This is a genomic window from Microvirga medicaginis (genome assembly GCF_052658925.1).
The window spans coordinates 1-113,393 of record NZ_JBQWEL010000012.1 but is presented as its reverse complement, the minus strand read 5'-3'; the positions used below and the strand labels follow the sequence as shown (position 1 = coordinate 113,393).

At 60.0% G+C, this 113,393-nt stretch carries 109 protein-coding genes and 3 pseudogenes (1 of these 112 running past the window's edge); 29 read left to right on the top strand and 83 right to left on the bottom strand.

Annotated elements, in window-relative coordinates; genetic code table 11:
• From ACUXUR_RS16325 to ACUXUR_RS16315, 3 genes are all read right to left on the bottom strand, one after another.
• Positions 1-931, bottom strand: partial view of an NADPH-dependent assimilatory sulfite reductase hemoprotein subunit gene (locus ACUXUR_RS16325; RefSeq protein ID WP_445503401.1) — the 5' portion only. Its footprint begins 791 nt before the window's first position; the window shows 931 of its 1,722 coding nt (coding positions 1-931); its start codon is at positions 929-931; the stop codon falls past the left edge of the window.
• A 10-nt stretch (positions 932-941) separates the two neighbouring features.
• The gene (locus tag ACUXUR_RS16320; RefSeq protein WP_445503400.1) at positions 942-2,693 is read right to left on the bottom strand and encodes a diflavin oxidoreductase; all 1,752 of its coding nucleotides are present in this window, start codon (positions 2,691-2,693) and stop codon (positions 942-944) included.
• A 156-nt stretch (positions 2,694-2,849) separates the two neighbouring features.
• A complete protein-coding gene (locus ACUXUR_RS16315; RefSeq protein WP_445503399.1) occupies positions 2,850-3,311 on the bottom strand; it encodes an Lrp/AsnC family transcriptional regulator in 462 nt (153 codons plus the stop codon).
• Between the two features lie 184 nt (positions 3,312-3,495).
• Between ACUXUR_RS16315 and ACUXUR_RS16310 the strand changes: the two genes are divergently transcribed.
• The 4 genes from ACUXUR_RS16310 (at position 3,496) to ACUXUR_RS16295 (ending at position 8,139) form a co-directional block, all read left to right on the top strand.
• The gene (locus ACUXUR_RS16310; protein ID WP_445503398.1) at positions 3,496-4,260 is read left to right on the top strand and encodes a phosphoadenylyl-sulfate reductase; all 765 of its coding nucleotides are present in this window, start codon (positions 3,496-3,498) and stop codon (positions 4,258-4,260) included.
• Entirely contained in the window at positions 4,244-5,227 is a 984-nt protein-coding gene (gene cysD, locus ACUXUR_RS16305; RefSeq protein WP_445503397.1) for a sulfate adenylyltransferase subunit CysD, read from the top strand. Before ACUXUR_RS16310 ends, cysD begins: the two co-directional genes overlap by 17 nt.
• Entirely contained in the window at positions 5,227-6,843 is a 1,617-nt protein-coding gene (gene cysN / locus ACUXUR_RS16300) for a sulfate adenylyltransferase subunit CysN (RefSeq protein ID WP_445503396.1), read from the top strand. Before cysD ends, cysN begins: the two co-directional genes overlap by 1 nt.
• Before the next feature lie 99 nt (positions 6,844-6,942).
• Positions 6,943-8,139, top strand: a complete 1,197-nt coding sequence (locus ACUXUR_RS16295) for an O-succinylhomoserine sulfhydrylase (RefSeq protein WP_445503395.1) — start codon at positions 6,943-6,945, stop codon at positions 8,137-8,139.
• A 14-nt stretch (positions 8,140-8,153) separates the two neighbouring features.
• Here the strand turns inward: ACUXUR_RS16295 and ACUXUR_RS16290 are convergent, their stop codons facing one another.
• The 3 genes from ACUXUR_RS16290 to ACUXUR_RS16280 form a co-directional block, all read right to left on the bottom strand.
• The gene (locus ACUXUR_RS16290; protein ID WP_445503394.1) at positions 8,154-9,002 is read right to left on the bottom strand and encodes a sulfurtransferase; all 849 of its coding nucleotides are present in this window, start codon (positions 9,000-9,002) and stop codon (positions 8,154-8,156) included.
• An 18-nt stretch (positions 9,003-9,020) separates the two neighbouring features.
• Positions 9,021-9,455 carry an OsmC family protein gene (locus tag ACUXUR_RS16285; RefSeq protein WP_445503393.1) on the bottom strand — a complete coding sequence of 145 codons (435 nt, stop codon included), beginning with the start codon at positions 9,453-9,455 and terminating at the stop codon, positions 9,021-9,023.
• A 132-nt stretch (positions 9,456-9,587) separates the two neighbouring features.
• Complete coding sequence (locus ACUXUR_RS16280; protein ID WP_445503392.1) at positions 9,588-10,256, bottom strand: peroxiredoxin; 669 nt, start codon at positions 10,254-10,256, stop codon at positions 9,588-9,590.
• 642 nt (positions 10,257-10,898) lie between these two features.
• On the opposite strand from ACUXUR_RS16280, the gene ACUXUR_RS16275 reads away from it, so the two are divergent.
• From ACUXUR_RS16275 to ACUXUR_RS16260, 4 genes are read left to right on the top strand one after another with little or no spacing between them, the layout of a single operon-like run.
• Positions 10,899-11,960: a sulfate ABC transporter substrate-binding protein gene (locus ACUXUR_RS16275; protein WP_445503391.1), complete on the top strand. Its 1,062-nt coding sequence runs from the start codon at positions 10,899-10,901 to the stop codon at positions 11,958-11,960.
• 3 nt (positions 11,961-11,963) lie between these two features.
• Complete coding sequence (gene cysT, locus ACUXUR_RS16270; RefSeq protein WP_445503390.1) at positions 11,964-12,812, top strand: sulfate ABC transporter permease subunit CysT; 849 nt, start codon at positions 11,964-11,966, stop codon at positions 12,810-12,812.
• A complete protein-coding gene (cysW, locus tag ACUXUR_RS16265; RefSeq protein WP_445503389.1) occupies positions 12,805-13,686 on the top strand; it encodes a sulfate ABC transporter permease subunit CysW in 882 nt (293 codons plus the stop codon). Before cysT ends, cysW begins: the two co-directional genes overlap by 8 nt.
• Positions 13,670-14,737, top strand: a complete 1,068-nt coding sequence (locus tag ACUXUR_RS16260) for a sulfate/molybdate ABC transporter ATP-binding protein (protein ID WP_445503388.1) — start codon at positions 13,670-13,672, stop codon at positions 14,735-14,737. Before cysW ends, ACUXUR_RS16260 begins: the two co-directional genes overlap by 17 nt.
• Before the next feature lie 308 nt (positions 14,738-15,045).
• Here ACUXUR_RS16260 and ACUXUR_RS16255 read toward each other — a convergent pair whose 3' ends face one another.
• The 10 genes from ACUXUR_RS16255 to ACUXUR_RS16210 form a co-directional block, all read right to left on the bottom strand.
• Positions 15,046-15,684: a hypothetical protein gene (locus ACUXUR_RS16255; protein ID WP_445503387.1), complete on the bottom strand. Its 639-nt coding sequence runs from the start codon at positions 15,682-15,684 to the stop codon at positions 15,046-15,048.
• Between the two features lie 670 nt (positions 15,685-16,354).
• Positions 16,355-16,597 (bottom strand): hypothetical protein, encoded by a 243-nt coding sequence (locus tag ACUXUR_RS16250; RefSeq protein WP_445503386.1) that lies wholly within the window; start codon positions 16,595-16,597, stop codon positions 16,355-16,357.
• Between the two features lie 211 nt (positions 16,598-16,808).
• Entirely contained in the window at positions 16,809-17,069 is a 261-nt protein-coding gene (locus ACUXUR_RS16245; protein ID WP_445503385.1) for a hypothetical protein, read from the bottom strand.
• Positions 17,070-17,451: 382 nt separating this feature from the next.
• Positions 17,452-18,108, bottom strand: a complete 657-nt coding sequence (locus ACUXUR_RS16240) for a hypothetical protein (protein ID WP_445503384.1) — start codon at positions 18,106-18,108, stop codon at positions 17,452-17,454.
• Positions 18,109-18,159: 51 nt separating this feature from the next.
• On the bottom strand, positions 18,160-20,220 hold the full coding sequence (locus ACUXUR_RS16235) for an AAA family ATPase (protein WP_445503383.1): 2,061 nt from the start codon (positions 20,218-20,220) through the stop codon (positions 18,160-18,162).
• Between the two features lie 23 nt (positions 20,221-20,243).
• Positions 20,244-20,879 (bottom strand): hypothetical protein, encoded by a 636-nt coding sequence (locus ACUXUR_RS16230; protein ID WP_445503382.1) that lies wholly within the window; start codon positions 20,877-20,879, stop codon positions 20,244-20,246.
• A 91-nt stretch (positions 20,880-20,970) separates the two neighbouring features.
• On the bottom strand, positions 20,971-21,987 hold the full coding sequence (locus ACUXUR_RS16225; protein WP_445503381.1) for a DUF4357 domain-containing protein: 1,017 nt from the start codon (positions 21,985-21,987) through the stop codon (positions 20,971-20,973).
• A gap of 934 nt (positions 21,988-22,921) precedes the next feature.
• Positions 22,922-23,530, bottom strand: a complete 609-nt coding sequence (locus tag ACUXUR_RS16220; protein WP_445503380.1) for a hypothetical protein — start codon at positions 23,528-23,530, stop codon at positions 22,922-22,924.
• A gap of 860 nt (positions 23,531-24,390) precedes the next feature.
• Positions 24,391-25,074: an RES family NAD+ phosphorylase gene (locus ACUXUR_RS16215; protein ID WP_445503379.1), complete on the bottom strand. Its 684-nt coding sequence runs from the start codon at positions 25,072-25,074 to the stop codon at positions 24,391-24,393.
• On the bottom strand, positions 25,071-25,598 hold the full coding sequence (locus ACUXUR_RS16210) for an MbcA/ParS/Xre antitoxin family protein (protein WP_445503378.1): 528 nt from the start codon (positions 25,596-25,598) through the stop codon (positions 25,071-25,073). The genes ACUXUR_RS16215 and ACUXUR_RS16210 overlap by 4 nt, the downstream gene beginning before the upstream one ends.
• Positions 25,599-25,985: 387 nt before the next feature.
• On the opposite strand from ACUXUR_RS16210, the gene ACUXUR_RS16205 reads away from it, so the two are divergent.
• The 6 genes from ACUXUR_RS16205 to ACUXUR_RS16180 all read left to right on the top strand — a co-directional run bounded on the left by ACUXUR_RS16205 (position 25,986) and on the right by ACUXUR_RS16180 (position 30,839).
• Positions 25,986-26,483, top strand: a complete 498-nt coding sequence (locus ACUXUR_RS16205; protein ID WP_445503377.1) for a cupin domain-containing protein — start codon at positions 25,986-25,988, stop codon at positions 26,481-26,483.
• 125 nt (positions 26,484-26,608) lie between these two features.
• Positions 26,609-28,102, top strand: coding sequence for a carboxypeptidase M32 (locus tag ACUXUR_RS16200; RefSeq protein ID WP_445503376.1), 1,494 nt, complete (start codon positions 26,609-26,611; stop codon positions 28,100-28,102).
• Between the two features lie 17 nt (positions 28,103-28,119).
• The gene (locus ACUXUR_RS16195) at positions 28,120-28,908 is read left to right on the top strand and encodes a phosphodiester glycosidase family protein (protein ID WP_445503375.1); all 789 of its coding nucleotides are present in this window, start codon (positions 28,120-28,122) and stop codon (positions 28,906-28,908) included.
• 48 nt (positions 28,909-28,956) lie between these two features.
• Positions 28,957-29,154 (top strand): hypothetical protein, encoded by a 198-nt coding sequence (locus ACUXUR_RS16190; protein WP_445503374.1) that lies wholly within the window; start codon positions 28,957-28,959, stop codon positions 29,152-29,154.
• A 302-nt stretch (positions 29,155-29,456) separates the two neighbouring features.
• Entirely contained in the window at positions 29,457-30,395 is a 939-nt protein-coding gene (locus ACUXUR_RS16185; protein WP_445503373.1) for a tyrosine recombinase, read from the top strand.
• Between the two features lie 102 nt (positions 30,396-30,497).
• A complete protein-coding gene (locus tag ACUXUR_RS16180; protein WP_445503372.1) occupies positions 30,498-30,839 on the top strand; it encodes a hypothetical protein in 342 nt (113 codons plus the stop codon).
• A gap of 188 nt (positions 30,840-31,027) precedes the next feature.
• On the opposite strand, the gene ACUXUR_RS16175 is transcribed toward ACUXUR_RS16180, so the two are convergent.
• Together ACUXUR_RS16175 and ACUXUR_RS16170 are read right to left on the bottom strand one after the other, a co-directional pair.
• Positions 31,028-31,738: an IS6 family transposase gene (locus ACUXUR_RS16175; RefSeq protein WP_445503371.1), complete on the bottom strand. Its 711-nt coding sequence runs from the start codon at positions 31,736-31,738 to the stop codon at positions 31,028-31,030.
• 262 nt (positions 31,739-32,000) lie between these two features.
• Positions 32,001-33,167 (bottom strand): IS110 family RNA-guided transposase, encoded by a 1,167-nt coding sequence (locus tag ACUXUR_RS16170; RefSeq protein WP_445503370.1) that lies wholly within the window; start codon positions 33,165-33,167, stop codon positions 32,001-32,003.
• Between the two features lie 360 nt (positions 33,168-33,527).
• Between ACUXUR_RS16170 and ACUXUR_RS16165 the strand changes: the two genes are divergently transcribed.
• Positions 33,528-34,385 (top strand): SIS domain-containing protein, encoded by an 858-nt coding sequence (locus ACUXUR_RS16165; protein WP_445503369.1) that lies wholly within the window; start codon positions 33,528-33,530, stop codon positions 34,383-34,385.
• A 7-nt stretch (positions 34,386-34,392) separates the two neighbouring features.
• On the opposite strand, the gene ACUXUR_RS16160 is transcribed toward ACUXUR_RS16165, so the two are convergent.
• The 25 genes from ACUXUR_RS16160 to dctP form a co-directional block, all read right to left on the bottom strand.
• On the bottom strand, positions 34,393-34,575 hold the full coding sequence (locus ACUXUR_RS16160; RefSeq protein WP_445503368.1) for a hypothetical protein: 183 nt from the start codon (positions 34,573-34,575) through the stop codon (positions 34,393-34,395).
• A 66-nt stretch (positions 34,576-34,641) separates the two neighbouring features.
• On the bottom strand, positions 34,642-34,794 hold the full coding sequence (locus ACUXUR_RS16155; protein ID WP_445503367.1) for a hypothetical protein: 153 nt from the start codon (positions 34,792-34,794) through the stop codon (positions 34,642-34,644).
• A 203-nt stretch (positions 34,795-34,997) separates the two neighbouring features.
• On the bottom strand, positions 34,998-35,645 hold the full coding sequence (locus ACUXUR_RS16150) for a bifunctional 4-hydroxy-2-oxoglutarate aldolase/2-dehydro-3-deoxy-phosphogluconate aldolase (protein ID WP_445503366.1): 648 nt from the start codon (positions 35,643-35,645) through the stop codon (positions 34,998-35,000).
• Between the two features lie 36 nt (positions 35,646-35,681).
• On the bottom strand, positions 35,682-37,523 hold the full coding sequence (edd, locus tag ACUXUR_RS16145; protein WP_445503365.1) for a phosphogluconate dehydratase: 1,842 nt from the start codon (positions 37,521-37,523) through the stop codon (positions 35,682-35,684).
• Between the two features lie 11 nt (positions 37,524-37,534).
• Positions 37,535-38,218 (bottom strand): 6-phosphogluconolactonase, encoded by a 684-nt coding sequence (locus ACUXUR_RS16140; protein WP_445503458.1) that lies wholly within the window; start codon positions 38,216-38,218, stop codon positions 37,535-37,537.
• A complete protein-coding gene (gene zwf / locus ACUXUR_RS16135; RefSeq protein ID WP_445503364.1) occupies positions 38,218-39,699 on the bottom strand; it encodes a glucose-6-phosphate dehydrogenase in 1,482 nt (493 codons plus the stop codon). Before zwf ends, ACUXUR_RS16140 begins: the two co-directional genes overlap by 1 nt.
• A gap of 170 nt (positions 39,700-39,869) precedes the next feature.
• Positions 39,870-40,700 carry a PfkB family carbohydrate kinase gene (locus ACUXUR_RS16130; protein WP_445503363.1) on the bottom strand — a complete coding sequence of 277 codons (831 nt, stop codon included), beginning with the start codon at positions 40,698-40,700 and terminating at the stop codon, positions 39,870-39,872.
• A gap of 69 nt (positions 40,701-40,769) precedes the next feature.
• On the bottom strand, positions 40,770-41,783 hold the full coding sequence (locus ACUXUR_RS16125; protein ID WP_445503362.1) for an SIS domain-containing protein: 1,014 nt from the start codon (positions 41,781-41,783) through the stop codon (positions 40,770-40,772).
• A gap of 406 nt (positions 41,784-42,189) precedes the next feature.
• Positions 42,190-42,840 carry an HAD family hydrolase gene (locus ACUXUR_RS16120; RefSeq protein WP_445503361.1) on the bottom strand — a complete coding sequence of 217 codons (651 nt, stop codon included), beginning with the start codon at positions 42,838-42,840 and terminating at the stop codon, positions 42,190-42,192.
• A 93-nt stretch (positions 42,841-42,933) separates the two neighbouring features.
• On the bottom strand, positions 42,934-43,776 hold the full coding sequence (locus ACUXUR_RS16115) for a TIM barrel protein (RefSeq protein WP_445503360.1): 843 nt from the start codon (positions 43,774-43,776) through the stop codon (positions 42,934-42,936).
• Positions 43,777-43,829: 53 nt separating this feature from the next.
• Positions 43,830-44,828, bottom strand: coding sequence for an asparaginase (locus ACUXUR_RS16110; RefSeq protein ID WP_445503359.1), 999 nt, complete (start codon positions 44,826-44,828; stop codon positions 43,830-43,832).
• Positions 44,829-45,032: 204 nt separating this feature from the next.
• A complete protein-coding gene (locus ACUXUR_RS16105; protein WP_445503358.1) occupies positions 45,033-45,770 on the bottom strand; it encodes a GntR family transcriptional regulator in 738 nt (245 codons plus the stop codon).
• Between the two features lie 168 nt (positions 45,771-45,938).
• Positions 45,939-47,435 carry an argininosuccinate lyase gene (argH, locus tag ACUXUR_RS16100; protein ID WP_445503357.1) on the bottom strand — a complete coding sequence of 499 codons (1,497 nt, stop codon included), beginning with the start codon at positions 47,433-47,435 and terminating at the stop codon, positions 45,939-45,941.
• 13 nt (positions 47,436-47,448) lie between these two features.
• The gene (locus ACUXUR_RS16095; RefSeq protein ID WP_445503356.1) at positions 47,449-48,864 is read right to left on the bottom strand and encodes an MmgE/PrpD family protein; all 1,416 of its coding nucleotides are present in this window, start codon (positions 48,862-48,864) and stop codon (positions 47,449-47,451) included.
• 17 nt (positions 48,865-48,881) lie between these two features.
• Positions 48,882-49,661 (bottom strand): amino acid ABC transporter permease, encoded by a 780-nt coding sequence (locus ACUXUR_RS16090; protein ID WP_445503355.1) that lies wholly within the window; start codon positions 49,659-49,661, stop codon positions 48,882-48,884.
• The gene (locus tag ACUXUR_RS16085; RefSeq protein WP_445503354.1) at positions 49,624-50,295 is read right to left on the bottom strand and encodes an amino acid ABC transporter permease; all 672 of its coding nucleotides are present in this window, start codon (positions 50,293-50,295) and stop codon (positions 49,624-49,626) included. The genes ACUXUR_RS16090 and ACUXUR_RS16085 overlap by 38 nt, the downstream gene beginning before the upstream one ends.
• A gap of 96 nt (positions 50,296-50,391) precedes the next feature.
• Complete coding sequence (locus tag ACUXUR_RS16080) at positions 50,392-51,243, bottom strand: transporter substrate-binding domain-containing protein (protein ID WP_445503353.1); 852 nt, start codon at positions 51,241-51,243, stop codon at positions 50,392-50,394.
• 133 nt (positions 51,244-51,376) lie between these two features.
• Positions 51,377-52,084, bottom strand: coding sequence for an amino acid ABC transporter ATP-binding protein (locus tag ACUXUR_RS16075; RefSeq protein ID WP_445503457.1), 708 nt, complete (start codon positions 52,082-52,084; stop codon positions 51,377-51,379).
• Positions 52,085-52,517: 433 nt separating this feature from the next.
• Positions 52,518-53,201 carry an HAD family hydrolase gene (locus tag ACUXUR_RS16070; RefSeq protein ID WP_445503352.1) on the bottom strand — a complete coding sequence of 228 codons (684 nt, stop codon included), beginning with the start codon at positions 53,199-53,201 and terminating at the stop codon, positions 52,518-52,520.
• 677 nt (positions 53,202-53,878) lie between these two features.
• On the bottom strand, positions 53,879-54,994 hold the full coding sequence (locus ACUXUR_RS16065; RefSeq protein ID WP_445503351.1) for an L-tyrosine/L-tryptophan isonitrile synthase family protein: 1,116 nt from the start codon (positions 54,992-54,994) through the stop codon (positions 53,879-53,881).
• Positions 54,995-55,057: 63 nt separating this feature from the next.
• Positions 55,058-55,909, bottom strand: a complete 852-nt coding sequence (locus ACUXUR_RS16060; protein WP_445503350.1) for an ROK family protein — start codon at positions 55,907-55,909, stop codon at positions 55,058-55,060.
• A 3-nt stretch (positions 55,910-55,912) separates the two neighbouring features.
• Positions 55,913-57,025: an L-tyrosine/L-tryptophan isonitrile synthase family protein gene (locus ACUXUR_RS16055; RefSeq protein ID WP_445503349.1), complete on the bottom strand. Its 1,113-nt coding sequence runs from the start codon at positions 57,023-57,025 to the stop codon at positions 55,913-55,915.
• Positions 57,025-58,317 carry a TRAP transporter large permease gene (locus ACUXUR_RS16050; protein WP_445503348.1) on the bottom strand — a complete coding sequence of 431 codons (1,293 nt, stop codon included), beginning with the start codon at positions 58,315-58,317 and terminating at the stop codon, positions 57,025-57,027. Before ACUXUR_RS16050 ends, ACUXUR_RS16055 begins: the two co-directional genes overlap by 1 nt.
• On the bottom strand, positions 58,314-58,781 hold the full coding sequence (locus ACUXUR_RS16045) for a TRAP transporter small permease (RefSeq protein WP_445503347.1): 468 nt from the start codon (positions 58,779-58,781) through the stop codon (positions 58,314-58,316). Before ACUXUR_RS16045 ends, ACUXUR_RS16050 begins: the two co-directional genes overlap by 4 nt.
• Positions 58,782-58,800: 19 nt before the next feature.
• On the bottom strand, positions 58,801-59,823 hold the full coding sequence (gene dctP / locus ACUXUR_RS16040; protein WP_445503346.1) for a TRAP transporter substrate-binding protein DctP: 1,023 nt from the start codon (positions 59,821-59,823) through the stop codon (positions 58,801-58,803).
• A gap of 274 nt (positions 59,824-60,097) precedes the next feature.
• Between dctP and ACUXUR_RS16035 the strand changes: the two genes are divergently transcribed.
• Complete coding sequence (locus ACUXUR_RS16035; protein ID WP_445503345.1) at positions 60,098-60,979, top strand: helix-turn-helix domain-containing protein; 882 nt, start codon at positions 60,098-60,100, stop codon at positions 60,977-60,979.
• Positions 60,980-61,057: 78 nt separating this feature from the next.
• Positions 61,058-62,047 (top strand): SIS domain-containing protein, encoded by a 990-nt coding sequence (locus tag ACUXUR_RS16030; RefSeq protein ID WP_445503344.1) that lies wholly within the window; start codon positions 61,058-61,060, stop codon positions 62,045-62,047.
• 398 nt (positions 62,048-62,445) lie between these two features.
• Here ACUXUR_RS16030 and ACUXUR_RS16025 read toward each other — a convergent pair whose 3' ends face one another.
• The 5 genes from ACUXUR_RS16025 to ACUXUR_RS16005 all read right to left on the bottom strand — a co-directional run bounded on the left by ACUXUR_RS16025 (position 62,446) and on the right by ACUXUR_RS16005 (position 67,524).
• Entirely contained in the window at positions 62,446-63,123 is a 678-nt protein-coding gene (locus tag ACUXUR_RS16025; RefSeq protein WP_445503343.1) for an HAD family hydrolase, read from the bottom strand.
• A 30-nt stretch (positions 63,124-63,153) separates the two neighbouring features.
• Positions 63,154-64,260, bottom strand: coding sequence for an ABC transporter ATP-binding protein (locus ACUXUR_RS16020; RefSeq protein ID WP_445503342.1), 1,107 nt, complete (start codon positions 64,258-64,260; stop codon positions 63,154-63,156).
• A gap of 109 nt (positions 64,261-64,369) precedes the next feature.
• Positions 64,370-65,287 (bottom strand): carbohydrate ABC transporter permease, encoded by a 918-nt coding sequence (locus tag ACUXUR_RS16015; RefSeq protein WP_445503341.1) that lies wholly within the window; start codon positions 65,285-65,287, stop codon positions 64,370-64,372.
• The gene (locus tag ACUXUR_RS16010) at positions 65,284-66,177 is read right to left on the bottom strand and encodes a carbohydrate ABC transporter permease (protein WP_445503340.1); all 894 of its coding nucleotides are present in this window, start codon (positions 66,175-66,177) and stop codon (positions 65,284-65,286) included. The genes ACUXUR_RS16015 and ACUXUR_RS16010 overlap by 4 nt, the downstream gene beginning before the upstream one ends.
• Positions 66,178-66,252: 75 nt before the next feature.
• Positions 66,253-67,524, bottom strand: coding sequence for an ABC transporter substrate-binding protein (locus tag ACUXUR_RS16005; RefSeq protein ID WP_445503339.1), 1,272 nt, complete (start codon positions 67,522-67,524; stop codon positions 66,253-66,255).
• Between the two features lie 617 nt (positions 67,525-68,141).
• Between ACUXUR_RS16005 and ACUXUR_RS16000 the strand changes: the two genes are divergently transcribed.
• Positions 68,142-69,173: an ROK family protein gene (locus ACUXUR_RS16000; protein WP_445503338.1), complete on the top strand. Its 1,032-nt coding sequence runs from the start codon at positions 68,142-68,144 to the stop codon at positions 69,171-69,173.
• 30 nt (positions 69,174-69,203) lie between these two features.
• On the opposite strand, the gene ACUXUR_RS15995 is transcribed toward ACUXUR_RS16000, so the two are convergent.
• The 12 genes from ACUXUR_RS15995 to ACUXUR_RS15940 form a co-directional block, all read right to left on the bottom strand.
• Entirely contained in the window at positions 69,204-70,199 is a 996-nt protein-coding gene (locus tag ACUXUR_RS15995) for an SIS domain-containing protein (protein WP_445503337.1), read from the bottom strand.
• A 109-nt stretch (positions 70,200-70,308) separates the two neighbouring features.
• On the bottom strand, positions 70,309-71,247 hold the full coding sequence (locus ACUXUR_RS15990) for an N-acetylglucosamine kinase (protein WP_445503336.1): 939 nt from the start codon (positions 71,245-71,247) through the stop codon (positions 70,309-70,311).
• Between the two features lie 776 nt (positions 71,248-72,023).
• On the bottom strand, positions 72,024-72,260 hold the full coding sequence (locus tag ACUXUR_RS15985; protein WP_445503335.1) for a BrnA antitoxin family protein: 237 nt from the start codon (positions 72,258-72,260) through the stop codon (positions 72,024-72,026).
• Between the two features lie 138 nt (positions 72,261-72,398).
• Positions 72,399-73,094 carry an IS6 family transposase gene (locus tag ACUXUR_RS15980; RefSeq protein ID WP_445503334.1) on the bottom strand — a complete coding sequence of 232 codons (696 nt, stop codon included), beginning with the start codon at positions 73,092-73,094 and terminating at the stop codon, positions 72,399-72,401.
• A gap of 198 nt (positions 73,095-73,292) precedes the next feature.
• Entirely contained in the window at positions 73,293-74,384 is a 1,092-nt protein-coding gene (locus ACUXUR_RS15975; protein WP_445503333.1) for an AbrB family transcriptional regulator, read from the bottom strand.
• Positions 74,385-74,477: 93 nt separating this feature from the next.
• Complete coding sequence (locus ACUXUR_RS15970) at positions 74,478-75,482, bottom strand: ABC transporter ATP-binding protein (protein WP_445503456.1); 1,005 nt, start codon at positions 75,480-75,482, stop codon at positions 74,478-74,480.
• Positions 75,482-76,450, bottom strand: a complete 969-nt coding sequence (locus tag ACUXUR_RS15965) for an ABC transporter ATP-binding protein (RefSeq protein WP_445503332.1) — start codon at positions 76,448-76,450, stop codon at positions 75,482-75,484. Before ACUXUR_RS15965 ends, ACUXUR_RS15970 begins: the two co-directional genes overlap by 1 nt.
• Positions 76,450-77,361, bottom strand: a complete 912-nt coding sequence (locus ACUXUR_RS15960) for an ABC transporter permease (protein ID WP_445503331.1) — start codon at positions 77,359-77,361, stop codon at positions 76,450-76,452. The genes ACUXUR_RS15965 and ACUXUR_RS15960 overlap by 1 nt, the downstream gene beginning before the upstream one ends.
• 3 nt (positions 77,362-77,364) lie before the next feature.
• Positions 77,365-78,339 carry an ABC transporter permease gene (locus tag ACUXUR_RS15955; RefSeq protein ID WP_445503330.1) on the bottom strand — a complete coding sequence of 325 codons (975 nt, stop codon included), beginning with the start codon at positions 78,337-78,339 and terminating at the stop codon, positions 77,365-77,367.
• A 15-nt stretch (positions 78,340-78,354) separates the two neighbouring features.
• A complete protein-coding gene (gene ggt, locus ACUXUR_RS15950; RefSeq protein ID WP_445503329.1) occupies positions 78,355-79,965 on the bottom strand; it encodes a gamma-glutamyltransferase in 1,611 nt (536 codons plus the stop codon).
• Positions 79,962-80,816 (bottom strand): alpha/beta hydrolase, encoded by an 855-nt coding sequence (locus ACUXUR_RS15945; protein WP_445503328.1) that lies wholly within the window; start codon positions 80,814-80,816, stop codon positions 79,962-79,964. The genes ggt and ACUXUR_RS15945 overlap by 4 nt, the downstream gene beginning before the upstream one ends.
• Before the next feature lie 57 nt (positions 80,817-80,873).
• Entirely contained in the window at positions 80,874-82,448 is a 1,575-nt protein-coding gene (locus ACUXUR_RS15940; protein WP_445503327.1) for an ABC transporter substrate-binding protein, read from the bottom strand.
• Positions 82,449-82,655: 207 nt separating this feature from the next.
• On the opposite strand from ACUXUR_RS15940, the gene ACUXUR_RS15935 reads away from it, so the two are divergent.
• A complete protein-coding gene (locus tag ACUXUR_RS15935; RefSeq protein ID WP_445503326.1) occupies positions 82,656-83,402 on the top strand; it encodes an IclR family transcriptional regulator in 747 nt (248 codons plus the stop codon).
• A gap of 133 nt (positions 83,403-83,535) precedes the next feature.
• Positions 83,536-83,718 (top strand): annotated as a pseudogene (locus ACUXUR_RS15930) (IS6 family transposase); the annotation flags it as partial.
• Between the two features lie 154 nt (positions 83,719-83,872).
• Here the strand turns inward: ACUXUR_RS15930 and ACUXUR_RS15925 are convergent.
• The 5 genes from ACUXUR_RS15925 to ACUXUR_RS15905 form a co-directional block, all read right to left on the bottom strand.
• Complete coding sequence (locus ACUXUR_RS15925) at positions 83,873-84,217, bottom strand: RidA family protein (protein WP_445503325.1); 345 nt, start codon at positions 84,215-84,217, stop codon at positions 83,873-83,875.
• Positions 84,214-85,740 carry an FAD-dependent oxidoreductase gene (locus ACUXUR_RS15920; RefSeq protein WP_445503324.1) on the bottom strand — a complete coding sequence of 509 codons (1,527 nt, stop codon included), beginning with the start codon at positions 85,738-85,740 and terminating at the stop codon, positions 84,214-84,216. Before ACUXUR_RS15920 ends, ACUXUR_RS15925 begins: the two co-directional genes overlap by 4 nt.
• Positions 85,737-86,045, bottom strand: a complete 309-nt coding sequence (locus ACUXUR_RS15915; protein WP_445503323.1) for a (2Fe-2S)-binding protein — start codon at positions 86,043-86,045, stop codon at positions 85,737-85,739. Before ACUXUR_RS15915 ends, ACUXUR_RS15920 begins: the two co-directional genes overlap by 4 nt.
• Positions 86,026-87,159 (bottom strand): NAD(P)/FAD-dependent oxidoreductase, encoded by a 1,134-nt coding sequence (locus tag ACUXUR_RS15910; RefSeq protein ID WP_445503322.1) that lies wholly within the window; start codon positions 87,157-87,159, stop codon positions 86,026-86,028. The genes ACUXUR_RS15915 and ACUXUR_RS15910 overlap by 20 nt, the downstream gene beginning before the upstream one ends.
• A gap of 64 nt (positions 87,160-87,223) precedes the next feature.
• The gene (locus ACUXUR_RS15905; protein WP_445503321.1) at positions 87,224-88,060 is read right to left on the bottom strand and encodes a lysine/arginine/ornithine ABC transporter substrate-binding protein; all 837 of its coding nucleotides are present in this window, start codon (positions 88,058-88,060) and stop codon (positions 87,224-87,226) included.
• A gap of 159 nt (positions 88,061-88,219) precedes the next feature.
• Between ACUXUR_RS15905 and ACUXUR_RS15900 the strand changes: the two genes are divergently transcribed.
• Both ACUXUR_RS15900 and ACUXUR_RS15895 read left to right on the top strand, forming a co-directional pair.
• On the top strand, positions 88,220-89,122 hold the full coding sequence (locus tag ACUXUR_RS15900) for a LysR family transcriptional regulator (RefSeq protein ID WP_445503320.1): 903 nt from the start codon (positions 88,220-88,222) through the stop codon (positions 89,120-89,122).
• Between the two features lie 230 nt (positions 89,123-89,352).
• Positions 89,353-90,093 carry an IS6 family transposase gene (locus ACUXUR_RS15895; protein WP_445503319.1) on the top strand — a complete coding sequence of 247 codons (741 nt, stop codon included), beginning with the start codon at positions 89,353-89,355 and terminating at the stop codon, positions 90,091-90,093.
• Positions 90,094-90,180: 87 nt separating this feature from the next.
• Here ACUXUR_RS15895 and ACUXUR_RS15890 read toward each other — a convergent pair whose 3' ends face one another.
• From ACUXUR_RS15890 to ACUXUR_RS15870, 5 genes are all read right to left on the bottom strand, one after another.
• A complete protein-coding gene (locus ACUXUR_RS15890; RefSeq protein ID WP_445503318.1) occupies positions 90,181-91,065 on the bottom strand; it encodes a glycine betaine ABC transporter substrate-binding protein in 885 nt (294 codons plus the stop codon).
• Positions 91,066-91,095: 30 nt separating this feature from the next.
• Positions 91,096-91,419 (bottom strand): MoaF-related domain-containing protein, encoded by a 324-nt coding sequence (locus ACUXUR_RS15885; RefSeq protein WP_445503317.1) that lies wholly within the window; start codon positions 91,417-91,419, stop codon positions 91,096-91,098.
• An 83-nt stretch (positions 91,420-91,502) separates the two neighbouring features.
• A complete protein-coding gene (locus ACUXUR_RS15880; RefSeq protein ID WP_445503316.1) occupies positions 91,503-92,336 on the bottom strand; it encodes an aldo/keto reductase in 834 nt (277 codons plus the stop codon).
• A 15-nt stretch (positions 92,337-92,351) separates the two neighbouring features.
• Complete coding sequence (locus ACUXUR_RS15875; RefSeq protein ID WP_445503315.1) at positions 92,352-93,377, bottom strand: LLM class oxidoreductase; 1,026 nt, start codon at positions 93,375-93,377, stop codon at positions 92,352-92,354.
• A 62-nt stretch (positions 93,378-93,439) separates the two neighbouring features.
• Complete coding sequence (locus ACUXUR_RS15870) at positions 93,440-94,621, bottom strand: MFS transporter (protein WP_445503314.1); 1,182 nt, start codon at positions 94,619-94,621, stop codon at positions 93,440-93,442.
• A gap of 290 nt (positions 94,622-94,911) precedes the next feature.
• Between ACUXUR_RS15870 and ACUXUR_RS15865 the strand changes: the two genes are divergently transcribed.
• On the top strand, positions 94,912-95,832 hold the full coding sequence (locus tag ACUXUR_RS15865; protein ID WP_445503313.1) for a LysR substrate-binding domain-containing protein: 921 nt from the start codon (positions 94,912-94,914) through the stop codon (positions 95,830-95,832).
• 93 nt (positions 95,833-95,925) lie between these two features.
• Here the strand turns inward: ACUXUR_RS15865 and ACUXUR_RS15860 are convergent.
• Together ACUXUR_RS15860 and ACUXUR_RS15855 are read right to left on the bottom strand one after the other, a co-directional pair.
• Positions 95,926-96,306: pseudogene (locus ACUXUR_RS15860) on the bottom strand (GlcG/HbpS family heme-binding protein); the annotation flags it as partial.
• Between the two features lie 285 nt (positions 96,307-96,591).
• Positions 96,592-97,530 carry a cyclase family protein gene (locus tag ACUXUR_RS15855; RefSeq protein WP_445503312.1) on the bottom strand — a complete coding sequence of 313 codons (939 nt, stop codon included), beginning with the start codon at positions 97,528-97,530 and terminating at the stop codon, positions 96,592-96,594.
• 884 nt (positions 97,531-98,414) lie between these two features.
• Between ACUXUR_RS15855 and ACUXUR_RS15850 the strand changes: the two genes are divergently transcribed.
• Positions 98,415-99,026: a Crp/Fnr family transcriptional regulator gene (locus tag ACUXUR_RS15850; protein WP_445503311.1), complete on the top strand. Its 612-nt coding sequence runs from the start codon at positions 98,415-98,417 to the stop codon at positions 99,024-99,026.
• Positions 99,027-99,181: 155 nt separating this feature from the next.
• On the opposite strand, the gene ACUXUR_RS15845 is transcribed toward ACUXUR_RS15850, so the two are convergent.
• Positions 99,182-99,547: a hypothetical protein gene (locus ACUXUR_RS15845; protein ID WP_445503310.1), complete on the bottom strand. Its 366-nt coding sequence runs from the start codon at positions 99,545-99,547 to the stop codon at positions 99,182-99,184.
• Positions 99,548-99,759: 212 nt separating this feature from the next.
• Here ACUXUR_RS15845 and ACUXUR_RS15840 point away from each other — a divergent pair.
• A pseudogene (locus tag ACUXUR_RS15840) lies at positions 99,760-100,338 on the top strand (arginase family protein); the annotation flags it as partial.
• A gap of 713 nt (positions 100,339-101,051) precedes the next feature.
• On the opposite strand, the gene ACUXUR_RS15835 reads toward ACUXUR_RS15840, so the two are convergent.
• The 8 genes from ACUXUR_RS15835 to ACUXUR_RS15800 all read right to left on the bottom strand — a co-directional run bounded on the left by ACUXUR_RS15835 (position 101,052) and on the right by ACUXUR_RS15800 (position 108,289).
• On the bottom strand, positions 101,052-101,978 hold the full coding sequence (locus ACUXUR_RS15835; protein ID WP_445503309.1) for a 2-hydroxyacid dehydrogenase: 927 nt from the start codon (positions 101,976-101,978) through the stop codon (positions 101,052-101,054).
• Positions 101,979-101,983: 5 nt separating this feature from the next.
• Positions 101,984-102,337 (bottom strand): cupin domain-containing protein, encoded by a 354-nt coding sequence (locus ACUXUR_RS15830; RefSeq protein ID WP_445503308.1) that lies wholly within the window; start codon positions 102,335-102,337, stop codon positions 101,984-101,986.
• 41 nt (positions 102,338-102,378) lie between these two features.
• Positions 102,379-103,668 carry an NAD(P)/FAD-dependent oxidoreductase gene (locus tag ACUXUR_RS15825; RefSeq protein ID WP_445503307.1) on the bottom strand — a complete coding sequence of 430 codons (1,290 nt, stop codon included), beginning with the start codon at positions 103,666-103,668 and terminating at the stop codon, positions 102,379-102,381.
• 177 nt (positions 103,669-103,845) lie between these two features.
• Positions 103,846-104,580: a cupin domain-containing protein gene (locus ACUXUR_RS15820; RefSeq protein ID WP_445503306.1), complete on the bottom strand. Its 735-nt coding sequence runs from the start codon at positions 104,578-104,580 to the stop codon at positions 103,846-103,848.
• 188 nt (positions 104,581-104,768) lie between these two features.
• Positions 104,769-106,055 carry an NAD(P)/FAD-dependent oxidoreductase gene (locus ACUXUR_RS15815; RefSeq protein ID WP_445503305.1) on the bottom strand — a complete coding sequence of 429 codons (1,287 nt, stop codon included), beginning with the start codon at positions 106,053-106,055 and terminating at the stop codon, positions 104,769-104,771.
• 16 nt (positions 106,056-106,071) lie between these two features.
• On the bottom strand, positions 106,072-106,803 hold the full coding sequence (locus ACUXUR_RS15810; protein ID WP_445503304.1) for an amino acid ABC transporter ATP-binding protein: 732 nt from the start codon (positions 106,801-106,803) through the stop codon (positions 106,072-106,074).
• Positions 106,800-107,453, bottom strand: coding sequence for an amino acid ABC transporter permease (locus ACUXUR_RS15805; protein WP_445503303.1), 654 nt, complete (start codon positions 107,451-107,453; stop codon positions 106,800-106,802). Before ACUXUR_RS15805 ends, ACUXUR_RS15810 begins: the two co-directional genes overlap by 4 nt.
• A gap of 77 nt (positions 107,454-107,530) precedes the next feature.
• Positions 107,531-108,289, bottom strand: coding sequence for an ABC transporter substrate-binding protein (locus ACUXUR_RS15800; protein WP_445503302.1), 759 nt, complete (start codon positions 108,287-108,289; stop codon positions 107,531-107,533).
• Positions 108,290-108,459: 170 nt separating this feature from the next.
• Here ACUXUR_RS15800 and ACUXUR_RS15795 point away from each other — a divergent pair, with 170 nt between their 5' ends.
• Positions 108,460-109,056, top strand: a complete 597-nt coding sequence (locus tag ACUXUR_RS15795) for a helix-turn-helix domain-containing protein (RefSeq protein ID WP_445503455.1) — start codon at positions 108,460-108,462, stop codon at positions 109,054-109,056.
• A gap of 208 nt (positions 109,057-109,264) precedes the next feature.
• Here ACUXUR_RS15795 and ACUXUR_RS15790 read toward each other — a convergent pair whose 3' ends face one another.
• Positions 109,265-109,927 (bottom strand): IS6 family transposase, encoded by a 663-nt coding sequence (locus ACUXUR_RS15790; RefSeq protein WP_445503454.1) that lies wholly within the window; start codon positions 109,925-109,927, stop codon positions 109,265-109,267.
• On the opposite strand from ACUXUR_RS15790, the gene ACUXUR_RS15785 reads away from it, so the two are divergent.
• Both ACUXUR_RS15785 and ACUXUR_RS15780 read left to right on the top strand, forming a co-directional pair.
• A complete protein-coding gene (locus ACUXUR_RS15785) occupies positions 109,835-110,818 on the top strand; it encodes an IS110 family RNA-guided transposase (protein WP_445503301.1) in 984 nt (327 codons plus the stop codon). The two genes, ACUXUR_RS15790 and ACUXUR_RS15785, sit on opposite strands and share 93 nt — an antisense overlap.
• A 545-nt stretch (positions 110,819-111,363) precedes the next feature.
• Positions 111,364-111,519, top strand: coding sequence for a DUF1127 domain-containing protein (locus ACUXUR_RS15780; RefSeq protein WP_445503300.1), 156 nt, complete (start codon positions 111,364-111,366; stop codon positions 111,517-111,519).
• Positions 111,520-111,687: 168 nt separating this feature from the next.
• Here ACUXUR_RS15780 and aptA read toward each other — a convergent pair whose 3' ends face one another.
• Positions 111,688-113,025, bottom strand: a complete 1,338-nt coding sequence (gene aptA / locus ACUXUR_RS15775) for an omega-aminotransferase AptA (protein ID WP_445503299.1) — start codon at positions 113,023-113,025, stop codon at positions 111,688-111,690.
• A 153-nt stretch (positions 113,026-113,178) separates the two neighbouring features.
• Between aptA and ACUXUR_RS15770 the strand changes: the two genes are divergently transcribed.
• Positions 113,179-113,393 (top strand): helix-turn-helix domain-containing protein (locus ACUXUR_RS15770; protein ID WP_445503453.1); only part of this gene is annotated, 215 nt, incomplete at its 3' end.

Here is a 113,393-nt window from a genome sequence, read left to right as displayed (position 1 = left end):
CAGCGAGGCCGCGGTCCTCGATCGTGTATTTCAGGCGAGCATGTTTGCGGCTCCTGCGGTCGCCCCAGTCACGCTGGACGGTGACCACCGCCTCGGCGACGGCAAGCGCGTCCTCGGGGCGGCAGAAGCCCATCACATCCGCCGTGCGCGGATAGGTATCCTCCTCGCCATGGGTCATGCCCATGCCGCCGCCGACCGTCACGTTCCAGCCTTCGATCTCGCCGTTCTCGTCAAGGATCGCGATGAACCCGAGGTCTTGAGCGAAGATGTCGACCTCGTTCGACGGCGGAACCGCCACGACCGTCTTGAACTTGCGCGGCAGATAGGTGCGGCCATAGACAGGCTCAACGACCTCTTCCTCACCACCGGCAATCCTTTCTCCGTCGAGCCAGATCTCCCGATAGGCAGGCGTCCGCGGCAGGAGGTGATCCGAGATCGACTTGGCCAGCTCATAGGCTGCCCGATGCGCTCTTGACTGGTCCGGGTTGGTGGAAGCCAGAACATTGCGATTGACGTCACCACAAGCCGCAAGGGTGTCCAGAAGTGCCGTATCGATGGCCTTCATGGTCGCTTTGAGGTTCGATTTGATCACGCCGTGGAACTGGAAAGTCTGCCGCGTCGTCAGACGCAGCGTTCCATTGGCGTAATCCTGAGCGATCCGGTCGATCTGGAGCCATTGGGACGGCGTGCAGACACCACCGGGAATGCGCAGGCGGATCATGAAGGAATAAGCCTTCTCGAGCTTCTTCTTCGTGCGCTCCGCCCGCAGGTCCCGATCGTCCTGCAGATACATGCCATGGAACTTGACCAGTTGCTGATCGTCCTCGCCGATGGCGCCGGTCACGACGTCGGTCAGACCTTCCGCAAGCGTGCCACGCAGATAGCCGCTCGCCTCTTTGATACGCTCGTTGCGTGAAAGCTCTTTCGACATCTTCTGTTTCTCAATAAACGTCTTGGTGATAGCGACGGCCGCGCTCAAGCTCTGCCACGGCGAGTTCTGCGGCTTCGGGGGAGAGCGCCTTCACGTCCGCATAGGCGGCGACGATTGCAGCACGGACATCCTTCGCCATGGCTTTGGCATCGCCGCAGACATAGAGCTGAGCGCCATTCTCCAGCCATTCGACGAGATCGCGGCGCTGTTCCCACAGGCGGTGCTGGACATAGACCTTGCTCGACGTATCGCGGGAGAACGCGAGATCGATCCGCGTCAGCGACCCGTCCTTCAGAGCATCCTGCCATTCGAGCTGGTAGAGGAAGTCGTGGGTGTATTGGCGATCGCCGAAGAACAGCCAGGATCTGCCACTGGCACCGACGGCTCGGCGTTCCTGCACGAAGGCGCGGAAGGGGGCAACGCCCGTCCCGGGACCGATCATGATGATATCGGTCGACGGTTCCGGCAGCCGGAAGTGCTTGTTGGGCTTCAGCCGGACGCAGGCTGTCGCGCCGGGCTTGATGCGGTCGGCGATAAAGGTCGAGGCAACGCCGCCGCGCTTGCGCCCATGCGTCTCATACCGAACGGCTGCGATCAGCAGGTGTGCTTCGTCGCCGACTTCCCTGCGGGAGGAAGCAATGGAGTAAGCCCGTGGTGGGAGTGGGCGCGTGAGAGCTGTGAGCTGCTGGGCCGTCAGTGCCGCGGGAAAGGCCTCCACCAGGTCGATGAGCTGGCGTCCCTCTATCCACGCGCGGGCGTTCTCGTCATCGATGAGCTTGCGTAACTCTCGATGCCCCGTCTCTGCGGCAAAGGTTTCGAGGGTCTTGATGGAAAGCGTTGTGATGTCGCGCTCGCTCAGCAATGTGGAGCGCAGGCTCTCTTCGCCGCTGAGCCCTGTTGCCGCGAGAACGGCATCGACGAGAATCGGGTCGTTCTCGGGGAACAGTTCGAGCGAGTCGCCAGGCTCGTAAGCCGGAGCCGCTCCATCAAAGCCGAGGGCCAGATGGAGGGTTTCCTTGTCGGAACGGGAGGAGTTCAGGTTGACGTGCTCGAGCACTTCGGCGGTCAGCGGCTCGCGGCTGACCTCAGTGGTGCCGCGGACACTGAAATCGACGGAGACCACGTTGCCGGAGGGCTCCTGAGCCGGTGCAAATACTTCGAGTGTGCTCTTGATCCAAGCCGCGGCGGGAGCCTCGAAATCGAGGTCGCAATCGATCCTGTCGACGGCCCGCACGGCACCAAGCTCAGCAAGGCGTGCGTCAATGGCCTTGCCAACAGCGCAGAACTCCGCGTAGGCGGTGTCGCCCAAAGCCAATACCGCGTAGGTGGTTCCCTCAAGACGCGGCGCTGATGCTCCCATCAGATCCGCATAAGCTCGGGTCGCCCGGGAGGGCGGCTCGCCTTCGCCCCATGTGGCGGCGATCACCACCAGGCGGCTCTGCTTTGGCAGATCGGCAATATCGAGATCGGCGAAATCAACGATCTTCGGCTTGAAGCCACCCTTCCGGGCAAGCTTCGCGACATCCTGCGCCAACCGCTCCGCATTCCCTGACTCGCTGGCAAACAGAATCGTAAGAGGCTCTGCCGAGCGCGCCGGCGCATCGACACGGGGGAGCGGCGCCTGACCGGCGTCGATCCCGGCAAGAAAGCCGGCGAGCCATGCGCGCTGGATCGGTGAGGCTACACCCAGGACACGATCGAGGCTGAGCCGGTCGTCGTCACCGAAGGGCGCTGAGTGAGGGAGGAGGGCAAATGTTGACATTGGGACAGTCTCGGTGAGCCCCTCTGGCAAGTCAATGGAATGTTCTTTTTAAAGAACATAAACTGATAGAAACTTCTTTTCTCCGGCGACGAGAAAGGGGAAAAGAATTCTGAGAGTCTGATGATATAGGAACTTACACCGACGCTCCGATCGTTCTTAAGCCGTTGTGTCAATCGGCAGGACGGTGGTGGACTTCACCCGCTCAACGCTGAAGCGCGAGCTGACGTTCTTGAGGGGGACAATCCCAATCAAACGCTTGTAAAACATATCATAGGCCTTCACGTCGGGCACGACGACTTGGAGCAGGTAGTCCACGTCCCCGGCCATGCGATGGAACTCGACCACCTCACCCATGGTCGAGATCGCGTTGGTGAAACAGTCGATCGAGTCTTGGCTATGGTCACCGGCTTCGATGCAGACGAAGACTGTTAAGCCCAGCCCAAGCTTCTCAGGGTCAAGAAGCGCGACCCGCCGCTGAATCACACCCTCGGCTTCAAGACGCTGAATGCGTTTCCAGCATGGTGTTTGAGACAAACCGACCCGTTGGCCGATGTCTGCAACAGCCAGCGTGCCATCTTGCTGAAGAAGATCCAAAATTTTTCGATCGATACGGTCCATCTCTGCAACTCGCCATTTGCGGAACATTGCTTTCGTCGTTCTGGTCGTTCGAGAAAAATAGTTCTCTTCTTGGCACGTCTTGACCATTCGGTCAGACAGCCACCCTTCGACTTCAGAACATCGCGACCTTGACACTGTTCGTTATTAAGAACAAGTTCGATCTTGTGGTTTGGAGATTTTTGCCATGGACCTTAGTTCAGGCGGCTCGGGAGGCGAGGCCTTAGCCCGTGCCCTAAGTGGCATAGGCCTTCCTGAAAGGTTGGCTCTTGCCTCGCGATCAATTGCCGGTCGGCTGGTGTTCACAACGAGCTTCGGTCTCGAGGACCAGGCGATCACCCATGCGATCTTCAGCGCAGGCCTCGATGTCCATATCGAGATCGTCACCCTCGATACTGGCCGGCTCTTTCCCGAGACTTATGATTTGTGGGAGCAAACGGAGGAGCGTTATCAGCGCCGTATCAACGCCGTCAGTCCCGATCGCGATGCGGTCGAGGCTTTGGTAAACCGCCAGGGCATCAATGGATTCCGGCACTCGGTCGAAGCACGCAAGGCTTGTTGCGATATTCGGAAAGTCGAGCCGCTTGGGCGGGCACTCGTGGGAGCGGCAGGTTGGATCACGGGACTGCGCGCCGAACAATCGGCTTTCCGGGCAGCTGTGCCGCTCGCCATCCATGATGGGGGCTATGGGCTGATCAAGATCAATCCTCTTGCCGACTGGAGCCGACAAGATCTCGCCCGGTATGTCACCGACAACGCCGTTCCCTATAACCCGCTGCACGATCGGGGTTACCCGTCCATCGGTTGCGCGCCCTGCACCCGGGCAGTCCGTCTCGGTGAACCCGAGCGCGCGGGCCGCTGGTGGTGGGAGCAGGAAGCTAAGAAAGAATGCGGTCTGCACCTTGTGCCGACCCAAAAAATTCAGGAGCAGTCCCATGATCAGCGGGCGTGAAGGAGCTGTGCGCCACGCAGAACAGATTCATTCCCAAAGGCACATCCCCGACAGCAAGCTGCTCCGGTCCGAGTTGACTCATCTTGACCGCCTCGAAGCCGAGAGCATCTACATCATGCGCGAGGCGGTCGCCGAAAGCGACAATCCGGTCATGCTATATTCGATTGGCAAGGACTCGTCGGTCCTGCTGCACCTTGCACTCAAGGCCTTCTACCCGGCAAAGCCTCCGTTCCCTCTTCTGCACGTCGATACGACCTGGAAGTTTCGCGAGATGATCGCATTCCGGGATCAGCGTGCTCGGGAACTTGGGCTTGAGCTGCTGGTGCACACCAACCCGGATGGACTGGCCCGCAATATCGGACCGATCACCCATGGCTCCGAGGTGCACACGGATGTCATGAAGACCCAGGCGCTCAAGCAGGCGCTCGAACGCTATGGCTTCGATGCGGCCTTCGGTGGCGCGCGCCGCGACGAGGAGAAGTCGCGCGCGAAGGAACGCGTGTTTTCGCTGCGCAACGCGCATCACCGCTGGGACCCGAAGCGCCAGCGCCCGGAGCCTTGGCAGCTCTACAACGGACGCAAGCGCAAGGGAGAGAGCCTGCGCATCTTTCCGCTCTCCAACTGGACCGAGCTCGATATCTGGCTCTACATCCACCGTGAGAACATCCCCATCGTTCCGCTCTATTTTGCGGCGGAACGGCCTGTGGTGGAACGGGGCGGGATGCTCATCCTCGTCGATGACGAGAGGCTGCCGCTCCATCCCGGTGAGCAGCCGCAGCTGCGTTCTGTGCGGTTCAGGACGCTGGGCTGCTATCCCTTGACCGGGGCTGTCGAAAGCACGGCATCGACTCTTCCTGACATCATTCGCGAAACGCTCGAGGCGCGCACGTCCGAGCGACATGGACGCGCTATCGACAAGGACACTGCCGCATCCATGGAGCGCAAGAAGCAAGAGGGTTACTTCTGATGACGGTTCATCCCGCACCTGCGAGTTTCATGCTAGAGGATTATCTCGCGGCCCATGAGCGCAAGAGCTTGTTGCGCTTCATCACCTGCGGCTCTGTCGACGACGGCAAATCCACCCTGATCGGCCGCTTGTTGTACGAATCGAAGCGCCTGTTCGACGATCAGCTCGCTGCTCTTGAACGCGACTCCCGCAAGCACGGAACCCAAGGAGGAGAGATCGACTTTTCGCTTCTGGTCGACGGGCTTGCCAGTGAACGCGAGCAGGGAATTACGATCGACGTCGCCTACCGGTTCTTTTCGACGGATCGGCGGACCTTCATCGTCGCCGATACCCCGGGCCATGAACAATATACGAGGAACATGGCGACGGGCGCCTCGACCGCGGACGTTGCTATTCTCCTCGTCGACGCCCGCAAAGGGATAACCCGGCAGACCCGCCGGCATGCTCTGCTCGTGTCCTTGCTCGGGATCCGGCACATCGCCTTGGCCATCAACAAGATGGATCTCGTGGGCTGGTCCGAGGAAAGGTTCCAGCAGATCGTGGCGGAGTTCGGGACCTTTTCCAGCGATCTGGGATTCAACCAAGTCACCGCCATCCCATTGTCCGCCCTGCATGGCGACAACGTCGTTGCGCCGTCCTCTCAAGCGCCCTGGTACCGGGGGCCGACGCTGCTCTCGTATCTGGAAACCGTCGAGATCGAGCAGACTGCGGAGGAAGAGCCGTTCCGCATGCCGGTGCAGTGGGTCAACCGCCCCAACCCGGATTTTCGCGGCTTTGCCGGCCTTGTCGCGAGCGGCAGCATCAGGCCGGGAGACCGGGTGCGGATCCTGCCCTCAGGCGTAGAGACGTCCGTTGCGCGGATCGTCACGATGGACCGTGATCTGGACGAGGCAGCTGCCGGACAATCGGTCACCATCACTTTGTCCGACGAGGTGGATATCTCCCGCGGAGACATCATCGCCTCCGTGGAGCGGCGACCCCAGGTTTCCGACAGGATCGACGCTCGCTTGTTCTGGATGGCAACCGAACACTTGAAAGAAGGCGACCAGTTTCTCCTGAAGCTCGGTGCTGCGACCGTGCCCACGCGGGTTGTCGCGGTGCGCCAGAGAATTGATCTTTCCTCGCTCGCATCCGTTCCCGTTTCTTCCCTTGCGGCGAACGACGTCGGCCATGTTGGTCTCGTCCTGGATCAGCCCATCGCCTTCGATCCCTATCTGCAAAGCCGCCACACGGGCGGGTTCATTCTTATCGACCGTGAGAGCTTCGATACCGTCGCCATCGGTCTCGTGGATGGCGCGGGAACCCGCCGGGATGCCAGCTCTCAACCCACCCGGAACAATGGCCAGGTGACGTGGCTGCAATCGATCCGCGAACAGAAACGGCGGAGTGTGCTCAAGGCCATGTCATGGCGGATCATCGGCTCTGTTGCCACCGCCGCCGCAGCCTTTGTGCTCACTCAAGACACCCGTCTTGCTGCAGCCATCGGAGCGACCGAGGTGGTGACCAAGCTCGTGCTTTACTATGGCCATGAGCGACTCTGGGCCCGCATCAGGTTCGGCCTGTCCATTGCTGCAAAACAGCACGGCACGGATCCCCAGAGTTCAGGGGCCAGCTGAGCGACTTGCAGTCCATCCAAGCAGCAATCATCGATATTTCGGACTCCTGCGCGACTCGTGCAGGCGGCCGACGCCATTTAGCCATTTAAAGGAAGAGTCATGAGCGAGCGTTCAAGTCGGGACCGATGCCTGCATGCGGATACCCGTCTTGTCCACGAAGGCACGCTGAGATCGGAATTCGGAGAGACCTCGGAAGCGCTGTTTCTGACCCAGGGCCACGTTTATGCCAGCGCGGAGGAGTGCGAGGCCCGCTTCAAGGGAGAGAGCCCCGGCTTCCTCTATGCCCGCTTCTCGAACCCGACCGTCGCGATGTTCGAGCAGCGGATCGCATCCTTCGAGGGCGCGGAGGCCGCGCGGGCGACGGCAACCGGCATGGCCGCGGTGACGGCCGCCCTCATGGGCCTGCTGCAGGCTGGCGATCACATCGTTGCCGCCCGAGCTCTCTTCGGCTCCTGCCGCTATGTCGTCGCGGAGCTCCTGCCGAGATTCGGTGTCGCATCGACGCTTGTTGATGGAACGAACCTCGACGCCTGGCGTGAGGCCGTACGGCCGGAAACGAAGGTGTTTTTCCTGGAAAGTCCGGCCAATCCCACCCTTGAGGTGATCGAGATCGCAGCCGTCGCGCAGATTGCGCGCGAGGTGGGCGCGAAGCTGGTGGTGGACAACGTGTTCTCGTCGCCGCTCTGGCAGAAGCCGCTGGAGCTCGGAGCCGATTGCGTTGTCTATTCGGCGACGAAACATATCGACGGGCAGGGGCGCTGTCTCGGTGGGATCATCCTTGGGTCCGAGGCGTTCATCCAGACCCACATCCACACGCTGCTGCGGCAGACCGGACCCTCGATGTCGCCGTTCAACGCCTGGGTGCTGCTGAAGAGCTTGGAGACACTTCCCCTGCGCGTCGAGCGCCAGACCCGGACGGCGGCCATCGTTGCCGATGCACTCGCGGAACATTCGAAGATCGGGCGCCTGATCTATCCTGGCCGCGCCGATCATCCGCAGGCCGATATCATTGCCCGGCAGATGAAGGGAGGCTCGACGCTGATCGCGCTCGAGATCGAGGGAGGAAAAGCGGGGGCCTTTCGCTTCCTGAACGCCCTCGACCTCATTCGGATCTCCAACAATCTCGGCGATGCAAAAAGCCTCATCACCCATCCGGCCACGACGACGCACCAGCGCTTCACGCCGGAGGAGCGCGCCGAAATGAGAGTCTCGGAAGGTCTGGTCAGGCTCTCGGTGGGCCTCGAGCATCCCGGCGATCTGATCGAGGATCTAGTGCAGGCTCTCGAACGCGTTTGAGGTGGCCACCCGTCTCAGCCCGCGTTCGCGGCGACGGGCCTGCCAGGATCCTGCGTCCACTCCGACATCGAGCCATCATAAAGCGTCACTCCAGGACGCCCGAGCACTTCCGAAAGAACGAACCAGTTCGTGGAGGCGAGATGGCCGGTGTTGCAATAGCTGATCACTGGCCCTGGCGGAACGTGCTTAAAGAGCTGCTCGAGTTCTGCAACGGGGAGTAGACGCCCCGTTCCGGGCTGGATGGCTCTGCTCTGGTCCAGGTGGATGGCGCCCGGCAGATGTCCGGCGCGCGCAGCCTGCGGGCTCTTCTCCCGCCCTTCGAACTGCGCCTGCGAGCGACCGTCGAGCAGCGTTGCGTCGGCGCTTGCGAGGACCTTCGCGACAGCGTCGGCCTCCGCTCGCAGGCTTCCTGTCAGCCGCACGGGATAAGGCTGACCTGCTGCCGGAGCAGACAGCCCGGCCTCCTCCGGGCCGCCGGTTTCACGCCAGGCCCTGAAGCCGCCATCGAGAATCGATACCTGCTCGTGACCGACAGTTTTCAACGTCCAATAGACCCGAGCGGCCGCGCTGAAATCGGAAGCGGCTTCTCCAGCGGATACGATGACCACGTGATGCTCGGGCCTAACCCCGATGCGGCCCAGAAGGGTGGACAAATGAGCGGCATCGGGCAGCAGGCCGCCGGCACCATCTTTGGCGATCCGCCAGCCGTTAGTGGCATAGTCGCTGTGAATGGCGCCAGGGATGTGCCCAGCCTCGAAGGCCGCTCGGCCGCTCTCCGCCGAGCGGATATCAACGATCAGAATCGAGGAATCGGCGAGATGGTCTGCAAGCCATTCGGCTGAAACGAGCGGTGAAACAGTCATGGCTCAGGTCCTGAACAATTACACAGTAAGACGAGGATCGACGGTCCAGGAATGCGTGATTTCTGCAACCTGACCCAGCATGATGGATGCGGAGCAATATTTTTCTTTGGACAGTTGGATGGCTCGCTCGACCTTCTCGGGCGAGAGTCCCTGGCCTGAGAGACGATACCTGAGATGGATCATTGTAAACACCTTCGGGTCCGTCGAAGTGCGCTCGGCTTCAACCTCGACCACACAATCGGCGACGGGCTCACGGCCACGTTTCAGGATGAGCACCACGTCGAAAGCCGTGCAACCGGCCAGCCCCAGCAGCATGAGCTCCATGGGGCGGATGCCGACATTGCGGCCCCCGTTCTCAGGCGCGCCGTCCAGCACGATGGCGTGCCCGCTCCCGGATTCGCCCGTAAACATCATGCCTTCGACCCAGGACACGCGCGCTTTCATGCTGGTCATTTTATTTCCTTGAATATGAGCATCGGGCAGCCCGGCCGGCAGCGCATTCTGACACCGTCCGCAATCAAGCCGACGGCGTCACTGTTTGGGGCGAGGGACTCTCGCTCCGCGCTTCGCGTGTGAAAAATCGGATCAGCTCGCCCTCGCGGGCTGGGGCACGATGCGCAGATAAGGCTTTGGTGCTTTCCAACCGCCGGGATAAAGGCTCTTCGCTTCCTCGTCCGAAACAGAGCCGGCGATGATGACGTCGTCGCCCTGCTTCCAGTTCGCAGGAGTGGCGACCCGATGCTGGGTCGTTAGCTGGAGGGAGTCGATAACCCGAAGCACTTCGTCGAAGTTACGACCGGTGGTCATGGGATAGACCAGGACGAGTTTGATCTTCTTGTCCGGGCCAATGATGAAGACGTTGCGAACCGTCTGGTTGTCGGCGGCCGTACGTCCCTCGGACGTTTCGCCCGCATGGGCCGGGAGCATGCCATAGAGCTTGGAGATCTTGAGGTCAGGATCGCCGATGATCGGATAGTTGACGGTTGCCCCTTGTGTCTCCTCGATATCGCGCACCCAGGCCCCGTGCTTCTCCACGGGATCGACGGAAAAGCCGATCACCTTCACGCCGCGACGCTCGAACTCGGGCTTCAATCGCGCAACCTCTCCCAGTTCCGTGGTGCAGACAGGGGTGAAATTCTTTGGGTGAGAGAACAGCACCGCCCAGGAATTGCCGATCCAATCGTGAAAACGAATTGGGCCCTCGGTCGTTACCGTCTCAAAATCTGGAGCAATCTGGCCGATTTGAAGTGTCATGACAGGGGGTCTTTCTCCGTTACGCGTGGGTCGGTCTCTGCCTTTTGCAAAGCAGTGTGCAATCGCGTGCTCCGACCACGTGCGCTTCATTGTTTCGCTGCCAGTCACAAGACGCATGTTCTAAATCCTCGTCACGGCCTCAACCATTCGCACTGAACGAGATGTGGCTCCTGACGAAGTCGAACCGGTGAAGAGAATGCACCCGCTGGCAGGGGTGAAGTCTCCGGCGGCAGGAACACCAAGTCAACAGAAATGTTCTTTTTATCGAACCAGCGGTGATGAATTAACTTGATTGGAAAGGCCTCGATTTAGAGAAAAATATTCTAAACGGGTAGCACTTCGGGCATATCCAAGCCCGCGAAAGACTTTGTGGCGATTGACGGAAGAAATAAAAAATTTATCCACCGTTGAAAAGCTCGACTTCAGAAAGAACGTGCTACGGCAACACGGAGAAAGTAGAACTTTATTCTGCAAGCCTAGGCCTTATCACTGCGAAAGAACAAATGGAAGGCGCGAAACAACGGTGCGGGGGGCCGCGGTCGTTTGACATTCGTTCTTTTTAGCGGATAGATTTTGCCCTGTTCGGGAGCGATCGGTGGTTTGCCACCTGTTCCCATTTTGATCGGGACCCAGGAGGGTAGGATGCAGAGCAATTCCCTAGAAGTCGCTCGAGCGAAGACACATCCTCGGCTGCGGGCGATCTTGCGGGCAGTCGGTTTGGCTTTCATCGGGGGCGCTGGTCTTCTGACCCTCTCCGGCACCACATCAGCCGAGACACAGCTGCTGAACGTGTCGTACGATCCGACTCGTGAGCTTTACCGCGAGATCAATCAGGCTTTCGCCGATGACTGGAAGGCGCAGACCGGCGAGGTCGTCACCATTCGCACGTCTCACGGCGGTTCAGGGGCTCAGGCTCGTACCGTGATCGATGGAATCGATGCCGACGTGGTAACGCTGGGCATTCCGTCCGACATCGATGCAATTGCGAGGGCCACGAAGAAGATCCCGGCTGATTGGCGCAGCAGGCTGCCCAACAACGCGCTGCCCTACACCTCGACCGTCGTTTTTCTGGTCCGCAAGGGAAATCCGAAGGGAATCAAGGATTGGGGCGATCTCGTGAAGCCAGGCATCCAGGTCATCACGCCGAATCCGAAGACCTCCGCAGGCGGCCGCTGGAATTTCCTGGCCGCCTGGGGCTATGCGCAGACCAAGGACGGCAATGTCGACAAGGCAAGGGAATTCGTCACGGCCCTCTACAAGAATGTGCCCGTGCTCGATACGGGCGCGCGCGGATCGACCGTCACCTTCGCCCAGCGCGGTCTGGGAGATGTGCTGCCGGCCTGGGAGAACGAAGCGTTCCTCGTTCTTGACGAGTTCGGCCGCGACAAGTTCGAGATCGTGGTGCCGACCCTGTCGATCCTAGCCGAGCCTCCGGTCGCCCTCGTTGACGGCAATGTGGATGCCAAAGGCACACGCAAGGTCGCCGAAGCCTATCTCAAGTTCCTCTACACCGATAAGGCCCAGGCGATCTTCGCCAAGCACCATTATCGGCCGAGCAAGGCCGAGGCGGCGAAGCCGGAGGATCTCGCGGCTCTGCCGAATCTGAAGCTGTTCACGATCGAATCGCTGCAGGGCAACTGGGACGACATCCAGAGGAACAACTTCGATTCTGGCGGCCTCTTCGACCAGATCAGCAAGCGTTGATCCATGCGCTCTGCTTTGTCCTGGCGCTTCAAGGAATCGAGCGTGATGCCGGGTTTCGGCATCACGCTCGGCTATACCCTGCTGTATCTCGGCCTCCTCGTGCTGCTGCCGCTCGGTGCGCTGGTGACGAAAGCCTCGCGCATTGGCGTGACCGGGCTGATCGCTACGGCCTCTGAACCCCGTGTCGCAGCGGCCCTTTGGACGAGCTTCAGCATCTCGCTCATCGCGGCCGCCGTCGCGTCCGTTTTCGGGCTCCTGGTGGCCTGGGTCCTGACGCGGTACGATTTTCCCGGCCGCAAGATCGTCGATGCGATCGTGGATCTGCCCTTCGCCCTTCCGACGGCGGTGGCCGGCATTGCACTGGCCGCGCTCTATGCGCCGAACGGATGGGTGGGGGCGCTCCTCGCGCCGCTTGGCCTCAAGGTGGCCTATACGCCGCTTGGCATTTTCATCGCCCTGGTCTTCATCGGGCTGCCCTTCGCCGTCCGCACGGTCCAGCCCCTGATCGCGGAGATCGAGCGCGAGCTGGAGGAGGCATCCGCAACCCTCGGCGCCTCGCGACGGCGGACCGTCTGGAGCGTTCTGCTGCCGCCGCTCCTTCCCGGCATCCTGACGGGGTTCGCCCTCGCTTTCGCCCGCGCCGTCGGGGAATACGGCTCGGTGATCTTCATCGCGGGCAACCTGCCTTATGTCTCGGAGATCGCTCCGCTGCTGATCGTGATCAAGCTGTCCGAATACGACTACACCGGCGCCACGGTGATCGCGACGATCATGCTGGCGATTTCGTTTGCGGCCCTTCTGACGATCAATTTGATTCAAGCCTGGAGCCGGAGGAGGTTCGGCCATGTCTAATGGGGAGGCTGCTCTCCTTTTGCCGCTTCTGGCAAGGGTGTCGGTCGCAACCGAGCCACACTGGGCCCGCCGACTGGCCATTGCCGTCGCGCTCGTTTTTCTGTTCCTGTTCCTGATCCTGCCGCTGGTCGTCGTGTTCGTGGAAGCCTTCCGCCACGGGCTGGGAGGCTATCTTGCCGCTCTTCAGGAGGCGGATGCGCAGGCGGCGATCAGGCTCACGCTGACGGTCGCGGCCATCGCGGTCCCAATGAACCTTGTCTTCGGTCTTGTGGCCTCATGGGCCATCGCCAAATTCGCGTTCAGGGGCAGGAGCCTGCTGATCACCCTGATCGACTTGCCGTTTTCCGTCTCGCCGGTTGTCTCGGGCCTCATCTACCTGCTCCTCTTTGGGGCTCAGGGATTGTGGGGATCCTGGTTCATGGCGCATGACATCAAGATCGCCTTCGCGCTACCGGGCATCGTGCTGGCGACGATCTTCGTAACCTTCCCGTTTGTGGCACGCCAGCTTATCCCTCTCATGCAGGAGCAGGGCACAGCGGAGGAAGAGGCAGCCCTGACGCTGGGGGCGAGCGGGTGGCGAACCTTTCTCACCGTGACGCTGCCCAATATCAAATGGGGCCTGCTTTACGGCGTTCTGCTTTGCAATGCCCGCGCCATGGGCGAGTTCGGCGCGGTTTCCGTCGTGTCGGGCCACATTCGCGGTCTGACCAACACCATCCCGCTTCACGTGGAGATTCTCTACAATGAGTACAACTTCGTTGCGGCATTTGCGGTCGCCTCACTCCTCGCCTGTCTCGCCCTCCTCACCTTGGCGCTCAAGTCCTACCTCGAGTGGCGTCACGGAGCCGATCTCGCCGGTGGCGCATCCCACTGAGCCGGGCCGGGCCGTCGACATCCGCGTCACAGGCGTGACGAAGGAGTTTGGAGGCGCAGCCGCCCTCCACAAGATTGATTTGAACGTGAGGCCCGGGGAACTCCTGGCGCTGCTCGGACCGTCCGGATCCGGAAAGACGACGCTTCTGCGCATCATTGCCGGACTAATGGAGGCTGATTGCGGACAGGTGTTCTTCGGTGGGCTCGATGCCACCTCTCTGCCCGTGCAGAAGCGCCAGGTGGGCTTCGTCTTCCAGCACTACGCCCTGTTCAAGCACATGAGCGTCGCCGACAACATCGCCTATGGCCTGCAGGTACGCGAGCGGGCGAACCGGCCGCCGAAAGCCGAGATCCGGCGCCGCACGGCGGAATTGCTCGATCTCGTCCAGCTTTCCGGCTACGAGAGCCGGTTCCCCGCCCAACTCTCCGGTGGTCAGCGCCAGCGGGTCGCTCTGGCGCGGGCCCTTGCCGTCGAGCCGCGCGTCCTGCTGCTCGACGAGCCGTTCGGCGCTCTCGACGCCAAGGTGCGCAAGGACCTTCGCGCCTGGCTGCGCGACATCCACGAGCGCACGGGCAAGACGACGGTCTTCGTCACGCATGATCAGGACGAGGCCTTGGAACTGGCGGACCGGGTCGCGGTCCTCAATCAAGGGCATCTGGAGCAGGTTGGAAGCCCCGAAGACGTGCTGGATCATCCCTCAACACCCTTCGTCATGACGTTTCTCGGACAGGCCGCCCGCTTCTCCGCCGATATCCGTGACGGACGGGTGCTGGTCAATGGAAAGCCCGTACCTGTCGCCGCTCAGAGATCCACCATCGGACGGGCCAGCCTCTACTGCCGTCCCTGGCACCTGAAGCCGACAGCGATCGGCCAAGGCCATCACACGGGTACCGTCAGCGGGGTTCGGCGCCTCGGATCCATGCGACGGATCGAGGTCTCGAAAGTCGATGGAACGAAGCTGGAGGTCGAGGCTCCCCTTCAGACAAGTCTGCGGCTTGGCGAGGAGATCGGCTTGGAAATTCTGGACGGGGTGATCTTCCGGGAGGATTGAGAGGCCATAATCAAGGGGGGAATGTCACATCAACGGCGAATACTACCCTGTACTCGTCAAGGAAAAGTCTCGCGCCGAGGGAAATCAACGACTTGGGCTGTGCACAAACCGAGCTCGTCGGGCGGCTCAACCGCTATACTCAGTTAATGTGACATCCCCGAGCCGGGACGCCTCCAGTAGAACCGTCACCGCCTCAGGTCCGATAAGGTGTTCAAGATTAGCCTCGGCCGCCTTAACTGAGAGCAATCGCATTTCCTATCCAAGCCCATAGTGATCGCCGGTGATACAAGCGAGCAGGTTGCACCATCCTATGGCTCGGGGATTGGCTCGAAAACGCCGAACTCTATTAGCGCTTCCATAAAGTCGGCCTCTGATGGAATCTCTATGTGTTCATCATCCGGGTTATTCAAAGAGTTATGTGTCTCATCGGTGAGATTTCTTGTAATCACGTCTGAGACTTCTTCTCCTTGCGGATGAGATGTCTTGGCCTGCGAAGAGGTCTCATCGGTGAGAGCTTCCTCCCACAGTTCTGGCGCAACAAGCCAGTACTTGAGAGGCCGATCACGCCCCTGCTGTTCAGTCTTGATGGCGCCAGCTTCTCTCATACGCTCGATCGAACGTGCGATGGACGCGCGTGATAAACCACTGACCTCCTGGAGGTATGCATATCTCGGGAAGGCATAACCTTTCTTCCTGTTCACGAGATTCTGAAGAAAAACCCCAGTTTTAACATCAGTGGAGATGAAACGTTTGTCTTTGGCCAATGCGACAAGCCATTTCAATCGATCCACCGGGGCTATGCCATACTCGTTGGAGGGTAGTTTAGGCTTCTTAGGCATCCGATTAGGCATGTAATTTTTGAATCCATCAGAAGAATACAAACACTGAGGAGCCACGCTGATCCCGAGGTTACGACGCGAATCCTTTGGATAAGATAATAGCATCATAACGAACCATGCCCGAGGCTTATGAATCGTGCCCGCAAGGGAGCCAGAACACTGTCGCGGGTAGGTGAAGCCGACTGTTCGGAATCGGGCGAATTTGTTGGTATGAGTAGGGCCAGCCCTTCGAGGCTTAACGGCTGATCAGGGTTGTTTGGCAATCGTAGCCTCAGCAATCCTGACCCGCATCTTACTTAGCGAATGCCATCTGCTTAGGCAGTCGGCTCTCAATCTACGTCAGGCGGCAATTTGCCGTCAGCAAGAGTATGTCGGACCGAGTGAGCCCTCAAAGGATGCCGCGTGACGAGCATAGACTCGGATACCAGGAAAAATCAGCATTTTCGCGGAAAGGTTTGGTTGGGGCAGTAGATCATGTTGATCTACCAGCGACCTATCGGCAACCTGCCCGTGACCTGCCGACAGGTTAAAATGATCTACCAGCAGGTCATCATGATCTACATAGGGGGGCACAAGCTATCTAAATGTCGCACTTTGGATGCAAAATTTGGTGACACGTTCAACGATGGAAATCGGAGGCTTTGATTTCCTTGCTTAGTCGGCTTGAGATTCAATGGGGCGCGGACACGCCCCTGCCGGGCCGTTAGCCGCGCAATCCCGGGCCAGCGCCCTTCACGGTTAGAAGTTTGTGTCCCCGCCGAACTGTTGGCCTGCGACCTCAGTCAACGTTCGCGGCCTTGAATGCGCAATATTCTGCAACCCTCGGATCGGGTAGCCGCTCAAGGCGCGCCGCATAAGCCTCATCGTCCTCGCCGGGCGCCTGATGGTGTCGGCCCGTCTTGAGCAGGAATTTCAACGCAACCTCAACCGAGCATCCGAATTGCTCCGCGAACTGCCGCACCAGAGCCATCGTCGGCTCGCCGATCCGCTGATAGCTCTCGATCATTGTGCTGAGCCTCACGAGGGACGTGTTCACCTCAGAATTTTGAGAAGCTCCTCAACCGCCTGGGCTTCCTTAAGACCCCCTCTCTCGTATCGGCGCAACGTGTCTCTGATCCTCGCGCGCTTTGACCTTGTCCCGTTGATCCGTTCGTCGATATCTGCCGCATGCAAGAGCACCACAGGCGCCGGTGGGGGCTTCCGGAAGTAACTCGACAACTTCTGCAACATGGTCATGCCCATCCTTTCTGTTCGCGGGTAAGAGCGTGGTGCAACGTGAACAAAGCCTCGAAGGCTCTGTACGCCAGGTGATAGAGCTCCGGATCGGCGGTGATGTGCGGATGACCAGCGAGATTGTCATCAATGGCTTTCATCAGAACCGCCGCCGCATGGGATGCGTCCGGAAGCTGCTCCACCCTTATTGACTGATGGAGCCCTCGAAGGCGATCAAGGCGGGTTTCCTCAATGATGTGAGCCGGGTCAGGCTGAAGCACCTTTGTTCTCCCCGATGAGCTGCGTCTGGCTGGTGTTACTTTCACCTCCATCTTATCAACGAAACGTTAACCATAAATGCGATCAGCGGCAGGCCGGAGCGCCGATACGAGCGGAACGGTTCAAGGCCGCAGTCGGATCACCTCCGTCGCGTTCGGAGGCTGACCCGTGAAGCGCGTATATTCGACGCTGAAGGCCCGCCAAGCGCGAGCGCGCCGCCTGGGGATTGTCGAAATGCAGCGCAAAACGGCGTCTGGGTCACGTAGACACTTGGGCCCGCCGGGAGTTGCCAAAGCGTTGTCCGCCAATTTGACCGTCCGTAGGCAGCCATATCTAGATCCAGCCGCTCAACCCGCGCCACAGTAGCCTCATCGTCCTCTCCGCCTATTGAGGGGAGGGGAGCGAATAGCCCGCTTGGCCCGCGATGCGGCGCCAGACGGCGAGGCCGCTCCTGGCTAGGGCCATGACGTCGTCAGCCTGATGCTGATCCCATGCCGTAACAATTGCCCAAGCCCGGGCTTCGGCTTCCAATGTGAGCGGCTTCTCAGCCAAGAGGCTGACCGCACCCTGGCGCGGCAGGGTGGAGCCACTGGCTGTGAGGTAAAGCAGATTGCGGATCCGGTCGATGTCGGCAGCTCCATAGCGCCGAGCCAAGCTACTCCCAAGCCGGCAGTCCTCTCCCGGCGGCAGGCCAAGGGACGCATCCCGCGGCTGTACCACCAGAGCCCGGGGCTCAATTGGACGGAGCACTTCATACTCCAGCTCCGTCTCCGCCAGAACGGCCGCCATCACGTGCCCGAGGCCCTGCAGAGGCTGCCAATGCCGATCAAGCCTGAGCAGCACATGCTCGCTTTCGCCACAGCGAATGGGCTGAATCAGGGCCATTCCTCCCGGGGAACGGCGCCAGGCGATATCCGGCGGATCGAAAGGTGAAAGGCCATCCGGCAGATAGTGCTGGATCGCTGTCGCGGCGCGCAGGGTCAGTTTGAGGGCAGGGCCGGAATGAGCCGGACGGAGGCAGCCGAGGAGATGGAGGGTCATAAGAAGCTCGCGGGAGTTGGATGAGATGGGAATGGGGCGAATGGGCCGGCTTCAGCCCGGCAGAGGGGTCCCTTCGTGGCTGTCATCGACGGCATCTTCGCTGCCCATCCGGGAAGCCTTGGCGGGAGCATCGTCTGCTGCGGCTGCGGCGGGCGGATGAGCTTCTAGGACGGCTTGCACCTGTGCGCCCGATAGCACCCGGTGGGCGAGGAGTGCCTCGGCTACGGCCAGCACCGCAGCCCTATGCTCGGTCACGAGCATGATCGCACGGTCCAACAGGCGTTGGAGATCGGCCTCGATGCGTTGAGCGAAGCGGCTATCGACACGCGCCAGCGCGCTGGCATCATCGACACCGGTCCGGTGCAGCAGCGTTTTGCCGAGACCGAAACTGGCATGCAGGGCGGAGAGCTCACGCGTGGCGACTGCGAGATCACTCACCGCTCCAGCGCTTGCGCCCGCTCCCAGCACGACATCAGCGGCCCGGCCGGCCAAGCCGATGATCACGTTATCTTCGATCACATAGCGAGTTGGGATGAAGCCGGGGTGCCCCATGCGTGTCATCCCGCCGCTCGCGCCGACCAGCTGCAGCGAGACACCTTGCAGCGTGCGGCCGAGGACGACCGCCACGACGGCATGGCCGGCCTCGTGGATGGCGCAGGCCCTTAACTCAGTCGGGGTGCGCGGCTCCGGCGGGCTGGCCTCTATGACGAGATCGTCGAGCGTGAGAGCGCGGCCGGCGAGTCGAGCGCGCCGGCGGGCGCTGTTAACCACCTGCACAACATCGGCGCCGACCCGTCCCAGCAAGAGCTGCGCCACCAGAGAGAGATCGGTATCAGCGAGCTCACCTTTGAGGTGTGCCCGCAAGATGCTGATCAGCCCTTCCACGTCAGGTGGAGCGATCTCGATCAGCCGGTCGAACCGGCCCGGGCGGCGCAGGGCGGGATCGACCCTGTCGAGATGGTTTGTCGCGGCAATCAGCACCACATCCGGGCAGGCCTGACGCAAGGCATCGATGCCGAGCAGCATGCCGGTGATAATCGGACTCCAAAAATCGCTGTTGTAGGATCCGTTTAACGACTGGCGGCTCGGCAACGCATCGATCTCGTCGATAAAGGCTACACAGGGACGGGTCGCGCGTAAGGTAGCAAAGAACCGCTTCTGTTCCTTGACCACGGCCCCGAGATGACCGTCCGAGGCGCTAAACCAGCCGGCAACGCTGGTGGTCACCAACTGCAGTCCGGCCCTCTTGGCCAATGCTTGTGCCAAGGTTGTTTTACCGGTCCCCGGCGGGCCAGCGAGGATCGCACTCTCCAGTGTCACTCCCGAGGCGCGGCCGGCACGCCTGTCCTCGACCTCGCAAACGATCTGCTTCGCCCAGGTGCGCGCCTCACCGTAGCCGATAAGCGTCTCCAGGGGTGGAGCATCCTCAGCGAACGTCACGCCAGTGCGCGCTCCGGCAGCCCGCGCCAAGCGGGTTGCGATGGCTTGGCGGGTCGAGCCCGGCCGGAAGGCAGCGTAGTAGTCCATCCAGTCGAGGCCGGCGAGATCGCGCGCTGACAGCGTCACAGGTTTGCCCTTGCGGCTGAAGGCGTGAATGGCCTGCTCGACCAGAGCAGCACCGGGCACGGGCACGATGACAGTGGCGTCCGCCGCGGCCAGCAGGACTTGCGACAGCTCGCGGCTGGGATCGGCGGCAATCCCGGCGATTGTCACGCCTTTGGCCAGAGCCTTGGCGGCCTCATCGGCGCGGTAGATCTGCTCCTCAGGGCGGCTAAGCCGCTCCGAGGGACTGATCACCCGCAGCCCCTGAAAGGCCAGATCCTTGATCGCCTCGGACAGCGGGGCAACCCAGGCCGGCGAGGGCGCCGCGACAACGAGCGCAAGGGTGCTGCTGCCGCGCTTGAGCCGGCGCAGGAGATCGGGCCCGAGCGCCTGGCGCAGCAGCGGCTTGGCGAGCAGCTCCCGCAGGGAGAGCCGCTGCCGGGACCTTGCCTGAGCCAAAAGGCTCTCATGGCCAGAGGGTGCCTGCAGATCAGGGCTGCTGTCCCGATCCTCCGGTTCGACGACAAAGTCATCGACGGTGCTGGTGTTGGTGAGATTGCGAATGCTCATGATGATGATCTCCGGCCAGAGAATCAGCGCGGGGCAGCGAGGCTAACCTCGCTCTGGAGATCGATCGGACGGTCGAGAGCAATCGTCAGCACGCGCTCGGCCACCAGCCGCAGCACGGCTCCGGCCGGATCGGTGCTGCCGGTGAGCGCCTCGGCGCAGACCTCAAGCGAGGCGCTGCCGCCGACCTCAGTGAGATGGGAGAGGAGGATGAGGCGCTCGCGCGGCGTGACACGCACGTCATCACAGGCTGACACGAGCAGGGCGTTGGTCAGCCGCGGCTCGGCCCGGATGACGCTCTCCGGCACCAGCACAAGGCGGCGCCCCCTGGTCTTGGCGACCCACTTCAGATCGAGAACGCGGGCATGCACGATCGCGGCGCGCCAGCAGGCGCTCGGTACTGCAACGAGGCTGACGGTACGTCCATTGATGAGCCGGATCGAGCGGAAGACGAGGCCGGCTTGCGCCAGATCGAGAGACTGGGCGAGCCGCTCGCTCTGCGGATCAGGCGAGAAGGAACGCACATCGGGAGCAAGGCACAGCCGCGCCTCAAAGGCATAGGGCAGGGGAGCCTCACGCCCGAGACTGGCGATGGTGTCCGCAAACTCAGGGTTCTGAGGCGTGCTGGAGGGAAGAGAAGCAAGTGAAGAAACGGAAGACATCAGGCAAACCTTTCCTGTTCGCCGGCATTGGTGCACGGCGTTGATCATCAGCAGAGGAGGGGAGAGGGCGCGGGGGGCGCCCTTTGAGTGGCTAGGCGCCGGCTGCGGTCAAAACATCGTCAACGATGCGGACCCATATCGAGCCGGCTCCCATGGACGAGCCGGTGAGGATCTTGGCGGCCAGCGAGGCGCTGTCGAAGACCAGGTTATCCCTCAGAATGAACTTGGTTGGGTCCTGCGGGTGCGGCACCAGGATGCCATCCTCTCTCAAGGCCACGCGACGCCGGCTGATATAGGCCGGGAGCGTATCGATCTCGGCCAGCCGGGCCTCGCTGTCCCGCAGCACCAGAACCTCGCTGGGGCCGATTTTCACGGCCTCCGCAGTGAGCCCTCCGAAGTTGAGGCTGTAGCGGGTACCGACCGGATCATCCGCTGCGAACCCAGGTCCCTTCGCGCGGGAGCGGGACGAAGGGAGGGGGACGATGTTGCCCCCAGATTCGGGCACCACCTGAGTGTCGGCCCAGGCCGTGTTGTGCGGGACGGAATCGGTCAGGTCGCGTCGGAGCCTGCTCGGTTCGGGGCGGACGTCGAGCGGAGGCGGCTCAAGGATTCCGATACCCATGCGCACCAGCTCAGCCCTGGCTTGCGCGACATAGCCATCCATGCCGCGCATATCCTCATGTGTGATCGGGTACCTCTTGGGCGACTGGTCGAACAGGAGGTTGACGTTGCCGGCAGCCTCCAGCTGGGCAGTGAGGCGGCGCTCTCCATCATTGACGTGGAGCTTGGTCCAGCCGTCGCTCTCGCAGGTGAAAAGGATGACCGCGTCCCAGGAGACCCCGGTGCCCGTGAGCTTCGTCAAAGCCCGTGGGCCGACCGCCGCTCCCTCGCCGCAGGTGGCGTCCGGCAGCACGTCGGCGGCGGTCGGATAGCGGACGCCCATGTAGATGCCAGGCCGCTGGAGCAAGGCGAGCTTGGCGAAGGCCGGCAGATCGCTGAGCTGCATCACCGCGATGGACGGGCTGAAGCCGTCCGGGCGGCGGATGATCGGGTCGCGGGCGGCAATCAGGCCGGCGAGGGGCTCGAGCGAGCGAAGATACTTGTTCATGGAAAGATCCTTTCGAGTAGCCTCAGCCCATCCGCGAGCAGCACCAGTGCTCAGCCGAAGCTGAACGGATGCGGTGTCGCGTAGAGGAGAGGCGAATTGAGACGGGGGGCTCAGGCGCAGTGGCGCAGGGCGTGACCGATCAAGCCAGACCGGACGGCGTTGCCACCAAGGGGCTGAGCATAGCGAGCCGGTGCCTGGCAAAATGCCGGCCTCGGATGCGTCTCAATGTTGCTGGGGAAAGGGTATTCCGGCGCACGCAAAGGTGCGCTATTGCAGTTGTTAGCCACAGTTGGTCTCCTACACAGATCAGTTGTGGTCAGGTCACTGTCGGTGTTGGTAGCGCCGGCAGTGGCCGCTCTCTGAGCGGCCTGTCTTCAAGAGACAGCTTGACGGCCCATGGTATAACACGGAAATCGTTAGCGGTAGGTTAACGCGAACTCACTTTTTCGAGGCGTATGGGCAGCGGTCCGCCCGCCTCGCCCGGAAATGTGACTTTGAACCGGTGAGCCTCACGTCTGATCGCATCCTCGCCGTGTCCAGCCGGAACCTTCCACGACGGTATCTGTGCCTGAACGTCCCGGATATGAAATCCATCTGAAACAAACGGACCTCGAGTGGATGGCCGTGATTACGGCTCCTCGGGAGCGGCCGAGCATTGCCCTTGACGCAGAACGAGAGCCCGTGCTGACGAAGGCCCGTCAGTGGAACGATGCTCACGTCGCAGGCAAGGACCGTTCATAAGCGACGGCCGACCAACTGGCTCATGGCAGCTACGATCCATGGATCGATACGGAGATTGTTGCCGGTACCGAACTCCGACCGTTCTGTCATGTAGCAGGCGGGGGGCAACCCCCAGCCTTAGCAGCCCAACGAATTCTTGATCTGGATCGAACAGATCAGGGGCTCAATGACTGCTACATGGCAAGTAGTTCTGTTATGGAGATGTCAGGCGCAAGGTCCCTGCCCCAGCAGTGATCTTTGCCGGGTCAAAGGTGAGATCGCCGAGACGCCATGACTGTAGAACCACAACAGCATCGCCAATGGATTTGGGCTTCACGCCACCATCCACGACACGAGTGATCGACAGGGCCTTCTTCTTCCAATCGATCTGGATGCGATCCTCAGGGCCAAAGCCTGCTCTGCCCCACAGCTCCCGCGGCAGCCGAATGGTGGTGTAGAACCGGTCCGACCGCTTGGCGTCAGGAATGGATTTCACCACAACATGAGCGGAGGCAGCTTTGCGCACCGGACCTTCAGTTTTTGCTGAGCGCTGGATCCGCTTCGCCGGCACTTCAGGTGCCTGAACAGGTTCCGGTTCGGAGCTGACGTCCTGCTGTTGCTCGCTGTGAATCTCGCCTGCTGAAACGGGTTCTTGGGCGAACGTCAAGGCCGATGGCGGGGAGAACGTCTGAACAGCGCTCACAACGTCTCTGACGCTGCCAGAAATTCCTTCAGCCGATTGGATCATGAGAGGTGCCAGTCGTGCAATCGCCTCGATCTGCTGGCCGCCAAGCGTCACCAATTTGCTCACCTGCTCGGCCATGAGCTCCATCGTGGATCGGAGGCTTTTCAGATCCGCGGCCATCCCGGTCAGGGCCTGCTCGACCTCAGGTGACAGGGCAGGGGACTTCACGGACTCTGTCATAGCGCTCGGAGCAGGCGAGCGTTGGGGTTGCGCCTCCTTGGGCCGGAAAACCTCGGCCGCGAGGGCTTCTGGCTTGCCCAGATGCCGTGCCAGAATATCGGCTGTGTCCCGGTGGCGCGCATTCTTGGGAGCGGCCTCACGATCCGACTGCCGTGCCGTCATGACAAAGCTCTGGCGCGCAGTGTCTTTAATCCGACGCTGTCCGGTATCTCGTGATCCTGCCAAACAATCCGGACACAGGTCGTAGGAGCGGTCTCGCCCCAGTAGCCAGCCGTGCTCCTTGAAATGGCCCTTGACCACATCATCCCTGATTGGTCGATTAGACTCATAGTGGTCGGCCTTAGGGCATTCAGAGCAGCGCACGGTGAACCGATATTGTGACGGTACCCCACCACTACGAGTGATATGCGGCTCGAACTGACGCGCAGTGTCCGGCATCTAGTTGTTCCTACAATGATGACGAGGGGCTTTCCTCAACGATGAGCGTTGCTGTCAGGATCAATCTCGATCGTTTCGATAAAAGCTAGAAACAGGGATTTTGGGCGCATGTAACAGTTCAGGCGCAATCTTCCAAGGTCACCTCATTCGAATAAATGATCCGCTTGCCTCGTGCGGAAAACGACTGCTGCAGATTGAAGGCGCGCGTGAGGTTTGATGCGGCTGTCGCGTCAGAGTCAGCACTAGACAGTCACAATTGTTAAGTTGGTAGCATAAGGCTGTTTCCGCGAACATCACAAACGTCGGACAATCGTCCAGCGCTACTCCTGCGGATGAGACGTGAGCTTTTGGACAACAATTCGGCGCTCAGTCGCGAGAACACGGATCCTGAAATGATCGGCTTGAACGACATCAAGAACGTTGGTTGGGCGATACGCAACGACGTTGGTGCCTTCTCGTCGACGGAGGCTGTCGTAGACAACTCCTGCCCGGTCTGAGCCACGAACAGATTCGCCCAGTTGCTGCGAGGCATTATAACGATCGGAAGCATAGACGTCCGGGCGCTCTGCCTGCCGGCCGCGGAGATCCAAGTAGATACCATCCAATCGGGCTGAATAGCTCCTATAAACCCGCGACATTTCCGGAATGTTTCGCGCGACTGCCTCCCGTCGAAGGTGATGCGCAACTTCAGCTGCCGCAGTTTCGATCTCCGCCGCCGCATACCACGCCCCAAGTTCGGATGAGTTGAAGCGCATTCCTGTTGGGCCAACGTGCAGGAATGCCGCCATCACGACGCTGGCGTTTGATCGGCCATAGACCCATTCCTGTTGCGGAAGGCGGGCAATGCGGCTGGCCACCAGTCGGTCATTGGTCCATCCAACGAGGTCCATAACGGCCATCAGATCGGCTGCCGTAGCAACCGTGTCAAACAGCCCGATGGGCGGAAACTGGGAGGGAATGAGGCGGTAGGTCGGGTGGGGCGCTGCGGAATACACGTCGCTCACGAAAGATGAATCTCCGTGTCGTCGTATGCAGCGAGGTCCTTATCTGCCGCATTCGGTTCCATGTAGAGACCACCGCGAGCCGCATCGAGGAAGCGCCGAACCGTTAGGAGGCTATCCTGGGTGCCATCGGTCACAAGGTCCATTGGCGGGCGGCCGCCAAACACCATTGCTCCATGAGGTCCACGGAGCCATCCGAGCCCGTCCTGCTCTGTCGGGTAGAGGATCCGCAGAGCCTGGTAGATGCCAAGCACGGCCGAAATCCGGGTCAGGACGTCGGCATCAAGGGTGAACTCCGCGTGCTCACGGGCCTGTTTGGCCCATTTGTGATAGGTGGAGCGCGGAGGGTAGCCGAGGATCCGAAGGCGTTCCTGCTCGGTCAGCCCCCACAGATCGGCAATCGCCAGGAAAGTCCGCATGCCGGGCGCACTCAACCGCTTGCGGTTGGCAGGCTCGAAGCGGGCCTGCTCCAGGTGAGGGAGGTTTTGAGCAGTTGCCGACTGCGCGTTTTCCAGGGGCTGTGCCATGTTTCACCTCGTTGTCCAGATATAGAGTTAGTTCATATTGAGACTCAACGCAACGGCGTTCGAGAAGATCCGCCGATCGTTCAAGGGCGAGGGGCTTGCTTGATCGCATTAAACCGGGTGGAGGCTCACTAAAATGTAGTCAGCCGGGGGAGTTTGGTGGCTTCAAGCCTCAGAAATCACGCCATAGTTACACATGATAACATTTCGCATAATAAGCGTTTTGACAAGAAGTCTGTGGCGAGACGGATCCCATGTCGCCTGATAGAGCATGTGACTCGCGAGCATTACAGAGGCACACGGAAGGCTTGCGCCCACCTTCTTCACCCCTAGTCTCCTTGCGCATAATCTTCTGTAAGGACACACGCCAAAACCAAGGCGGAGAGCACCATGACAGACCACAACCAGGACAACGCCCATGATCATCACGAGCACTGGAAGCACCACGGCGTCCAGGTGATCAAGGGCGACCGTCTCGATCCGAATACGGCCCAAACCCCGGGCATGTTTCGCCAGGCCGCGATCAATCATGCGCGGGTGGGCGCACAGAAGATCTGGGCGGGCACGGTTTCGATCCAGCCGAACGCCAAGACCGGGGTGCACCACCACGGCGAATTGGAGAGCGTCATCTATGTCGTGCGAGGCAAGGCCCGCATGCGCTGGGGCGAGCGGCTGGAGTTCGTCGCAGAGGCTGGGCCTGGGGACTTCATCTATGTGCCGCCCTTCGTGCCCCATCAGGAGATCAATGCCAGTCCCGACGAGCCCCTCGAATGCGTCTTGGTGCGCAGCGACAACGAAGCCGTCGTGGTGAACATCACCGATGTGGACCCGGTCGAACAGCCGGAGGAGGTTTACTGGGTCGACCCGATCCACAAGCAGCCGGAGTAGGTGCTGGACAGCGCCATAGGGACAGGTGTCAACAGCGGCCGAATGCTTTCATCCGAGCCGGTTGCGTATTCACTTTGCCCGCCCCGCAGCCCGAACTTAACCTCAAGGACGGAACTCGCACCAACATGCACGCCTACCCCACGCTGGAAGAACGCTTCGCCCGCATCAGCTCGATCGAGGACGCGATCGGCATTCTGCAATGGGATGCCGAAACCATGATGCCGGAGGGCGCCGCCGACAGCCGCTCCGACCAGCTCGCAATACTCAAGGGCATTGCCCATGAGCTTCTCACCGCACCCGACACGGGCGACCTCCTGGACCAGGCGGATCAGGACAGCGGCCATCTCGACGCCTGGCAGCGCGCTAACCTGCGTGAGATGCGTCGGATGTACCTCCATGCGGCTGCAGTTCCGGCCGACCTCGTCGAGGCCAGCTCCAGAGCCGTATCCCGGGCAGAGCTGGTGTGGCGCGAAGCCCGACAGAACGGCGACTTCGCCCTGCTCCTGCCGCACCTCTCCCAAGTCCTCACGCTTCAGCGGCAGATCGGCCAGGCCAAGGGCGAGGCATTGAGGCTGTCCTCTTATGATGCTCTCCTCGACAGCTACGACCCCGGTCTGCGCCAGACTACCATTGACCCTCTCTTCGCCGAACTCGGTGCCGAGTTGCCAGCATTGATCCAGGAGGCGCAAGAGCACCAAAAGGGCCGTCCTGCTATCCAGCCGCTTGACGGCCCCTTCCCTGTCGATGATCAACGCCGCATTGGCGAGCAATTGATGAAGGTCGTCGGATTCGATTTCAACCAAGGGCGGCTTGATGTGAGCCTGCATCCATTCTGCGGTGGATCCACGAGCGATGTCCGGATCACCACCCGCTACAGCGAGGCCAACTTCATGGGCGCGCTCATGGGCGTGCTGCATGAGACCGGTCACGCGCTTTATGAGCAGGGCCGCCCGGAGGTATGGCGCCGTCAGCCGGTCGGGCTGGCGCGCGGCATGAGCCTGCACGAGAGCCAATCCCTTCTCATCGAGATGCAGGCCTGCCGGAGTTGGGAGTTCGTCACCTATCTCGCTCCCCTCGTACGGGAGGCTTTCCAGCGAGAGGGGCCAGCCTGGAACCCGGCGAATCTCCACCGGATCCTGACCACAGTGGAGCCAGGCTTCATCCGGGTGGATGCGGACGAGATTACCTATCCGGCTCATATCCTGGTTCGGTACAAACTGGAGAAGGCGCTGATTGCCGGCGACCTCCAGATCCAGGATCTGCCGTCCGCCTTCAACGAGGAGATCAGAAGACTTCTTGGTCTTACGGTGCCCGACGACAGCCTGGGCTGTCTGCAAGACATCCACTGGCCCGGTGGCGCGTGGGGATACTTCCCAACCTACACGCTTGGCGCCATGACGGCGGCCCAACTCTTCAGGGCCGCCAGCCAGGCCGATGCAGACATCCTCCCTGGCTTGGCAAAGGGGGATTTCACACCGCTTCGGATATGGCTGCGCGCCAATGTTCATTCGAAGGGGAGCCTGCTGACAGTCGATCAGCTTTTGGTTTCTGCAACCGGCCAACCGCTCACTGCGGAAGTCTTCCGCGCTCACCTGCGGGAACGGTATCTCGGACACTGAAAGGACCTAAGCTGAAAATGAAATCTATCAGCCTCACTCTGGACGGCTTGCTCTCCTGGACCGCCATCATCCTGTTTGCGATCCTCGTTTCCGTTGGCCTGCTTACCGGACGAGCAGCGGCTCAGCCTGAGGGTGATCCATGTCGACCAGTCCAATTTGCTGACAGCACCTTCGTGGTCTGCACGGCGGATCTACGACAATACGAGGTGAGGCTGTTCTGGCGCGGGCCAGGCGGGGATGTGCTGGGCTCGTTCGATCGGTTGAAAGAGACACCGGAGGGTGCACGCGTTGCTTTCGCAATGAACGCCGGCATGTACGATGAGGATCGCTCACCGGTGGGACTTTACGTCGAAAACGGAAAGCAACTGAAGGCGGCCAACACCAGGAACGGACCCGGAAACTTCCACCTCAAGCCGAATGGCATCTTTTATGTCAAAGGCCGTCAGGCAGGCGTGCTTGAGACAGGAGCCTATCTGAAGCGAAAAATCAGGCCGGATTTCGCGACACAATCGGGCCCGATGCTCGTCATCAATGGACAAATCCACCCTCGGTTTTCGGAACAAAGCACCTCGCGAAAAATCCGTAACGGTATCGGGGTGAAAGACCAGCACACGGTCGTGTTTGCGATTTCAGAAGATCCGGTCACGTTCAGCACATTCGCTCATTTGTTCCGAGACGAGCTCGGCTGTGCCGATGCACTGTTCCTGGATGGAAGTGTCTCCAGCCTCTATGCCCCTTCGTTAGAGAGGATGGATGCGCTCATGCCGATGGGACCGATCGTCGGAGCCCTGCGCCGACGCCCATGATAAGCGGCGCCGGCGTGGGAGTTTCACGTTGAAACCGTAGGCGGAAAGATGATGGCGTCAGAGTTCATGTACGAAGTGGTCATTCACCAAGCGGGTGGTTACGAGCAGCCCAAGCTCGAAACTCATTCAGTGCCGAAGCCTGACGATCGGCAGGTTCTGGTCCGCACCCAGGCGGTGGGCGTGAACTATGCCGAACTTTGCGTGCGGTGGGCCGTGTACGAGCCGGCGCGCCGGTTCATAGGATAGTCCTACATCCCTACCCACTGAACCTGAACCCGAACTCTTTGGCGGCTTGCGCGATGCTGATCCGCCCATCCCGAACGCGAATAACTGTCTCCAGATGCCCTCACTCTCGTGTGCTCACCCGATCACCGGCATCGTTCGAACTCGACGTAGAGTGCGTCAGCGTCAGAACGAGCGTGACATCTCTATCGGGAGGGCTGAGACATGCCTATCGGTGATCTACACGCGACTTTCGTTGACGAGGGTTTTTGACAAGAAGTCTGTAACCTGTGCTGTGCCATGATCCTCCGGCTGAGGAGGAATTCATGCGCTCAAACCGACGGCTGGCCCAGCTGTGGCTCGATGCCTTGGCGACGGAGCTTGGTGCATCAGCCGGCACCATCGACACCTACACTGATGACCTCAACTGTTATCTCGCCTGGCTCGATGAGAACAGTCTTGGACTGAATGATGTCGGCCTTGAACAGGTCCGGGACTACATCGCCGATCTTGATCAGCGCGGCTATGCCGGATCGACGGTGGCTCGGCGCATCACCGTGGTCCGGGGGCTCCATCGTTTCCTGATCACCGAGGAACTTGGCTCACGCGATCCGACGTCCACCATGTCAGCCATGCGTCGGCCGAGGAAGATGCCCTTCGTCCTCTCTATTGCCGAGACGGAGGCTCTCCTGGAAACCGCCCACAAGCTCGCGGCCGATCCCTCAATGGGCCTCTACCGTCAGGCCGGCTATGCCCGTCGGGCCGCCCTGTTCGAGACGCTCTATGCCTCGGGCATGCGCATCAGTGAGGCTCTGTCTTTGCCCTCCGATGCCGCCCCTCCCGGCACCCGGATGCTTTTGGTGCGCGGCAAGGGTGACAAGCAGCGGCTCGTGCCCCTGCACGATCGCGCGATCGAGGCAATTGCCCAGTGGCAGAAGCTCGCGGCTGCCTATTCCGGCGGAGCACCCTCCCCTTGGCTGTTCCACTCCGTCCGAAACGGCACGAAGGCTTTGACGAGACAGGCTGCCCTGCTGGAGATCAAGGAGGCCGCTGTCGCCGCGGGACTAGCAAGCCCTGAGCGAGTCTCACCACACGTTTTGCGGCATGCCTTTGCCACCCACATGCATTCAGGCGGCACCGACCTGCGCGTACTGCAGGAGCTGCTGGGACACGCTGGCATCGAGACCACCCAGATCTACACCCATCTGGATATCTCCCGCCTCCACCAGATGGTCCGCGATCTGCACCCGCTCAATGATGGTTAGGACGAGCACGCAACTCTGCTTATGAACATGCCCGTGTCAGCACAATCCTGATGCTGGTATGTGGTAGAATGGTTGCCAGATAGCTGATCCGGGAGGTGCGCGATGATGATCCGAGCCTCGTGCCATACTGCCGACAATGCCCTAGCCCTTGAATTCGATGCGACGCCATGGTTTCGCGCGGCCGACCGGCAGAGCATTCTGCACCTTGCCGGACAGGGCTGGTCCAGCACGTGGGTTGCCGACGCGCTCGAGACGCATCCCGGCTATGAGGGTCTTCATCAGCTGGTCACTTATGCCACCACGCGACTGCGGGACGAGTCGCTCGAGGACCCCACTTGGGACGCGCTCGACTGCGACATCAACCAGTCTGATGCCATGCACTGGCTGGCGGAGAACAGGCCGGAGATTGCGGCAATGATCCAGGACCGGCGATCGGAGCCATGAGCCGTCTAGGCGGGATTAGGAGGTGCTCGGCAAGCCATGTGACGCGGGTGCTTGAGCGCTTGTGTCAGGCTGTCAGTTATTCTGGCTTCTTATCAGATGCGAGCTGCAGAATTTGGCCGTTGGCAGGTACTGTCAAGTTGACGCGAGAAGACGAAGCTGGCACCGAGACAGCCATCAAGCAGTCCCAACTAGCCCACGAGCGCTGTCCCTGTCGCGTCACGCCAGGTCGCAAATGCGTGTTCGCGCGCAGCCCGATACTCACTGGACGAGAGTCGATGACGGCGGAGTTGAAAGAGGTTGTGGATCGGGGTGTGAGCGGCGAGAAACTGCTGGGCATGCCGGGCTGATTTGAACCGCCTCATGTGACGCTCACGTCTTCGAACTGGTTGGTGCGAGACTTCACAGCGATTGTTCAGATACCGACTCTGCCGATGTTCGACGCCGGGCAAGATCTCGCGTTTGGCAGCGCCGTAGGATCCGAGTTTATCGGTCACGATGACCCTTGGCACATAGCACAAACCCTTCAGCAACTTGCGAAAGAAGCACTTGGCTGCCTTCTTGTTGCGCCGGCTCTGGACCAGAACGTCAAGCACGTGCCCATACTGATCGACGGCTCGCCAGAGATAATGCAGTTTGCCTCGGATGCGAACGAACACCTCATCCAGAAACCATTTGTCTCCGGGTTTCGGGCGCCGCCGCTTGAGGCGGTTGGCATAGGCGCGTCCGAAGCGCAGGCTCCATTCACGGATAGTCTCGTAGCTGACTTCAATGCCTCGCGCCGCCAGGATCAGCTCGACCTCGCGCAGGCTGAGGCTGAAGCAGTGATACAACCAGACCGCCTGGTTGATGATGTCAGCCGGAAAGCGGTAGCCGCGATAAGGGTTGGAGGTCGTGCTCATGCCCAAGACCCTGCCACAGGCCCCGAGCTGTTACCAACCTGACAGTGCCGAGCCAGTTGCACAACGGCGCCGTCGCCGCTGGAAACTCACATCCGGTCGCCGCTTCTCGCGGCCGCACCAATATCCCGCATGCGTCGGGAAAGGCTCAGGTGGACGCGACCATTCTGCACCTCGGCATTTAGCCCTTCATATCTGCGGTTCGTCCGCCTGGATCCTGCAAGACTGATCAGGTCTCGCGGATTAAAGGAACGAGGTCCACTGCCTATGCGGTTCGCAAGGCAGCGCCTTCGGGAAGCATCCCAAGAGTGACGTACCGCCACAGACTGATGAGGAGCTTCCGCGCCATCGCGACAATCATCACCCGTCGGATCCGACCGGCGTTGAGCTCAACGCGGTGGCGGAACCAGGTGGCCAGGGCCGATTGCGGCTGGTGTCTCAGCCAGAGCCAGGCCAACTGGATCATGGTGGTTCGCAACCGCGGATTGCCGGCTTTTGAGACGCCTTGTTCCCGATCGATGGAGCCGCTCTGCCAGGGCGTCGGCGCTAATCCGGCATAAGACGCGATCTGCCGTCGATTGTCGAAATGGCGGAAGAGACCCTCCAGCCAAAGAACACCCGCGAATTCTGTGCCGATGCCTTTCAAGCTCATCAGGATCGCTGCCGGTGAGGGTCGCTGCCCGTTGTCTGCCGCTGCGACGAACAGAGCATCCCGCTCAGCTTCGACGGTGTTGATCTGTTGGAGGATCAGCTCCAGCCGATCAAGTTCGCGGCTGATCTGCCTCTTCAGGTGGTCCGGGAGAGGCCGACCATCTCCTGTCATGAGCTGTTCAAGCCGCTGCCGTCGGTTGCCGCGCAGGGGCTCATAGTCGGTAACTCCCTGCGCAAAGAGCAATCCCTTGATCCGATTGACGTGTGCGACCCGTTCGACCATCAGCGTCTTGCGTTCACGGACCAAGCGGCGACGATCTTCTTCTTGCGGACTTGGCGCTTGGACCATGGCGCACACGCGGGGCTCTCCGCGCTTGTAGGCCATGAGAGTGCGCACCAGGGCTTCGCCGTCGATGCGGTCGGTCTTGGCCCGCCGGCGCCGGCGCGAGACTGCGATCGAAGCAGGATCCACGACATAGCTCTCGATGCCCTCGCGCTGCAGAACACGATGGGTCCAAAAGCCATCAAGACCCGCCTCTTGAATGACGATGATCGGAAAGATCTGCCCGGTTCGAACCCGCGCCTTCTCTTTGAGCTGGGCAAACCGCGCCAGGAGTTCGGCCACATCTCCGCTCCGGACGCTGTGCTTGGACATCTTCTCCCCAGCACCCGGCGAGAGCGAGGTGATCAGCCAGACGGAGCGACTGAGCTCCATCGAGACGAAAATGGCGCTAAGATTGGTATGGATAGCGGTCTGCGTGGGCCGGGGATCGATCGACATGGGTCGCCTCCAGAGTGGGTGTACAGCAACCTCACTCTGCCATTGAGCGGATCGCTATCCACCCCCATAGGATCTGCACCCGCCCCGCTAGGCCCAAGCATCATCAATAATCACATGGCCAAACGGGCGCCATCCAGACATGACGGTGCCCCGGAATGCGACGTTCGAAACGATCGCAGCCGTGCTGGCCGCGCAGGGCCAAGGGCTGAGGCTTAAGCTGTAATTTTCCCCTTTTGGGATAAACCTGCTACGTACTTGCACAATGTACGCTGGGGGATGGCTGGTACGAATGATGAGTATATCCGATCAACTACTCTCTTTGTTCTCGGTTAAGTTGCCAACGGTCTAATGGACGTCACAATGGATCAAAGCCCCACTAGTCTTCTGGCTCAAATCGAGGCTGCTCGCGACAGCCTGAGTCGGTCGGAAGCTCGGGTCGCCGACTACGTCCTGAACGCCCCGCAAGGTGTGCTGGAGCTCTCAATCGAGGCTCTGAGCAAGGCCGCGGGCGTCAGCGAGCCAACGGTGGCACGGTTCTGTAAGTCGGTCGGGTTTTCGGGCTGGAAGGAGTTCAAAATCCAGGTGGCCCGCAGCCTTGGGGGCGGCGTACCGTTCGTCCATCAAGACGTCAGGGCCGATGATCCTATCGGGGTCGCCGCCGCGAAGGTCGTCGACAGGTCCGTCAGCGCCCTCCTTTCCCTGCGCGATCGACTCGACAGCGGCATTCTCAAATCAGCGGTCGCCATCCTGACGCGCGCGGCTCGTATCGAGTTCTACGGGCAGGGCAGTTCCGGGATCGTGGCGCTCGACGCCCAGCACAAGTTTTTCAGGCTCGGAATTCCGACGGTCGCGTACTCGGATCCTCACGTCCACGCCATGTCGGCAGCATTGCTTGGTCCCTCGGACGTGGTTGTCGCCATCTCGGCCGGGGGGCGGACGCTCGATCTGATCCGGTCGGTCGAGATCGCCCGGGACGCCGGGTCCCAAGTCATCGGCATCACCACAGGCGGCTCGCCTTTGACGCGCCACTGCAATCTGACGCTGTCAACCGACGTTCACGACGATGAGACCATCTATGCCTCGATGACCTCGCGCCTCACTCATCTTGCCATCATCGACATCCTGGCGGTGCTGGTTGCCCTGGAGCGTGGACCAGAGAAGATCCGGTCGCTGGAGAGAGGCAAGAAAAGCGTGCGCGAAAAGCGGTCCGCGACGTAATGGGCCGTTATGCTTCATCGAGCGGACCGCTGCCCCACCCTGGAATGATGAAGCTGGCTTCATGATCGTACTTGCACCAGCCACTGCGTTGGACCCGATGCTCGGGATCGAAGGTCTGGTAGCTTTTATAGCGCGCGACGAGATGCCCGTCAGCGCCATACTCGTGATGCTCCCAGTGCATTTCCATCACGTCGCCCGCTCGACTGCGGTTTTGCTCTGCTCGAGGAAACGATCAGGCGGGACACGGAATGTAAGCTCAAAGCATGGCATCGGCTGCATCCGGAGCGCGCATCAATTTGTCGATCAAATCGTCAGCAGCCGAGTTGGTGAGGCCCCACGCCACGGCCTTCGCATCCACGTAGACCGTAAAAGTCCCGTCCTGAGTGGGCCTCTTGGCAATACGCAACATCAATCATTCTCCTGTGCGAACTGAAGACTGCAACTTCTTGCAGGCAGAACGTCAAACTGAATGGGCTCTCGCTGTTGGTGCCATGAGCCGGGCACTTGGCGAGTTGCGTCCAAGGTCCCTATGCCTGCGGATGGCATCCTCTATCGTCTGATGCTCACATGGCAGAACGCGCCCCCCTGAGATATCCAAGCAATGGATGCCGTTCATTGTGGGCTGTTCTCTTTCAGACACAGCGTCGCCCGAGCCAGATCGGTGATCCGGCCCCAGTCGCCCTGACGGATGGCATCCCGCGGCGCCAACCATGATCCGCCCACGCAGACCACATTCGGCAAGGCGAGATATCGTTTGGCCTTTTCCGGATTGATCCCGCCGGTCGGGCAGAAGCGGGCGGCCGGCAACGGCGAGGCCAGTGAACTCAGCAGAGCCGCACCACCCACGGCCTCGGCCGGAAACAGCTTCATGTGGGTGTAGCCGCGCTCCAGCACCGCCATGACCTCGCTGGCCGTGGCCGTGCCCGGCAGGAGCGGCACGGGCGAATTCGCCGCTGCGTCCAGGAGAGCCGGCGTGGCGCCGGGACTGACCGCGAAGGCAGCCCCGAGAGTGGCGACCGCATCCAGCTGGGCCGGCGTGAGCACGGTTCCGGCCCCCACGATGGCATCGGGAACCTCGGCGAGGATGCGGCGGATTGCTTCGAGCGCAGCCTCGGTCCTGAGCGTCACCTCCAGCACGCGTACGCCGCCGGCGACCAGCGCCTTGGCGAGCGGCACGGCATCGGCCACGTCCTCGACCAGAATGACCGGGATAACGGGCCCCTGGCCCAGGATTGCGGCGATCTGGCTGGCTTCAGACATCGGTGGTCCCCCTGCGGCAAGGTTCGATTGGGTGCTTCAGGCTGATGCTGCCTCCGGCCAGAGGCTGGCCGCGCCCAGATCGGCTGGGCCCACGGTTGTCCGAAAGGCCGAGAACAGATCACGCCCCAGAGACAGCCCACCGGCCACGGCATTCGAGCGCGTCGGAATGCGCGTCGCCAGTGTGTCCGCATCGACTGCAACCTCGAGACGACCTTCGGACGCATCGATGGTGATCAGGTCCCCGTCCTGCACAAGCCCGATGACTCCACCACTCTGAGCCTCCGGCGTCACATGGATTGCACTGAGGATCTTGCCCGAGGCCCCGGACAACCGTCCGTCCGTCAGGAGTGCCACCCGCAGTCCGCGATTCTCCAGTACGCCCAGGGCCGGCATGAGCCCGTGCAACTCCGGCATGCCGTTCGCCTTCGGCCCCTGCTGGCGCACCACCACGACCGTATCGCGGTCGAACTGATTGGCCTTGAACGCTTCCAGGAACGCCTCCTGGCTCTCGAACACCCGCGCGGGCGCGGTGAGCGCCAGCCGCTCCGGACGCACGGCCGAGGTCTTGACCACCGCCCGGCCGAGATTGCCGGTGAGCAGTGCCAGTCCTCCAGTGACCTGGAAGGGATCGTCGACAGGCCGCAGAATGGATGGCTCAATCACGTCACCGGACAGATCCCGGTAGGCGAGTTCTCCATCCTGAAGCCAGGGCTCGCGCGCATAGGCGGCCAGATCGGCTCCCGCCATGGTCTCCACGTCGCGGAACAGAAGGCCGCCCCGCAGCAGCTCCCGGATCACGAATGCAATGCCACCGGCGGCGTGGAACTGGTTCACATCCGCAGGACCGTTGGGATAGACCCGGGCCAGGAGCGGGACGGCATCAGCGAGGTCCGAGAAGTCCTCCCAGGTGATCGCGAGCCCGGCTGTCCGCGCCATGGCCACCAGATGAAGCAGGTGGTTGGTGGAGCCGCCGGTGGCATGCAGGCCTACGATGGCGTTTACGAACGCCTTTGGTCCCAGGCGCTCGCCCAGGCCCCGCACTCCTTGCGGCGCCCGCACAGCCTCGATCGACAGGCGCACGGCCTCCCGGGTGAGGGCATCGCGCAGCGGCGTTCCCGGAGGCACGAAGGCGGCACCCGGCACGTGCAAGCCCATGATCTCCATCATCATCTGGTTGGAGTTGGCGGTGCCGTAGAAGGTGCAGGTGCCGGGGGCGTGATAGCTCTTCATCTCGGAGGCCAGCAGTGCCTCCCGCCCCACTTCGCCGGTCGCGTAGGCTTGGCGCACGCGCGTCTTCTCGTCATTCGACAGTCCCGTCGGCATGGGGCCCGCGGGCACGAACACGGTCGGCAGATGGCCGAAGGACAGCGCGCCCATCACCAAGCCCGGCACGATCTTGTCACACACGCCGAGCATGAGGGCGCCGTCGAAGACGTTGTGCGAGAGAGAAATCGCCGTCGACATCGCGATCACGTCGCGGGAGAACAGCGATAGCTCCATGCCGGGCTGCCCTTGTGTGACGCCGTCGCACATGGCCGGCACGCCGCCCGCCACCTGGGCGGTGGCCCCCAGGGCTCGCGCTTCCGCCTTGATCAGGTCCGGATAGGTGGCGAAGGGCTGATGGGCCGAGAGCATGTCGTTGTAGGCCGTCACGATGCCGAGGTTCGGCACCGTGCCGGTGGCGACCGCCATCTTCTCGTTGGCCGTGCAGGCTGCCGCCGCGTGGGCGAGATTGCCGCACGAAAGCTTGCGTCGGGGTGGATGAGAGCGGCGGACCTCGTCGATCCGCTCCAGGTACTCCCGCCGCAGATCGCCAGACCGGGCACTGATGCGGGCTGCGACGTCTTCAAGGACTTTCGAGGTGGGCGCAAACGACATGATGGCAACCTTCATTCGGCAAAATAGACGCGGGGCGGAACGCCGTTCTCGAACAGGAGACGGACCGGTGCGGTACCCGGGTCGGCCGAGCCGAGGGCGCGGTTCAGAGCAGCCAGTTTGTCCTGGCCGGAGATCAACAGCGCCTTCCAGCGTGCTCTGGTCAGGAGAAGCGGTCCGAGGGACAGCCTCGGCTCCAAATTGGCTGGATGAGCCGCAAGTACGGCCGGAGTCGCCTCTCTCCTGGCCTGATCAAGCCTCCGGTCGCCCGGAAAGAGCGAGGCGATGTGAGTATCCAGCCCCATGCCGACGACCAGGACGTCAAGGGGTGCCAGAGCGCTTACGCGCTTCGCAAGGGCTGCGGCGGTCTCGTCGAGGGAGCCGCCAGCGGCGCGAAGCGGCACGAGGCTTCCTGGCTCCAAAGGGAGACATTCCCGGATCATGCGCTCATTGGAGCGGGGATCATCCGGCAGAACATCCCGCTCGTCGGTCGGGACGACCGTGATGGCCTGCCACGGCAGATCGTGCTGCCCCAGCCGCGTCAGGAACTCCCGAGGTGTTGTCCCACCCGGCACGGCGAGAGCCGCCCGTCCCCGTTCGTTGACAGCCTGTCGGAGAACGCCGGCGACATCGCTCGCTAGACGCTGCGAGACTTGCTGCAGGTCGGGGCCGCGGACGAGGTCGAGGGCCACTCCCATCACCCCTGCACCTCCGGGTCGGCCCAGCTGCGCCCGTCGCGCTCGATCATGCCGACCGCCTGCGACGGCCCGAACGTGCCGGCCGCGTAGCGGTGGGGCGTCGCGTAATGCTCGCTCCATCCCTCGATGATCGGATCGATAAAGCTCCAGGCCGCCTCCACCTCGTCGCGGCGCATGAACAGGGTCTGGTCACCCCGGATCACATCAGTGAGAAGGCGCTCATAGGCATCAGGCGTGCGTTCGCCAAAGGCCGTATCGTAGCGCAGATCGAGCGTGCGCGGCACCAGCTTGAGACGCCCGCTGCCGGGCACCTTCATCATGAACTGCAACTGGACACCGTCGTCCGGCTGGACCCGGATGACGAGCCGGTTGGGCTCGGGATCGCCGCGGAAGATCGAGTGCGGCACGCTCTTGAAGGTGATCGCGATTTCGGAGCAGCGTGCCCCCATGCGCTTGCCGGTGCGCAGGTAGATAGGCACCCCGCCCCAGCGCCAAGTGTCGATCTCACAGCGCAGGGCCGTGAAGGTTTCAGTCCCACTTTCGCGACCGAGCTCCTCGGCATACCCGGGCACCGGCTTGCCCGCAATGGAGCCGGCGGTGTATTGCCCGCGCACGGTGTGGCGGAGCACGTCACGCCCTTGGATGGGTCGGAGCGCCCGCAAAACCCGCACCTTCTCGTCGCGAACCGCATCGGCATCGAGGGTGTTGGGCGGCTCCATGGCGAACAGGCACAGGAGCTGCAGGACATGGTTCTGCACCATGTCCCGGAGTGCGCCGACATGATCGTAGTAGTCGGCGCGCTGCTCCAAGCCGACAGTCTCGGCCACGGTGATCTGAACATGGTCGATGTCGCGCTGCGACCACGAGCGCTCGAACAGGCTGTTGGCGAAGCGCAGGACCAGGAGATTCTGGACGGTTTCCTTGCCGAGATAATGATCGATGCGGTAGGTGCGGCTCTCCGGCAGCACCTCGGCCACGGCATCATTGATTGCCTGGGCTGAAGCCAAGTTCCTGCCGAGGGGCTTCTCCAGGATGAGACGGCTGTCGTCCTCAAGCAGGCCTGCGCTCTTGAGCGAGCGGGCAGCCGGAATGAAAAGGCCGGGCGGAGTGGCCAGATAAAAGGCGCGCACCCGGCCTGGATCATCGAGACGAGCGTTCAGATCAGCCATGGTGGCTGGGTCAGAGACATCGGCGCGCACGTAGCTGAGGCGCTGCAGCAGGCCGTCAACGTCCGCGGTCGCCAGGCCCTGCTCTTTAAGGCGGACGGCGGTGCCGGCCTTCAGGCTCTCCTCCGCCTCGCCCGAGCGCACGATACCGACGATGCGGCTGGCTTCAGGGATCACGCCCTCCGAGATGCGCTGCACGAGGGCTGGGAAGAGCTTGCGGATGGCGAGATCGCCGCTGGCTCCGGCAATCGCCAGATCGAAGACCGGGACCGGCGTCCGCTCGGGCAGCGGAAGCGTCGAAGAAGGGTGATACATCAGACCTCATCCAAAAAAGTGACGGACGCTGCGGATCATCACAGCGGCCGCCCAGTCAGGGAGGAATAGCGGTATTGTCGTCGTTTGATAGATTTGCTACATTTTGATGTAGCTTTCAACCAAAACTTTTTCGGATTGTCGGAATTCCGCCTCTCGGTAGGTGAAGAGGCTCATGGCAGCGGATGAGGGCCAAGCGCTACCGGCTCCTGTGGGAAGCCTCCAATATGGCGGCACGTTTCCGCTGCCACGTCGCGCCCCTGTTCCAAACACGCTTGTAGGTCTTTTCCGAAAGAGCGCGCCGAAAGAAACCCAGCAATGAAACTGTCGCCAGCTCCTGTGGTGTCAACGACCTCCACCGGCCGGATCGCAGTCTGAGCTCGGACCTTGCCGTCCGACGCCATGCTGCCGAGAGAGCCGCACGTCACGACAGCAAGTTTGGCTCCCTCCTTGAGCAGGGTGCGAAGCAGATAATCCGCCCGGTCCCGGTCGGCTCCAGCTGACGCAAAGGCTACGTCGAGGCCCTCGACGCCGAGGTTGGTGGGGTCCGCGTTGACGGACACGTCCTGTGAGACGCTGACGCCCGCCGCTCTCAGAGCCTGCCTCAACACGCCACCATCATCGAGCCAGCCGATGTGAACGTGGCGCAGACGAACCAGACTCTCAATGTCGCGGCTGGTCGGTCGATAGCCCTTGCAGACGCCGAAATCCTCGAACGCCAGGATGCGATCGCCGGCCTCGTCGACCTCTATGTTCGTGTAGGCAGTGATGCCGTCCACAACCTGCACATGGTCAGTGACGAGGCCGTTCTCGTGGAAGCAGGCCATCATGCGACGGCCATCACTATCGTCCCCGACCGCTCCAAAATAGGCGACCCTGTGCCCGAGCCTACTGAGCTGCACACCGACATTAACCGCGTTGCCGCCGATCAGGGACAGACCGACCGGAGGCATGAAGCGATCGATGCAGTTATCGCCGACCACGGCAAACTCGAATGTGCTCATTGGTTTCCCCTCGTGGCAAAAAGACCGGCGCCAAGATGACCTGGCGCCGATAAGTTTGGGAGGACAGGCTTAGTACGCCACGCGCTTGTAGTAGCGGCGGGTGGTGAGCGGATGATTGCGCTTCAGCTCCAGGTGAGCGCTTATGCGTTCGAGAACCGTGGCCAGCACCACCGGGGAGATCAGGGCGCGAACATGGTTGGAGATGCCCGGCAGGGCGAACTCGGCGGTGTCGAGCACACGAACCTTGTCCGTGTAGGCCGGCAGGAAGCGCTCGACGCGCTCCACGAGGGGACGGGAAGCATCCTCGCCCTTGAAGAGCAGGACGCTGACGCCCTTCTCCACCAGCTCAAGCGTGCCATGGAAGAAGTCGGAGGAGTGAACCGGACGGGTGCGGATCCACTGCATTTCTTCCAGAATGCACATGCCGTAGTAGAACGCCTCGGGCCACGTCGTGCCGGCACCGGTAACGATGTGGTAAGGCTCGTCCTTGATAGCCTCGGCGAATTGCTCGGCACGCTCCTCGTAAGCGCGCTTCACTTCGAGCAGAGCGTGGGGGAGCCGCACGATCTCCTGAACCGTGTCGTTGTATTCCCGGTACTCGCCGCGCACGTGCATGACGGAGAGCGCGATCAGTAGAGACTGCACATAGAAGGACTCGCAAGAGGTATCGTCCTCGGCAAAGTTGACGAAGGCGTAATCCGCGCCCCTGGCGAGCGGCGTCTCGGCGTGGCCGATCAGGCTGATGACCTTCGCGCCCTTCCCCCTGCAGTAGTTCATGACCTCGATGCTTTCCTTCGTGGTGCCGGAAAGCGACGGGATGACAACGATCGATTTCGGACCAAGCGCCTGATGACCCGTGAGCACGAGCTCGGCGGACATCTCCAGGTAGGTCGGGAAAGCGGACTGGCGCTGAAGCAGTTGCGAAGCCGGCATCATCAGGATGGCCGCGCCGCCGGTGCCCAGGAAGAAGATGTTTTCAGCACCGTTCTCCAAGCATTCCGTGATGGCGCTGCGAATTCCGTTAGCGTGGGCAACCGCGCCGGACTGGATCCGCACGAAGCGTTGTTCATCAAAGTTCAGCATGAGGCATCTCTCAATCGGAAGAGGTTGGTCGGCAGCTGGTAGGTCCAACGCCTTGCCAGTCGTCTGACAACAGACTGCAAACTTGGTGCTGTGTCAAGTGGAAAGGTGCCGCCTTGGAGCGTATTCTGCCGGAGTGACAACAAGCAGAGACCCTTCCCAGGGCGAAATGCCATCGAGTGCGTGCCGCTTTCGCGCGCTCCGCTCCGTGTCCACTCAGTGCCAGGCTCAATTAGACAGGTGGTGAGAGGCCGCTGCTAGCGGCAATTAAAGGTGGCTTTGTCTGCGCATCGCCGGCTAAGGATTAACGATCGGCCCCTTCAGGATGAAGGCGACGCTTGCATGACTGCTTTGGTGAGCGAAATAGCTGAGCCGCAAGTTGGCTCCGTCCCGGATTCGCAGCGTACGGTCAAACGCCTGCAGCGACGATGTTGTCAGCACGGCACATGCTAAGGACCGACTCCACCACCTTACGCCTTATGCTCAGATCCTGCTCATTACAAGCAATGAAGACTGTCTTGAGCCCTGCTGCCTGGGCTGATTGTAAGCCACTTTGACTGTCCTCGATGGCGACTACTTCGCTGGGCGCGCAATTCAGGCGACGGCAAGCTTCGAGGTAAGGTAGCGGGTCAGGCTTTCCGACCGGAACGTCATCTCGGCTGATAGAGAAGTCAAGGAGATCGCAGATGCCGAGTGCTGCAAGATTGGCGTCTACAATGCGGCGTTCGGAATTGGATACGCAAACTTGGCGTATCCCGGCCTCCTGCAGCGCCTGCATGGCCTCAAGAACGAAAGGTCGGGCAACAAGCGTGGACGACCTCTCGACATAAGCGTTGATGATCTCATTGAGCCAGGTCACAAACCTTAGCTCGGACGGAAAACCTGGCTCTAGTGCCTGCCAAGCCCAGCTCATGTCGCGACCAAGGAACCGCTCCTGCGACTCTGAGCCGAGGTTGACGCCGTACCGCTGTGACACCATGCCGAGACAAGCATGGTGCAGCGGCTTGCTGTCCACTAGAGTGCCGTCGATGTCCCATGCAACGGCTCTTACTTCGGTCATCGGCAGATTTCCTTGAGGTATGCGTCATCCGGCTTGGAACAGCGTGCAGGGAGGCCAGGCTTCCGGTCGCCGATCTCTGCTCTCGCACTAGGATCAGACGGTGTGAATTACCTTTTGCACAACCTCGAAGCTTTTGCGCATGGGAGGAAGGGGGGCCAACCAGTAGCGCGGGCTGGTGAACTCGAAAGATAGGGCTCCCGAGTAGCCGCTGTCACTGAGGTCGCGGATATAGTCGTCGAGCGGGAGGGAGCCGTCACCCCAGGCGAGATGGCTGCCTTCCATATCACCATCGATGAGATGGACGTGACGAAGTTCGGCTCCGACTTGAGCAACGTAGTCGCGAACGGTTTCGCCAACCACGGCCATTGCAACGGTATCGAGGATCGCCTTCACCGTCGGCGACGCAAGTTCGTCCAGCATCCGCCGCAAGTCCTTAGCGGTATTGATGATGTTCGACTCAGTCGGAGTGAGTGGCTCGAGCAGAAGATCGACGCCCAGTTTCTCCGCATGTCTCGCAATCACGCCCAGCGCGTCTGCCGAGCGCCGCCACGCGGGGCCTATCTCCTCATTGGCGTATCCCCAGCCCGGTGTGATCAGCAGATACGGGCTCTCCATTTCAACACAGGCATTCAGGCTATCTAGAAAGTATCGGATGCTGCGGTTGCGTACTGCATCCTCCCGAGACGCCAGATTGATCGGATAGATGCACTGTTCCGGGGTAAAGCAGGTTAGCTCCATGCCCCGTTCACGGATCGCCGATTTGAGCTGCCGGGCAGCGCTCAAGGGCTCGTCCGCCACATAGAAATGCGGTGAGGCTCCCCAGATCTCAACCTTGGTCAATCCGATAGCGGCGGCGTCATCAAGAAAGCGCACGAGAGGATGGCGGAAATAATGAAAGTTCATTCCGCAGAGCTGGGAGGGATTGATGGCGGTCATAGGCGGCTCCTTCGTCCTGTCGGATAATCAGTTGAGTGGGCTGCTGGTCTTGCTCAATAGGTCAGGAATATCCGCTCGATCTCGGCAGAATCGTCCGTGACTGTCAGGGCGAGGGAAAGGAGAAGGCGCGCTTTCACGGAACTGAGATTGTCCGCGACGAGAAAGCCGTTGTCTTGTGATCGTTTGCCCTTGAAGGTCCGGCCTGAGCCGGCGCGGCTCGCCTGCACGACCACGACGCCCTGCTCGTGAACGGCCTGGGCCAGCACGGCGGCATCGGCATCCGCCGTGAAGCCGGGAGCGAATCCTGCCGAGACGATGCCCTTGGCGCCGGCTGCGATGAAGGCGCGAGCGGCCGTTCCATCCGAGCCGCTATAGCAATAAAGGATGTCCACGCGTGGCAGAGCCTCGAGCGTCCTGACGTCGAACTCGGTCTCAGGCGCTGCCCTGCGGACAGGCTTGCGATAGAAGACAACCGCATCGCCATCGGCATGGCCGAGGATTCCGAAGTCCGGCGACTGGAAGGCGTGCAGACGGAACGTAGAGGTCTTGGTGACCTCGCGGGCAGCATGGATCTCGTCATTGAGCAGCACGAGGACCCCCATGCCACGTGCATCGGGCGAGGCCGCCACTCGGATGGCGTTCACGAGGTTCATCCCCGCGTCGCTCGACAGAGCACTGGCCGGCCGTTGTGCGCCGACGAGCACGATTGGCACGGAAACCTTCGTGGTCAGGGAGAGAAAGTACGCTGTCTCCTCAAGAGATCCTGTCCCATGGGTGATCACAATCCCGGCAAGATCCGGATGGCTTTGCACCAGATCATCCATCAACAGGAGAAGGTCCTTCCATTCCGGAAAGAAGATGTTGAAGCTGGGCAGAGCCCTGAAGCGGACCGGATGGACGTCGGCCACCTCGTGAACCTCGGGAAATCGCGCGATCAGCTGGTCGGCATGCAGAGGGCCGCCGGCGCCGTAATCGAGCACCTCGATAGAGCTTTCGGCCAGTGAGCTGATGGTGCCACCCGTTCCAATTACGGCCACTTTGGGTTTTTGCATTTGAGATTCCTCGTAAGCGGCGGGATGAGAAGCCCCCTCAAGAGCTCTTTCACAGGCGATTCAGCTGGAGGCTGTCCAGTTGAGATGCGGCTGTATTGCCAGTCATCACCGGCCCTTCAGCTGTAGAGCTACCCCTCGCCTTGGCCGGGATGCGCAAGGGAAGGCATTGCTCAAGCCGATGGTCCAAGACGCCGCCGGTTTGATCTACTTGCGGACGAAGCTGAAGGTAAACCGGCTTCCCCGATGATAATCTTTTGAGAAGAGGACAGGCGTCCCAACAGGGGTGTAGGCCACCTCGGTCACCAGAAATGCCGATCCAAAGTCATGAAGGTTGTTTCGATCGCTAACCTCCTGCGGGAGCAGGACCGCACTGGCGGAGGCCGTCGACATCGAAGGCCGCTGGCGGTATCGCTCCAAGAGGTTCAAAACAGAGCCACTCCAATCGATATCAGAGACGTGGTCTGGAATGATCACCCTGGGGATGTAGTCGATGCAGTAGACAAGCACCTCCTTGCCCTGCATGCGCAGACGTTCGAGCCGGATCACACGCGCGCGTGCATCCAAGCGCAAGGCGGTCTGCACCTCTTCCGGTGGGGCCTCCTCAGCAACGGACAGCACCTTGTTTGTCGGCTTGTAGCCGAACCGACGGACCATGTCCGTGACGCTCTCGAAACACGTGATCGGGCGCTCAACCTGTAGGGTCGCCATTGCCGAGACGTAGCGGCCCTTGCCATGTTTGACGTAGATCGTCCCGTCCTGCTCCAAAAGCTTCAGCGCCTCTCGCAGGGCCGGACGGGAAATCCGGAACGTCTGAGTCAGCTCGGCTTCTGTGGGTAGCTGGTCACCCGGCTGCAGCCCCCGCTCTTCAATCATGGTGCTGATCGCATCGCGCAGTTGCAGGACCAGGGAGCGCTCATCGCGGAAAGGCAGAACAGATGACATGTTGCGAAGCCTATCAAAGAGGTCAGTTGTCAGTCAAGAAAGAGGCCCTGTTATTCAGTTCAATTGAGGCTGTTCCTGCCCCGGTCTGGCAGATCGGGAACTCCGCTGCCTGAATGAAATCCCACCGGACGCACATTGGATTGTCCGGCGGCATCTCAGCACAGGATATCAAGTCAGGGCTGTCATCCCTGCCTCCAGGCGCTTTTGCGCTTCCTCGACCTGAGCCACTCTCCGTGCCAGTTCGGCGCGATTGGCGATGAGACGCTGCCTTTGCTCCTCAAGGACCCTGCGAACCTCAGATGGCGCCGTGCCGCCCGCGGTAGTCCGGGCTGCGACAGCGCGAACCGGATCCAAGCAGGCTTGGATAAAGGCGTCGTCAATTGCCAGATTATAGCCAACAACGGCCTGAGCTGACCGGTTCACCAGGTCCGCCGTGATGTCCGACGCGCCGATCCCCTCGTTGAGGGCTATTTGAACAGCTCCGCCAACCACATGATGGGCCTCCCGGAACGACAGACCTGCTTGGCGCACCAGTCCGTCGGCGAGATCAGTGGCAGTTGAGAAATTGGTCCGGCACCGCTGCAGGAGCAACTCCGCGTTCGGCTTGGCCGTCTCGAATACCAGCCGAAGCAGATCAAGACTATCCACGACCTGATCCAAGGCCGACCACGCGTCGGCAATGCCTTCTCGGACAGAATCCAGACCGATCGAGTAATTGCTGCCCTTGACGCTGGCGAGAACGGATGTGAGCGCGCCGATGCTCCGCCCCGACGAGGCCCGGAAGTACTCAAGCATCAGAGGATTCTTCTTCTGTGGCATGATGCTCGATGTACCGGCGACCCGATCTGGAAACTCAATGGCCGAGAATTCATGCGTGCAGAAGGTATAGAGATCCTGAGCCACGCGGCTCAGAAGCGTCGACATAGCGGTGATCGCCCAAAGCAGTTCGGTCACAAAATCCCGTGAGGCCACCGCGTCCAAGCACGGCTCGACGATCCCGTCAAAACCCAGGAGTTCGGCCGTGCGCTGCCGGTTGATGGCAAAGGACGTGCCCGCCAAGGCTGCGGCACCGAGGCTCGCCAGATTAATCCGCGCATAGGTTGCAGCAATCCGGTCGTAGTCTCGCTGAAGCGCCGCCGCCACGTTCGTCAGGTAATAGCCGAAGGTGATCGGCTGAGCGGGCTGCAGATGAGTGTAGCCCGGCATGATTGTCTCGGCATGCTGCTCGGCGGACGTGAGGCAGGCCTTCCGGGCTTTGCCGAGCTGCTCGAGGATCCGTAGGCACAGCGCGCGAGCGTGCAGGCGATCCAAGGTCGCACCGATGTCATTGCGGCTGCGCCCAATGTGGATCCACCCTGTCAGCTTTGGGCCGGCAATTTCCGAAAGGCGGTTCTCGAAGGCGAAATAGGGATCTTCGAATTGTGGGTCGAGACGAACCGCCTCCTTGCCCTCTCGTTGAGCTTGGAGGAGAGCTTTCGCGAGGCCGGTGGCAACCTCCTGGCTGACCAAGCCGCATTCGCTCAGCATCACCAGGTGGGCTTGGTTCAGGCGGCACATGTCAGTGAAGGCCTCATCGCTGAAGGCCTGCATGCCCGGCTTATAGATAGTGTTTGCGACCTCCTCGGCGGTTCGTTCCGACAGGCGCGCACTCACAGCGTTCTTCATCTCGCTCTCACTTTTAGCTGGTTGTTCTTCCAAATGCAGTAAAGGGTTGGGCGGCCGGCTTGCAGATGAGATCCAGCAGCGTCCGACAATCATCGACCTCATTGATCTTCAATAGGGAGTCGAAGGCGGCCGTCGCCTGCTCCGTGCCAAGAACCGCGCCCGTGCAGGCCTCGAACTTTTCAAACAACCGCGCGCGATCAAGACGACGGCTGGCGCTTCCCGGAACGAACTTCGTAAATCGTTCCAAGCGGGAGCCATCCTGCATGATGAGGCTAAGGCGGGAAGATACCGAAATGCCACTATCGCCCTTCGGCAGATCGGGATCGGTCTGCACCACAATTCGGTCCATCAGCGCCCGGACATCCGGGTGGACCACCATCTCGTCGGAAAACTCAGTGACATTGAGGCGGCCGAAGACCGCTGCCGCGGCTAGGCAGAACGGCAGACTGAACTTGGCCTCGGTCCCTGTCGTCGGGCGTTCATAAACCAGGATGTTCGGCACGGCCGGATCAATCCAGCAAACGATGCGCTCAATCTCGGCGGCCTTAAATCCCTGCTCTGCCTGCAGCGACAGAAGGCCATCGACAGCGGCATGGGCTGCCGTACAGCAAGGGAACGCCTTGATCGTCAGACCAGGTCCGATCAAGTCGAACGGAGCCCCGAAGGTAGCAAGTACCGCGGAGGCATCCGCCCCGTCTCCGAACAAGCTGACATAGCCCTTCGGGCCGAGCAGGCTGCCCGGTGTCGAGGTGAGCCCCTCGGCGGCGAGCTCGCTGGCCAGAACACCCTGAGCAACGGCCTGTCCGACTTGCAGCGGCTTAGTATCGCTGCCGAAGTTGCTGCGAAGGCCGCCTGCAAACGACGCCGCCATTCCAAGAGCATGGCGCATCGCATTCTGGGTTAGGCCAAGAATCTGTCCGCTAGCGGCCGCCGCGGCAAAAACGCCAAGGGTGGCGCTGGCATGCCATCCGCCCTTATAGTGGAGCGGATTGACGAGGCGGCCTAGGCGTGTTGCCGCTTCGAAGCCCAGGATATAAGCGCGCAACAGCTGCCGTCCGGAAATGCCGGGCCGGCTGTCGGCCGCTGTCAGAGCGGCCGTCAAAGCCGTGACGGTGACGTGCGCCATTGCAAGCTCAGTCTCATCGTCATCAAAGTCATGGAAGTGACCGGCGAAGCCGTTCGCAAGAGCGGCGTCGTGTCGTGCGAGGCTGATCCCCGTCCCCCAAACACGAGCAGATCCCTCCCCTGCCGCGGCGGGAGGATAGACCCGCAGAAGCGATTGGAAGGCCGGCTCATCGACCGCCGCCAGAGCAACGCCGACAAGGTCGACCAGGTGTTCGGCCGCGATGACCTCAGCCTTAGTCGGGATCTCTGGTGCAGAGCCCGCCAGCAGCGCGGCGAACTCTTGTTCAAGTTCATAGGAGGACATGAGATTGCTCCTTCGGATCAGGTGCGAATCTCAATGGTGGCAAGCGCCGGCGCTTCAGGAGCCTTACCTTCCGCCGCGGCCGATTGACGGGGAATAGCATACGCTCGGTTGAAGTACCGCTCCAGCATGGCACCACTAACAGAGATCACCCAGCAGATGACGAAGTAGACCACTAGGATCGAGCTATAGATCAGGAAGGCGGGGCTTCCTCCCTGTGAGATCGTCGTCTGCTCAATCAGGATTTGACCAGACCGAAGCAGTTCGTGGACTCCGACGACGGCACCTAGGGATGTGGCCTGAACCAGGGAGGTGATGAGGCCCACGTAAGGTGGCAGGATAACGCGCATCGCCTGAGGCAGGATGACCAGGATCATCGCCTTCCACGAGCGCAGACCGAGAGAAGCGGCAGCCTCTCTTTGATCCTTCGTCACGCTAGCGAGCCCTGCCCGGATGATATTCGCGCCATTTGCGCCACCCCACAGCGAGATGCTGATGGTAGCCGACCAGAACGGATTGAGCGACACCCCAAGCGCGGGGAGCACGAAATAAGTGAACAGCACCGTGACGATGAGCGGGATGTCGCGCAACACCTCAACGACCACAAAGCTGGTTTTGCGGATGATGAAGTTGCGGCGCACCATTCCAAAGGTGAATATGATCGCGACGATCGTCGCCAGGATCGTGACGACGGCGGCCAGCAACAGCGTCCAAACGAGGCCAGTCGCAAGAAATTGGCTGTATTGGATGAGCACCATCGGCTTAGTTCCTAACGTATGGACGGTCGAGCCGATGCTCAAGCCGATGCCCCAGGGCTGAGACGATTAACACGCAGGCGAGATAGATCACGCAGATCGCGGCAAACATTTCGAGGGTGCGGAACTCATAGGCATTGCGCTCAACCGCCACGAAGGTGAGTTCGGCAAGCCCGATGGTCTGCAGGTAAGCTGAATTCTTCAGAGTTGCGACGACAGTATTCAGTGTCGATGGGAGCGCCGCCCTCAGAGCGATTGGAAGCACGATGAAAGCAGCGTGATGCCAACGCCTCAAGCCAAGTGAGGCCGATGCGTCCTTGACGCCGGGGCTGACGGTTGCGAGTCCCGCGCGGAAGCTTTCGATATGGAAGGCACTGGCCCACAGTGTCAGCGCTGCAGCTCCCGACCAGAATGTCGAGAGGACAACTCCGATGCTGGGCAGACCATAGAAGATGAAGAAGATCTGGACCAGAAAAGGCGTCCCACGGATGAACTCGACGTAGCCGACGACGATTCTCGACAGGGCACGAATGCTGCTAGTGCGGAAATAGGCTCCCACCAGACCGATGAGAAGCGACAGGACGATCGAGACCCCACTGACGAGCAAGGTCATGTAAAGGCCGTCAATGAGCCTGGGTAACGTCTCGTAGATGTAGATCCAATCAAAGTTACTAAACATGAGCGGCCCAGCCTTGCTTGCAAAGGAACCCTGTAGTGGGGCTAGCAGAATGGCAGATGCCGGCGATGCTTGCCTGCATCGCCGGCGTGAGCAGTCTCAGGTTCTGGGAGGAGCAGGAGGCTGCGTCTGGAAGGACTTCAGCGTCTCGCGCAGAACAACCGGATTGTTGACGAATTCCGGAATGATTTTTTCGTAATAGCCTTCTTTCTTCATCTTGTTCAGGGCTGCATCAAGGAAAGCCTGAAGTTCCTTTTCACCCTTGCGAAGGCCAATGGCGTTGAAACCCAGGTCCAATCCCTCCTCGATCACGCGGAGATCCGGATAGTTCGAGCTAAGGGACCAAATCAGGCCTCCATCACCGACGAATCCCTCAACGCGGCCCTGGCGAAGGGCCTGAACGCAGTCAGATGTCGTATTCAGCTGTGTCAGCTTAATACCAGGGATATTCTCATTAAGCCACTTAGCCTGCGAGCCGCCTTTGACAATGCAGATGTTCTTATCCTTGAGTTCAGCGAGCTTCGTGGCCGGGCTGTCCTTAGGCACCATGACATTGCTGGTGCCCCACATATAGTACTCGGTGAAGTCGATCACCTTCTGCCGTTCGGGGAACTTGCCGAGTGTCGCAAGGATAATATCAATTTTCTGGCCGTTGAGGGAGGGAATGCGCGCCTCGGAGGTGACGCACTGGAGATCTACCTTGTCCGGCGAGCCGAATGCGAATTCGGCAATGCGCCGGGCCATCGACACCTCAATGCCAATCGGTTTACCGCTGGGATCGAGAGAGCCGAAGGGTGGCGAGTCGCACTTCACACCGACGCGAAGCACCCCTTTGGAGAGAATATCCTTTGGGACGGGCGGCAGATCCTGTGCCTGAGCGGCTCCGGCAATAAGGCAGCCAGCGATGACTGCCAGGGTGGTCTTAGATAGATGTTGCAACTTGGGCAGCATGTGAGTGTGTTCCTCGTTAAGAAGGTTTGGGATGGTGCAGACGTTGTGGATCGTCTGTTCTTTCTTGTTGAACTTGGTACCTATCGGGTCAGAGGCGGCACTATCGCCGCTCCGGTGAGTTGAGTTGCAGAGCTCAGTGCAGGATCTGGGACAGGAAGAGCTTGGTGCGCTCGTGCTGCGGGTTCTTGAAGAACTCGTCGGGCGTGTTCATTTCGACGATCTGCCCGTAATCCATGAAGATTACCCGGTCGGCCACCTGGCGGGCGAAGCCCATCTCGTGGGTGACGCAGAGCATGGTCATGCCCTCTTCCGCGAGGCCCACCATGGTGTCGAGCACCTCCTTCACCATCTCGGGATCGAGCGCGGAGGTGGGCTCATCGAACAGCATGATCTTGGGGCTCATGCAGAGCGAGCGGGCAATCGCCACGCGCTGCTGCTGGCCGCCCGAGAGCTGGCCCGGATATTTGTTCGCCTGCTCGGGGATCTTCACCCGCTTCAGGTAGTGCATGGCGACCTCTTCCGCGTCCTTCTTGGGCATCTTCTTCACCCAGATCGGCGCGAGCGTGCAGTTCTCCAGAATTGTCAGATGCGGGAAGAGGTTGAAGTGCTGGAACACCATGCCGACGTCGCGGCGCACCTCGTCGATGCGCTTGAGGTCGTTCGTCAGCTCGACGCCGTCGACGATGATGCGGCCTTTCTGGTGCTCTTCCAGACGATTGATGCAGCGGATCATCGTGGACTTGCCCGAGCCCGAAGGTCCGCAGATCACGATGCGCTCGCCCCGGTGCACACTGAGATTGATGTCACGCAGCACGTGGAACTCGCCGTACCACTTGTGCATGCCGGCGATCTCGACAGCGGCCTCTTCGGGATACGCCGAGGTTGCCGGAGTTGAAGCTCGGATGGATGGGCTCAGCAAAGGGCGTAACCTCCTCAAGCTGGAATGGTCATTCCGTCGGTCTGATCCGCCAGACGTCAGACAACAGGCAACAACAAGACCCGTGCGGTGTCAAGTGCTAATGGGATCAGAAAACGCAGGAAGCGTGCTGGCTGTGATAGGCGCCTTAAAATTACGCACTGAATGGAGGGAAACTAGCCTTTGGTATAAGGCTGTTGGCAAGCTGATCGCGAGTACACCATGACGGGAACCTTAAGCATTTCAAGGCCAAGGAATTCACCACAGGGTCTGACTCTTTCTGGGAAGCAAGCGAACTCTGCTACCCTATCCCGCAGTCACCCCTTCTCTCCTCTGAGGCCAAGGCGTCCCCCTCCTCTCAGATAGTGCTTTGCAGGAGTTCTCTGATGGCTGGCTCAAGTTCTGCAACGGGCCGGATGTTTGGCGGGAATTCCAGCATCCAATCCTCTGGCCAAGCAATCGTGTGGACCCCCGCGGCCAAGGCAGCTTGCGCGCCAGTCGGGCTATCTTCGATCGCGATACATTGATGCGGCTTGACCCCAAGCAGTGTCGCTGCCCGTTCGTAGGGTTCAGGATCGGGCTTGCCGCGCAGCACGTCATTGATCGACACCGAGATGAACCCAGGCTCTTCCAGTCCCAGCACCCGGATGTTCGCGTTCACCACGATCCGGTCGGAGTTCGAGACGAGGGCCTGCCGGAGACCCAACTCCCCGAACATCCGCCAGGCCTCCAATGCGCCGGGCCTTACCGCGATCTCCGTCGCATGCGCCGTGTAGTAGCTGTATTTCAGGCGGCGCCATTGGTCGAAGCTCATGGACAAGCCGAAGGTCTGCCGGCATTTCTCGTAGACGACCTTCGCGGCCCGGCCGACGATCTCATGATGAAACTCGTCGGGAACTTCTACTCCTTCTGTCGCCACAGCATGTCGAAGGGCTCGAAAGTGCATGGATTCGCTCAGCAGGAGGGTGCCGTCGATGTCCCATAGCACAGCGCGGAACGGATGGTTTCCTTGTCCAACTTGATTTGTGCGTTCGTTCGTCATTGGACCAGTTCCTCTGTCGGATCGTCAGCCGCGATCATTTGCACCAGCGGCAACATCATCCATGCTACTGCCTCAAGCACTAGCTAGCTTCCCCGTTCCCTCGGCTCGGGCAAGAGCCGGCAACAGTTTTTCAATAGTTAGGGCTGGACGTGATGTCCTGAAATTGCGTTTGCCTGATTGGAGTGATGATGCCTCTCAGCGACTGTTCTCAAGTGCGTCCTCTGGTCAGGCGAAAGTCTATTTGGGTTAGAGTGTGACGTAGAGCGAAGCCGACTGAAGGCCCGCTTCTCCCATATTTAGGAAAGTTTGCTCTACTTCCGCCTCGTGCCAGGGGGGTGACCTTCGGCGTGGTTTTGTAGGGCCTCGCAAGATGTCCTTGTTGTGCAACTTCTATCATCTCCATCCCCGAGGTTACTCTCACCAATCGGCGCTGATTTGTTCATGCCAGGGCAGCGTTGGCAAAGCACTGGCCTCACAATCCATCCCTTAGGGGACGCCATCTCACGCCCCTGATTACACCCTACATTGGGATTCAGATCTGCACAGCGAAGTGCAAGCGATCGGTGAGGCTCTGGGTTCTCGTCACCTGTGGATTAGGTTGAATGTAACAGGTTGAGCGGCCGGACACTCATCAGAATGCCCGGCTTGATAAGCCTAGCGGCAATCTCAGCTGGCTCTTACTGCTCAATATAAAGGAAGGGAGCCGGATCGGCGTCGCCTTGAAGCTTGAGCGGCTCGAACTTGCCCGCCTCGTGAACCAGATCCCAGTAGTACTCGATGCGCAGCGTCCGACTCTTGGGCGACCACACAGGAACGCCATGATAGGGCAGCACATCCGAGGGCGCAGGGAGCGGGCGAACGCCGACCCGCCCGGGGCGCGGTGAAACAGTCAGTGCGACACCGCGCGGGGCATAGCGCTCGAGCATGTTGACCCGGTCGCGGGCCTCAAGAAACCCGCGATAGCCGACCACGCTCTCCTCTGCACGCCGCTGGATTTTCGCGCGGACGGTCTCGGCGCTTCCGTCGTTGAGGTAAGCGCGCCGCAGGGTGTCGTCGTCGACTCCCTCATTGCGCATGAGATGGAAGGTTACCGGGAGGGCATCCCGCAAGGCGACAACGGTTTTCTCATCTCCCCGGTCCCGGCGCTGGCGGATTTCATCGCTGACCTCGGCCCAGACCTTCTCGAATCCATCCAGTTCCTCAACGGCCTTCTGAAGGTCGTGCAGCACGATGTGCTCCGAGAAACCGAAACCATGCGACATCTTTTCGAGAGCATCGAAGTACCGGTCGGCATCGGCCTGCGGAATGCCGTTCAGGCGAGCGAAGGCACCTTCGGCAAAGACATGGATTTTCGCCCCGGGCGGATAGACGGCCGCGATGGCGCGTCCGATTTCGTTCAGCCTCTTCAGCATGACCACTTCACCGAAGTCGGGGAGCAAGCGAGGCGTTTTCAACGGGACAGGGGCCTTGAAGGGAAAGCCCAAGATCGTGAAGAGCATCGGCTCATTCCGCTCGATAAAGTAGCGGAAGCCGGCCTTCCATTGATCGGCGAGGGAAAGGATCCACTCGGGATCGCCGAATACGACGGAGGGTTGGGTAAAGAAGGCCAGGAGGCGGTCCTCCAGCGTATTGCCCGCAGGGACCGACAAGGCAGGGGCAAGTACATCGAGCATCGGCTCGAAGAATGCCCGATCAACCGTCCGGGCTGGTCCGAACTCAGCCAGCGGGGCGGTCCTGTCGAGGCTCCTGAACGGACGGAACGGAAAAACATAAGGGCTAGTGGCCTGAGCCATGGGTATGTACTCCTGAAAAAGGTTGAGGAAGGAAGGGAGCGATTGCTTGAAAGCGGTGGGCGGCTAGACCAAGCCTCGGCAGGCCGGAGCCTCCAGGATCGAGGCCAGGATGCTCGCAGGGCGGCAGGCTGGCTCGAGAATCGCATTCGCGTAGCGTACGGCCTCTGGAAGGAAGTGGTGCGAAGCCTGTGCGACGGATCCGGCGAACACGATAGTCTTTGGGTTGAAGATCCGGCACATAGTGACGAGATAGCGCCCCAGATGCGTTGAGATGATCTCGAACGTTTTGGCGGCTGCCGGATCCATCTCGATTCTCTCTGTCACCTCGGCAGCGGTCAGCGATGCGCCGGTCAGCCGATGATACACATGCGCAACCCCGCGGCCCGATAGAAGACGGTCGACAATCACCTTCTCGCCGATCTCGGTGACCTCGAACAGCTCGTTGCACACGAGCCCTGCCCCGCCGCTGAACCCACGCATGAGCCTCCCGTCGTGATAGGCGATTCCGGCGCCTGAACCCATGTTGATCAGTAGGAAGGGCAAGCCCGATCGGCCTGCGCCGAAGCGATACTCACCCAACGCCATCGCATGGACATCGCTCTCGACCTGAACTGAACGCTTGAAGCGCTCAATCAGCATTCCACCGAGATCGACCGAAATCGGTCCGCCGAGAAGGGAGCTTTGCGTGAGCTTTCCTTCATGGACCGGCGCATTCCAGCTCAATCCGATCTTGTCGTCGCCATCGGTGACATATTCGGCCATCAAATCGAAGGCCCGGCCGAGAAAAGACGAAGAACCTGGCTCAAGCCTTGCCGTCGCCACCTTGTCGCGGAACAGGATAGAGCCATCCTTCCGCATGCGGCAAACTTCGATTTTTGTGCCTCCGAAATCGAAGGCGAGCGTTGACGTATTCACCCTTTAGCTCCGAACATAGAGGAAGGGCTTATCTTCAGGATCTCCTGCAAGGTAGATCCGCTCATAGCGCCCGTTGCCGCGGGTGAGGTCCCAAAGGTATTCGATCTCCAGGATCTGCTGCTGGGAGTCCCAGACCGGAACGCCATGGTATGGCAGCACGTCAGCGGGAGCTGGAAGGGGGCGGACACCGAGCCTGCCGGGCCTTGGCGAGACGGTCATGGCCAGCGCACCCGGCGCATAGCGCTCGAGAAGGTTTATGCGATCCCGCGCTTCGAGGAATGCGCGGTAGCGTAGCACGCCCTCCTCTGCGCGCGCTTGAATGCTGGTGCGCAGGGACGCCGCACTCTCGTCGCTGAGATACGCGCGCCGGAGTTCGTCTTCGCTGACTCCTGGATTGGCGATGTTGTGGAAACGCACGGGCAGTGCATCGCGGATTGCCTCCAGCGTCTTCGGATCTCCGCGATCCTGCCGCTGACGGATTTCCTCCGTCACCTGCTTCCAGGCATCGTTGAAGTCGGGCTGCTCATCGATGATGCGGCTCAGGTCTTGAAGGACGATGTGCTCGCCCAACCCGAAGCGATCCACCATGCCCTGGAGGGATTCGAAGTATTGGTCAGCGAGTTCTCGTGGCATCCCGTTCAGCTGACTGAACGGACCTTCCGTGAAGACATGAATCTTGACGCCGGGGCTGTAGACCTTGGCGATGGCCTTGCCGATCTCGTTGAGCCGAGCGAGCGAGGCGACCTCGCCGAAATCCGCCAAGCGCCGATTGGTCTTCAACGGAACTGGCATTTTGTAGGGAAAGCCGAGGATGCTGAACAGCATCGGCTTCCCTCGGGCGATGATGTCACGGAATCCTTGCTTCCATTCGCCCGCCCTGGACCGGATGAACTCGGGATCTCCGAAGACGACCCGCGGATCGACGAACAGCTCCAGGAGACGATCCTCCAAGGCGCCGCCTGCCGGCACTTCGAGACGCGGCGCAAGAACCGCAATGATCGGCTTGAAGTAACTTTCGTCGACCGTCTTGGAGCCGGTGAACTCCACGGTCTCGACGGACCGGTTGAGATGCCGGAATGGCCGGAACGGGAAAATATACGGACTGGTAGCTTGCATTACTGATACATCCAATTGGGAAGCGCCAGGACCAGCGGCGAATAGAACGTGATCGCGAGGAGGACCACGAGGAGTGCTCCGAGGAACGGCAGGAGCTCGCGAATGAAGTCTCCCGTACGGCAGCCGGTGATGGCGCATACCGTGTACAGAACCGCCCCGACAGGGGGTGTGAGCGTTCCGATCGTCAGGTTGACGACGACCATCACACCCATGTGCACGGGATCGATGCCGAAGTGGTTTGCGATGCCGACCAAGATGGGAGCGGCAAGGATCATGATCGCAGCTCCCTCCACGATCATGCCCATCAACAGCAAGGCTACGTTGATACAGAGCATGATGACTATGGAATTGCTGCTGATCGAGCTCAGCAGCTCGATAACATGGACAGGCACCTGCTCGATCGCAAAGATATAGGAGAAGGAGGCCGAGGCACCGATGATGATGAGCACCGCCGACGTGGTGCGCGCCGTCTCCTTGAACAGGACGCCCACGTCACGCAGACTGACCGTGCGATAGATCAGGCCGCTGACGATCAGGGTGTACAGAGCCGCCATGGCGGCCAGCTCTGTGATCGTGAAGATCCCCGCCCTCAGGCCGAGCAGGAGCAGCACCGGCATCATGAGGGCCCAGAAGCACTGCTTGAAGCTTTCGATGATTTTCGAAGCAGGTGGCCTTTGGGCTCTCACTGGCGCATAGCCGCGCACTCGCGAGATCACGGCGACCGTCCCCATCAGGACAACGGCGATCATAAGGGCCGGGATGACGCCGCCCATGAAGAGCTTGGCGACGGATACGCTGCCCAGCAGGCCGAAGATGATCATGGATGTCGACGGCGGGAGCACAGGGGCGATGATCGACGATGCAGCCGAAATCACGGAAGCGAAGCTCAAAGAGTAGCCATGTTTGCGCATTTCCGGGACGAGGACCTTGGAGTCCACGGCGGCGTCCGCAATCGCAGAGCCTGTCATGCTTCCCATGATCAGGCTGTTGAGCACGCCCACCTGGGCGAGGCCGCCCCGCCAATGGCCGACCAGCGCATCGGCGAAGGAGACAATTCTCTCGGCGATGCCTCCTCGGGCCATGGTGGTGCCGGCAAGGATGAAGAACGGAATGGCAAGAAGGGGGAACGATCTCAGAGCAGTTTGAACCTGCTGCATCATGACCAAGGTCGAAGTATCGGGGTGGAGCGTGTAATAGACGAGAGCGGCCCCGAGAATGGCGAACGTAACCGGCACGCCGAGGATCATCAGCGCGACCATGCCGATCAGGTCGAGTGTCAGCAAAAGGCTCATGGTGAGTTTCGCCTGAAAAGATTACGATAGGCGTGGCGTCCGTGGGCAAGCGCCATCAGAGCGAACGCAATTGGGAAGACCATGTAGAAGTATCCGAGGGGCATCTCGAGACCTTCGGATACACGACGCCAGCTACGCATCGTATATTGCCATGATGCCACAGCCATCATTGCGGCAACCGCGCAGCAGAACACGTCCACGAGAACGAGAGACGCGACGCGAGAACGCCCGGAGAGGCTGTTCTGCACCAGATCGACATGGAAATGGTCACGGCGGCGCGATGCGCCCGCCGCGCCGAGAAACACGGACCACACGAACGCGTATGTTGCGATCTCGACGCCATTCGGGATGTGTGTTCCTGCGGTATCCCGCAGGAACACATCAATCGAAATCATCGCCGTGATGATCGCCATCAGTATGGCTGGGAAGTCGTCGTCGACTCCCTGCCAGATACGTTCGATCATATTCCTGATCATGGCAGACTCACTTGAGGACGGCTTGCACCTGTTCGAACAGATCTTTCGGCCACTCAGGGAACATCGTGTAGAAGCCGCGTGTCGCCTCCTTGTAGGCGGGAATGTCCGCGTTCACGAAGGTCACGCCCCGCTTCTTCAAGGAGTCGATAGCCTCCTCGGTGATCTTGTCCATGCCGGCCGAATAGATCTCGCCCTTACCCTTGAACTGCTCCGTCATCACCTTCTGACAGGACTCGGGAAGCTTTTCGAAGCGATCCGAGTTCATGGCGAAGCCGTAGAAGTTACGGAAATGGTTCGTCACGGTGACGGTTTTCGCCACTTCCATGAGCTTCGCATCATCCATGCCGCGAATGCCGCCCTCGGCCGCGTTGACCACGCCCTGCTGCAGGGCCAAGTACAATTCGGAGAACGGAAGCGGCAACGGCGAAGTCTTTAAGAGGGTGAAGGTGCGCAGGTAAGCCGGCGCTTCCGGCACGCGCATCTTGATACCAGCGAGGTCGCTTGGCTTCGAGTATGCCTTATTGGACAGAATGGATCGCGGCGAGTCGAACCAGTTGAGCGCGAGGACTCTCAGGCTTCCTTGATCCGCCAACTTGTCCTCCCACCTCTTCACCAGATCCGACTTGGCAAGCTTCTGAGCGGACTCGAGCGTCTCGGTGAGGAACGGCCCGTTAAGGATGCTGAGCTCCGGCACGCCAGCCGTCGCGAGAGCGCCAGCGGTCACGTAAAAAATAATGTTCTGTCCAAGGGACGCCTGTTCCAGCGCCTGCATCTCGCCGCCAAGCTGAGCGGACGGGAATACAGTCAGCTTAATCTTGCCCTTAGTCGCCGCGTCCACGTCCTTCACGATATCAATCAGCCGGGGGTGAATTGGGCTCGTGGTCGAATTCTGGTGGGAGATACGGAATTCCACGGGGGAGCTGAGTTCGGCGGCGCACTGGTCTCCACTTGAAGCCGCATTGGTGGATCCAGCGGCAAGGAGCATGACTGCGGCTGAAACTAATACGATCGACTTGTTATGGTATTTCATAGCTTCCTCTGTGTTCCCGGTCTGAATTTTCTACGCCCTGTTAATTCAGCGTGAGATCAGCCTAATCGGCTCCTTAGCTGGCCATCTTGAATGTTTGTGCAGGGCCCTGACGGTTGCGGCATCGTGGCACTTGGAGCATAAAACGGGGATGTTCCGGCCGACGCTGCCGCGCAGTGACTGGTGTCGTCACGCCTGAGCTGTGTGAACCGCGAAACGCATGTGCAGGATCTTGAGCGTTCAAGAAACTATCGTGGGGGTGCCGGTGACACATACGATGACGAGAGAAGTTCGCCACTGGCGGATGGGAGCCGACATCGACGTGTTCGACATTGCCGCTCCAGCCGAGCCCGGATCGCTGCATTGTCACTCCACATTCAATATCGGCGCGGTGATCGAGGGCGCCGCCTCCCTGGAGACCGGCGGCAGAACTTACGATCAGCCACATGGGTCGATTGTCCTTCTCAATCCATTCGAGTCGCACGCCAGCTCCTGGCTCGGGAGCATGAACCGCTATTTCGTGATCTATTTCTCGCAGGAAGCTTGGCTTGCAGCGTGCTCACGCCTGTTTCCGGGGCTTCCCCCGGCACGGCTGCTCGGTCCGGTCGTGCAGGACAAGTTTCTTCTTGAGGCGATGACGAATCTTCGGATGCGCCTTCTCAGGGGGCCGCAGCAAGTCGGCATCGACGAGGTCACGGCCGTCATCGCTTCCTGTGCAGCGCGGCAGCGGCTGATTTGCGACGAAGAACCGGAAGGAGCAGCCCAGGAGATCACGGAGCGGCATCGTCGGCTTCTGCAAAGATGCGGCGACGAATCCGCGGAGGCGGCATCGAGCCGGATCAGCGAGATCGCCGCGGAATTTGGAATGAGCCGCTTTCAGTTTTCTCGCCAGTTCCGCCACAGCAGCGGCATGCCGCCACGGCGTTTTCGCGTGCAGATGATGGTCGCGACGGCTCAGCAGGCGATTTCATCCGGCGCCAGCCTCGCTGAAGCCGCCAGCATGGCCGGCTTCAGCGACCAGAGCCACATGAGCCGCGAGTTCCGCCGAACCTATGGCATGACGCCGGGCGAGTTTCAGAAGGTCGTTGCTTCCCAGCTAGGCGCAGCACAGAGCAGGCCCAATACGACCAGCCCGAGCACCAACCGCACGGACTCGTAAGCTCACCGCACAAACATACAAGAGGCGGAAGCGCCGCTGGACTATTCCCCATCCATGATTTTGAGCGGGGAATAGCAGATGAACTTTCGTGAAAGCATCGACCTTCAACCGGAGCGACTCGCGTCGAGCCGCCTTGCCGTCGCAGACGTGCTTCGTGAGATCGACACGACACCTCTAAAGAACGGAAGCGTCGGCTTCGTTGGGATCGGGGCCAGCCTATATGCTTCAATCGCAGGCGCGTCCGAGTTCCGTTCGCGCGGATTGAGTGCTCATGCATTCAGCCCGATGGATCTCCTGGAGCAGCCGTCCGGGCTGGCTGATTCCTTCATCGCGCTCTCTGCCTCGGGCCGCAGCGTGGAAACGGTCGACGCCATGCGCAGTGCAAAAGGCAGCCTGTACGCGATTTCAAAAGATTCTGAGAACCCTTTGGCAAGCGTGGTTCAAGGAGTCATCACCACCCGCAGCGGCCTGGAAGCCAGCCCGAGCGCTCCCAGCTTCACAACAACCCTCCAAGCCATCGGCATGCTGGCCGATCGTCTCACTGGACAGTTCACAGCAGCCTGGGAACGCCTCCCCGAGGCAGCCATCAGAATTCTCGTCTCCTCGCCCAAGGCGCTCGAGCGCTGCGCCAACGCTTTTGGGAATGCCACAAGCATCGACTTCATCGGTGAGCGCCAGTTGCTGGGCACGGCTTATGAAGGAGCCCTTCTTGCTCGCGAAGCTGCCCGCCTGCCCGCATGTGGCTTCGATCTGCGCAACTTTCTCCATGGCCCAATGGAAGCTCTGGATGAGCGCATGGCCTTGGTGGTGCATGGGAGCCACCGTGAGGTCAAGCTGGCTCAGGACGCAGCCGCATTCGGATGCCCAACGCTTCTCGTCTCAGATCGGAATGATGTGCCCGACACCACCAACTTGATCGTCCTGCGTGTGCCGAGCGTTGGCAACTCGCTGGCTGACAGCATTCTTCAGCTTATTGCTGTCCAGCTGCTCGTCGCCCGCCTTTCGGCAGCACGAGGGCTAGCGGACTCCAAGTTTCGCTATCGTCAAGCCGATACAAAAATCGCCTAACCGCACGGCCGAACTCCGATGGCGGAAGGGTCGCCGTGTGGCGCCTTTGGATGACGCGACCTTTGATGTGTGGTCGGGCACCCACTCTAAACCCTACATACTTCGTTAGCTCAATCCGCAGTTGCATGGCGTCGCTCCGGCAGGTCCTAACATGACCAGGAGAGCGGCTGTGCGACGTGAGCTCAAGCTGAGCAGCAAAGGCTCATAGGAGGCCTCGCTAGAGGCGACGGGCGCAATCCGTGACGGTGTCCTGACGATTGCCAATGCTCGTGAAGGCATGAACTGGGCTAATGCTGTGCGACCCATCCATACCGGTAGGGGAACAGCCAACTCTTTTCTGATAGTGTGTCAGATTGTCAGTATATTCTGGCCGCAATAACGAAACTTCGAGTCAAGGATTAGCGTCCGGTGAGCTGCGCGAGCTCTCTTAGCACATGCATGAGGCTAGGAAGAATGGTAGCACAGAGCTTGGAGATCTCCTCCGTCGGCTCCAGGAGATCAGGGATCATGATGGTTGCCATTCCGGCGGCGTGAGCAGCCCGTACGCCGTTATGAGAATCCTCCAGAGCCCAGCAGGTGCTGGGATCGACCTCAAGACGTCTGGCTGCCGTAAGGAAGCTTTCCGGGTGTGGCTTGCCGTGCTCGACATCGTCGCGGGTCACGACGGTCGCAAGCAGGTTCAGAAGGCCTGCTTTCTGGAGGTGATCGAGGGCGGCCTCCCTGTGCGTCGATGTCGCCACAGCGGCCGGGATGTTACGCCTACCAAGTTCTCGGAGCAACTCGTAGGCACCCTTCTTGACCGGAATGGCGTTCTCGCACCGCGCTGCAAAGGCTGCGGCGGTGCGCTCGTGAAACACGGCAAGCGGGAAATCAGGACCGAAATGGCCGAGCAGGATCTGGGCTCCGCGATCCTTTGGGACGCCGATCAGATGGCTATGGAACTCCACCGCCATCTCGTGACCTAACTCCGAGCAGGCCTCCGCCATAACCTCTCGATAGAGGACTTCCGTATCAAGCAGGAGGCCATCCATGTCGAAAACCACGGCGCGAGGCTGCGTCAGCACAATCGAGTTCATGGCAGGATCGATCCTGATTGGTGGCCGAAATCAGGACAGCTTCGCACCCCTGAGGCGATTGCCGTCCTTGTCGAACACGAGGACACGGGCGGCATCCACCTTTGCACAGGCATTGGCGATGCCAGCATAGCGCCCGCCATGGCTCTGCGCCGTCAGTCGCTTGCCGTTCGGCAGGTCGGTGTGGATGACCGTCATGTCGCCGAGCTCCTCGACCAGCGCCACTGTGACCGGAAGGAATGTGGATGCATCGGCGTTGCCAAGGATCTGGACATGTTCGGGCCGTACGCCGATCTGAACCTCCTTGATGGAACGATCGAACTGACGGAAAGGAACCTCCAGAATACCACTGTCGGTGCCACCAATCTGGCCCAGGACCACCCTATCGTCGAACACCTGGGCCACACGCGCGTTCAGGAAGTTCATCTTGGGCGTGCCGATGAATCCGGCCACGAACTTGTTGTCCGGATCGTCATAAAGATCAAGCGGACGGCCGACCTGCTGAATGACGCCACCATTCATCACGACCATCTTGTCCGCCAGGGTCATTGCCTCGATCTGGTCGTGCGTGACATAGACCATGGTCGACTTGAGCTTGGCATGCAGCTGCACGAGCTCCGCGCGCATCTGGACGCGCAACTCGGCATCCAAGTTCGACAACGGCTCGTCGAAAAGGAACACCTTCGGCTCCCGGACGATGGCGCGCCCAATGGCCACGCGCTGCTTTTGACCGCCCGAGAGCTGACCGGGGCGCCGATCCAGCAGGTGGCCGAGCCGCAGGATCTCCGCAGCCTTCTCGACCCGCTCCTTGCGCTCCTTCTTGGGAGCGCCGGCCATGGTCAGGCTGAACGCCATGTTGTCGAAGACCGTCATATGAGGATAGAGCGCGTAGTTCTGGAACACCATCGCGACCCCGCGCTTTGCGGGATCGACATCGTTCACCACCCGCCCGTCGAGCCAGATCTCGCCCGAGCTGATGTCCTCCAGTCCCGAGATCATTCTCAGAAGAGTGGATTTCCCGCATCCGGAGGGGCCAACAAAGACAACGAATTCGCCCGAGGAAATCTCGAGGTTGACCCGGTTTAGAACGCCAACCGTTCCAAAGGTCTTCGATGCGTTTACGATCTGCAGGTCGGACATAGTTGCAACCTTGTTTGTCTATCTAAACGAGTGATCTTGATCTGTGGGCTGAACCCTTCGGGCTTGGAGGAACTCCGAGCCCGAAGGTCTCAAGCTGCGGTGAGCTGGATCACCCCTTGGTTCCCGAGAAGGCAATGCCCTCGACGATCTGCCTCTGGAAAATCAGGAAGAAGATCAGGGGCGGAACGGCCGCTAGCAGGTTGGCAGTCATCGCGATGTCGACAGTCGTATGAGAGTACGGAGCGTTGAACAGCCCCACCACCTGGCCGACCGTGTACATGGTCGGGCTCGGCGCAACGATGAGAGGCCAGCTGAAGTTGCCCCACGTATGCATGAAAGTCAGAATGGCCAGAGTCACGAGCGCGTTCTTGGACAGGGGCAGGGCCACGTGCCGGTAGATCTGGAAGTGGCTCGCGCCGTCAAGCCGTGCCGCCTCGATCATCTCGGCTGGAATGCTCTTCATGAACTGAACCAGCATGAACAGGCCGAAGGCCGAAGCTAAACCTGGCACCACAAGGCCCTGCATCCTGTTCAACCAGCCGAGCTGCACTGTTAGGATATAGGTTGGGATGAGGGTGACAGCCGTCGGGACCATGAGCGAGAGCATCACGATGGAGAACATGATCTTCTTCCCAGGGAAGTCGAACAGCGCGAACTCGAAGGCCGCCATCGAGCTGACCAGCAGAATACCGATGATGGTCAGCAGCGTGTAGGTTACAGAGATGTAGTAGGCCCGCAGGTAGCCCGTTTCCGCAAAGATGATCTGGATGTTCTTCAGGCCCGCGCTGATCGATGTGGGGTAGAGGCGCGGATTGATGGAGACCGGGACCCCCGGCTCCGAAAACACCACGTTGAACATCCACCAGAGCGGAAAGACCGCAACGATCGCCACACAGATAGCGATGACCCATTTAAGTACGGTCCAGACCGTGGCATCGGAGATGCGGGACCGCCGTTCAGAGGCCTGCCGTGCGCCAGTCATGCTCGGCCGAGCGATGGAGACGTCCATGTTCGCAACCTCACTCATGCTCCACCAACCTTCTTGCGCAATGCGAACATCACAGCCGTTACAGCGATGATGACAAGCGTCAGCATGAAACCGTAGGCGGCGGCTTGACCGAACCGGATCGCGCCGAACCCGCGCCCCATGATGTCCATGACAGGGAAGAGAAGTGTGTTCGCCCGGCCGCCGTACTCAGCAAAAGAGGAACCGGTGAGTAGCCACGGCACGTCAAAGACCTGAAGCGCCGAGATCAAGCCGTACGTGATGACGAAGAACAGCACCGGACGGATCGACGGAATCGTCACGTAGAAGATTTGCTGGAGCTTGCTGGCGCCATCCAATCGCGCCGCCTCATAGTAGTGTTTGGGCACATTCTTCAGGCCTGCAAGTATGATCACCATGTTGAACCCGGCCGACACCCAGATATCGACCGCGATGAGGCAGTACAGCATAGTATCGACGTCGTTCAGGAACTGGACCGAGCTGACGCCGAACCATCCGAGAATGGTGTTCAGGAGACCGAAGTTGGGCGCGTATATCCAGCGCCAGATGGTCGCCGCGAGAAAGAGCGGCATGACCACGGGCATGAAGAAGGCACTGCGAAAGAACTTGGCCCAGAAGCCGGAGAAGCTGTCAACCAGCAGGGCGAGGCAGAATGCGATTGTCAGACCTAACGGGACCGTAATCGACACATACAGCAGCAGATTGGTTGCCGCTTTCTTGAAGTTCCTGGAGCCGAGGACCTTCGCATAGTTCTCGAAAGCCACAAACGTCGTGGGCTGAGTCCCGGCCCAGTCGAAGAAGCTGTAAACGAAGCCGCTAACGATGGGATACAGAAAGAAAACTACAAACAGGAACATGAATGGTAGCAGCATCAGGTAATGCGGCGTGGTCTTTGTCACCCGGGCAGACATGCCATTCCCCTTGAAGTACCGTGGTCATGGCCGGAGCTTCCGCTCCGGCCATCGTGAGTGGTCAAGCGTCGAAACTTATCCGTCGGACAGGATCTCGTTCAGTTCGTCGACCAGCTCCTTGGCGCCTTCCTCAGGGGTGGTGTCGCCGTCTGCAATGGCTGACGCATTATCCGTGATGGCCGACCAGTAGCTGCTGGGATAGACGCCGGAGAAGAACGGGGGTTTGTTGAAGAGCGCGTTCTTGGCAGCCTTGTTGGTGATCGCCAGAAGCGGATGGCTTGCTACGGAGGGGTCGGCCAAGGCCGCCTGATTGCTGTTATACCGACCGAGTGCCGCCGCCCAGCGGATCATCTGCTTCTTTTCGGTCACGTAGGCGGCGAATTCCCAAGCGAGCTTGGCGTTCTTCTTCGGTGCGACACCGATGAACTCATAGCCCTGAATACCGCCGTTCTCGCCTTCCCGGATACCGGGGATGAGAACCCAGTCGTATTTCAGGCCCGAGTTCTTGGCGGCCTGCTCGAATGGGGGATTAGCCCAGGGACCATTGATGTAAAAGGCGAGCTGATTGCTGATGAACAGGTCACGGGTGGCCTGATCGCCGGCGGCTGTGCCCGTGGAATAGGGCTTCATCTTGACGAAGAGCTCGGCGGTCTTGGCGTACTTGTCGGGGTTCAGCAGAGTCTTCTTTTTCTCGAAGTCCGCTCCCCACTCATTCGGCTCGGCCACGCCGGAATAGATGTTCAGGAAGGAGCTCCACTCCCGGGTCATGTCCGGAACGCCGTACTTGCCCTTGGCTTTTACCTTCTCCATCTGCGCGACCCAGTCATTCCAATCCTTGATCGGAGTGGCGGGATCAATTCCAGCTTCCTTGAGGACTGTTAGGTTGCGGAACATGAAGGAACCGTACCCCGTGTAGGGCAGGCAATACATGGTCTGCGGCTTGGGCGTGCACATCGCAATCAGATCCTTGTTGAACTGATCGCGGTATTCCTGCGGCATCGCCATCCAGTCTTCGTAGACATTCTTCAGCGCACCGGCCTTGACGAGAGCAGCACCGGCCGATGTGGAATTCATGAACACATCCGGACCCGTGCCGCTCGCAGCTCCGGCAATCTGGCCGGTGAGGAGGTCGTCGTCGCCCTTCCCAGCGATATTGATCTTGACGCCGGGATGCTTTGCCTCGAACTCGGAAATAAAGCTCTGCTGAAGCTTGAGCGCCTCGCCTTGGGCAAAGTCGGAATAGACCCAGTATTCGAGGACGACCTTTTCTTGGGCATGAACGGCGCTGGTCGCCAGCAGGGCCGCAGCCAGGAACGTCCCTGTACCGAAAAGTCTCTTAAATTTCATGGTTGCCTCTGGGGTTTGCTGCCTATGGGCTGGCCACTCGCCTTCCTCAGCGACCCTCTTACCAGCGCCATTGTTATGCATCTTAACAAACAAACTATTACTGGCAAGCCGTCTTTTCCAGCAGAACTTGAATCAGTTTTGACTGTTTGTGAAGACCTCTCGGTCCAAGTTTGATGTGTTAATTAAGTGAAGCATGATACCAGACGTGATTAAAAATTCGTATTCAAGGGTCAGAATGAAGCGTTATTCTCAATCTGTCTAAATTTGTTTGACAAGTTTCACTCGTTGAAGCACTTCATTTACTATGGGATTTAACGGCAGCTCACCGGCGAAAGCATCTTTTATGGCTCCCATAGGCCCGGACAGGCTCATGAGTACTTGCCCGTAGGCCGTTCCTGCCGGGGCAGCTAACTTTACTAAGAGGCACCGGTTCTTGTAGATATTCCAAAGGACTCAGTCATGACGAAGGTGCACGCGTGGCGATTGTAGAATTTGGCTCTTTTGCCCCTCGTATAAGCTTCACATCGAGTGCGAAGGCTGTCTTCTGTCGCCTCTTGTCCGAAGGACCCGCGACACGCCCGCAGCTTTGCGAGGCTTTGAACCTCTCGCGGCCAACTATGTCCGCTGCGATGGGTGAGTTGAGCAAGCTGGGTTATGTGGAAGTCATCGGTGAAGTCCAAGGCTTCACTGGGCGTAAGGCTGCCATGTATAGGCTTGGCTCAGGTGCCGGCCACATCATCGCCATCGACGCCGGCTCTACACATATTCGGTTGCGCGTCAGCACTTTGGATGGGAGGGCTCTGTATTCACGCACTTACAGGCTTGGATCAAACCAGCGGCATCTGAGCGCGGAAATCAGCCGCGTCGTCGATCAGGCTGTCAAAGAGGCTCAGGATAAGACGGAGGAAAGCTGGGGCCCGTTACGCGTGCTCGGAGTTGCCGTGCCCACCCGGGTTAGCGACGATGGCGCATCCAGCCCCTCTCCCACTCGCCAGTCAGATCTCTTCAGCGATTTCGAACCGCCGAACAATATTCCAGTGATTCTTGAAAACAATGTCAACTGTGCCGCGATTGCTGAGAGCAAATACGGTTCCGCCTCGGGCCAAGCGGATTTCGCCTTCCTGCAGGTGGGCGTAAAAATCGGCATGGGAGTTGTGCTCAGGGGCGAACTCGTACGCGGGCGCAATGGGGCGGCCGGCGAGATTAGTTATCTTCCCTTCCCATGGACCCCGACCAGCGAGCCTGTACCCGAAGAACTGGAAAACTACATCGGCTCTGAAGCGTTCATGCACCGTGTGACAGATGCCTGGCCCGTAGACAGCGAAGCTCCAGAGGACGCTGCAGCTCTGTTTGCGCTTGCTGAACAGGGCAATGACACAGCGATCGTCCATGTAAAGCGTCATGCTGAAGACATCGGCCGCGTCATTGCCGCTTGCATCGGCATCATTGATCCCGGGTATGTCGTTCTGGGCGGGGGCATCGGAAGCAATCCGGTTCTCCTGCCATATGTTCAAGAAGCGGTGGATCGCTTGAGCTATCCGACACAAATTGTGACCAGCTCACTGGGCACGAATGCGACATTGCTCGGCATCGCGAAACTCGCGGCCGAGCATGCGCAGGAACTTCTCATGGGCGACAATGCGGCTTGACTAACCGCATTGTCATTGGAATGGAAGTGATCAGTCCGCCTTGATCTTCGTGTCGGTCTGGCGATAGCGGAACTTGGTATCCGTGAGACCCGCCGCATCCGACAATGTTGCTGCCAGGAGCTGCGCCGGCAGGATGTTGAGGATGCCACGCGCAATTTGGTTCTCGAGCGAAGGCACGCGCAGCACACTCAGGTTTCCTTTGTCCTCCGCCATGTCACTTGAGGTGACAAGCAGAACGGCACAGCCAATCTCCGCAAGATCCTGAGCCAGCTTGATTTCGCGGCCGTCACCGAAGACCACAACGCCCGTGGTCTTGTCCATCGCCTCCATAGGACCATGGAGGTAGTACAGGGTATCGGCCGGAGCGGCGGGGATGCGGGCGGCCTCGCGGATCAGCAGCGCAGCGCCATCCGCAGTTCCGAGCGATGAGCATGCGCCGACGCAGTCGATGGCGCGACGATCGCGGAAGATCTCGCCAATCCGGCTCATCTTCGCTGCGGAGCGCTCAAGCATCTCCAAGGCAAGTTGCGGCAGGGCCGCCCAATCCGCCGAGGATGATCCCGCCACGCGGTCGATCAGGAGGCCGGCTGCAATGAGAGACCCGGTATAGCCGGTGCTCGACGGCGTTGCATCGGATCCGCTGTCGTATCGGATATGCGATTGCACCGCCTCCGCGAGCGGATTATTGCCTTCCTTGGTGATGCCGATCGAAACCGCCTTTGGGTTCGCCTTGATGGCAGTAACAGGCTCGATGCTCCGGCCACCGGACGACAGAGCCATGATGGCGTCCGCCAGATCTCCGCCCTGCATGAGGTCGACGGCGCGGATTGCAACAGCCCGCTTGCCCCTGCGCTGAAGCTCTCCCGCGGCGACGACAGCGGCCGCATAGCTCGCGCCGATGCCGGTGACTGCCGTCAGGCCGGAGGCCAGGGGAGCAATATCGATCTTCTCGACATCGGCCGCAGCCACCTCGAGGCAATGCTTGAGGGCTTCGGGTTGGCGTGCAATCGTTGATCTGTAGCTCATCTCTACTTCCTTCTGTTGGATAGGAGCGGAACCATCGGGAACCGAGCCGGCCGGCATCGCGCTCCCATCTGATACTGTGCGAGGGCTGCCTGTGCTGGGCGGCCGCGGCTCAGGCAATCTGGCTCATGGGGGCCGTCCCCTGCCCTGCCTGGAGGCGGCCTCTCATGGTCTTGGCGATGTAGCAGGCGCCTTCCACAGGGGGGCCAGCATAGATCTCGGCCGAAATCTCGCCGTTGAAGCGTTCCTCCATCTGCTCAAGGAACGCATTGGCGAGCATCGGCTGCGCCACGATCACGCCGCCACCGGCTACGGCAGTTGTCGCCTCGGCCCCTACCTGCTTCAGGCGAGCAACTAACTCGACGAGAGCGCCTGCTCCCTCCCGAATAACGCGCTGCGCGAGGACCGATCCCATCTCTGCTGCCTCGAAGATGGCCTTAGCGTGTTGTCCAAGGATTGCGGCGCTCCCTGATCCCGCAATGGCGCTGCCGATCCGGGCGGAGTTGTCGATGCCGAGGGTTGCCAAGAGAAGCTGGATCAACGGCTCACTTTCCGAGCCGCCAGTGTCGATGTGATAGGCTGCGGCTCGCCCGGCTTCACGCACAAGTCCGGAGGCGCTGCCTTCGTCGCCGATCACCCAACCCCAGCCACCTGCGACGAGCATCCTGCCGTCACTGTTGCGCGTGACCGCAATAGAACCCGTGCCCGAAACGACACCGATGCCAACAGTCTTGGACAAAGCAGCCGGCAGGAGCTCGGAGTCGTTGACGACCTTGACCGGATAGACTGCTTGCCTGGCAAAAGCGGCCTCAAAAGCATCGCATTCGGCTTGATTGTCACAGCCATGGGAGCCGACCGCCATCGTCGCGATTGTGGCCCCATCTGTCAGCTTCTGCGCCAAGGCGACCAAGGCACGCGCATCGGCGTCCCAGTCCCGAACGCGCCACCGCGCACTGGGCAGGATCAAGTCCTGAACCGAGTTTTGGTGATCGTAGGCCCGCAAGTGCGTCTTCGTCCCACCGATATCGATCCCGACAGCCAATCCAGGCATACACATTCTCCAACCGAGTATGTTATGCAACCTAACAAACAAACTTGAGATAGCAAGGCATTTGTACGGGAAATTGGAAGCAAGCTATCGTAAGGAACAAAGAGTGAACTAGAGGTCAGGGTTTATGGAACAAAGGCTTGGATAGGATATCCATTGAGTGGGCAAGCGAAAATCTCCCAACTTCGGCATGGGTAACATTGGTGCCTTTCCGGGCAGCTGGTTGCGAGTGCCTCACCTGTAGGTCCAGGCCTGTTCAGGCTCCAAGCCGTGGACGTTGGTTGTTCTCACTCAGACCTGCCTCACTTCTGTTTTTGCTTAGCGCTGTTGATTTCAGCAGAGGTGTCACAGGATTAATAATCTGCTCGTCATTCGGCTTCTTCTGGAGCGCAGCTAGACGGAATTGCAGATTCGGGGGCAACAGCGCACCTCCTCCCATAACGCGCTACTGCATAACTGCATTCGCGCTTCTGGCTAGAACTCGCCCGTCCCCGCATTTTGTGGCTGTCAGTTGCAATGTCCAAGGCCTGCGAAGCAAGGGTTCTCCCGCGCTTTGCAAAGTTAAGACATTTTAACTTTGCGCCTACATAGCAAAGGGCTGATAACAAACGTTATGGAACTAGGGCCTATGGGGAAGACAGTGGTTTGGCGCCCCAAATCGACCCCCTCAGGCCTTTGCGATGGCAGCATAGCGATCCGGAGCCATGATCAGGATCGGACATTGCTTGGATAGTGCCACAAGCGCCATCCACTCAAGGCCACTCAAGGATTGCCGCCCCTCACTTGCCGGCGGCCTTCCGCAGGGCTGCATTGATCCGGTCCTGCCAGCCTGGGCCGTCCTGCTGGAAGAACTCCAGCACATCCTGATCAATGCGAAGCGTGACCGTCTCCTTCACCCCAGGAATCGCTGCCGCTTTCGGCGGCCCTTCGACCGGCTTCGTGGTCGCCTTCTTGAAGGCCGCCTCCGCAGCCTTCAGGGGATCGCTCGGACGGCGCCCACCTGGTGATCTCGACATCTCTTCCTCCCGGTTAGGTACGGTCTCACGCCGCCGCCTGCAAGCATCATACGGCTTTCCAAAGGTGTCGAGTCTTGCGCTGGGGCTCTGTCACAGGAACTTTAGCAAGGCCAAATGAAGCCACATATTACCAGTCTTTCAGGCGGCAGCCATCACTTGGTCCCATGCGTGGGCGGCCTCTGCTCTGAAGAGGCGCAACGTGCGGCGGGAAATCAGATGACGCTGGAGATTGAAGGTGTTGTGGACCGCGGAGTGCATGGTCAGGAAGCGCTGGGCTGAACCAGCCGACTTGAAGCCCTGCATCTTCCGCTCGCGTCGTCGCACCACTTGATGCGAGTTCTCGGCACGGTTGTTCTTGCGCAAACCCTGCTCATGACAAGCGGAGAGGCCCAACTCTCGCTTGGCCGCTCTGTAGGATGGTAGTTTGTCGGTTACGAGCACGGTTGGAGCAAAGCCTTGCTTCTTGAGCAGTTTGCGCATGAGCTTAACAGCAGAAGCCTTGTCCCGCCTCGGTTGCACAAGGATGTCGAGGATCTCGCCCTCACTATCGACAGCGCGCCACAGATACATGCGCCGGCCCTGAATTGAGACTACCATCTCGTCCAAGTGCCAGGTGCCAGTGGGTCGGGATTGCAGTCGGCGTAAGTTCCGGGCAAACGCGGGTCCGAATTTGAGCACCCACCGGCGGATTGTCTCATAGGAGATCTCCAGACCCCGCTCAGCCAGGAGTTCTTCCACGTCGCGGTAGCTGAGAGTGAATCGGAGGTATAACCAGATAGCGTGCCGGATGATCTCGGGCGGAAACTGATGACGAGCATAGGAGATGGGCTGCATCCCCTACCCTACCGCGCATGAGCCCAACCCGTCAGTTATTCCCGTGACAATACCCGCAATGGACAGGCGCAGTACGCCAGCAATCCGCAGCTGTCACTTGCAGACCAGTTCGAACTGCTCGCCGCATGATCGCTTCATAAAATGCTGCCGCTTTCTCGCGTCCAAACCAAATTTGCGACGGAACCCTCGCAATGCTATTCATTTTGGGTGTCCCAGGAGAGCAAATACCGGCGTGGCCCCTATCATCACAATGAACACACGGATGATGTGGTGGGCCGCAACAAAGGCAACCTCGATGCCAAGGGAAAGCGCGATAAGGCTCATCTCGGCTAACCCACCCGGCGAGTAGGCCAGCAGCAAAGGGACTTGGCCATGAGATGACATGTGGCTTACTCCAGCTGCGAACGCTGCAGTGCACGCAAGAAGGATGACCGTTGATCCCAGCGACAGTGTGAGAATACGGATGATTTCTCGCGGAGCTGTGCCGGCAAAACGGCAGCCGATCGTGGTTCCTAGAACGAGTTGCGCAACATTGACGATCTCGGTGGCTGGCTTGAAATGGGTCATCCCAAGGGCATGTACCGCTGCGCTGGCCAGCATGGGTCCGAGAAGCAGCCGGGCTGGAAGGCGCAGTGCATGTCCCAGCAAAGCTCCAGTCAGCGCAGTTGCGAGGAGCCAAAGCTCGTCGCGCCAAGGCGTTTCAAAAACCGACAAACCGAACTGGGATCTTGCTCCAAGGGAAACACCGCTGATGAGCCGCACGAGAAATGGCAGCGTGAGCACGACAAGGAGAATACGCGCGGAATGAACGAGCGCGATGGTGCGGGCGTCGCCCCCTTTTTCCTCGCCAGCGATCACCATCTCCATCAAGCCGCCCGGCATTCCGGCGAAGTAGGCTGTGGGGCGATCAAATCCTGCGACACGGCGAAAGTAGATGATACAGGCAGCGCCGCTCACCAGGATGAATGCTGCTAAACCCAGCACCGTAGGAATCCAACCCCGCACACTTTCGACGATCTGCGGCGTGAATCCGGTCCCGAGCATTACTCCGATGATCATCGTCATCGGAGGTCGCACGCAGGCTGGAGCAACAACTGGCACCCGCATCACGGAAGCTAAGGTGCAAGCAACCATCGAGCCCAGCATCCATGGTAAGGGCAGTCCCAGCTTAAGGAATATCCAACCTCCGAGCGCGCCAAGAAGCAGGGCTAGAGCGAAACGTAGGTAGGGAAATTGTTGCGGGGAGAAGCCGTGAACCCACGCCTCAACAGATTTGCTTAAGGTACTCAATCTCGGTTTCGCTCACATGGGCTGCTGCTGACTTTCGCGATACGGATGTTGCCAGAGCTCCCTTTAGCATAAGAGAAAAGGGAGCATTCCGAGTTACGCATCGTTCAAATGGCACGCCGAGAGGTGGCCCGGCGCAATTTCCTTCTTTTTTGGAATCTCTGTTCGGCAGCGTTCCATGGCGAATGGGCACCGTGGGTGGAAATGGCATCCCTTCGGCGGACTAAGCGGGCTCGAAAGTTCCCCCTCTACGGGCTTGAAACGGCGCTTGGCAGGTTCAATCCTCGGTACTTCCGCCAAAAGTGCCTTTGTGTAGGGATGATTGGGGCGGCGGAAGACCTCCTCCACTGGAGCTTCCTCTACGATGCGCCCCAGGTACATGATTGCCACGCGATCTGAGATATGCTCGACCACGCCAAGGTCGTGGCTAACGAAGAGATAAGTCAGATCCAGCCTATCCCGCAGCTCCATGAATAGATTGATGACCTGTGCCTGGATCGAAACATCGAGAGCCGCAACACTCTCATCACAAACGAGAAACTCGGGTTGAACCGCCAGAGCCCGTGCAATATTGACCCGTTGACGCTGACCACCGGAGAACTGATGCGGATATCGTCCTTTCATCGTTGGATCAAAGCCTGCAAAGCGCAGGTAGCGATCCACATACGCGGCTCTTTTGCCCTTAGGGATGAGGCCGTGGGTGCGCGGAGCTTCAGATACGATCTCCTCCACTGTCATACGTGGGTTGAGCGCAGCCATAGGGTTTTGAAAGATCATCTGCGTGGCAAGATCGGCAGCACGGCGCTCGGCTGGCTTCATGGTCTCGCGGACAGCCCCTTGCCAGAGGATTTTGCCCTCGCTTTGCGGGATAATACCAGCAATAACTCGTCCCAGCGTGGACTTCCCGCAGCCACTTTCACCAACTAATCCGACCACCTCTCCTTTGCGAATGGTCAGACTTACGTTGTCCAAGGCATGAACGATCGGCGCAGGCTTGGTGAGGCCCAAGCGTAATGCGATCTTTGCCGCCAAGTCGGGCTTTGGGCCGAATCGACGCGAGACGCCGACGGCTTCGACGAGGGGAGGAGACATGTCGGGCATCATGCTTCAACCTTTGCCACAGGATGTGTGCAACGGAAGGCGCGTGCTCCTTCCTGAATGAGCGCTGGCAAAACGGTGCAATGCTCAGTGGCCCTGTGACATCGGGTGCGGAAGCTGCAACCGGTGGGCAACCGCGCGATTGAGGGTGTCGTGCCAGGGATCTGGCGCAGAGGCTGCCCGCGCCGGTTTTCTGACGGGACTGAAGCAATCAAGCCGCGTGTGTAAGGATGTCGCGGATCTCCCAGGACCTCGGCGACGCTCCCGGTTTCAACCAGGCGCCCCGCATACATGACGGCGATATCGTCAGCCAGACGTGAGACGATGGCGAGATCGTGAGTGATCCAGATGACCGCCGTGTTCGACTCTTCCGTGAGCTTCTGGAATTCTGAGATAATCTGGCTCTGAATCGTGACATCCAACGCGGTCGTCGGTTCATCCGCGATGATCAGATCCGGACGATGGAGCACAGCAATAGCAATCGCCACACGCTGCCGCATGCCGCCAGAGAACTGATGCGGATAGGCTGAGAGCCGCTCTTCGGGACTGGGAATACCAACGAGGCCCAAAGCATCACGGGAACGCTGACGCGCAACGTCACGGCTGACGTTTTCATGGGCGCGTACGGCCTCGATCATTTGAGCCCCGACAGTCAAGACAGGATTCAGTGTCATCATTGGATCCTGGAAGACCATCGCGATCCGCTTGCCGCGCATACGACGCATCTCTTCGCCGGTAAGACGAGTGATGTCGACGCCATCGAAGAGAACTTGCCCATTGGTTACTCTTCCAGGGCTGTCCAATAGGCCCATAATCGAAAAGCCGGTGACAGACTTGCCGGATCCCGACTCCCCGACAAGGCCAAGGACCCTTCCCCGGTTGAGAGTAAACGACACATCGTTCACAGCGCGCAGACCAGGCTTGCTGCCGAACTCAGTGACCAAATTGCGAACTTCAAGAAGGGGAGCCATTACTGGTTTCTCGGGTTCAGCACGTCGCGCAGCCGGTCGCCGACGAGATTGATAGAGACAATGGTGATCAAGAGTGCGATACCCGGGAAGAAGCTGATCCAGTAGAGACCAGTCAGGAGATACTGATATCCGTTCGAGATCAGCATTCCCAAGGACGGTTCGGTCACGGATGCACCAAGTCCAAGGAAAGACAGCGTGGCTTCAAGCCCGATGGCGCGGGCGACCTGCATAGTCGCAATCACGATGACTGGCGCGAGACAGTTCGGCAACAAGTGCCGGAAAAGGATACGCCAGCTTGGGAGGCGAAGGGACCGTGCAGCCTCGATATATTCCTTCTCGCGTTCCACAAGAGCCGTGCCGCGTACCGTCCGAGCATACGTGGCCCATTCGGCGATTATGAGAGCAATAATAACGTTGATGACGCCTTTGCCCAAGACAGCCAGCATCATCAATGCCATGAGGATGGTTGGAAAGGACAATTGCAGATCGACCAATCTCATGACTGCGCTCTCCGTTCGCCGTCCCATGTAGGCGGCGAACAGCCCTGCAGTGGTCCCTATGATCGCTGCAGCGAAAGCGGAAAGGACGCCTACCATCAGCGACGTCCTCAGCCCATAAAGAATGCCAGAGAGAATATCTCGCCCCTGACTGTCGGTGCCGAGGTGATACACAAGGCCCGAGGCTGACTCTAATCCGGGCGGTAGACGCCCGTCGAGAATGTCCAGTTGAGTCAAGTCATACGGGTCTTGCGGTGAGATCAGTGGGGCAAAAATTGCCAACACGATCATTGTGGCGAGAACGACGAGCCCAATAACAGCTCCTGGCGATCGCATGAAATGTTGGATCTGTCGACGGAGATGTCCCTGCTCGGGTGGAGTAGTCGGTGAGTTTACGACAGGGGCTGCAGTCATAGGTCAGGCCTTTGAGTCGAGGCGGACACGCGGGTCCAGCAGCGTGTAACAGACGTCGATCACGAAATTTAGGACAACGAACAGCAGGACCATCATCATGAGATAAGCAACGATCACAGGACGATCGAGCAAATTGATTGAGTCAATAATGAGCTTTCCCATTCCCGGCCAGGCGAAGATGCTTTCTGTGACGACTGAGAAGGCAATGAGCGACCCGAACTCCAAACCAATGATGGTCACGACGGGGATCATGAGATTTTTGAGAACATGTACGAAGATCACCCGGCTTTCGCGCAATCCCTTGGCGCGCGCGAATTTGACGAAGTCCTGGGGCAGAACTTCCTGAACCCCTGCACGGGTCAGCCTCAGGATCAAGGAAGTCTTGAACAAGGCTAGATTGAATGCAGGTAGGAGAAGGTGTTTCAAACCGTCCTGCGTCAGGAACGACCAGTGTCCGCCAAGGAATTCAATCGTGGTTCCACGCCCATTCGTCGGCAGCCAGCCAAGTTCTACGGCAAATACCATAATCAGCATCAGCCCAACCCAGAAAGTGGGCAATGAAAACCCAAGGATGGAGCCGGTCATGATGATGCGTGAGGAAAGCCAGCCGGGGTAGAGTCCCGCGTAAAGACCTAGCGGTAGGCCAACCACCACAGCAATGAACAGTGCTGTAATTGCCAGCTCCAAAGTCGCGGGCAGCCGCTCAAGAATTAACCCGAGTGCGGGTCGGCCATAGACAAAGCTATCGCCGAAATCACCTCTGATTAAACCTTGCAAGAAAAGAAGATACTGCTTCCATAACGGCTGATCCAATCCATAATGCGCGATTACACGCGCCCTCTCCGCCTGGTTGGCATCAGGATTGATAAGAATATCTACCGGATTGCCGATGACGTTGACACCCACGAAGACGATCACCGTCATAGCAACGATGACGAAGACAGCTTGCATCAATCGCCGTATCAGAGAGGTTACCATTGGCGCATTCCTCGTTCAGCGAACTGATAGCGCAAGCCCATCACGCTGCGGATCAGCTGCCCCCTTCGATAAACCATTCTCAATTTTAATGGCATGAAGTGCGGCAAACGCATAGGTCTGAGGTGAGCGGGCTATGTCGTAACCTTCACTACGGAGGTCATTTTCAACTGAGCGGAGAATGCGATTACAGATATCGACCTTGTTCGAGACGCCAACGATACGTGGAGCCACGACGGCCTCCAACACGGACATGTCGAAGTCGATTATGTTCATGATGCACTGCGCCACTGTGGGAGCTATATAGCTGCCCCCTGGCGCGCCAACGACCACGATCGGCTCGTCTCCTTTGAAGACGATTGTCGGCGCTGCTGAACTGGGCCTTCGCTTTCCCGGTGCGATGGATCCGGCATGACCGGGAAATGGATTAAACCGGCTCATCGTACCATTGTACATGAAGCCAAGGCCCTCCGTAATTGCGCCTGACGGGCTGCCGAGCGTATGTGTCATCGCAACAGCATTGCCGTACTTGTCAATGACGGAAATATGAGTAGTGTCGCGCTGAGAGCGGTCCAGCCTGCGCACATTCGCCCTCTCCCCCGCCTTGATCGCAGCAGCGTGCGCGGCAGCGTGCTCCTTCGACAGCAGGCGCTGGAAAGGAACCTCGACATAGGAAGGGTCGCCCATATGAGTATCCTTGTCGATGGTCATGCGCTTCATGGCCTCGAACAAGGTACGGACGTGCTCGGTGCCTCCATGCTCCATCGCACCAACATCGAAGTTTTCCATGATGTGCAGCAGTTCGAGCATCGGGAAACCCGAACCAGGCGGCGGAGAGGTCGCAATGCGGTGCCCCCGGTAATCACCCCAGATCGGGGCTATCTTGGAAAGTTCGTATTGCGCAAGATCCTCGCGAGTGATCAGCCCGTCATTGGCCGCGAAGTCCTCTGCGATCTGTTCGGCGATCTCGCCATGGTAGAAGATGTCGGAACCGCCACTTCTGGCGATGCGTTCCAGAGTATCAGCCATATCCGTGTTGCGAAGGATCTCGCCGACGCCACGCAGCTTGCCGTCCTCATGGAAATAGACGCGCCTGCCCGTTGCGGAGTAACGCAGCTTGTCCTGGGTGTTCGCGAAGCCGTCCCCGGACTGGTCCTTGGCCCAGTACCAGTGCATGTGATTGCGGATCATGAATCCGTTGCGGGCGAAATCGACAGCAGGCGCAATTATGTCAGCCCAATCGAACGTGCCGTAGTCACGCAGCGCTGTCTCATAGCCTTTCAGAGATCCGGGAGTGCAGACCGCGAGATATCCGATGTCGGAGATATTGCCGTCCAGGATATAGCCGAAGCCATCCCGGCTTTGACCCTGCACTTTGTCGACCCACATGTCCGGCGTCGCGGCGAGAGGAGCACGGGCGTAAAACTCGAGGATGTCATGGACGCCCTTCTCCGGCATGTAGACATGCATGGACCCGAAGCCGCCGATTCCGGCCATCTGAGGATCGACGACGCCCTGCACGAAGGCGCATGCAAGTGCGGCATCGACCGCATTGCCACCCCGCTTCAAAACGGCAGCCCCCGCCTCCACGGCCTCAGGCTGCGGCGCCACGATTGTCGCATTCTTCATTTTGCACGCCTCGCGGCCAGAGTCCTGGCGAGGAAGTTCTTAACGTAGGGCAGCACCTTCATGCGGTCGTGTGCGGCGCCTGGAACCTTATCAAGCGTGACCGTGACTCCTGCATTGCGAAAGGACTGCGCGAGTGCCTCTAAGCGCTCAGGCCGCGTCTCACCGGCGTCATTGGCGCCTTCGATGTAGTATTTGCTGCAGGGCTTATGAGTGATTTCCCAGGTTTCGAGATCGGCATCACCAACCACCATGTGAACCGGCACTTTTGCCAGCGACTCGCGGTTAAACGGTTTGCCGAAGCGCTCCCCCAAATTCCGTATGCCAACCCACCAGTCGCGGCTGGGGTCGAGCAGAGTCACCGAGCCCGGCGCGCCGACCGACGCTGCCCAGAGCTTTTCAGGATGCAGAATGGCGAAGCGATGGGTGAAATGTCCGCCGCCGGAGAAGCCAAACATCGCAAATTGCGACCAATCCTGATCATATTTCAGAGCCATCTCCTCGACCATTGCAAGCACAATACGGTCGTAACGGATATCGCCCTCTTCCACGTATTTATAGCCGGATCGGGCGCCGTCGCCCAAAACGTTCATGGGAAAAATCGGGCACAGGATCGCGCAATCGTTGTACAGGCCGAACTCGGCGAAACCATCGCGGAATTCGATGGCCGAGGTACGGCTCGTTCCATGAACAGCGACAAGAAGGTCGAGCTTGCGCCCTTCCGCAGCAGTCGGCGGAACATAAAGCAGCATATGCAGCCTCGGGTCGACGGACGAGGCAAAGATCGCTGTATGTCCATAGTCATAGATCGCCCGCGCGCGGGCGGCCGCGCCGCTCGTGCCAAGTTCTTGCATCGTATTCTCCTGGGAACGGTGGGCGGGCAGCTCGAGAGGCTGCCCGCCTGACTGCGCCTACTGTGCTAGCTTTACATCGTAAGCCAGCGTGTACTTGTCGCCGCGCGGCGTATAGACAACGCTCTTTTTTGCGCCGAGCACAACGTTCTCGTAATGCATGGGCAAGACCCAGAGACGATTGAACGTCAGGTTGGACAGTTCTTCCAGCAGTGGCAGGCGCGCCGACTGCTCAAGAGTGGAAGTAGCCCGTGCGAGCACTGCATCGATCTCAGAGTCCGAGATCCCGCCGCCGTTGTAACGGCCCGTACCCTTGTCCTTGTTTCGCGTGGCGACCAGCGCGACGGCCGGATTGGTCGTCTCGCCGGTGTTCACGCCCCACGAGCCGAGGAAAGCGCTGAATTCACCCGCTGCGTACGCATCGGAATACATCGACCATGGACGGACTTCCACCTGGGCCTTAATGCCGATCCGCGACAGCATTTGTCCGACGGCCTGCAGAACTTCGCTATCCTTCACATAGCGTCCTGACGGACCATGGAGAGTGAGCTGGAACCCATTAGGATAGCCAGCCTCGGCCAGCAGTGCCTTGGCCGCATTGGGATCATAACCGATCGGCTTCACCGTCTTGGAATGGCCCATGTAGCCTTCCGCCACGAACTGATCGGCGACGGTGCCGTTCTTCTGCATCACACGGTCGACGATCGCCGGACGGTTGATGCCCATGAGGATGGCGCGGCGCACACGCTCGTCCTTGAGTGGGTTTTTAGCCAGCGCCGAACCATCGCTAGCCTTCACGAATGGCGATACATCGCGGCTCACATCCATGCCGAGATAAACGAAGCGAGAGGACTGGCCGGCGATGACCTGGAGTTCCTTGCTGCCTTCGACGCGCTTCATTCCATCCGCCGGAAGGGCTTCAATGATGTCAATTTCGCCGGAAAGCAGCGAAGCTAGACGGGCACCATCATCCGGGAGAAAGCGCAAAGTCACGTCCGACCAGTGCGACGCGCCAGCGAAGTATTTCGGGTTGCGCTTGAGCACAAGACGATCCCCGGGACCATAGGAAGCGAAAGTATAGGCCCCTGTCCCTACGGCGCACTTACCGCTTTCGAAATCTTGCACGGGAGCTTGCGCGCAGTCAGCGCTGATGATGCGGATGCGGCTGATCGAGTTCAACAGCAGTGGATCCGGCACCGTTGTTTCCACCACGACCGTCAGCGGGTCAGAGGCGGTGACTTTGGCAATGCTTCGCGTATAAGCGGCAAAGCCCTGGCTCTTCTTGTCTCGGGCACGGAGCAGAGAGGCGATCACGTCCTCAGCGTCGAATTTGCTGCCATCGTGGAAGGTGACGCCGTCGCGAAGTTTGAACTCCCAATGGGTGGGATCGATCAGCTTCCAGCTCGTCGCCAGTTCCGGTTCGTTAGTCGACGTCCCGGTCAGATTGATAAGGCTGTCCCAAATGTGCCGCGAGGTCGCATTGTTCGGAGCCGAACTGTCTTCATGGGGATCAAGCGTCGTTGGTGTCGTTGACATCCCGATCGTTAGCGAGGCGTTCTGCGCATATGCAATCGCAGGCGCTGCCACTGTTGCAAGCAGGGCAACCACGGCCCCCTTCAAACGGCTTTTAGCCATATCCCTCTCCGTTCTTTCTTAGGTTCGATACTGGTCTTGGTACCAGCCTGACGGATGGGCTTGATCCCATCTCTTAACGTCAGGGATAGGAACTCGTCATAACCGTGTCAAATAGAGAAGACGCGTGTTACGGTAGGTGAAACCACGCTAGGCATGCTATTATTCCATCCGGAATGCGGAGCCGAGACTTTTCTGGAGGAGCTCATTATGGAAGAAAATACTGATATTATTCAGGCAGTTGACGTCTCTATTTCCGTACTGATGGCAGTCGCGAAGAGCCCCGACACCCGCCTGACGGATATTGCGCGAAAACTCAACCAAACAAAGCCAAGAATTTTGCGTATGTTACGCACACTGGAACACAGAGGTTTAGTCCGAAAGACGTCCGAAGGAGGTTACCGGCTTGGGAATGCAATTATCGTTCTAGGAACGGCGGCATCAACCCAGGTTGATCTAGTGAAAATTGCCAGCCCAATTCTCGAAAGCGTAGGCCAGAAAGTGAACGAAACAGTTCAACTCCGCATCATTGATAATGCGGAGTCACTCTGTATTGCTAAGTTCGAGCCGAGTCGTGACCTTCGTGTGCACGCGCTAATTGGGCGAAGACGGCCCCTCTATGCGGGTTCAAGTAAAGTCTTACTGGCGTTCCTCCCGCAGCAGCTACAATTGCTGCCTGCGCGTCTTGATCGTTTTACTCAGCGGACCATTACGGATCGCATCAAACTCATGGCACATCTGCGCGAGATCCGAAAAGCAGGATATTGCATCAGCAGAGGCGAAGTAAGCGACCAGCTGGTCTCCGTGGCGGTTCCAGTCCTCGCATTTGATGGCTCAGTCATAGCTGCCCTGAACATTGCTGCCCCAGCTTTTCGAACCCAAGATAGTGACTTGGAGCGGTTCGTTTCGATATTGAAGGGTGCCTCTCGAAAGATTTCAGAAGAGCTTAATTGGTAAGGGATCAATATGATCGCTAAGACCAAATTTTTGAGATCAAACCCATCAATGGCCGTTAAACCTTGCAAAAACCGGCACTGTTGCATTAACCTTGACCGTTTAGGGGATGATGGCTAATCGAGGAGCCGTCCTGTTGTCCCTGTTCAAGCGCCGCCGCTTTCCGGTTGAGATCGTTCTGCTGTGCGTGCGCTGGTACTGCAAATACGGCATCAGCTATCGTGACCTCGCCGAGATGATGCAGGAGCGCGGCATCAAGGTCGACGCCTCCACGATTTTTCGCTGGGTGCAGCGCTATGCGCCCGAGATCGAGAAGCGATAAGCTGCCGTGTAGGATGTACGCTGCGAGGCGTTCGGGTTCTAGGACGGCGCGAGATTCGATCAAAACAAAGGGCCGCTGACGATCAGCGGCCCGAAGGTTGGAGCCTGTCGCCCCTTGAGAACGTCATTTCGGTAGAGGTGCTGGTCCTGGCTTAGCGGGCTGCCGTGATCATGATCTCGACAAGGGTATCTTCGCCAAGATCCGCAACGCCAACAGTGGCGCGGGCCGGAAAGTCCTTGGGAGCCAACCACCGCTTCCAGGCGGCATCCATCTCCGGCTTGCGGTTGAGATCCGTCAGGAAGATCGTCGCGGAAAGCAGGCGCGATTTGTCCGTGCCAGCGGCGCTCAGATACTGGTCGAACTTGGTGAGGATTTGTTCGGTCTGCCCCTCCAGTCCGACCGACAGATCGTCCGCGACCGTTCCGCCGACGAAGACCAGGTCGTTGTGCACGACAACACGATGCATGATCGGCGTTTGAATATGGCGTTCCGTCACTGAGGCTTCCTTTCGTTCAAGTCCGCGGAATGGTGGGTATCAGCGAGGTCGGCCAGAACGGCGACTTTCGCTGTTTCTGTTTGTGGCAGGGTGGCGAGTTCGCGCAGCCTCAATGGCTTGATTGGGAACCGCAGCCGGTAATATCCGATCTCCGACGGATGCCTGCTGCGCTCGTCTGCGATCAGTTCGGTCACGGTCAGCCCGCAGAGCCTGCCCTGGCACGGCCCCATGCCGCACCGGAGAAACACCTTCATCTGGTTCGGACCGCCTGCGCCTGCGCTCACGGACGTCCGGATCTGTCCGGCTGAGATCTCTTCGCAGCGGCACACGATGGTGTCCGGGTCTTGTGGCACCCGAAACTCCTTGCCGGGCCGGTACAGCTCATCGAGAAACCGCCTGCCCCGCATGGCCCGTGCGAGGGACCTCCGGAGCGGAACAGCCAGTCGATCACGCTCGGCCGGTGCGACGAGACCAAGACGGGAGGCGCAGCCCAGCCCTGCGATGCGGCCCTGGATCGCCGCCGCCTCAGCCCCCCCGATGCCGGTCCCATCGCCCGCAAGGGCAAGTCCGACAATCGAGCTTGCAGACCACTCGTCGACCTGCGGTCGGAACGTGAGCTGAGCCTCATCCCATTCGTGAGCGCAGCCGGCGGCATTCGAGAAATTGACGTTGGGGACAACGCCCTGGTGGAGCAGAAGGAGATCCGCAGGCATGCGGTGCTCGCGGCCTCCAGCCCTCCAGACGACTTCCTTCACCCCCCCCTCGCCTTCCGCCGCCAATGCGGAAACCCATCGGATGACCCGGGTGCGGCGCTGCACCGTTCGCAGCAGCTTCAGTCCCTTGGCCAGATAGGGCGAGACCAGAAAGCCCGGGGCATAGCGAATGGCTCGAAGCCAGTTCTCCCTCGGCGTGGTGTCGAGAACGGCCGACACCGTTGCCCCCGCGTCGATCAACTGCGCCGCAAGGAGATAGAGAAGCGGACCCGTTCCCGCGATCACGACCTTTCCGCTCGGGACGAGGCCCGATGTCTTCAGGGCAATCTGGGCGGCTCCCGCGGTCATGAGGCCAGGAAGGGTCCACCCCGGAATCGGGAAGGGGCGCTCCAATGCTCCCGTGGCGAGAACCACCTGCCTGGCTTGGATGAGACGTGCCACGCCATTCGATGAGAGCCCGACCTCGTGGCCGATGGTTCGTCCACCCTCGCTCTGCAAGGGCTGGATGCTCCAGGCCGTCGTGGCCGGCGCATACTCAGCCTCCGAACGGAGGAAATCCTCGGCGATGCTCCGCCCGCGCCAGTAGTCCTCACCCAGTCTCTGCCGGTCTACCGGCTGCGCCAGGGTGACGGCGCGATAGATCTGGCCGCCGGGCGTCTGGTTCTCGTCGACGAGGAGCGTCCGGGCCTTGGTCCCCGCAAGCGTCGTTGCCGCCGACAAACCTGCCGGCCCCGCCCCGACGACGATCACATCGTATTCATCCGCGAGATCCGCGATCCCGCGTTCTCTACCGAGCATACGCTCTGTCATTGGGCAGGCTCCGTTGCCAGAGTCGGCGAACCGCGCTGGCTCTCCACCCTCATGCCCTCCCGCACCGTCACGAGACATCCCTGGCGGTTGTCCATGCCGTCAATCCTGACCAGGCACTCGAAGCACACGCCCATCATGCAATAGGGTCCCCGCGGTGTCCGCGAGACGGGTGTCGTGCGGCAGGCGCGGACGCCTGCCGCCAGCAGCGCCGCGGCGACGCTGTCGCCTGCAGACGCCGTAACTGGCAGCCCGTCGAAGGTGAAGGTGACTTCGCTCGAAGCGCGATCAGACAGACGCCGGAACACGGAACCTCCTGGTCGAGAAGACAGCGGCTTCCTTCGGGATCGACCCGGCGGCAATGTAGTCCGTCAGCGAGAAGGCATGCTGAGGAGCCAAAGTGACGCCCGAATGCGCCATGGCGACGAAGGCGCCGGGGCAGGTTTCCGACTGCTCGTAAACCGGCGAGCCGTCCGGCGTCATGACGCGGAAGGCCGACCACGTTCTGACGACATTCAGGTCACCGAGCAGAGGGAACATCCGGATGGCCCGATCGGCCATAACGGAAGAGATGGAGTGATCGATCCTGAGGCTTGAGCCATCCGCCTCCTCGCTGTCGCCAATCATGACGCCGCCCTCATCGGTCTGACGAACCGTGACGACGGGATAGCGCAGGAAAGGAGCTGCCTTCTCGGTGACGATGATCTGTCCGCGGCTCGGCCTCATCGGAGCCTCGAGCCCCACCATCGGCGCCAGCCGCGCATTGCCGAGTCCTGCGGCGAGAACGACTTTTGCAGCTCTCATCTCGCCCCAGGCTCCGGTCAGCGCAAAGCCACCGGCCCGCGGTTCGATTGCGGTGACAGCATGATCGGCCCGGTAGTCGACGCTGCGTGCGTTCATCGCGGCATGCAGGGCACGGAACAGGCGCAGGGAGTTCACGTGCCCATCGAGGGGACAATAGATCGCCCCGCTCACATCGGGCCCGATGGCCGGAAGCCGGGTCTTCGTCTGGTTATGATCCAGAACTTCATAGGGATAGGTCACGGTGTCGGGCTGGTTGTGCAGGCGCACCATCGCGTCGACATTCACCTGCAATTCTCGGTCTGACAGGCAGAGGGTGAACCCGCCCGGCTGATCGAGGCCGACATTGATGCCCGTCTCAGATCGGAGCACCGCGGCCAGCCGGGGCCAAGCCTCCGCCGCGGCCTTGCTCCAGGCCGCATAGGCCGGAAAGCCAATTCCCTTGCCCTGCACCCAGATGAGGGCGAAGTTCGCCCGCGAGGCCCGCAGGGCGATATCGCCCTCGTCCAGGACGCAGACCCGCAGTCCTTGCCGCGCAAGCCCCCATGCCACGCAGGCTCCCATGAGGCCTCCGCCGACGATGGCGACATCGGGCTCTTGGTCTGATCGATGATGGGTCATGCGGTCGTGTTCGCCAAAGGCGAGGCGCGCCTGGGCCGCCCCGCCGTTACGATGGATCTTGGGCTCAAGGCGCGATGTCGACCTTGAACCACTTCATGCTGAGCGCCTTAATCGTGCCGTCCGCTGAAGCGGCTGCAATGGCCTCATCAAACTTCTTCTTCAGGTCCGTGTCCTCCTTGCGGATGCCGACGCCGATGCCAGGCCCAAAGGGGCCACCGAGGAGAGTGGGGCCAGCGAGCTTCATATCTTTCATCTCTGGCTTGGCGATTGTCGCGGTCAGAACCGTCATGTTCGCCAGGACTGCATCGATGCGGCCAGCAACGAGGTCGAGGTCGTGCTGCTCGGTCGTTTTGTATTCGCGGATCTCGACCAGCCCCTTGAGGTACTGGTCCGCGAAGGCCGAGGCGGTTGTGGATCCCTGAACTCCAACAGTTTTGCCTTTCAGGGCCGGTGCCATCGCGGCGATTGCGGCCTTGCCGGCGGCCTCATCGGCTGTCAGGTTGATCCTCTTGCCGTCGCCCGGCAGCTTGGCAAGATCTCCGGTGGCACCGACGGCAAAGGTATTGATTGGAAGGGCATAGGCTCGGGAGAAGCTCATCACCTCCTCGCGCTTCGGCGTGATGCTCATGCCGGCCATGATGGCGTCGTACTTCTTGGCCTGGAGCGCCGGGATGATGCCGTCCCAGTCCTGGGCCACGATCTCGCACTGCACCTTCATGCGGGCACACAGGTCGTTGGCCAGGTCGACCTCGAAGCCTTCGAGCTTGCCACCTGCGCCCGTGAAGTTCCAGGGCGCGTAAGCGCCTTCCGTTGCGATCTTGACTGTCTTTTCCTGGGCCGCCGCTCCACTCGCTGCGACGGTCAAGCCGAGAACGGCGCCCAGAACTTTCAACGTGCTCATGTCCTCATTCCCTCGTTTGATCTTTTGGCCCGGTCATGGCCAGCTCTATGTCTGCCAGCCTGCCGAAGCGACGCCACAACATCGGGCAGGCCTTTGCATAAGGTCAAATCAGATTTAATTAGGCTGGCATGTTCTCAAGTTATGCTGCGGCGGAGCCTTATGGAAATCAGTTCACGTCAGATTGAAGCGTTCCGTGCGGTTATGCTCACCGGCAGCATCACGAGCGCTTCCGAGGCGCTCTTCGTCACCCAACCGGCCGTCAGCCGGCTAATCCGAAGCCTGGAGGAATCGACCGGCCTGACCCTGTTCGAGAGGCGCGGCAACCACGTTGTGCCGACGGCCGAGGCGACTGCTCTGCTTGAGGAGGTTGAGCGGTCCTTTGTCGGATTGGCACGGATCGGGGCGTTTGCTCAGGCGCTTCGAGCGCAGACTGCTGGATCGCTCCGGATTGCGGCGATGCCGGCCTTGGCCGGAAGCATTCTCACCCGTTTTGTCGCCCGGTTTTCGGTTCAGCGGCCGGATGTCCATATTACGATCAGCGGGGCTCCCTCGCATCTTGTTCTCGACGCAGTCGCAAGCGGGCAGGCCGACTTTGGCTATGCGGATAGTCCACTCGATCGGGCCGGACTCGAGATCGAGACGATTCCGGTCGCGGCCGTTGCCGTCATGCGAAAGGACCACCCGTTGGCCCGGCGCAGATCCATCAAGCCTGCGGATCTCAGAGGCGAGCGTTTCGTGGGGATCGGACCAGGGACTTTCTTTCGATCTCGGATCGATATGGCTCTCGCCGATATTCCACGCACGATCTCGCTTGAGACCCCCTTGTCCCACATCGCTTGCCTGCTGGTGGCAGAAGGTGGCGGGATCAGCTTGGTCGATCCCTACTCGGCAGCCGAATTTCTGGACAAGGGAGTGGTGGCGAGACCATTCACACCATTTATTGATTCCGGCTTCGTTTCACTGCGATCACGTCAGCATTCGACCTCTGCACTGGCCGTAACGTTCATGCGCGAGTTTCGCGAGTATGTTGATCGGTTGCATGACTCTCTAGTCCTGCGCTGAAACGAATCGACGTTTCCATAAGCGCGCTTCGAGAGACGGGAAGTGCCCTCGCTCAAGCAAACCTTGCGCACACGGGGCCGCATTTCGAATCGGACATTTAAGAACCGGGCACCGCGCCTCGGGCTCACTTGGTGTTCGCGGCAACGTCTACTCGTACACGCTCTATATGGGGCACTGTTGCGTTAACCTCGGCAGTTTAATCCGGAGCGGCCATCCGAGGAGCCGTGCTGTTGTCCCTGTTCAAGCGCCGCCGCTTTCCGGCTGAGGACATCCTGCTGTGCGTGCGGTGGTACTGCAAATACGGCATCAGCTACCGGAATCTGGCTGAAATGATGTCCGAGCGCGGTGTTGCGGTCGACCCGAGCACGATCTTCCGCTGGGTTCAGCGCTATGCGCCTGAGATCGAGAAGCGGATCCGCCGCTATCAGGGTCCCCGTTCTGGGTCGTGGCGCGTGGATGAAACGTATGTTCGGGTAGGTGGCAGATGGAAATACCTGTTCCGGGCCATCGACAAGCACGGTCAGCTCATCGCCTTCATGCTGTCAGACAGGCGCGACACCGGAGCAGCCTATCGCTTCTTGCGTAAAGCCGTAAAGACCATGAGCGACTATCCTCCCTCATCCATCACGACCGACAAGCTGGCGTCGTATCCCAGGGCGATCCTGCGCCTGCAGAACGAAGGTTTGTTGTCGAAGGATGTCAAACACCGCACCTCGAAATATCTGAAGAACACCATTGAGGCAGACCACGGTGCGCTCAAGCGCGTGATCCGGCCGACGCGCGGCTTCCGAACGATGAGAACGGCCTCTGCGACCCTGAAGGGCTTTGAGATCATGCGCATGATCCGCCGCGGCCATTGCCTGCTGACGCAGCCCGGCACGACAGGCGAGATCCGTCTTGTGAACCAGCTCTTTGGTCTTGTCGCCTTAGCGACCAGTTCGACCGGGTTTGTTGTGCCCGTTCCAAGTTAACGCAACGGAGCTGAAAAAACCGCCTCATCGTTCATGGGCATTCTCTGCCTCGCCGCTACACTCGATTGGATCAAGCGATGACACACCCTAGTCGTCAAACCAAGCGCTGACGGTCTGCGCGTTGGCCTCCATCCACTCCCGGGCGGCCTGCCGCGGTTCCTTGCCATCGACCACAATCTGACGCTCAAGTTCTGTCACTACCGAGATACCCAGGTGGACACGTGACAGGACCTTGCGCGTACGCTCGGGCCAACCGTTCCAGGTTTCTTTGCGAACGACGACGACGGCGCGGTCCGTACCGAAGATGCCACGAGACTCCTCCAGAACGCGAACCGGGTAGACGGCATTGAGGTATTGCGGTTGCCACAGCGGCATTACCATCCATTTGCCGCTGGCGGACGCATCGGCGAGATTCTTGGCCCATTCCGGCGCAGGCGCGACCCGGAGGCTGTATCCGGCTGTCGCAAGGCCATATTCTTCCATGATGTCGGTCGATCCCGCCATCAGGCCAGATCCGGGTCCAACGCCCACGATGTCCTTCTCCATGCGGGCCTGCACATCCGCCTTCTTCAAGTCATCGATCGTCCTCACCGCCGAAACGGGCACATGCGCCGGCACAGCCCAGTAAAGACGTGCGTCTTCGTAGAGTGTCGCCGCCTCGACGAGTTGATCGGCAATCGGCGCCTGAAGCGGCCCATGCGCATGGGGAAGCCACGACGCCACCAGCATATCCACCTCTTGATTGCCGAGTTTTGCGTAGATGTCGCGGTGATTTCCCTCAACGACCGTCAGGCTGTGGCCCAACCGCTCGAGAACCTCCCTCACGACCGCGGCACTTGCAACGTAAAAGGTGAGATTCACTTGCCCCACAACAACAGGATTCTGTTTCGGCGCGTCCTGCGCCTTCGCGGGACCAGTGGCGAGCAACAACGTTGCTGCCATAACCATAAGTATCTTCTTTCGTTCGAACATTCTGTACTCCTTGGCTTGTTGACGCTCAACTCACGCGTGAGCGCTGAGGGTGCGCAAGGTTCCTGAAAGCCGGTGGAAGTCCGATTTCGGTGTCGTGAAGAAGCTCAGCGAGGAACCCTTCTCGAAATTGTCGACATGGACGACGGTCGAGCCATCGGCCTCCTGCCAGGAGATGACGAAGTTGCCTCCATCGAGCTCCTTCCATTCGAAGGCGACCTCGGCGTTAGCGCCCTTCAGCGGGCCGCCCGTGATTTCGTAGGTCAGGCTGTTTCTGTCGGCGGCATAGGCATTGGTCGCGACCAGATCGCCGTAATTGACCTCAAAGGTGCGTCCGGCAAAAGGGAAACGGCTCATCTCACTCTCCAGTTTTCACGTGGTCCGCAGACCGGGATGTTTGTTGTGGGGATAGGAGGGGCGTACGCCCCTCCGCTCGAACCTCAGGCAGTCTTGTCCCAGACCGGTGCGAGACCCTCCGGCGAGACGACGCGGCCATCGGCCTCCGCCAAACCGTGGATGGCAGCCATTTCTCCCTCCGTCAGCGCGAAGTCGAAGATGGCGAAATTCTCCGCGGCGCGAGCTTCACCCACCGTCTTCGACAGGGCGATGATGCCCTCCTGCTGGACGAGCCAGCGCAGGACGATCTGCGCCACCGATTTGCGATGCCTGGCGGCGATATCCTTCAGGACAGAGTCGGAGAAGACCTTGCCGTCGGCCATGCCGTAGTAGCCGGTCACCGACATGCCGGCCTTCTTGGCCGCGGCGATCACCACGTCCTGGTTGAGGTAGGGATGGTACTCGATCTGATTGGTGACGAGCGGAGCCTTGGAAAGCTCGACCGCTTCGGCCATCAGGTCGGTGTTGAAGTTGGAGACGCCGATATGGCGGACCTTGCCGGCTTCCTTTACCTCGTTGAGGGCGCCGATCTGTTCGGCAAGCGACACGGCATCGTTCGGCCAGTGGAGCAGCAGGAGGTCGACGTAGTCGGTCTTCAGCTTCTTCAGGCTCTCGTCGACGGACTTGATGAAGGCGTCGTGCTTGTAGTTTGCCACCCAGACCTTGGTGGTCAGGAAGACATCGCCGCGCGCCACACCGGACTTGCCGATCGCCTCACCGACTTCGGCCTCGTTGCCATAGATCTGAGCGGTGTCGACATGACGGAAGCCGACCTTCAGCGCGTGCGGAACGATTTTCACGACGTCGGGACCGGGCATGCGGAAGGTGCCAAACCCTAGGGCGGGAATGACGGCGCCGTTTGCGGTTACGTGATGCATTGACTTTCTCCTTGGTTATTCCGCAGCGATCTTCGCTGAAGAAGATTGGGGGTTGAGGGCAGGTAGAACATCGCGCGCCAGTTCTTCGATGACCTCGTCGAGAGGCCGGCGGGATGGGCGCAGCAAGAGGGCCAGATGATCGACACCGGCGTCCTCAAGCGCGTGCAGATGATCGATGAAGGGCTTGCGGCCAGTCCGTGCCCCGAAACGGCGCGGTGTGGGCTGCTCGTCCGGATCGTCGGCGAGATCGAGATGGAAGGCGCTGATGAAGGCGCCCCGTGGCAAGCCCAGAACCTTGCGGGCGGCGGTCCAGTCGCGAGCCTGTGCGGCAAGCCTCTCAAGCCCGTTCGGATAGACAAAACGCCCCTGCATATTGGCGGCGATCCAATCCGGCGTCTGGCGGCCTTGCCCGGCAATCACCATCGGGATGTGCGCCTGCTGCGGTTTAGGTAACAGGTCGAGGCTCGGTTCGATCTGCCCGTCGCCGATCGGAAGGCCGCCGGTCTTCCATGCATCGCGCAGATAGGAGACAGCGCTCCGGAAAGCTTCGCCACGGTTCTCGAGGTCGAGGCCGAGCAACGGATACTCCACAGGACGATCGCCAGAGGCCACGCCAAGGATCAGGCGGCCGCCTGACAATTTGTCGGCGGAGGCCGCCGCCTTGGCGACCATCATCGGATGGCGCAGCGGTAAGACGATAGCCGCCGTGCCCAAGGCCACATTCTTGGTCATCCCCGCGAGGAAGCCGAGATTAACGAAGGGATCGTAAACGGAGCCGGCGTCGCCGAAATTGTGAGGGTCGAAGACCGGCACGTCGCGCATCCAGACGGCGGCAAACCCGGAACGGTCAACCTGGCGAACGAGATCGGGATAATGCGCGAGATCGGGAACGCCAAAAGGACGGCCCTCCTTCACACGCTGCTGTTCGCGTTCCGGCGACCAGTCGTTGTCGAGGGGAAGCTCGATGCCAAGCGTCAGGCCGCCTGCAGGTTTGCGGATGAGATCAAGTGCGGAAGAATGTCCTGTGGTTGAAGGGGACATCAGAATTCTCCAGATTAAGCTGGGCGGGAGCGGCCCGGCGTTTTTTGCCGGGCCTGTCGGGATCAGGCCGCCTTGAGGGCCGGGGCCGCGCGGCGGTCAAGCGCGCCGCTCCAGATGGTCAGCAGCAGAGCGGCAACCACGAGGATCGAGCCGACCCAGGGGGTCGCGCCGAGGCCCAGCGGCGACTCGACGACCAGACCGCCAAGCCAAGCGCCGATGGCGATGCCGAGATTGAAGGCCGCGATGTTGAGCGCCGAGGCGACATCGACAGCCCCAGGACGGTGTTCCTTGGCGAGCTTCACAACATAGAGCTGCAGACCCGGCACGTTGCCGAACTGGAGGAAACCGAGCGCCGCAAGGGTAACAATCGCCAAGACCGGCGAGACAGCGGTGAAGGTCAGGATGACCAGTACGATCGCCTGCAGGATAAACAGGCCGATCAGCGCCTTGACCGGGTTGTTGTTGGCGATCCTGCCGCCGGCGATGTTGCCGATGGCGATCGCGATGCCATAGAGCACGAGGATCAGGCTGACGCTCTGCTCGGAGAAGCCGGTGATTTCCTGCAGGATCGGCGCCAGGAAAGTGAAGGCGACGAAAGTGCCACCGTAACCAAGTGCCGTCATCGCGAACACGATCAGCAGGCGGCCGGAGCCGAGAACGCGGACCTGATCGAGCAGGCTCGCCGGCGGCGCTTTCTTCAGGGTGTTCGGCAGAAGCACGGTGATGGCGAGGAAGGCGATGACGCCAAGCGCGGCAACGGCCCAGAAGGTCGCACGCCAGCCGAGGATCTGGCCGATATAGGTGCCGAGGGGAACGCCGGTGACGATGGCGACGGTCAGTCCCATGAACATCATGGCGATGGCCGAGGCACGGCGGTTTTCCGGCACGAGATCGGCGGCGATGGTCGAGCCGACCGAGAAGAAGACGCCGTGGGCAAAGGCTGCGAGCACACGAGCGACGAGCAGCAGCTCATAGCTCGGCGACAGTGCCGCAATCGTATTGCCGACGATGAACAGGGCCATCAGGCCAAGCAGCAGCGGCTTCCGTTCGATCTTGCCGGTCAGCGCGGTGAGGACCGGCGCGCCAAAGGTGACGCCGAGCGCATAGACGCTGACGATAAGGCCAGCAAGCGGCAGGGTAATGTTGAGATCGCTCGCAACCGTCGGCAGAAGCCCGACGATCACGAATTCGGTCGTGCCAATCGCGTAGGCTGCGATCGTCAATGCAAAGATGGCCAAAGGCATAGCGGTACCCTTCGCGCCCGCGGAAACGGGCGCAGTTGTGGCGGATCGAGCCGCCGGCGAGTGGATGTTTCGGAGCGGACTATGCGGGATCGCGGCCGGGGCGATAATCCACTTTCCAATCGAAACGCTTGTGAAGCGAATTCACGAACATGTCGCCTGCGCAGGCATCGTGATCGCCCTCTGCCCTGCTCTGCCGGCGCCTTAGCTGATCCGCAGAGAAAAGGCTTGTCGGTCCTGCTATTCTGTGAATTGTGATGCCTGTTCACAAATGTTTCGGGAGATCGCAGCACATGGATAATCGGGCCGGCGAGATGATGGTGTTTGTGCGCGTCGTCGACGCTGGCAGCTTCTCAGAGGCTGCCAGGTCTTTGTTGATGACGCCTTCGACCGTCAGCAAGATGATCGTTCGCATCGAGCAGCGCTTGGGTGTTCGGCTCGTAGAACGCTCGACCCGCAAGCTATCTCTGACCGACGAGGGGCGATTCTACTATGAGCGCAGTAGCCAGTTGCTTGCCGACCTCAACGAAATCGAAGGATCGCTCACACGGGATGCGCGCACTGCCCATGGGACGATCCGCATCAACGCCTCCGTCGCCTTTGGCACCTTAGGGATCGAGCCGCTCTTGCCTGCTTTTTGGGCTGAACACCCCAAAATCGTGGTCAACCTGTCGCTTTCGGACGAGATTGTGGACCTCTATCTCGAAAGGACCGACATTGCATTCCGAGTTGGTTCCTTAACCGATTCCGCCCTCACCGCGCGCCGGATCGGGGTGGCGCGCCGCAGGATGGTGGCGGCGCCGGCTTATCTTGAAAAATGGGGAACGCCGACACGGATCGAAGACCTCGACCATCACAACTGCCTCGGCTTCAACTTTCGCCGCGCCCAACCTGTCTGGCCGCTTAATCACGGAGGACGCATTGTAGACCGGATCGTCCAAGGTAATCTGCTTGCCAACAACGGGGAAACGGTCCGGCGCTTGGCCGTAGCCGGTGCGGGGATAGCCCGGCTCGCCGACTTTCATGTCGATCCCGATATCGGCGCTGGCAGGCTCGTCGAAGTCCTTCAGGCCACGGGCCATGATACCGAGGAAGTTCACGCGATCTTCCTCGGCGGCTTGAACATGCCCCAGCGCGTCCGGCTCTTCCTCGACTTTATGGTCCCGCGCCTGCAAGCGTTTATGGCAAGGACCGCGATAGCGGACGCACATTAGCTCCTTGATCGAGGAAGGCATCGAAGGCAGGGGCGGAGCGAGTGCGCCAATACGATCGCCAGGATCGTCGCAACCAACAGCAGGCCTTCCTGCTTAAGTCCGAAATGCGGCGGCCGCCGCCCGCGCGATCGTTTCGTCGGTCTCGACGGTACCGCCAGAGATGCCGACGGCGCCTAGGAAGGTCTCATCCTCGTCTTTGAGAACCACGCCACCCCCGAAGCTAATGAGACCTCCATTGGTATATTCTAACGAATAGAGTGGGCCGCCTGGTCGGGCCGCCTCGCCGAGGGCACTGCTGTCGGTCCGGAACAGGGCTGCCGTCCGCGCCTTGCGCTGTGCCACATCAATCGCGCCGAGGATGGCGTCATCCATGCGCACAAAGGCAACGAGATGAGCACTTGGATCAACGACGGCGACGCTGATGGCATGACCTTCCGCCTTGGCTGTTGCCGTGGCGACCCGGATGACTGTTTCTGCGAGAGAGAGAGATCCATGATGAGCTCCTGTTTACTGGAATTTTGCAAGTCAGCGGCACGGCCTCGCGAAGTCATCAGAAAATCTGACGAGGCTTGAACGCGCTTGGCCCGAGACGGGGTAGAACTGACGGTGGGCGGGTTAACGTGCCACGGCAAAAACGACGGTAGAGCCATCGGCTTCCTGCCAGACGTCTGGCGCCCAGATGGGGGTTCGGCGCCCTACCCACGTCGCGGACGTGATGGCGGCCGGACCGGAGAGAATGAAGTCCGGCCGCCATTGCGGTCAGCGAATGGCTACAGGGTTGACGTTGACCTGGGTGGTCCCTTTGTAGAGAGGCTGACCGAGCACAAAAAGAAATTCGTACGCTTGATCGCGAACGAGCGCGCGAGTGTCGATGAGCTCGAGGTTATAGATGCCGTTCTTAGCCAACATGAACTGGTTCACCGGAAACTCCTGGCCGTCCTTGGACGGATAAATTTCCGACGCCCACGTGTCGCCGCCAAAGGCAACGATACCTTGGGCTGCGAGCCATTCGGCCGCTTCCATGCCGATGCCCGGCTCAACCTCAAGGAACTTCTTATTGTCCTTGCCGATAAGCTCCAGCCAGCCCGTGTTGAACAGGACTACGTCGCCCTTTCGCAGCGTGATCCCTTGCTTCTTCAGTACCGCCTGGATATCCGCCACGGTGAATTCGGTGTCTTCGGGGACGATCGGCTGACCGTAATGAGCGACCATGTCCAGAACGACACCGCGTGTGACGATCGGCGGCACCTTCTCAATCCCGAGCTTCGTCACGCCTTCGACCGTGACGAAGTCCTTGGCCTGATTGCCGTTGTAGTAGACATTGTCGATCCCGATGTGGCCGATGCCGTTCAGTTGTGTGCCGACGCCGGTCCAGCCCACGACGAGCTCGTCGTTGAAAGTGAACTTGTTCGGTCCGAGAGACGTGCCGCCCGCCTCGCCGGGCTGGACATTGGTAAGATGGAAGCTGCGGTGGCGGAAGGCCGGCAGGTTTTTGTCGATGGGAACTGCAAGCGGATAGCTCTTGCCGGTCTTCACGAGGCTCACTGCCGCCAGTACATTGTCAGGCGTGATGAGATTGGCGGCGCCAATCTCGTCTGCGGCGCCATATTTTGACGGTGCCCATTCTTGAGCTAAGGCCGAGCCGGACACTGCACCCAGCATTGCGGCCCCGACGATCGCGGTCTGTGCTTTTGTCATTCGAGCCTCCTGTTTTCCATAGGTTGAAGTGGTATCGACTTGATATCTACTGGTCGGCTGCCGCGATGAGTATCCACTTGCGAGGAACAACGGATGTGAAGCTGTTTCACAAGCTGATGCTTCCAATGCCGAGCACTGGAGCCACGGGGAAAGGTAGTATTCGCCAAGACCAACGGAGGGGTTCACGCGGAGCAGTCCCACCGGGACCATTCGCCTTCCGCCTGCGCCAATCTGCTCAGTTTCTTCGTCCTCTGCCAGAGCGTGCCGGACTCTTGCAGGGTAGGAGTTGGAACAGGATCTGCTCCCAACAATACGGTAACGTCGTACGTAGCAAGAACGCGGGTCGCTGAGCTGACCGAAAGATCTCTGCAATGGCTGAATGCAGCGTGGACCTTGATGTTCGAGCCATCATCTAAGGCTGAACAGCTGATGGAGAAGTGTACCGCTCTCCGAAGTGCTGCCTGTGAGAGAGCGTCGCTGTTCGGATTGGTCCGAGTACGTGATTTAAGGCAATACCTTCACCCGGGGACCTGATCGACGTGAATATCAACTTGCTTCACCTTGAGCGCTCAGTTCACAAGCCCAATCTGAAGGGCTGCCGATCCGTTCTACCTTCGCGTATCAATGTGCGCCGGGCAGGGCCTGAAATCTTCTGGATCGGAAAAATCTCTGCATGTGGCCTTGGGTGGTGATCGCCCCTCCAACCTTCCAGAGATTTGTCCCGCCCTCCCCCTCTGGGCTGCCGACACCTGCCAAAGCCAAATTATGGTCATCGTTGTGTCGTCTAACAAACTGACATGGCCCGATGAGTCCAGGCTTAATGCGCCATAACCCATTGCCTCGCATAGGGGTTAACTCTGAGCCGAGAGACTGGAGAGCCTGTCATGGAGTTCCCAGCGTCGAAGGCCGATCATCGCAGGAACTGGCTCCTGGGGGCCCTGGAGCCCGAGGACCTTGATTACCTTGAGCCAGACCTTGAGATCGTTTCCCTGTCAAAGGGTGCCGTGCTCTACGAGGCCGGCGATCCCATCCACTACACCTACTTCCCGCACAATGCCGTGGTGGGCCTCATCAACATCATGGAGGATGGCCAAGCCGCCAAGGTGACGTCCTTTGGACGGGAGGGCTTGTTCGGCCTGCTCAGCGCCTTGAAATCCCGCCACGCCTTCGGGCGCTACAAGGTGCAGGTCCCCGGCACTGCATCACGGATCGCCTTCAGCAGGCTCCAAGAGGGGATCGGTACCTGCTCTAAGCTGCGAGATCTCATTCTCAGCTACAACGAGGCGCTGCTGGCTCAAACCTTTCAGACCGTCTACTGCAATACGGTTCATCCGGTCGAGGCTCGCTGCTGTCATTGGATCTTGAGCACGCGCGACCGGACTGAGGATGACATCCTGCCCTTGACCCATGCTGATTGGGCCGAGTTGCTGGGAGTCCAGCGCTCCACGCTCAGCAGCACCATGCATTCGCTTCAGACGACAGGCCTGATCGCTTAGCATCGCGGAGGCATCAGCATTGTGGACCGTGCGGGCCTCGAAGAGGTGGCTTGTGAGTGTTACGGCAAGGTCCGTCAAAGCTTCGCAAGATTGCTGCCTGTGCCGTCGTCCTGTGCCTGATTACTGGGATGGCTGCAGCTATCCCGCTTTGATCCTTAAGCCTCGATAATCTTGGCGACGGCGGCTGCCGAGTAGGGCCTGCCGGTGCCCGTGACGAATCCCGCCTTGGCCAGTTCGCATGCAATCTCCCGCAGGGTGCGCTTGCGGCCTTGTACCGCCGCAGCTTCTTGGCCAGGGCGACCACTCTGGGTTGATCTCGGCGTAGTTCCTCCGGCCCTCGACCTTCTGCCGGTCGCCCGCTTGCGCTCCCGTGCGCCTTTCAGCTTTGAGACCACCATCGCCTTCTCGAACTCGCTCACGGCCCCGAGAACCTGCCGGATGAGTTTGGCCGCCGGTGTGTCATCGGGGAAGGGGCTGGAACAAGATCTGCTGATCTTGCGCTGACCCCATGCCTGGAGCACTTGGTCTCCTATCCAAACCTTGCCCCACATCGCAACCGGATTTCCCCGTCAGGTGATGAAATTTGACACGGCCTTTCTCAAGGTATCAGCACTGTGGTCCAAAGCTCGGGCCTCCTCCTCCGACATTTCGGGCCACAGCACCTCGCCCACTCCGGCACTACCGACCACGCTTGGAAGTGACAGCGTGATGCTAAAGCGCGGGTTATGGCAGCTTCCTGGGTCTGGCGAAACATCTCAGCGATCGGCTTGCCACGACAAGGATCCTCGTGGTCAATCTCGATGCGTATTTCGACCTGCGTCTCGCGCCGGTTCCGAACTCGGGCACACCATTCCGCCAGATTGCCGAGTTCTGTTCGGCGCATGGCACCACGTTCAATTATCTTTGTCTCGGTATCAGCGAGCTTTCCAACACCACGGCGCTGTTTGAGCGGGCCCGTCAACTTGGTGTCGAGTATCGTCTCGACGAGGAGATGCGGCAGAGCGACAGCGCAGACCTGCGCGCAAGGCTGGCGCAGAAATTGATAGCGGCGGACAAAGTCTACCTGTCGATCGATCTCGACGTGCTGCCCGCGTCGGTCGCCCCTGGGGTTTCGGCGCCAGCGGCGCGCGGCGTGGCGCTTGAGATCATCGAGGACCTAATCGATGACGTCATCTCCTCCGGCAAGCTCGCGCTCGCCGACATTGCCGAATTGAACCCAGTCCTCGATCGGGACGACCAGACGGCGCGCGTCGCAGCCCGTCTAGCCTATCGGCTTCTTCTGGGTCACGGACGGCGCGGCATCGTTCGCTAGGCAGCAAGGGCGACGGCTTTAAGGATCCTCAAGGAGACCATTGAGCTTTGTAGGCAGGATCGTGCCGTGACGCTGGATACGCTCGGATCATGAGAAGGTCGCCTCTCAGAGGCGGCCTTTTTGTTTCCCGGGCAAGGGAGGAGCCGTTCAACGTCCGGTCAGGGTCAACCTTTCACCTTCCGGCCGTCTAACAAACGTCGCCTCATGACCGCCGAGACAGACCATACGCTTACGTCTCAGGAGTGCCACAAACGGTCCTTGCAACCTTCGACTCCAAGGGGTCGACATTCTCCAGTTGCGCCAGAGCTGGATGCGGCTGTTCTACTATATGTTATCGCAGTGCAGCAACAAGCAGGCTCATTGCTGGCGCCTCATGCCGACGGCTCAAGCAACCAGAGGTGAAGCAAGGAAAACGCATCCAGTGCGAGATATGCTCATCGATCCTCACGAAACGACTGACGAGGGTCGATATAACGACGTACGCCCACTCGCGGGAGGCCCTAGTATGTTGCATTGGTGGCGAGGCATCGATGTCGAAGGCCCAGTATGGGCTCCCTCTAAAGTTGCCAAACTCATTCCATCCGGTCAGAACGCGTCTGCATGCAACCGGTAATCACAAGAACGCCGAATCGAAAAAGGAGACTGATAAAGCCTCCTTGCAGGGCTTCGTGTGCGTTTGGCCGATATGGCAACCATCGACAGAGGAAGAAATGCTAATAGCCTCGCGTGCGGTCGACAAGGCCGATGAGCGCCTCGCCGGCAGCGTGCCGACGGATGTTATCCAGAACGACATCTACAGCCGTTTCAGGTCGGGTCATGCTGGCAATGTGGGGCGTCAGCAGGATCTGCGGATGGTCCCAGAAAGGATGATCCAAGGGCAAGGGCTCCGCCTCGCACACGTCAAGCACGGCGGCTGAGAGTTGGCCCTCCTCCAAGGCTCGTAAAAGATCTTGCTCAACCAAATGTGCGCCCCGGCCGACATTGACGAGTGCGGCACCATGAGGAAGCTGCGCGAACAAATCGTGCGAGAGAATGCCCCGTGTCGCGTCTGTTAAGGGCAACAGGCATACCAGAATGTCAGTTCGGGCAAGAAACGCCGACAACATTCCAGGCCCGGCGAATGTATCAACGCCGTCAACCTGCCCCCCGGACCGGCTCCAGGCCGCGAGTGGAAAACCGAAGGGACGGAGCTGCTGCAGGACTGCCAGGCCGAGCATTCCGAGGCCCAAGACCCCGACCTTGCGCCGCGCAGCCGATGTCACCCGGATCTCGCGCCAGACCTTCTGCCGCTGTTGATTGATGTAGACCGGCAGATCCCGATGCAACGAGAGCACGGCCATAGTCACATACTCTGCCATGCTCTCGGCAATGCCGGGCTCCGTCATCCGGACAACTGGCAGGTGCTCCGGGAGCGCGGACAGGTCAAACTGATCGATGCCCGCTCCGACGGAAATCAGGATCTCCAGGTTGGGAAAGGTCTTCAAAATATCGTCTGGCGGCATCCATGCCGCCAGGTAGCGGACCTCCTCCCGCGGCCCGGTTTCCGGCCAGATATGAAACGGGATATCTGGTGCGTGACGTGCGAACAGGCTGGCCCATTCTCTTCCACGCACCGGATCGGCTTTATAGACGAAACTCATGGCACTCAGTCTCGCGTGACCCAGAGCTTGCGGGTGGTTTCGATCACGCGCCATGTGCCTTCGAAGCCGGGCTTCATCACAAATGTATCGCCTGCTTGGACACGCACGGCCGGCCTCCCGTCTTCGATCAACTCGGAAACACCGGACAGGATTGAGCAGAACTCCCAGGTGTCACCTTTGATCGATCGGTAGGCGCCGGGTGTAGCCTCCCACACCCCTGCACTGACGCGGCCGTCCGCAGTCGTCTCGATGTCCCAAGTTTTGAACCGGGGATCGCCATCCACCAACCGCTCGGGAGGAGGGTTTCCGTCACGGGCTTTGCCAAGATCATCCAGCTTGAAGAATGTGAGGTTTGTCATGTTGTCTCCGTTCTGTTGATGAGGGGTTGAAGACTGACGGGCTACCGTTGTGTCCGGGCCGCCAATCGATCCATCAAGGTCAGCCACGCGAAGACAGCAGGCATGAACCACGCCTTGCCGTTGAAGAGCGGCACCGCAGCGGGCGGCCTAAAATCGAGCGCGGAGCCGCCTTCGTCCAGCCCGAGCACCTGCATGGCGGCCTTCTGTCCGGCCCACCGCGCCCACACGACACCCGACCCGCAATAGCCGGCCGCATACCGGATGCCCCGCCGGGAGAAGATCCGGGGCACCATGTCGCGGTTCATGGCGACATGGCCATACCAGCTATGCGTGATCTCAACCTCTGCGAGTTCAGGGAACAAGGCGACGAGCGTACGGCGGAGCGCTTCAGTTGGCCAATCCGGGTCTCCGGCAATGGTGCCGTCGCGACCACCAAACAGAATCCGCCGGCCGTCCGGGGACGGGCGATAGTAATAGCTAAGCTGGCGTGTGTCGCTGCACATCATGCCCCGCGGCATCAGCTCTTTCATCAAGTTTGGTGAGAGCGGAGCAGTTGCGATGATCCGGCTGCGCACCGGAACTAGCCGACGACGAAGCCATCGGTCAGACTGGTCCGTATAGCCGTTCGTTCCCACGATGACGTCTCGCGCGCGAACCTTACCGCGTGACGTCATGACCTCGCAGGCATCACCCTGCGGGTTCAGATTGAGAACGGGGGTCTCGGCATGAATCACAGCGCCCGCCTTTTGGGCCAGCCGCAGCATCTCCGCATGCAACTTGGCCGGATTCAGGCCGCCGATATCCATCCGGACATTTCCGCCATGGTACAAGCTAGTGCCAAGAATGTTGCCCTGCTCGCTCCTAGGTACGGCGTAGGCCTCGATTCCGAGCGTCTGACGAAGGTGCCCAGCACTCCGGGCAAGCCCCTCATAGTCGCCCGGAGATGCCGCTCCGGTAAAACGCCCGACCAAGTTGAAATCGCAATCGATCTTCTCTTCGGCAATGAACCGGTAAAGATCCTCACGGGCGATCTTTGCTTCAGCCTCTATCGCAGTCGCCCTTGCCTCTCCGAAGCGTCTGGTCATTTCCGCATGACTGAGGCGAAGATTACCGCTCGTGATCCCACCATTGCGCGTCGAGGCGCCCTCCCCAGGTCGCTGCTTATCAAAGACTTGTACCGACCGTCCGGCCCGAGCAAGAGTGATCGCGGCGCTGAGTCCCGTATAGCCAGCGCCAACGATTAAGACATCGCTTGTTGGTGCAACCGTTTTATGCTCGACGGTGCTGAGCGGCGCTGTCTCCCACCAAATCGGCTTATTATTCCCAGTCATTGCATCATCTCGCTTCGATGGCTTCGGTTCGTATTGAGGGAAAGAAACTCGTTATATTGCGAACTGCACGGCATTGGCCCTGAGGGTGTTGTGGAGATCATTGCTCCGGAGGGCACAGCTTCCTATGCCCTCCGGATCCGAACGGCGACCTGCCGATCCCTGCAACAAAGCAATCTTCTAGCTGACGATGCAGAAAACTTTACGGATTGTGACGTCGCTCGCCCATGCGTTCTCGGCACCTGCAGGCACGATAATGGTCTCGCCTGCCTTGACGGTCCACGAGCAGCCAGACCTTTGGGTAAAGGTGACTGAACCGGACAGGATGTGCATCAGTTCGCAATAAGCCGGTCTCGTGTACCTCCGGGAATACGGCGTGCATTCCCAAACACCAATGCGGAGATTGCCCGATGAATCCTCGAACCAGACTCGGCTTTGCGCGGTCGGAGGCGGGCTGGTGAGAAGCAGATCGCGGGCAGGTCCATTGGAGGGGGCAAGATCCGATTGTGGATCGATCTTGATGATTGCGGATGGTGATTCACCACGCAGCCCTGGGAAAATCATGAAGGTGCGACTGACGTCCCCCTGTTGCGTCCAGCGCGCTCTGAGCCCCGCAGGAATGATAGCGCAGTCTCCTGCTTTCAGGTCAACTGATGTCCCGTCGCATTGAAGCAGCGTCAATTCGCCATCGGATATGACGGTGAATTCCGTATGCGCAAGGATCACCTCTTCATCTCGCCGTCCCGATCGACTGGTGCTGGCACCGTAGCCGAGAGTCTCGTCGAGAAAGTAGTAAGTGCGCTCAGCGGCCAGCGGATCGCCTTCCGGAGCCGGAATTTGCAGAGGAGGCATCGCGGCATCCGTGACGACACCGGCACGGAGATGCAGGAAGGACGGGGAAAGGTCGGTTTCCATCGCTATTGCTGATCCTCGAATAAGGGGCCTTGAACGTTTGAAGGATAAGTAAACCAGCGCCCTGAGCGATCAGGGTGTCGGAGTGGTCTGGTTCGATTGGAGCCGAGGCAGTTTGGACCAGAATTCATGATCTCTGGATGGACGATACTCCCGTGCGCCGGAGGCGCTCCATACTACCTCTGTGTCCCCTAGAGCCCGCCATCGTTGAGGCGGTACCAAGCAATCACGGCCGAGACGTAAAGCTTGTGAAGCGCATGAAACGGCAGGGGCTTTATCGGCGAGAGAGGAACTGGAAGGACTTCTGCGTCGCCTGTAGCGATGTAATCCGCCATTGCCCGTCCCATCGCGGTCTGCAGACCGACGCCGCGTCCTTGGCAGCCGATATCGATCAGAAGCCCCGGCGCAGGTTCATGAAGATGGGGCATGAAATCCCGCGTGATAGCTACACGCCCGCACCAGCGATATTCGACAGGAACGTCTTTGGCTTGGGGGAACATCTTGCCAATGATTCGCTCGAGATGCGCCCAATCTTCAGCCCCTTTTGGCTCCCGAAACGGCCCGCGCCCCCCCATGAGCAGCCGTCCCATGTGGTCGAGCCGGAAATAAAGGAGCAGCTTACGAGTATCGGAGCTGACATGGCCTTCGGGCAGGATCGAGCGCCGCAGGTTGTCGGACAGGGGCCGGGTTGCAATCTGGAAGGAGTTCGCCGGAATGATGGTTTCGTGCAGCCTCGGCCAAAGTCCCTTGGTGTAACCATTGGTGCAGAGAACCACGCGATCCGCAGTGACCGTTGCTCCGGATGCGGTCTCGACCGTCCAGCGCCCTTTCGTCTGCGTAAGAGCAGTCGCAGGGCTGCGGGTATGGATGATTGCGCCGGCCTTCTGTGCGGCTCGCGCGAGGCCTCGGGCATAGCTCAAGGGCTGAACGCCGCCACCCCGTTTGTCAAGCCAGCCGCCTACATACCGCTCGGAGCCGAGAAGGTATCCAGTCTCTGATTTGTCGAGGACGCGAACCGACGCGCCGCGCTTGCGCCATTGCTCCGCTCGGCGCTGGACCTGATCCTTGCCTTCCGGGGTATGCGCACCCTGGATCCAGCCGCTGCGCACATACGGTACGTCCATGGCGTACTTGTCGATCAGGCCGAAAACGGCATTGGCTGTGCCGCCGCCGAATGCCGCTAGTCGCTCACCTTGCTCGCGACCGAACTTGGCGACCAACTCATCGGGATCGTACTTCAGGCCAGGGATGACCTGGCCTCCATTGCGACCTGAGCCACCGAAACCGATCTCCTGTGCTTCGAGCACAATCGGTTTAAAGCCGCGTTCCGCTAGATGAAGCGCCGTCGACAGGCCAGCATAGCCGCCGCCGATCACCACGATCTCGGTGGAGGTTGAGGCATCCAACGGTGTGGTTTGTGGGGCTGCGGTCGCTGTTGCTGCCCAAAGGGATGGCTCAAGAGGAAACGGTTTGGCCACTAGTCGTCTCACAGGTCTAGAGCGGATGAAGGACACGCCTCAGGAAATCTTGTGTGCGCGCGTGTTTAGGGTGATTTAGCACTTCTTTCCCGGAACCCTGCTCAACGATGACGCCACCGTCAATGAAAAGCACCCGGTCAGCGACTTCCTTTGCGAAACCCATCTCGTGAGTGACGACCACCATCGTCATGCCCTCGTCCGCAAGCTCGCGCATGACACCAAGAACCTCGCCGACCAGTTCTGGATCGAGGGCGGAGGTCGGCTCGTCGAACAGAATAGCCTTGGGCTGCATAGCAAGCGCGCGGGCAATAGCAACCCGCTGCTGCTGCCCGCCGGAAAGCTGCGGCGGATGGGCATCGGCTTTTTCCGCCAACCCGACCTGCGCTAGCAGCGCGCGCGCTCTCTCGATGGCTTCCTTACGCGGCTCCTTCTTCACAAACACTGGACCCTCGATGACATTCTCGAGCACGGTGCGGTGAGGGAAGAGATTGAAGCGCTGGAACACCATCGATACTTGCGTACGGATGGAGACAATGGATGGTGAATTCCGGTCGACTCGCTGCCCTTCGATGAAGATATCGCCGCTGTTGTAGCCTTCGAGCCCATTGATGCAGCGCAGGATGGTCGACTTGCCTGATCCAGATGGACCGATGATGCAGATAACCTCGCCCTTCTGGACAGAAGCTGTAATGCCTTTCAGCACCTCGAAGCTCCCATAGCTTTTACGGACATCCTTCAGCTCAATCATGGGCGGCTTGCTTTTTTCTCGAAGTGACGGACGAAGAGGATTAGTGGAATGCTCATGACCAGATAAAGCACCGCGACGAGCGTGAAGACACTCGTGTTCTTGAACGTGGAGGAGGCGATCAGCTTGCCCTGAAGGGCGAGTTCGGCGACCGTAATGGTGGATGCTTGGGATGAATCCTTCAGCATCATGATCATGGTATTTCCATAAGGCGGCAGCACGAGCCGCACCGCCTGGGGCAGCACGACCCGGCGCATGGTCATCCACCAGCCCATGCCAATAGTTTGGGCCGCCTCGATCTGCCCCTTGTCGATTGCCTCAATACCGGCCCGAAAATTCTCGGCCTGATAGGCCGAATAGGCGATGCCTAGACCAATGATCGCAGCCTGCAGCGCGGTTAGCGACACGCCAAGATCCGGCATCACGAAGTAGATGTAGAACAGCTGGACGATGATCGGAATGCCGCGGATGACGTTGATGATGCCAGCACTGATCCGCGAGACGGCCCTGATGCCCGAGACCCGCATCATGGCCCATATGAGACCTAGGAAAGTAGACAAAATGAGCGAGCCGATGGTGACGAGGATCGTCAACCTCACGCCTTCGAGAAGAATAGGCAGGAATTCTGTAGCGTCGCGCAGGAAGGCTTGCATGAGCGCGGGTATCCGGAAAGTTCAGGAAAAGAGCAGGGAGCAACGACGCGTGTACCGCGTCGCCGCAAGCTAAAGCTTTAGGATGCCTTGAGGCCCCACTTCCCGAGGATCTTGTCAAGCGTGCCGTTCGCCTTTAGCTTGGCGAGCGATGCGTTGATTTTCGTCAGGAGTTCCTGATTGTCCTTGCCGACGCCGATGCCGACCGAGCCGAGAATGGTCGGCTTATAGCTCTCGACGAGTCGCGCCTGCGGGAACTGGCCCTGCTTCAGGTTGTAGGCGACCACAGGGTAATCGGCGAACCCAGCCTGAAGGCGACCTGCGTTAACATCCCGCATAATATCAGGAATCGTATCGTAAATCTTCACTTCAGAGAACAGACCGGTTTTCTTCAGCGGCTCGACGAAGGCCGTGCCGACTTGGGCTCCGACGGTTGCACCCTTCAAATCGTCGAACCCGGCATAGTTCTTCGTGTCCGAATTCGGAACGAGCAGTCCCTCGCCATACGTATAGACTGGGTCGGAAAAGTTGATGACCTCCTTCCGCGCTGGCGTAATGAACATGGCCGCCGAGATCACGTCGATCTTCTTGGAGGTCAGAGCGGCGATCAGGGTGGAGAACTGCATCGGCTCGATCTGAACCTGAAAACCTGCATCCTTGCCAACTTCGGTGATGATATCGACCATCACACCCTGAATGGTGTTCGTTTTAGTGTCGAGGAAGGTGAAAGGGACGCTCGTCGGCGTCGAACCGACTTTGACGACCTGCTGGGCGGAAGCGGGCACTGCTACGGCCAGAGCAAGAGATGCACAGGCCGCTTGCAAGAGGTATTTGAACATGAGGGTCTCCCTTTAGCTATCGCAACGCGCGAACGCCCTTTACGTCCCCTTGGAGGTACTTATCGCGTTTGATAGACTTTCACCATCATGAAAATCAGTGCATAAATTCCGTCGGCGTGCAAGTATTTTTCACCGTTGTGAAAAATAGATCAGAACAAGGTGATTGCAGCGTGAGCAGTCAGGATACAAGCAACCCAGTGTCGGAGAGCGCAGTCGATCACGCTGTCGGGCGTCGCCTTCGCGATCTCCGGCGTCTACGCGGCCTTTCGCTGGAGGTTGTCGCAGCGCGTGCAAACCTCTCCATCGGCTTCATCAGCCAAGTTGAGCGCGGCCTGTCGTCCCCATCTTTACGCGTGCTCGCTACGCTGGCCGACGTGTTCGGAGTGGGCATAGCCGCACTTTTCGATTCGGATAGCCAGGAGAGCAGTCCCGAGCAGATCGTAAGACGGGAACATGAGCGCGCGGAACTTAAGTTGTGGCGCTCAGGCATATCGAAGCAGCTTCTGAACCCGACAGGTTTGGACGGCCGTCTCAACTTATTCCTGACCTTCTTGGAGCCGGGCGCCAGCACTGGGGACGAGCTTTATACACATGACGGCGAAGAAGGCGGCCTCGTACTTGAAGGCGAAATGCTGCTCACCGTCGATGCAGTCACGATGACTCTCCGAAAGGGTGACAGCTTCCGTTTTGCCAGCCGCAGACCGCACCGTTTCAGCAACCCCTCTCGCACCAGCAAGGCAGTTGTCTTGTGGGTGAATTGTGTGTGAGCTATGCCACAAATGTGCCCCCCATAGATGCGCTTTGCTGCGCAAATTGGAGCCGAGGTGGGAGCATTGGCACGGGACAGCTCACTGACAGAGCTCTTGAACTCGTGCTCAGATGGTCACAACACGCCGAGATCTTGAGCTCTCCTCTTGAGGCTGGTTCCGTTGCAACTCCTGACATAGGTCAGGCGAGGCCAGACAGGGGCGCAGGTTACGTGCCTACGCCGAACAGGGTAGCAATGAAGTCTCGCTGAGCGCCCATGTTATTCGCTGGCGCATTTACAACCTGCCCCTTGCGGATCATCGCCATTACTTCATAGCCTGCAATTGTCTGGGTGGCCGTCACGAAGTTCTTGAAGCTCAGCCCTGGCCGGACCAAGCGTTTGATCCGCCGGTGATCCTGCTCAACGATGTTATTCAAGAATTTCACCTGCCGGAGTTTGGCAAAGCGCCAGAATTCTCCATCCCGTTTCATGGCTTTCGTTGCGATCGGATAGGCTGCATTCTTGTCGACTGTGATCGTTCGCGGATTAACAGTGTGAGGCTGCTTCAGCGCTTTCCTGAAGAACCGCCGTGCCGTAGCGGCATCCCGCTTGGCTGAAAGCAAGAAATCAATGGTCTGCCCGGCAGCATCCACGGCACGATAGAGGTACACCCACGTCCCCTTCACCCGGATGTAAGTTTCGTCCACACGCCACGAGCCATTCGTGGTTCGGAGATGCGGACGGATGCGCTCTTCCAACTCCAATGCATAGGCCTGGATCCAGCGAAAAAGAGTTGTATGGTCCACCTGCACGCCGCGATCGGAGAACATGCGTTCGAGATCGCGATAACTGATCGGGAACTGCAGGTACCAGCGGACAGCCCAAAGGATGATCTCAGCCGTGAACTGCCGACCCTTGAACGGGTTCTTCTTGCCTGTCGCCACCATGAGCCCCTCTCAACCCCATCCTTTCATAGCTTGGGTGGACGGAAGCTCCAAAGCTGCAACAGAACCAACAAGACCGACCGCAACGATGCTCGCGGCATTGCTCAGATGATGCGCGTCAACCTGTTCCGACCTGTGCATGTGAAGACGCTCACCAGCCAGAACCGACGCGCCCTGCTGACGGCCCGCAAGTTGTTGCAGGAGAAAGCCATTGCCATCGAGAACGACATCCGCGGTCTGCTGCGCAACTTTGGGCTTAAGGTTGGGATCATTGGCAAAGTCAAATTCGAGGACCGGATCCGCGAGCTCGTGGCCGACCTGCCGGAGCTGGCTGACATCATGGCTTGCCTCCTCGAGGCCCGTCAGAGCCTGCGGGAGCGCTTGGCTACTCTTCACCGCAAAGTGTTGGCGACCGCCCGGGAGGATGACGTCTGCCGGCGCCTGATGACCATTCCCGGTGTCGGCCCCGTGGTGTCGCTGGCCTTTAGCGCCACGATCGACATTCCGGCGCGGTTCAAGAATTCCAAGGCGGTTGGCCCCGCTCTGGGGCTGACGCCGGTTCTCAACCAGTCCGGCGAGAGCAATCGCATCGGACGCGTCTCTTTGTGCGGCGATGCCATGATGCGAGCGCTGCTTTATGAGGCGGCTCAGGTGCTACTGACCCGGGTGCAGAAATGGTCGTGGCTGAAGGCCTGGGCCATGACCGTGGCCCGACGGCGCGGCGTGCAAAAGGCCATCGTGGCTCTGGCGCGTCGCTTGGCCGTGATCATGCACCGCCTCTGGAGCGATGGCACCGAGTTCCGCTGGACCAGGGAGAGTGCCGCGGCGACCGCCTGATCGGCCCGTTGGAACAGCCTGTCACACGAACAGAAAGGTAGACGAGTTTCCGCCAGACGGTGGAGAGACGTCCCTTGCGGGACGATGGATGAGGTGAGTTCGCTAGGGTTCTTGTGTCGGTCGCGCCTGGCGCGATCAGAACGCGCGACAGATTGGACTGCCTCGTTCTTCTGATCCCATCATGGGAGAGCCCGAGAGCTGATCCCGAAGAGAAGCAAGGACCCGCGAGTGACGTCAAACATCGGCAACGTGGAAGGCCTGAAAAGCGCTTGACCTCAAATCGCCGAATAGAGAAGAACCTCACTGGCCGCTCAGTGATCGGCGCTCAAGAATGGTGGGCGAGAAAGCAACCTCAGAACGGGCGAGCAAGTGTCGGTCTGCACTTTGGATCAAGATCCAGCATGCCACAGAGTGGCATGCTACTAAAGCATAACTGCCCTCCGGAATCCCCGCTCCTCACGACGCCTGGGCATCCTTATATGCCGCATTGCAACAAGAGCAACGACCGCTGGTCACCGTGACCAGCCACGTGCTGGGGAAACTCCATGTTCGTCACCTACATCCTGTCCAAGATTCGCGCCTACAAACTCTACCGCCAGACTGTGCGGGAGCTGTCGGAACTCCCCGATCGTGAACTGGCCGATCTCGGCATTGCCCGTTTCGATATCGCCCGCGTCGCCCGTGAGGGTGCCTTCGCGTAAGCAGGCACAGTTCTCACTTCAAGACGCGCCTGCCCTGGGGCGGGCGTTCGCATGTTGAGCCTGCACCTGTCCACCCAACAGAGCCAAGACAACGTGGAGGCCATCCGGATTCGGACATGGCCTCCATTCGTTATGTGTCGAGATAAGACCCGTCAACTGGCATGCGGATCAGGCGACCCGCTTCAAGGCGCCAAACAAGATTTCGATGATGGCATCGATCTGAGACGTCTCAATGATCAGTGGCGGCGACAGGGCGATGATGTCGCCGGTGACTCGGATCAGCAGCCCTCTCTCGAAGCAGTCGACGAACGCATCATACGCCCTGCTGCCCGGAGCGCCGGCGCAGCTGTCCAACTCGATGCCCGCGATCAGACCGATGGTCCGAATGTCGACGACGTTCGGCAGGCCTTTCAGAGAGTGGATGGCATCATGCCAGTATGTCTCGATCTCGGACGCCCGGGTGAGCAGCCCTTCTTCGCGATAGATCGAGAGGGTCGCCAGTCCTGCAGCACAGGCTGCCGGATGGCCTGAATACGTGTAGCCGTGGAAGAGCTCGATCTGGTTCTCAGGCCCCTGCATCAGCGCATCATGCACCTTCCGGCTGGCGAACACGGCCCCCATGGGAATGGCGCCATTGGTCAGACCCTTGGCTGTTGTTACGAGGTCAGGAACGACACCGAAGTAGTCAACGGCGAACGGCGCCCCGAGACGGCCGAAGCCCGTGATGACTTCGTCGAAAATCAGCAAGATACCGTGCCGGTCGCAGATCGCCCGCAAGCGTTCGAGATAGCCTTTCGGCGGGATCAGCACGCCCGTTGAGCCCGCCACTGGTTCAACGATCACGGCTGCAATCGTTTCCGCCCCATGGAGGGCGACGAGCCGCTCGAGATCGTCCGCGAGTTCAGCGCCATGTTCGGCCTGCCCCTTGACGAAGGCATTGCGAACCGGATCATGGGTGTGCCGCAGATGGTCGGCGCCGGGAAGCTGCGGGAAGACGCGGCGGTTGTTCAGGATGCCACCGACAGTGATGCCCCCGAAGCCGACGCCATGATAGCCGCGCTCTCGCCCGATCAGACGCGTTCTCGTGCCTTGGCCAATGGCCCGCTGATAAGCAATGGCGATCTTCAGAGCCGTATCGACGGATTCCGATCCAGACCCGGTAAAGAACACCCGATCGAGACCGGCGCCCGGCCCACCGGGCGCAATGCTGGCCAGACGCTCGGCGAACTCGAAAGCGATCGGATGTCCCATCTGGAAGGACGGGGCGTAATCCATCGTGGAGAGTTGCCGCCCCACCGCGTCAGCAATCTCGCGGCGGCCGTGGCCGGCATTGACGCACCACAGGCCGGCGGTGCCATCGAGGATCTGACGGTTGTCATCGCTCGTGTAGTACATTCCTTCCGCCCTCGCGAGCAGACGGGGCGAGGCTTTGAACTGGCGGTTTGCCGTGAAGGGCATCCAGTAACTATCGAGCCGGAAGCTGTTGTGCCGTTGTGGAGCGTTCATGACCGTGATCCTTTTGATGGCGGATCATGGCCATGATCGGGAGATGCCAACAAGGCCTTTTCTTCATTCCGCTAAGTGACTGATATTGCTAAAGTCGCTGGCCTGTGTTTGTCTTATTTCGAACAACCGAAACACATGATTTGCGGTGCTGAGATGGAATTCGATCTAGGCTGTCGGCTTCGCTATGTTCGGGGGCTGCACAACCTGTCCCAGCGCGAGCTTGCCAAGCGCGCTGGCATCACCAATTCGACCATTTCGCTGATCGAATCGAACCAGACCAATCCATCGGTCGGTGCGTTGAAACGCATTCTGGATGGCATCCCGATCGGACTGGCGGAGTTCTTTGCTCTCGAACCGGAGAAGCCGAA

Excerpts from the sequence above, each read along its gene's own strand:
- ACUXUR_RS16320 (WP_445503400.1), bottom strand. The coding sequence starts at position 2,693 with ATGTCAACATTTGCCCTCCTCCCTCACTCAGCGCCCTTCGGTGACGAC.
- ACUXUR_RS16315 (WP_445503399.1), bottom strand. The coding sequence starts at position 3,311 with ATGGACCGTATCGATCGAAAAATTTTGGATCTTCTTCAGCAAGATGGC.
- ACUXUR_RS16310 (WP_445503398.1), top strand. The coding sequence starts at position 3,496 with ATGGACCTTAGTTCAGGCGGCTCGGGAGGCGAGGCCTTAGCCCGTGCC.
- cysD (WP_445503397.1), top strand. The coding sequence starts at position 4,244 with ATGATCAGCGGGCGTGAAGGAGCTGTGCGCCACGCAGAACAGATTCAT.
- cysN (WP_445503396.1), top strand. The coding sequence starts at position 5,227 with ATGACGGTTCATCCCGCACCTGCGAGTTTCATGCTAGAGGATTATCTC.
- ACUXUR_RS16295 (WP_445503395.1), top strand. The coding sequence starts at position 6,943 with ATGAGCGAGCGTTCAAGTCGGGACCGATGCCTGCATGCGGATACCCGT.
- ACUXUR_RS16290 (WP_445503394.1), bottom strand. The coding sequence starts at position 9,002 with ATGACTGTTTCACCGCTCGTTTCAGCCGAATGGCTTGCAGACCATCTC.
- ACUXUR_RS16285 (WP_445503393.1), bottom strand. The coding sequence starts at position 9,455 with ATGACCAGCATGAAAGCGCGCGTGTCCTGGGTCGAAGGCATGATGTTT.
- ACUXUR_RS16280 (WP_445503392.1), bottom strand. The coding sequence starts at position 10,256 with ATGACACTTCAAATCGGCCAGATTGCTCCAGATTTTGAGACGGTAACG.
- ACUXUR_RS16275 (WP_445503391.1), top strand. The coding sequence starts at position 10,899 with ATGCAGAGCAATTCCCTAGAAGTCGCTCGAGCGAAGACACATCCTCGG.
- cysT (WP_445503390.1), top strand. The coding sequence starts at position 11,964 with ATGCGCTCTGCTTTGTCCTGGCGCTTCAAGGAATCGAGCGTGATGCCG.
- cysW (WP_445503389.1), top strand. The coding sequence starts at position 12,805 with ATGTCTAATGGGGAGGCTGCTCTCCTTTTGCCGCTTCTGGCAAGGGTG.
- ACUXUR_RS16255 (WP_445503387.1), bottom strand. The coding sequence starts at position 15,684 with ATGATGCTATTATCTTATCCAAAGGATTCGCGTCGTAACCTCGGGATC.
- ACUXUR_RS16240 (WP_445503384.1), bottom strand. The coding sequence starts at position 18,108 with ATGACCCTCCATCTCCTCGGCTGCCTCCGTCCGGCTCATTCCGGCCCT.
- ACUXUR_RS16235 (WP_445503383.1), bottom strand. The coding sequence starts at position 20,220 with ATGAGCATTCGCAATCTCACCAACACCAGCACCGTCGATGACTTTGTC.
- ACUXUR_RS16230 (WP_445503382.1), bottom strand. The coding sequence starts at position 20,879 with ATGTCTTCCGTTTCTTCACTTGCTTCTCTTCCCTCCAGCACGCCTCAG.
- ACUXUR_RS16225 (WP_445503381.1), bottom strand. The coding sequence starts at position 21,987 with ATGAACAAGTATCTTCGCTCGCTCGAGCCCCTCGCCGGCCTGATTGCC.
- ACUXUR_RS16220 (WP_445503380.1), bottom strand. The coding sequence starts at position 23,530 with ATGGCCGAGCAGGTGAGCAAATTGGTGACGCTTGGCGGCCAGCAGATC.
- ACUXUR_RS16210 (WP_445503378.1), bottom strand. The coding sequence starts at position 25,598 with ATGGCACAGCCCCTGGAAAACGCGCAGTCGGCAACTGCTCAAAACCTC.
- ACUXUR_RS16205 (WP_445503377.1), top strand. The coding sequence starts at position 25,986 with ATGACAGACCACAACCAGGACAACGCCCATGATCATCACGAGCACTGG.
- ACUXUR_RS16200 (WP_445503376.1), top strand. The coding sequence starts at position 26,609 with ATGCACGCCTACCCCACGCTGGAAGAACGCTTCGCCCGCATCAGCTCG.
- ACUXUR_RS16195 (WP_445503375.1), top strand. The coding sequence starts at position 28,120 with ATGAAATCTATCAGCCTCACTCTGGACGGCTTGCTCTCCTGGACCGCC.
- ACUXUR_RS16190 (WP_445503374.1), top strand. The coding sequence starts at position 28,957 with ATGATGGCGTCAGAGTTCATGTACGAAGTGGTCATTCACCAAGCGGGT.
- ACUXUR_RS16185 (WP_445503373.1), top strand. The coding sequence starts at position 29,457 with ATGCGCTCAAACCGACGGCTGGCCCAGCTGTGGCTCGATGCCTTGGCG.
- ACUXUR_RS16180 (WP_445503372.1), top strand. The coding sequence starts at position 30,498 with ATGATGATCCGAGCCTCGTGCCATACTGCCGACAATGCCCTAGCCCTT.
- ACUXUR_RS16175 (WP_445503371.1), bottom strand. The coding sequence starts at position 31,738 with ATGAGCACGACCTCCAACCCTTATCGCGGCTACCGCTTTCCGGCTGAC.
- ACUXUR_RS16170 (WP_445503370.1), bottom strand. The coding sequence starts at position 33,167 with ATGTCGATCGATCCCCGGCCCACGCAGACCGCTATCCATACCAATCTT.
- ACUXUR_RS16165 (WP_445503369.1), top strand. The coding sequence starts at position 33,528 with ATGGATCAAAGCCCCACTAGTCTTCTGGCTCAAATCGAGGCTGCTCGC.
- ACUXUR_RS16155 (WP_445503367.1), bottom strand. The coding sequence starts at position 34,794 with ATGTTGCGTATTGCCAAGAGGCCCACTCAGGACGGGACTTTTACGGTC.
- ACUXUR_RS16150 (WP_445503366.1), bottom strand. The coding sequence starts at position 35,645 with ATGTCTGAAGCCAGCCAGATCGCCGCAATCCTGGGCCAGGGGCCCGTT.
- edd (WP_445503365.1), bottom strand. The coding sequence starts at position 37,523 with ATGTCGTTTGCGCCCACCTCGAAAGTCCTTGAAGACGTCGCAGCCCGC.
- ACUXUR_RS16140 (WP_445503458.1), bottom strand. The coding sequence starts at position 38,218 with ATGGGAGTGGCCCTCGACCTCGTCCGCGGCCCCGACCTGCAGCAAGTC.
- zwf (WP_445503364.1), bottom strand. The coding sequence starts at position 39,699 with ATGTATCACCCTTCTTCGACGCTTCCGCTGCCCGAGCGGACGCCGGTC.
- ACUXUR_RS16130 (WP_445503363.1), bottom strand. The coding sequence starts at position 40,700 with ATGAGCACATTCGAGTTTGCCGTGGTCGGCGATAACTGCATCGATCGC.
- ACUXUR_RS16125 (WP_445503362.1), bottom strand. The coding sequence starts at position 41,783 with ATGCTGAACTTTGATGAACAACGCTTCGTGCGGATCCAGTCCGGCGCG.
- ACUXUR_RS16120 (WP_445503361.1), bottom strand. The coding sequence starts at position 42,840 with ATGACCGAAGTAAGAGCCGTTGCATGGGACATCGACGGCACTCTAGTG.
- ACUXUR_RS16115 (WP_445503360.1), bottom strand. The coding sequence starts at position 43,776 with ATGACCGCCATCAATCCCTCCCAGCTCTGCGGAATGAACTTTCATTAT.
- ACUXUR_RS16110 (WP_445503359.1), bottom strand. The coding sequence starts at position 44,828 with ATGCAAAAACCCAAAGTGGCCGTAATTGGAACGGGTGGCACCATCAGC.
- ACUXUR_RS16105 (WP_445503358.1), bottom strand. The coding sequence starts at position 45,770 with ATGTCATCTGTTCTGCCTTTCCGCGATGAGCGCTCCCTGGTCCTGCAA.
- argH (WP_445503357.1), bottom strand. The coding sequence starts at position 47,435 with ATGAAGAACGCTGTGAGTGCGCGCCTGTCGGAACGAACCGCCGAGGAG.
- ACUXUR_RS16095 (WP_445503356.1), bottom strand. The coding sequence starts at position 48,864 with ATGTCCTCCTATGAACTTGAACAAGAGTTCGCCGCGCTGCTGGCGGGC.
- ACUXUR_RS16085 (WP_445503354.1), bottom strand. The coding sequence starts at position 50,295 with ATGTTTAGTAACTTTGATTGGATCTACATCTACGAGACGTTACCCAGG.
- ACUXUR_RS16080 (WP_445503353.1), bottom strand. The coding sequence starts at position 51,243 with ATGCTGCCCAAGTTGCAACATCTATCTAAGACCACCCTGGCAGTCATC.
- ACUXUR_RS16075 (WP_445503457.1), bottom strand. The coding sequence starts at position 52,084 with ATGCACAAGTGGTACGGCGAGTTCCACGTGCTGCGTGACATCAATCTC.
- ACUXUR_RS16070 (WP_445503352.1), bottom strand. The coding sequence starts at position 53,201 with ATGACGAACGAACGCACAAATCAAGTTGGACAAGGAAACCATCCGTTC.
- ACUXUR_RS16065 (WP_445503351.1), bottom strand. The coding sequence starts at position 54,994 with ATGGCTCAGGCCACTAGCCCTTATGTTTTTCCGTTCCGTCCGTTCAGG.
- ACUXUR_RS16055 (WP_445503349.1), bottom strand. The coding sequence starts at position 57,025 with ATGCAAGCTACCAGTCCGTATATTTTCCCGTTCCGGCCATTCCGGCAT.
- ACUXUR_RS16050 (WP_445503348.1), bottom strand. The coding sequence starts at position 58,317 with ATGAGCCTTTTGCTGACACTCGACCTGATCGGCATGGTCGCGCTGATG.
- ACUXUR_RS16045 (WP_445503347.1), bottom strand. The coding sequence starts at position 58,781 with ATGATCGAACGTATCTGGCAGGGAGTCGACGACGACTTCCCAGCCATA.
- dctP (WP_445503346.1), bottom strand. The coding sequence starts at position 59,823 with ATGAAATACCATAACAAGTCGATCGTATTAGTTTCAGCCGCAGTCATG.
- ACUXUR_RS16035 (WP_445503345.1), top strand. The coding sequence starts at position 60,098 with ATGACGAGAGAAGTTCGCCACTGGCGGATGGGAGCCGACATCGACGTG.
- ACUXUR_RS16030 (WP_445503344.1), top strand. The coding sequence starts at position 61,058 with ATGAACTTTCGTGAAAGCATCGACCTTCAACCGGAGCGACTCGCGTCG.
- ACUXUR_RS16025 (WP_445503343.1), bottom strand. The coding sequence starts at position 63,123 with ATGAACTCGATTGTGCTGACGCAGCCTCGCGCCGTGGTTTTCGACATG.
- ACUXUR_RS16020 (WP_445503342.1), bottom strand. The coding sequence starts at position 64,260 with ATGTCCGACCTGCAGATCGTAAACGCATCGAAGACCTTTGGAACGGTT.
- ACUXUR_RS16015 (WP_445503341.1), bottom strand. The coding sequence starts at position 65,287 with ATGAGTGAGGTTGCGAACATGGACGTCTCCATCGCTCGGCCGAGCATG.
- ACUXUR_RS16010 (WP_445503340.1), bottom strand. The coding sequence starts at position 66,177 with ATGTCTGCCCGGGTGACAAAGACCACGCCGCATTACCTGATGCTGCTA.
- ACUXUR_RS16005 (WP_445503339.1), bottom strand. The coding sequence starts at position 67,524 with ATGAAATTTAAGAGACTTTTCGGTACAGGGACGTTCCTGGCTGCGGCC.
- ACUXUR_RS16000 (WP_445503338.1), top strand. The coding sequence starts at position 68,142 with ATGTCCGCTGCGATGGGTGAGTTGAGCAAGCTGGGTTATGTGGAAGTC.
- ACUXUR_RS15995 (WP_445503337.1), bottom strand. The coding sequence starts at position 70,199 with ATGAGCTACAGATCAACGATTGCACGCCAACCCGAAGCCCTCAAGCAT.
- ACUXUR_RS15990 (WP_445503336.1), bottom strand. The coding sequence starts at position 71,247 with ATGCCTGGATTGGCTGTCGGGATCGATATCGGTGGGACGAAGACGCAC.
- ACUXUR_RS15985 (WP_445503335.1), bottom strand. The coding sequence starts at position 72,260 with ATGTCGAGATCACCAGGTGGGCGCCGTCCGAGCGATCCCCTGAAGGCT.
- ACUXUR_RS15980 (WP_445503334.1), bottom strand. The coding sequence starts at position 73,094 with ATGCAGCCCATCTCCTATGCTCGTCATCAGTTTCCGCCCGAGATCATC.
- ACUXUR_RS15970 (WP_445503456.1), bottom strand. The coding sequence starts at position 75,482 with ATGCCCGACATGTCTCCTCCCCTCGTCGAAGCCGTCGGCGTCTCGCGT.
- ACUXUR_RS15965 (WP_445503332.1), bottom strand. The coding sequence starts at position 76,450 with ATGGCTCCCCTTCTTGAAGTTCGCAATTTGGTCACTGAGTTCGGCAGC.
- ACUXUR_RS15960 (WP_445503331.1), bottom strand. The coding sequence starts at position 77,361 with ATGACTGCAGCCCCTGTCGTAAACTCACCGACTACTCCACCCGAGCAG.
- ACUXUR_RS15955 (WP_445503330.1), bottom strand. The coding sequence starts at position 78,339 with ATGGTAACCTCTCTGATACGGCGATTGATGCAAGCTGTCTTCGTCATC.
- ggt (WP_445503329.1), bottom strand. The coding sequence starts at position 79,965 with ATGAAGAATGCGACAATCGTGGCGCCGCAGCCTGAGGCCGTGGAGGCG.
- ACUXUR_RS15945 (WP_445503328.1), bottom strand. The coding sequence starts at position 80,816 with ATGCAAGAACTTGGCACGAGCGGCGCGGCCGCCCGCGCGCGGGCGATC.
- ACUXUR_RS15940 (WP_445503327.1), bottom strand. The coding sequence starts at position 82,448 with ATGGCTAAAAGCCGTTTGAAGGGGGCCGTGGTTGCCCTGCTTGCAACA.
- ACUXUR_RS15935 (WP_445503326.1), top strand. The coding sequence starts at position 82,656 with ATGGAAGAAAATACTGATATTATTCAGGCAGTTGACGTCTCTATTTCC.
- ACUXUR_RS15920 (WP_445503324.1), bottom strand. The coding sequence starts at position 85,740 with ATGACAGAGCGTATGCTCGGTAGAGAACGCGGGATCGCGGATCTCGCG.
- ACUXUR_RS15910 (WP_445503322.1), bottom strand. The coding sequence starts at position 87,159 with ATGACCCATCATCGATCAGACCAAGAGCCCGATGTCGCCATCGTCGGC.
- ACUXUR_RS15905 (WP_445503321.1), bottom strand. The coding sequence starts at position 88,060 with ATGAGCACGTTGAAAGTTCTGGGCGCCGTTCTCGGCTTGACCGTCGCA.
- ACUXUR_RS15900 (WP_445503320.1), top strand. The coding sequence starts at position 88,220 with ATGGAAATCAGTTCACGTCAGATTGAAGCGTTCCGTGCGGTTATGCTC.
- ACUXUR_RS15890 (WP_445503318.1), bottom strand. The coding sequence starts at position 91,065 with ATGTTCGAACGAAAGAAGATACTTATGGTTATGGCAGCAACGTTGTTG.
- ACUXUR_RS15885 (WP_445503317.1), bottom strand. The coding sequence starts at position 91,419 with ATGAGCCGTTTCCCTTTTGCCGGACGCACCTTTGAGGTCAATTACGGC.
- ACUXUR_RS15880 (WP_445503316.1), bottom strand. The coding sequence starts at position 92,336 with ATGCATCACGTAACCGCAAACGGCGCCGTCATTCCCGCCCTAGGGTTT.
- ACUXUR_RS15875 (WP_445503315.1), bottom strand. The coding sequence starts at position 93,377 with ATGTCCCCTTCAACCACAGGACATTCTTCCGCACTTGATCTCATCCGC.
- ACUXUR_RS15870 (WP_445503314.1), bottom strand. The coding sequence starts at position 94,621 with ATGCCTTTGGCCATCTTTGCATTGACGATCGCAGCCTACGCGATTGGC.
- ACUXUR_RS15865 (WP_445503313.1), top strand. The coding sequence starts at position 94,912 with ATGGATAATCGGGCCGGCGAGATGATGGTGTTTGTGCGCGTCGTCGAC.
- ACUXUR_RS15855 (WP_445503312.1), bottom strand. The coding sequence starts at position 97,530 with ATGACAAAAGCACAGACCGCGATCGTCGGGGCCGCAATGCTGGGTGCA.
- ACUXUR_RS15850 (WP_445503311.1), top strand. The coding sequence starts at position 98,415 with ATGGAGTTCCCAGCGTCGAAGGCCGATCATCGCAGGAACTGGCTCCTG.
- ACUXUR_RS15835 (WP_445503309.1), bottom strand. The coding sequence starts at position 101,978 with ATGAGTTTCGTCTATAAAGCCGATCCGGTGCGTGGAAGAGAATGGGCC.
- ACUXUR_RS15830 (WP_445503308.1), bottom strand. The coding sequence starts at position 102,337 with ATGACAAACCTCACATTCTTCAAGCTGGATGATCTTGGCAAAGCCCGT.
- ACUXUR_RS15825 (WP_445503307.1), bottom strand. The coding sequence starts at position 103,668 with ATGACTGGGAATAATAAGCCGATTTGGTGGGAGACAGCGCCGCTCAGC.
- ACUXUR_RS15820 (WP_445503306.1), bottom strand. The coding sequence starts at position 104,580 with ATGGAAACCGACCTTTCCCCGTCCTTCCTGCATCTCCGTGCCGGTGTC.
- ACUXUR_RS15810 (WP_445503304.1), bottom strand. The coding sequence starts at position 106,803 with ATGATTGAGCTGAAGGATGTCCGTAAAAGCTATGGGAGCTTCGAGGTG.
- ACUXUR_RS15805 (WP_445503303.1), bottom strand. The coding sequence starts at position 107,453 with ATGCAAGCCTTCCTGCGCGACGCTACAGAATTCCTGCCTATTCTTCTC.
- ACUXUR_RS15800 (WP_445503302.1), bottom strand. The coding sequence starts at position 108,289 with ATGTTCAAATACCTCTTGCAAGCGGCCTGTGCATCTCTTGCTCTGGCC.
- ACUXUR_RS15785 (WP_445503301.1), top strand. The coding sequence starts at position 109,835 with ATGGTCCACCTGCACGCCGCGATCGGAGAACATGCGTTCGAGATCGCG.
- ACUXUR_RS15780 (WP_445503300.1), top strand. The coding sequence starts at position 111,364 with ATGTTCGTCACCTACATCCTGTCCAAGATTCGCGCCTACAAACTCTAC.
- aptA (WP_445503299.1), bottom strand. The coding sequence starts at position 113,025 with ATGAACGCTCCACAACGGCACAACAGCTTCCGGCTCGATAGTTACTGG.